96 protein-coding genes, 3 tRNA genes and 1 riboswitch (2 of these 100 running past the window's edge) are annotated in these 115343 nt (G+C 44.4%); of the genes, 52 read left to right on the top strand and 47 right to left on the bottom strand.

The window, feature by feature from the left end:
- The 7 genes in view from AC6I7V_RS09245 to AC6I7V_RS09215 are tightly spaced (at most 30 nt apart) and all read left to right on the top strand, a layout consistent with a single transcriptional unit that may run on beyond the window.
- On the top strand, positions 1 to 976 hold the 3' portion of the coding sequence (locus AC6I7V_RS09245) for a baseplate J/gp47 family protein (protein ID WP_498010741.1). Its footprint begins 212 nt before the window's first position; the window shows 976 of its 1188 coding nt (coding positions 213-1188); its start codon lies off the left edge, out of view; its stop codon occupies positions 974 to 976.
- Positions 963 to 1565 carry a phage tail protein gene (locus tag AC6I7V_RS09240; RefSeq protein ID WP_498010740.1) on the top strand — a complete coding sequence of 201 codons (603 nt, stop codon included), beginning with the start codon at positions 963 to 965 and terminating at the stop codon, positions 1563 to 1565. Before AC6I7V_RS09245 ends, AC6I7V_RS09240 begins: the two co-directional genes overlap by 14 nt.
- 13 nt (positions 1566 to 1578) lie before the next feature.
- Positions 1579 to 4248: a phage tail-collar fiber domain-containing protein gene (locus AC6I7V_RS09235; protein WP_498010739.1), complete on the top strand. Its 2670-nt coding sequence runs from the start codon at positions 1579 to 1581 to the stop codon at positions 4246 to 4248.
- Between the two features lie 30 nt (positions 4249 to 4278).
- A complete protein-coding gene (locus tag AC6I7V_RS09230; RefSeq protein WP_062859697.1) occupies positions 4279 to 4815 on the top strand; it encodes a baseplate complex protein in 537 nt (178 codons plus the stop codon).
- A gap of 13 nt (positions 4816 to 4828) precedes the next feature.
- A complete protein-coding gene (locus AC6I7V_RS09225) occupies positions 4829 to 5518 on the top strand; it encodes a hypothetical protein (protein WP_498010738.1) in 690 nt (229 codons plus the stop codon).
- Positions 5509 to 6273, top strand: coding sequence for a hypothetical protein (locus AC6I7V_RS09220; RefSeq protein ID WP_498010737.1), 765 nt, complete (start codon positions 5509 to 5511; stop codon positions 6271 to 6273). The genes AC6I7V_RS09225 and AC6I7V_RS09220 overlap by 10 nt, the downstream gene beginning before the upstream one ends.
- Before the next feature lies 1 nt (position 6274).
- Entirely contained in the window at positions 6275 to 6472 is a 198-nt protein-coding gene (locus AC6I7V_RS09215; RefSeq protein WP_498010736.1) for a hypothetical protein, read from the top strand.
- A gap of 810 nt (positions 6473 to 7282) precedes the next feature.
- Here AC6I7V_RS09215 and AC6I7V_RS09210 read toward each other — a convergent pair.
- The 6 genes from AC6I7V_RS09210 to gap form a co-directional block, all read right to left on the bottom strand.
- Complete coding sequence (locus tag AC6I7V_RS09210) at positions 7283 to 9169, bottom strand: BCCT family transporter (protein ID WP_498010735.1); 1887 nt, start codon at positions 9167 to 9169, stop codon at positions 7283 to 7285.
- A gap of 129 nt (positions 9170 to 9298) precedes the next feature.
- Positions 9299 to 9652 carry a hypothetical protein gene (locus AC6I7V_RS09205; RefSeq protein ID WP_498010734.1) on the bottom strand — a complete coding sequence of 118 codons (354 nt, stop codon included), beginning with the start codon at positions 9650 to 9652 and terminating at the stop codon, positions 9299 to 9301.
- A gap of 171 nt (positions 9653 to 9823) precedes the next feature.
- The gene (locus AC6I7V_RS09200) at positions 9824 to 10780 is read right to left on the bottom strand and encodes a ChaN family lipoprotein (protein WP_498010733.1); all 957 of its coding nucleotides are present in this window, start codon (positions 10778 to 10780) and stop codon (positions 9824 to 9826) included.
- Positions 10781 to 10855: 75 nt separating this feature from the next.
- Complete coding sequence (gene rlmA / locus AC6I7V_RS09195; protein ID WP_498010732.1) at positions 10856 to 11671, bottom strand: 23S rRNA (guanine(745)-N(1))-methyltransferase; 816 nt, start codon at positions 11669 to 11671, stop codon at positions 10856 to 10858.
- A gap of 178 nt (positions 11672 to 11849) precedes the next feature.
- On the bottom strand, positions 11850 to 12734 hold the full coding sequence (locus tag AC6I7V_RS09190; protein WP_498010731.1) for a D-hexose-6-phosphate mutarotase: 885 nt from the start codon (positions 12732 to 12734) through the stop codon (positions 11850 to 11852).
- 228 nt (positions 12735 to 12962) lie between these two features.
- Complete coding sequence (gene gap, locus AC6I7V_RS09185) at positions 12963 to 13958, bottom strand: type I glyceraldehyde-3-phosphate dehydrogenase (protein ID WP_004740660.1); 996 nt, start codon at positions 13956 to 13958, stop codon at positions 12963 to 12965.
- A gap of 358 nt (positions 13959 to 14316) precedes the next feature.
- On the opposite strand from gap, the gene msrB reads away from it, so the two are divergent.
- A complete protein-coding gene (gene msrB / locus AC6I7V_RS09180) occupies positions 14317 to 14715 on the top strand; it encodes a peptide-methionine (R)-S-oxide reductase MsrB (RefSeq protein WP_255230291.1) in 399 nt (132 codons plus the stop codon).
- Between the two features lie 200 nt (positions 14716 to 14915).
- Here msrB and AC6I7V_RS09175 read toward each other — a convergent pair.
- Positions 14916 to 16351, bottom strand: a protein-coding gene (locus tag AC6I7V_RS09175; RefSeq protein ID WP_498010706.1) for an IS1182 family transposase whose coding sequence is annotated in 2 segments (ribosomal slippage) — positions 14916 to 15178 and positions 15178 to 16351 — 1437 coding nt in all. Because the reading frame shifts where the segments join, the coding sequence is not laid out codon by codon here.
- 127 nt (positions 16352 to 16478) lie between these two features.
- On the bottom strand, positions 16479 to 17291 hold the full coding sequence (locus tag AC6I7V_RS09170; RefSeq protein WP_498010730.1) for a DUF2989 domain-containing protein: 813 nt from the start codon (positions 17289 to 17291) through the stop codon (positions 16479 to 16481).
- A 104-nt stretch (positions 17292 to 17395) separates the two neighbouring features.
- Here AC6I7V_RS09170 and AC6I7V_RS09165 point away from each other — a divergent pair, with 104 nt between their 5' ends.
- On the top strand, positions 17396 to 17677 hold the full coding sequence (locus AC6I7V_RS09165) for a YeaC family protein (RefSeq protein WP_255230293.1): 282 nt from the start codon (positions 17396 to 17398) through the stop codon (positions 17675 to 17677).
- A gap of 126 nt (positions 17678 to 17803) precedes the next feature.
- Here AC6I7V_RS09165 and ansA read toward each other — a convergent pair whose 3' ends face one another.
- Together ansA and sppA are read right to left on the bottom strand one after the other, a co-directional pair.
- A complete protein-coding gene (ansA, locus tag AC6I7V_RS09160) occupies positions 17804 to 18820 on the bottom strand; it encodes an asparaginase (protein WP_255230294.1) in 1017 nt (338 codons plus the stop codon).
- A 117-nt stretch (positions 18821 to 18937) separates the two neighbouring features.
- The gene (gene sppA / locus AC6I7V_RS09155; protein WP_498010728.1) at positions 18938 to 20788 is read right to left on the bottom strand and encodes a signal peptide peptidase SppA; all 1851 of its coding nucleotides are present in this window, start codon (positions 20786 to 20788) and stop codon (positions 18938 to 18940) included.
- 279 nt (positions 20789 to 21067) lie between these two features.
- On the opposite strand from sppA, the gene AC6I7V_RS09150 reads away from it, so the two are divergent.
- The 3 genes from AC6I7V_RS09150 (at position 21068) to AC6I7V_RS09140 (ending at position 26007) form a co-directional block, all read left to right on the top strand.
- Positions 21068 to 23077 (top strand): FAD-dependent oxidoreductase, encoded by a 2010-nt coding sequence (locus tag AC6I7V_RS09150; RefSeq protein WP_498010727.1) that lies wholly within the window; start codon positions 21068 to 21070, stop codon positions 23075 to 23077.
- Positions 23078 to 23409: 332 nt separating this feature from the next.
- Positions 23410 to 23958, top strand: a complete 549-nt coding sequence (locus tag AC6I7V_RS09145) for an NAD(P)H nitroreductase (RefSeq protein WP_255230297.1) — start codon at positions 23410 to 23412, stop codon at positions 23956 to 23958.
- A gap of 93 nt (positions 23959 to 24051) precedes the next feature.
- Positions 24052 to 26007 (top strand): DNA topoisomerase III, encoded by a 1956-nt coding sequence (locus AC6I7V_RS09140; protein ID WP_498010726.1) that lies wholly within the window; start codon positions 24052 to 24054, stop codon positions 26005 to 26007.
- On the opposite strand, the gene AC6I7V_RS09135 is transcribed toward AC6I7V_RS09140, so the two are convergent.
- Positions 26004 to 26996, bottom strand: coding sequence for a DUF3080 domain-containing protein (locus tag AC6I7V_RS09135; RefSeq protein ID WP_498010725.1), 993 nt, complete (start codon positions 26994 to 26996; stop codon positions 26004 to 26006). The genes AC6I7V_RS09140 and AC6I7V_RS09135 overlap by 4 nt on opposite strands.
- Before the next feature lie 390 nt (positions 26997 to 27386).
- Here AC6I7V_RS09135 and AC6I7V_RS09130 point away from each other — a divergent pair, with 390 nt between their 5' ends.
- Entirely contained in the window at positions 27387 to 28307 is a 921-nt protein-coding gene (locus tag AC6I7V_RS09130) for a histone deacetylase family protein (protein WP_498010724.1), read from the top strand.
- A gap of 57 nt (positions 28308 to 28364) precedes the next feature.
- Here the strand turns inward: AC6I7V_RS09130 and AC6I7V_RS09125 are convergent.
- The 4 genes from AC6I7V_RS09125 to AC6I7V_RS09110 all read right to left on the bottom strand — a co-directional run bounded on the left by AC6I7V_RS09125 (position 28365) and on the right by AC6I7V_RS09110 (position 31030).
- Positions 28365 to 28455, bottom strand: a tRNA-Ser gene (locus tag AC6I7V_RS09125).
- 277 nt (positions 28456 to 28732) lie between these two features.
- Positions 28733 to 28823 (bottom strand) — tRNA-Ser (locus AC6I7V_RS09120).
- Between the two features lie 148 nt (positions 28824 to 28971).
- Positions 28972 to 30774, bottom strand: a complete 1803-nt coding sequence (locus AC6I7V_RS09115) for a DUF3413 domain-containing protein (protein WP_255230303.1) — start codon at positions 30772 to 30774, stop codon at positions 28972 to 28974.
- Positions 30775 to 30802: 28 nt separating this feature from the next.
- Positions 30803 to 31030: a YejL family protein gene (locus AC6I7V_RS09110; RefSeq protein ID WP_032551972.1), complete on the bottom strand. Its 228-nt coding sequence runs from the start codon at positions 31028 to 31030 to the stop codon at positions 30803 to 30805.
- Between the two features lie 84 nt (positions 31031 to 31114).
- Here AC6I7V_RS09110 and yejK point away from each other — a divergent pair, with 84 nt between their 5' ends.
- Entirely contained in the window at positions 31115 to 32119 is a 1005-nt protein-coding gene (gene yejK, locus AC6I7V_RS09105) for a nucleoid-associated protein YejK (RefSeq protein ID WP_255230304.1), read from the top strand.
- 114 nt (positions 32120 to 32233) lie between these two features.
- Positions 32234 to 33679 carry an Hpt domain-containing protein gene (locus AC6I7V_RS09100; RefSeq protein ID WP_498010723.1) on the top strand — a complete coding sequence of 482 codons (1446 nt, stop codon included), beginning with the start codon at positions 32234 to 32236 and terminating at the stop codon, positions 33677 to 33679.
- A 93-nt stretch (positions 33680 to 33772) separates the two neighbouring features.
- Here AC6I7V_RS09100 and nhaC read toward each other — a convergent pair whose 3' ends face one another.
- A complete protein-coding gene (gene nhaC, locus AC6I7V_RS09095; protein WP_498010722.1) occupies positions 33773 to 35209 on the bottom strand; it encodes a Na+/H+ antiporter NhaC in 1437 nt (478 codons plus the stop codon).
- 504 nt (positions 35210 to 35713) lie between these two features.
- On the opposite strand from nhaC, the gene asd reads away from it, so the two are divergent.
- Positions 35714 to 36832: an aspartate-semialdehyde dehydrogenase gene (asd, locus tag AC6I7V_RS09090; protein WP_498010721.1), complete on the top strand. Its 1119-nt coding sequence runs from the start codon at positions 35714 to 35716 to the stop codon at positions 36830 to 36832.
- A 155-nt stretch (positions 36833 to 36987) separates the two neighbouring features.
- Here the strand turns inward: asd and AC6I7V_RS09085 are convergent, their stop codons facing one another.
- Positions 36988 to 37824, bottom strand: coding sequence for an ion transporter (locus AC6I7V_RS09085; RefSeq protein ID WP_498010720.1), 837 nt, complete (start codon positions 37822 to 37824; stop codon positions 36988 to 36990).
- 128 nt (positions 37825 to 37952) lie between these two features.
- Positions 37953 to 38591, bottom strand: a complete 639-nt coding sequence (locus tag AC6I7V_RS09080; RefSeq protein ID WP_255230309.1) for a YchE family NAAT transporter — start codon at positions 38589 to 38591, stop codon at positions 37953 to 37955.
- A gap of 638 nt (positions 38592 to 39229) precedes the next feature.
- Between AC6I7V_RS09080 and adhE the strand changes: the two genes are divergently transcribed.
- Complete coding sequence (gene adhE / locus AC6I7V_RS09075; protein WP_498010719.1) at positions 39230 to 41935, top strand: bifunctional acetaldehyde-CoA/alcohol dehydrogenase; 2706 nt, start codon at positions 39230 to 39232, stop codon at positions 41933 to 41935.
- A 96-nt stretch (positions 41936 to 42031) separates the two neighbouring features.
- Here the strand turns inward: adhE and AC6I7V_RS09070 are convergent, their stop codons facing one another.
- Positions 42032 to 43225: an ISL3 family transposase gene (locus tag AC6I7V_RS09070; RefSeq protein WP_255229689.1), complete on the bottom strand. Its 1194-nt coding sequence runs from the start codon at positions 43223 to 43225 to the stop codon at positions 42032 to 42034.
- A 292-nt stretch (positions 43226 to 43517) separates the two neighbouring features.
- Between AC6I7V_RS09070 and AC6I7V_RS09065 the strand changes: the two genes are divergently transcribed.
- Genes AC6I7V_RS09065 through AC6I7V_RS09045 form a run of 5 tightly spaced genes read left to right on the top strand, consistent with a single transcriptional unit; the run spans position 43518 to position 51094 of the window.
- Positions 43518 to 46994: a hybrid sensor histidine kinase/response regulator gene (locus tag AC6I7V_RS09065; RefSeq protein WP_498010718.1), complete on the top strand. Its 3477-nt coding sequence runs from the start codon at positions 43518 to 43520 to the stop codon at positions 46992 to 46994.
- Positions 46987 to 48156 (top strand): EAL domain-containing response regulator, encoded by a 1170-nt coding sequence (locus AC6I7V_RS09060; RefSeq protein ID WP_498010717.1) that lies wholly within the window; start codon positions 46987 to 46989, stop codon positions 48154 to 48156. Before AC6I7V_RS09065 ends, AC6I7V_RS09060 begins: the two co-directional genes overlap by 8 nt.
- The gene (locus tag AC6I7V_RS09055; RefSeq protein WP_498010716.1) at positions 48153 to 48764 is read left to right on the top strand and encodes a response regulator; all 612 of its coding nucleotides are present in this window, start codon (positions 48153 to 48155) and stop codon (positions 48762 to 48764) included. The genes AC6I7V_RS09060 and AC6I7V_RS09055 overlap by 4 nt, the downstream gene beginning before the upstream one ends.
- Positions 48765 to 48776: 12 nt before the next feature.
- Complete coding sequence (locus AC6I7V_RS09050; RefSeq protein ID WP_255230315.1) at positions 48777 to 50177, top strand: GGDEF domain-containing protein; 1401 nt, start codon at positions 48777 to 48779, stop codon at positions 50175 to 50177.
- 35 nt (positions 50178 to 50212) lie between these two features.
- Entirely contained in the window at positions 50213 to 51094 is an 882-nt protein-coding gene (locus tag AC6I7V_RS09045) for a LysR family transcriptional regulator (protein WP_498010715.1), read from the top strand.
- On the opposite strand, the gene AC6I7V_RS09040 is transcribed toward AC6I7V_RS09045, so the two are convergent.
- Entirely contained in the window at positions 51091 to 51714 is a 624-nt protein-coding gene (locus tag AC6I7V_RS09040) for a LuxR C-terminal-related transcriptional regulator (RefSeq protein ID WP_498010713.1), read from the bottom strand. The genes AC6I7V_RS09045 and AC6I7V_RS09040 overlap by 4 nt on opposite strands.
- Before the next feature lie 396 nt (positions 51715 to 52110).
- Between AC6I7V_RS09040 and istA the strand changes: the two genes are divergently transcribed.
- Together istA and istB are read left to right on the top strand one after the other, a co-directional pair.
- Positions 52111 to 53643, top strand: coding sequence for an IS21 family transposase (istA, locus tag AC6I7V_RS09035; protein ID WP_046225199.1), 1533 nt, complete (start codon positions 52111 to 52113; stop codon positions 53641 to 53643).
- 10 nt (positions 53644 to 53653) lie between these two features.
- Complete coding sequence (gene istB, locus AC6I7V_RS09030) at positions 53654 to 54394, top strand: IS21-like element ISVch3 family helper ATPase IstB (protein WP_046225198.1); 741 nt, start codon at positions 53654 to 53656, stop codon at positions 54392 to 54394.
- A 160-nt stretch (positions 54395 to 54554) separates the two neighbouring features.
- On the opposite strand, the gene AC6I7V_RS09025 is transcribed toward istB, so the two are convergent.
- The 4 genes from AC6I7V_RS09025 to sodB all read right to left on the bottom strand — a co-directional run bounded on the left by AC6I7V_RS09025 (position 54555) and on the right by sodB (position 58924).
- Positions 54555 to 56486, bottom strand: coding sequence for a methyl-accepting chemotaxis protein (locus tag AC6I7V_RS09025; RefSeq protein ID WP_498010711.1), 1932 nt, complete (start codon positions 56484 to 56486; stop codon positions 54555 to 54557).
- A 321-nt stretch (positions 56487 to 56807) separates the two neighbouring features.
- On the bottom strand, positions 56808 to 57491 hold the full coding sequence (locus AC6I7V_RS09020) for an SDR family oxidoreductase (RefSeq protein WP_255230320.1): 684 nt from the start codon (positions 57489 to 57491) through the stop codon (positions 56808 to 56810).
- A 177-nt stretch (positions 57492 to 57668) separates the two neighbouring features.
- Positions 57669 to 58172, bottom strand: a complete 504-nt coding sequence (locus AC6I7V_RS09015; protein ID WP_498010710.1) for a VC2046/SO_2500 family protein — start codon at positions 58170 to 58172, stop codon at positions 57669 to 57671.
- A gap of 167 nt (positions 58173 to 58339) precedes the next feature.
- Positions 58340 to 58924: a superoxide dismutase [Fe] gene (gene sodB / locus AC6I7V_RS09010; RefSeq protein WP_032551982.1), complete on the bottom strand. Its 585-nt coding sequence runs from the start codon at positions 58922 to 58924 to the stop codon at positions 58340 to 58342.
- A 268-nt stretch (positions 58925 to 59192) separates the two neighbouring features.
- Here sodB and AC6I7V_RS09005 point away from each other — a divergent pair, with 268 nt between their 5' ends.
- Positions 59193 to 59528, top strand: a complete 336-nt coding sequence (locus tag AC6I7V_RS09005) for a Grx4 family monothiol glutaredoxin (protein WP_255230322.1) — start codon at positions 59193 to 59195, stop codon at positions 59526 to 59528.
- Positions 59529 to 59604: 76 nt separating this feature from the next.
- Positions 59605 to 60231 (top strand): DsbA family protein, encoded by a 627-nt coding sequence (locus tag AC6I7V_RS09000; RefSeq protein WP_255230323.1) that lies wholly within the window; start codon positions 59605 to 59607, stop codon positions 60229 to 60231.
- A 129-nt stretch (positions 60232 to 60360) separates the two neighbouring features.
- On the opposite strand, the gene AC6I7V_RS08995 is transcribed toward AC6I7V_RS09000, so the two are convergent.
- Positions 60361 to 61686, bottom strand: coding sequence for a Na+/H+ antiporter family protein (locus tag AC6I7V_RS08995; RefSeq protein WP_261881849.1), 1326 nt, complete (start codon positions 61684 to 61686; stop codon positions 60361 to 60363).
- A gap of 72 nt (positions 61687 to 61758) precedes the next feature.
- The gene (rnt, locus tag AC6I7V_RS08990) at positions 61759 to 62403 is read right to left on the bottom strand and encodes a ribonuclease T (RefSeq protein ID WP_498010709.1); all 645 of its coding nucleotides are present in this window, start codon (positions 62401 to 62403) and stop codon (positions 61759 to 61761) included.
- Positions 62404 to 62591: 188 nt separating this feature from the next.
- Between rnt and motY the strand changes: the two genes are divergently transcribed.
- Entirely contained in the window at positions 62592 to 63473 is an 882-nt protein-coding gene (gene motY, locus AC6I7V_RS08985) for a flagellar protein MotY (protein ID WP_255230326.1), read from the top strand.
- A 77-nt stretch (positions 63474 to 63550) separates the two neighbouring features.
- Here motY and AC6I7V_RS08980 read toward each other — a convergent pair whose 3' ends face one another.
- From AC6I7V_RS08980 to AC6I7V_RS08935, 10 genes are all read right to left on the bottom strand, one after another.
- Positions 63551 to 63985: a DUF2753 domain-containing protein gene (locus tag AC6I7V_RS08980; protein ID WP_032551989.1), complete on the bottom strand. Its 435-nt coding sequence runs from the start codon at positions 63983 to 63985 to the stop codon at positions 63551 to 63553.
- Between the two features lie 189 nt (positions 63986 to 64174).
- The gene (gene gloA / locus AC6I7V_RS08975) at positions 64175 to 64591 is read right to left on the bottom strand and encodes a lactoylglutathione lyase (protein WP_150893931.1); all 417 of its coding nucleotides are present in this window, start codon (positions 64589 to 64591) and stop codon (positions 64175 to 64177) included.
- Between the two features lie 48 nt (positions 64592 to 64639).
- Complete coding sequence (gene nth / locus AC6I7V_RS08970) at positions 64640 to 65275, bottom strand: endonuclease III (RefSeq protein ID WP_032551991.1); 636 nt, start codon at positions 65273 to 65275, stop codon at positions 64640 to 64642.
- 130 nt (positions 65276 to 65405) lie between these two features.
- Positions 65406 to 66098 carry an electron transport complex subunit E gene (locus AC6I7V_RS08965; protein ID WP_255230327.1) on the bottom strand — a complete coding sequence of 231 codons (693 nt, stop codon included), beginning with the start codon at positions 66096 to 66098 and terminating at the stop codon, positions 65406 to 65408.
- Complete coding sequence (rsxG, locus tag AC6I7V_RS08960) at positions 66098 to 66727, bottom strand: electron transport complex subunit RsxG (RefSeq protein ID WP_255230328.1); 630 nt, start codon at positions 66725 to 66727, stop codon at positions 66098 to 66100. Before rsxG ends, AC6I7V_RS08965 begins: the two co-directional genes overlap by 1 nt.
- Before the next feature lie 13 nt (positions 66728 to 66740).
- Positions 66741 to 67787: an electron transport complex subunit RsxD gene (gene rsxD / locus AC6I7V_RS08955; protein ID WP_261881846.1), complete on the bottom strand. Its 1047-nt coding sequence runs from the start codon at positions 67785 to 67787 to the stop codon at positions 66741 to 66743.
- Positions 67787 to 70375: an electron transport complex subunit RsxC gene (gene rsxC / locus AC6I7V_RS08950; protein ID WP_498010708.1), complete on the bottom strand. Its 2589-nt coding sequence runs from the start codon at positions 70373 to 70375 to the stop codon at positions 67787 to 67789. The genes rsxD and rsxC overlap by 1 nt, the downstream gene beginning before the upstream one ends.
- Positions 70376 to 70382: 7 nt before the next feature.
- Entirely contained in the window at positions 70383 to 70967 is a 585-nt protein-coding gene (gene rsxB / locus AC6I7V_RS08945; RefSeq protein WP_255230331.1) for an electron transport complex subunit RsxB, read from the bottom strand.
- 2 nt (positions 70968 to 70969) lie between these two features.
- Positions 70970 to 71548, bottom strand: coding sequence for an electron transport complex subunit RsxA (gene rsxA / locus AC6I7V_RS08940; RefSeq protein WP_255230332.1), 579 nt, complete (start codon positions 71546 to 71548; stop codon positions 70970 to 70972).
- A gap of 532 nt (positions 71549 to 72080) precedes the next feature.
- Positions 72081 to 72156, bottom strand: a tRNA-Asn gene (locus AC6I7V_RS08935).
- 509 nt (positions 72157 to 72665) lie between these two features.
- Here AC6I7V_RS08935 and uvrB point away from each other — a divergent pair.
- The 3 genes from uvrB (at position 72666) to luxU (ending at position 76739) form a co-directional block, all read left to right on the top strand.
- On the top strand, positions 72666 to 74696 hold the full coding sequence (uvrB, locus tag AC6I7V_RS08930) for an excinuclease ABC subunit UvrB (RefSeq protein ID WP_255230333.1): 2031 nt from the start codon (positions 72666 to 72668) through the stop codon (positions 74694 to 74696).
- Between the two features lie 287 nt (positions 74697 to 74983).
- Positions 74984 to 76384, top strand: coding sequence for a quorum-sensing sigma-54 dependent transcriptional regulator LuxO (gene luxO / locus AC6I7V_RS08925; protein WP_255230334.1), 1401 nt, complete (start codon positions 74984 to 74986; stop codon positions 76382 to 76384).
- 19 nt (positions 76385 to 76403) lie between these two features.
- The gene (gene luxU, locus AC6I7V_RS08920; RefSeq protein WP_255230335.1) at positions 76404 to 76739 is read left to right on the top strand and encodes a quorum-sensing phosphorelay protein LuxU; all 336 of its coding nucleotides are present in this window, start codon (positions 76404 to 76406) and stop codon (positions 76737 to 76739) included.
- 53 nt (positions 76740 to 76792) lie between these two features.
- Here the strand turns inward: luxU and AC6I7V_RS08915 are convergent, their stop codons facing one another.
- Positions 76793 to 77680, bottom strand: a complete 888-nt coding sequence (locus AC6I7V_RS08915) for a YvcK family protein (RefSeq protein WP_255230336.1) — start codon at positions 77678 to 77680, stop codon at positions 76793 to 76795.
- 195 nt (positions 77681 to 77875) lie between these two features.
- Positions 77876 to 78029, top strand: a riboswitch (molybdenum cofactor riboswitch).
- On the opposite strand from AC6I7V_RS08915, the gene moaA reads away from it, so the two are divergent.
- The 12 genes from moaA (at position 78018) to AC6I7V_RS08855 (ending at position 90003) form a co-directional block, all read left to right on the top strand.
- The gene (gene moaA, locus AC6I7V_RS08910; RefSeq protein WP_255230337.1) at positions 78018 to 79007 is read left to right on the top strand and encodes a GTP 3',8-cyclase MoaA; all 990 of its coding nucleotides are present in this window, start codon (positions 78018 to 78020) and stop codon (positions 79005 to 79007) included. It overlaps the preceding riboswitch by 12 nt.
- 89 nt (positions 79008 to 79096) lie before the next feature.
- Complete coding sequence (gene moaB / locus AC6I7V_RS08905; protein ID WP_150868996.1) at positions 79097 to 79609, top strand: molybdenum cofactor biosynthesis protein B; 513 nt, start codon at positions 79097 to 79099, stop codon at positions 79607 to 79609.
- Positions 79610 to 79620: 11 nt separating this feature from the next.
- Entirely contained in the window at positions 79621 to 80100 is a 480-nt protein-coding gene (gene moaC, locus AC6I7V_RS08900; protein ID WP_255230339.1) for a cyclic pyranopterin monophosphate synthase MoaC, read from the top strand.
- Entirely contained in the window at positions 80097 to 80342 is a 246-nt protein-coding gene (gene moaD / locus AC6I7V_RS08895; RefSeq protein WP_255230340.1) for a molybdopterin synthase sulfur carrier subunit, read from the top strand. The genes moaC and moaD overlap by 4 nt, the downstream gene beginning before the upstream one ends.
- A 2-nt stretch (positions 80343 to 80344) precedes the next feature.
- A complete protein-coding gene (gene moaE / locus AC6I7V_RS08890; RefSeq protein ID WP_255230341.1) occupies positions 80345 to 80800 on the top strand; it encodes a molybdopterin synthase catalytic subunit MoaE in 456 nt (151 codons plus the stop codon).
- Positions 80801 to 81396: 596 nt separating this feature from the next.
- Entirely contained in the window at positions 81397 to 83028 is a 1632-nt protein-coding gene (locus AC6I7V_RS08885; protein ID WP_255230342.1) for an ABC transporter substrate-binding protein, read from the top strand.
- Positions 83029 to 83147: 119 nt separating this feature from the next.
- A complete protein-coding gene (gene oppB / locus AC6I7V_RS08880) occupies positions 83148 to 84068 on the top strand; it encodes an oligopeptide ABC transporter permease OppB (protein ID WP_255230343.1) in 921 nt (306 codons plus the stop codon).
- 15 nt (positions 84069 to 84083) lie between these two features.
- A complete protein-coding gene (oppC, locus tag AC6I7V_RS08875) occupies positions 84084 to 84986 on the top strand; it encodes an oligopeptide ABC transporter permease OppC (RefSeq protein WP_255230344.1) in 903 nt (300 codons plus the stop codon).
- A gap of 51 nt (positions 84987 to 85037) precedes the next feature.
- Positions 85038 to 86009 (top strand): ABC transporter ATP-binding protein, encoded by a 972-nt coding sequence (locus tag AC6I7V_RS08870; protein WP_032552010.1) that lies wholly within the window; start codon positions 85038 to 85040, stop codon positions 86007 to 86009.
- Entirely contained in the window at positions 86006 to 86998 is a 993-nt protein-coding gene (oppF, locus tag AC6I7V_RS08865) for a murein tripeptide/oligopeptide ABC transporter ATP binding protein OppF (protein ID WP_255230345.1), read from the top strand. Before AC6I7V_RS08870 ends, oppF begins: the two co-directional genes overlap by 4 nt.
- 332 nt (positions 86999 to 87330) lie before the next feature.
- Positions 87331 to 88269 carry a glutathione S-transferase family protein gene (locus AC6I7V_RS08860; protein WP_498010707.1) on the top strand — a complete coding sequence of 313 codons (939 nt, stop codon included), beginning with the start codon at positions 87331 to 87333 and terminating at the stop codon, positions 88267 to 88269.
- A gap of 298 nt (positions 88270 to 88567) precedes the next feature.
- Positions 88568 to 90003, top strand: a protein-coding gene (locus AC6I7V_RS08855; RefSeq protein WP_498010706.1) for an IS1182 family transposase whose coding sequence is annotated in 2 segments (ribosomal slippage) — positions 88568 to 89741 and positions 89741 to 90003 — 1437 coding nt in all. Because the reading frame shifts where the segments join, the coding sequence is not laid out codon by codon here.
- A 126-nt stretch (positions 90004 to 90129) separates the two neighbouring features.
- On the opposite strand, the gene pta is transcribed toward AC6I7V_RS08855, so the two are convergent.
- Both pta and AC6I7V_RS08845 read right to left on the bottom strand, forming a co-directional pair.
- Positions 90130 to 92295 (bottom strand): phosphate acetyltransferase, encoded by a 2166-nt coding sequence (gene pta / locus AC6I7V_RS08850; protein WP_255230347.1) that lies wholly within the window; start codon positions 92293 to 92295, stop codon positions 90130 to 90132.
- Positions 92296 to 92438: 143 nt separating this feature from the next.
- Positions 92439 to 93635 carry an acetate kinase gene (locus AC6I7V_RS08845; RefSeq protein ID WP_255230348.1) on the bottom strand — a complete coding sequence of 399 codons (1197 nt, stop codon included), beginning with the start codon at positions 93633 to 93635 and terminating at the stop codon, positions 92439 to 92441.
- Between the two features lie 344 nt (positions 93636 to 93979).
- Here AC6I7V_RS08845 and yfbV point away from each other — a divergent pair, with 344 nt between their 5' ends.
- The 4 genes from yfbV (at position 93980) to AC6I7V_RS08825 (ending at position 99356) form a co-directional block, all read left to right on the top strand.
- Positions 93980 to 94432: a terminus macrodomain insulation protein YfbV gene (yfbV, locus tag AC6I7V_RS08840; protein WP_032552015.1), complete on the top strand. Its 453-nt coding sequence runs from the start codon at positions 93980 to 93982 to the stop codon at positions 94430 to 94432.
- Between the two features lie 314 nt (positions 94433 to 94746).
- The gene (locus AC6I7V_RS08835) at positions 94747 to 95715 is read left to right on the top strand and encodes an ABC transporter substrate-binding protein (protein WP_498010705.1); all 969 of its coding nucleotides are present in this window, start codon (positions 94747 to 94749) and stop codon (positions 95713 to 95715) included.
- Positions 95716 to 95865: 150 nt separating this feature from the next.
- Positions 95866 to 97704, top strand: a complete 1839-nt coding sequence (gene malZ, locus AC6I7V_RS08830; protein WP_498010704.1) for a maltodextrin glucosidase — start codon at positions 95866 to 95868, stop codon at positions 97702 to 97704.
- Between the two features lie 185 nt (positions 97705 to 97889).
- Positions 97890 to 99356 (top strand): sensor domain-containing diguanylate cyclase, encoded by a 1467-nt coding sequence (locus AC6I7V_RS08825; protein WP_498010703.1) that lies wholly within the window; start codon positions 97890 to 97892, stop codon positions 99354 to 99356.
- Between the two features lie 54 nt (positions 99357 to 99410).
- On the opposite strand, the gene dusC is transcribed toward AC6I7V_RS08825, so the two are convergent.
- The gene (gene dusC, locus AC6I7V_RS08820; protein WP_498010702.1) at positions 99411 to 100373 is read right to left on the bottom strand and encodes a tRNA dihydrouridine(16) synthase DusC; all 963 of its coding nucleotides are present in this window, start codon (positions 100371 to 100373) and stop codon (positions 99411 to 99413) included.
- A gap of 72 nt (positions 100374 to 100445) precedes the next feature.
- A complete protein-coding gene (locus AC6I7V_RS08815; protein WP_255230353.1) occupies positions 100446 to 101000 on the bottom strand; it encodes a prepilin-type N-terminal cleavage/methylation domain-containing protein in 555 nt (184 codons plus the stop codon).
- A 209-nt stretch (positions 101001 to 101209) separates the two neighbouring features.
- Here AC6I7V_RS08815 and AC6I7V_RS08810 point away from each other — a divergent pair, with 209 nt between their 5' ends.
- A complete protein-coding gene (locus tag AC6I7V_RS08810; RefSeq protein ID WP_255230354.1) occupies positions 101210 to 101833 on the top strand; it encodes a YecA/YgfB family protein in 624 nt (207 codons plus the stop codon).
- A gap of 83 nt (positions 101834 to 101916) precedes the next feature.
- Here the strand turns inward: AC6I7V_RS08810 and dsbB are convergent, their stop codons facing one another.
- Both dsbB and nhaB read right to left on the bottom strand, forming a co-directional pair.
- Positions 101917 to 102435 (bottom strand): disulfide bond formation protein DsbB, encoded by a 519-nt coding sequence (gene dsbB / locus AC6I7V_RS08805; protein ID WP_261881830.1) that lies wholly within the window; start codon positions 102433 to 102435, stop codon positions 101917 to 101919.
- A gap of 131 nt (positions 102436 to 102566) precedes the next feature.
- A complete protein-coding gene (nhaB, locus tag AC6I7V_RS08800) occupies positions 102567 to 104156 on the bottom strand; it encodes a Na(+)/H(+) antiporter NhaB (RefSeq protein WP_255230356.1) in 1590 nt (529 codons plus the stop codon).
- Between the two features lie 640 nt (positions 104157 to 104796).
- Here nhaB and fadR point away from each other — a divergent pair.
- Positions 104797 to 105636: a fatty acid metabolism transcriptional regulator FadR gene (gene fadR / locus AC6I7V_RS08795; protein ID WP_255230357.1), complete on the top strand. Its 840-nt coding sequence runs from the start codon at positions 104797 to 104799 to the stop codon at positions 105634 to 105636.
- A 91-nt stretch (positions 105637 to 105727) separates the two neighbouring features.
- On the opposite strand, the gene AC6I7V_RS08790 is transcribed toward fadR, so the two are convergent.
- Together AC6I7V_RS08790 and metG are read right to left on the bottom strand one after the other, a co-directional pair.
- Positions 105728 to 106207, bottom strand: coding sequence for a YehS family protein (locus AC6I7V_RS08790; RefSeq protein WP_150893958.1), 480 nt, complete (start codon positions 106205 to 106207; stop codon positions 105728 to 105730).
- Positions 106208 to 106379: 172 nt separating this feature from the next.
- Positions 106380 to 108455, bottom strand: coding sequence for a methionine--tRNA ligase (gene metG, locus AC6I7V_RS08785; RefSeq protein ID WP_255230358.1), 2076 nt, complete (start codon positions 108453 to 108455; stop codon positions 106380 to 106382).
- 158 nt (positions 108456 to 108613) lie between these two features.
- Between metG and apbC the strand changes: the two genes are divergently transcribed.
- The 3 genes from apbC to AC6I7V_RS08770 all read left to right on the top strand — a co-directional run bounded on the left by apbC (position 108614) and on the right by AC6I7V_RS08770 (position 112753).
- Complete coding sequence (apbC, locus tag AC6I7V_RS08780; protein WP_498010701.1) at positions 108614 to 109690, top strand: iron-sulfur cluster carrier protein ApbC; 1077 nt, start codon at positions 108614 to 108616, stop codon at positions 109688 to 109690.
- Between the two features lie 195 nt (positions 109691 to 109885).
- A complete protein-coding gene (gene udk / locus AC6I7V_RS08775) occupies positions 109886 to 110527 on the top strand; it encodes a uridine kinase (protein ID WP_498010700.1) in 642 nt (213 codons plus the stop codon).
- Between the two features lie 117 nt (positions 110528 to 110644).
- The gene (locus AC6I7V_RS08770) at positions 110645 to 112753 is read left to right on the top strand and encodes an AsmA family protein (RefSeq protein WP_498010699.1); all 2109 of its coding nucleotides are present in this window, start codon (positions 110645 to 110647) and stop codon (positions 112751 to 112753) included.
- Positions 112754 to 112919: 166 nt separating this feature from the next.
- On the opposite strand, the gene cobO is transcribed toward AC6I7V_RS08770, so the two are convergent.
- The gene (cobO, locus tag AC6I7V_RS08765; protein ID WP_032552027.1) at positions 112920 to 113525 is read right to left on the bottom strand and encodes a cob(I)yrinic acid a,c-diamide adenosyltransferase; all 606 of its coding nucleotides are present in this window, start codon (positions 113523 to 113525) and stop codon (positions 112920 to 112922) included.
- Positions 113526 to 113609: 84 nt separating this feature from the next.
- Between cobO and AC6I7V_RS08760 the strand changes: the two genes are divergently transcribed.
- The gene (locus AC6I7V_RS08760) at positions 113610 to 114059 is read left to right on the top strand and encodes a low molecular weight protein-tyrosine-phosphatase (RefSeq protein WP_255230362.1); all 450 of its coding nucleotides are present in this window, start codon (positions 113610 to 113612) and stop codon (positions 114057 to 114059) included.
- 92 nt (positions 114060 to 114151) lie between these two features.
- Here the strand turns inward: AC6I7V_RS08760 and AC6I7V_RS08755 are convergent, their stop codons facing one another.
- Positions 114152 to 115343: the 3' portion of a SulP family inorganic anion transporter gene (locus AC6I7V_RS08755; RefSeq protein ID WP_255230363.1), read on the bottom strand. The gene runs 356 nt beyond the window's last position; the window shows 1192 of its 1548 coding nt (coding positions 357-1548); the start codon falls outside the window, past its right edge; the stop codon is at positions 114152 to 114154.

The raw sequence follows: 115343 nt of genomic DNA, 5'->3' as shown, positions 1-115343 counted from the left end.
TTACGTTCTTCCGAACATGTTTGTTGCAACCGCTGTAGACCAATGGCTAGACCTGCTTGCATGGCAGTGCAAACTCACTCGTAAAGAAGCAACTAAAGCCAAAGGTTTGATCGCCTTCCAACGCGCAGCCGCAAAAGGGCCAGTGTTAGTTATTCCAAAAGATACTTGGATTCAGACCGAACCCATTAACGGCAATATCTACCGCGTTCGTGTACTAGCTGATACCACGCTGCCAGAAAACGAAACGATGATCATGGCGGAAGTAGAAGCAGAGAGTGAAGGTGCGGCCTACAACCTTGGCGAAGGTTACTACCATATTTTGCCTACTGCGATACCAGGTATTGCAGCAGCAACGAACCCAGCCGAATGGCTAACCGAAGCGGGTGCAGACAAAGAAAGCAACGATGAACTCCGCTTACGTATTCGTAACCAGTGGAGCGCGGTTGCGAAGTGGCACATTGATGCGGCTTACCGTTCATTGCTAACAAGTCGTGCAGGCATTAACGACGACAACGTGTATTTCGAGCATAACGCACCACGTGGGCCAGGTACCGCCAATTCTTACATTTTGCTTGATACGGGAGAGCCGTCACCAGAAATGCTTGTTGATTTGAATGCCTATATTCGTGAGCAAGGGCAACACGGGCATGGTGATGATCTGCAGGTGATGGCAATGCCAGAAACTCAAACCGATATTGTTTGCCGTGTGTGGCCGCTTCGCTCACTCACGATGGATGAGCGCACCCAGCTTAAAGCAGCTGTTGAGAAGTTCATTGGTGCGGCATTCCGCGAGAACACAGATTATTCGCCAACAGTAACAAATCCGGTGTTGCGCTTTAGTTTCTCCAAGTTAGGCCAAGAGCTACACGGTCAGTTTGCACAGATTGAATCACTCGAATTCGATAACGCCGACATCATTAACAACCTAACGGTGCCACGCATTCAGACGTTGGAGGTATCCATTGAAAATACCTGAGATAAACCTTCGTTACTGGATGGGTAGAGGCGAACTCGCCAAGTTCGCCCGAGCTATGCGCAATTATTGGGAGCATGTGAAAGCCGCATTTGAAATGCCGCTGCAACAACATGACCCACTCACCGCGCCAATTGGATTGGTCAATATTCTTGCTTGGCAACGTGGAGTAGAAAAGCTCGGCCAAGAGCCCGAAGAACTGTTTCGAATCCGTGTCGCTCATGCCTATGGTTTTGCCCGTGATGCAGGTTCGGTATCCGGCTGGGAAGACATGTTTGCAAAGCTCGGTTATCCGCACATTGCTCAAGATGAAAGGTTAGTGAATGTTGATTGGGATGTGATCAGTCTGAAGATTCGAGACGGTGACTTAACCAATGTCCCGAAATTATTAGACACGGTGATCCGCCAGTACGGGCGCACCTGTCGTCGTTATCAATACACCAGTTATGTCGAAATGCCGTTGGCCGCGCGAAGCAAGAATGTCGAAGCGCAATATTCAGCGTCACACGTTAAGACACGGCTAAACATTGGCATGTTACCAAGTGTGCTCAATGTCGATTGTGAATATTACCAAGCCACAGTGAAGGGCTAAGGAATCAATAAAAATGGCAAATACCACTGATAAGTCAATTTTAACAGCCGCAGGTAAAGCACTGTTGGCGCAACTTAATGCCGAAGAAAAGCCACTGATCATCGACAAGATGATTTTTGCCAATGTGCCTAATCGCCCAGAGTTCCCACAGCCAGATGATGTGGTACCCACTGATCATGTTGTTCACCAAGAAGGTGTTGAGCAGCGTGGCCGACTCTCTGCAGACTCGGTCATTTACAGCACGACATTGACTAGTGACGTTGGCCCGTTCGAATTTAACTGGACGGGTGCGTACTGCTCAGAATATGGCGTACTGGTCACAATCGACCACCATGCATTAACACCAAAGTCAGCTGACGAGCCCGGTGTTGCAGGTAATACCTTGGTGCGCTCTGTTGTGCTTGAGTACAAAGACATTGCTGAAATCACCAACATCACGGTGGACGCTTCATCGTGGCAGTACAACGCCACGCCACGTATGAAAAAAATGGACGACGATGTGGCCCAAGCCATCATCGACCAAAACGGCAAAGATTGGTTTATCGAAGACGGTTTCTTGGTAACGCCTCAAGCGAGCGCATTCAACATCAAAGCGGGTGCCGGTTATGTGTCGGGCAATCGTGTCACACTCGAATTTGAACGCAATGTTCAGGTACCTAACAAACCATCATTCATCTACGTAGACGCACACCGCGAAGGAACGCCAACAGGTGAGCAAGTTACCCTATTCGCTTTCGTGGTTACTGCAGAAGAGAAAGACGACTACACCGATGCAAACGGCGTGAAGCACTTTGTTTGTAAGATTGCCCAGGTGTTGGGTGATGGAAGTGTTAATGATTTGAGGCTGGAGAGTAACTATATTTCTCATATTGAATCCGTTGCCGGTCTAAACTGGGAAGAAGGGAAAACCATAAAATCATCACAGCAAGTTGTAATTTACCAGAATCATCAATGGAATGTTCCTAGTGCTAGTAATAGCAATCCTATCCGATTGGGGAAGTCGCCTTTAGGTGATAGCAAAATGAAATTAATAGGGGAAATAGCTGATATTAGCCTCTATGGTGTCAATTCAGAGAGTGATGATGCGGCGACAGCGATTGAAAAAGCGGCTGAAAATGGTGTGAAAGAATTACGGGTACAATTGCTTACGATTGATCTTAAGAACACATCTGTTGATGCTAAAGGAATGAAAATTTCTGGGATAAATACATCATATAAAAATGGTCAGATTTACAATGCAAAGCTAGACCGGATGCGTCGCTATGCAATCAGACAATATAGTGAGCCAGTTCCTTCGCCAACAATGCCAACAACGCGATTGAAAACAAAGTTGTTGATGAAAACAGCTGCCACATCGCATGGGTTTGTATCTCCGAATGGTGAGAGTTATACCATTGTTTCACCATCAAGTTACGGTGGCGTAGCACGTTTTGAGCTACTTAATGGTTTAGGTGGTAGCGGGGAAACTGATGCTGGTGCTCCATTTGATCGCTTGAGAGTTGTTCATTCGTGGCTTCATGATGGAGGTTATGCATTAAAAGTATCTGAGTCAGGGAAAAGCGCGGGAGTGGAAGACTCTAGCGTTAATATCAATGACTTTTACCCTAACGCAGACCGTGCAGATTATTCATCTAATGGAGTGATTGACACTATTTGTAAGTCTGTACCACCTGGTGAGTGGATAGAATATGAACTTCCCGATTCTATTTTCCAGGCCAACTGTGCCGTTGTCACATCGGCAGCTTCATCTGAGGCCGTCAAGATTGAAGTAAATGGTCATAATGTTAAAACATTTTCTGCAAAAGGTGCTTCAAATCGTATTCAGACAATGCCGTTTGTAGTTGATGGATTTAAAACAAAATGTACAGTTAGAATCACTAATGATGGAGCTGGTGCGCTGTACTTGGCTGGATTAAATATGTTCAATATTGCCACACTTCCTGAATCCCTAACAACTAAGTCATTTATTGATAAGGTGGTATTGTTTGGTGGGGTTTCGATGCTGGCGGCTGGCACTGGCGCATCAATGGATAATGTTCTGATTGGTGGTGATGGCATTCGGTACGGTAGTTATCATGGCGGAGATAAGGACGAGACAGGTAATGATGTCACGATAAAGGTGGCGAGCACCGAGGGAGCAATATCATTTGGAATTAAAACCTCACATGAGGCATCAATCTCTACACTAAATGACGGAGATATCGTTATATCTCCGCATATCATGGTTCGCAATAAGCTGGAGATACAAACATCTCCTAATCTCTGGTTATGGATGTCGCTCGACTTCGGAATTGATGGTGGATGTAATACACAATTTCGAATAACAGGAAGTAGCAGCCCAGTTATTTTGCATACGATTTATTCGGCAATGCACTCCAGCTCAAGAAATTTGTCTCGTATAGAAAACAAGGTGTTTGACGAAAACACGCCAACAAATGATCGCATAGAGTTTGTTCCAGGTACTGTGCCAATAGTGCAAATGGACTCATCGGCTGAAGCCCAAGTTGCGTATTGTCCGACATTAGTTAATCTGGATACTGCTAGATCTTACGCGCTTCATGCGTGGGATTCGGGTGCGTATATTAAATTTTATGGCACACCACTGGAATCAATGCCGATGGCTTTTGATGACTCACCTGTAACAGTCGGGTGCCTTTACCAGTACGGGAAGTTTATTATTTAGTATCAATATAGTTAAAGGTATTTGAAGTAAATGCTAACCCTAAACGGCACTCAACTCCCACTAAAGAACTTACGCATTAGCGTTCGTCAGCAATTGGCCGGACAGGATATGTCCGGCCAGACCTCGGCTACCGACCAAGCGGAAACAGGCAGCAAAGGTAAAATTCTGACCGTGAAAGGCGTGATCCCATTTACTAAAAAGCAGCTATTAACCAACTTGTTCAGCATGGCGGAAGCACAAGAAAACGATGCTCGCCAAATCTACCGAATTAGCAATAAAACGGCAGAGGCCTTGAAAATTCGCCAGGTGAAATTCCAAGGTGCCGTTCGTGCTGATGAGCAAGATTCTCACAGGCAATGGAGCGTTTCGTTTGAACTGGTCGAGCACCTTTCGGTACCAGAACGAGTCGAACAACGCCAACCGGATAAACCCGCTGCACAGCAAAAAGTGCAAGGTGTGAACACTCCGGTTGAAGCTGGACAAAGTGACGATGTGCCGCCAGGTACAGAAGTGGAACTGACTGGTGTTATGAAGGTGCTCAAAGCGGTTGATAATGCTTTGGCGTAAAAGGCGGTGACGTATGACAACAAACAACAAGTTTCTTTGCCGCGCTTACCTCGGTAAAGACAAAGCCAAGGTGAAAGACCATCGCATAGTCTTTAGTGAAAACACACCAGGTCGCTGTGAACTTTCCGTTGAAGGCAGTCCAGAGCCAAATACTATCATCGCCGTAGACTTAGGTTGGGGCGATGATATTACGCGAGTCTTTCTTGGTTACATCGAACGAGTTCAGCCAGCCGAAAAAGGTTGGTCGAAAGTATTCTGCCGCGAATTAGCGGCAATACTCTATAAGCCACTTAACATCATCATGCGTCACCCAACACTTATGCAGCTGCTTAGCGAAGTGACCAATAAAACGGGCCTTCAATTTGTGGTACCAGAGAAAGCCTACAGCAAAACGGCCATTCCTTGTTTTTATAGCGATGGCAATGGCTATCGAGTCATAGACGAACTGGCCCAAGCGTTCAGCATAGATGGATTGTTCTGGCAGCAACAAGGCAATGGGCAAATTTACGTAGGCAGTTGGAAGGATTCATTCTGGGCAGATAAACCCGTCACCATACCAAGTGCACTTATGACAAACCACACGGCCAACAAGTCGGTAAAGGTGCCGGCTATTCCAAAGTTGAAGCCAGGTGTAGTCGTGAATGGACTTCGATTAGTTGGTGTTGAGTTTGAAGGAACGGAGGCAAAGCTTACATGGATGTGAATACTATAAAGCGCATTATCTTCCGGTTGTTTCCTGAATTCACAGGCCAGTGGCATTTGCCAAGGTGGGGGAAGGTGGTCGCATTGCCAGAGCTGCCCGAAGAAGGTGATTTGTCTGATCGCTTTTATCCTCATTATGCCGTGGATGTGCAGCTACTCGATGAAAAGGGCATGGAATACGAAGATAAACCGCCACTGCAGGCGGTACCACTTCCGGTGCCTGGTCTTGGTGATCATGCTGGTCGTCTAGAGCCTCCCGCAATTGGTAGCATCGTAGAGCTCGGTTTTATGTTCGGCCAACCGGACAAACCTTTTATTCGTTGCGTTCTTCCGCTTGGCTTCAAGTTACCAGGTATCAAAGAAGGTGAAAGTCGATACCAAAAACGCCAAGGTGTTTACCACCTAGTAGACCAAGATGGAAACTTTGAGAGCACCACAGATAAAAACGCCACTTTGAATTGTGTCGATAGGGCGGTAAATGCGACCAACTACACCGCCATCATTGAGCAACTGCGTAAGGTGGTAGTAAAACAGAGTGAGCAGATCACCATACTCGAAGACCAAGTGCAGGACATCAAAGGGCAAGTGAATTTAACCGTAGGCAAAGACCTCATTATTGAAGCCAAGAACATCACCGAAGATGCCGACACAATAAAACTCAATGGCGGAAAAGGTGTTTGTACTGGGGCAACCATTTGTCCGTTCACTGGTAAACCGCATGTGGACGTATCAACCACCGTATTCGCAGGTAAGTAACATGGCACTAGAAGTTGATGCAACAAAGCAGGAACTCATTAAAGAGTTAGAAGCCAGAGGTTTTGTAATAGAAGGAGAGTTTTCACAGAACTCACCATTGATGGAAGCCATAGCAGCAGCAATGGTTACAGTGCTTAAACGAGATGCAGAAGTCATCATTGATGCTGGCAGCTCTGCCGGAACCTACAAAGTAAGCTAAAAGCCCACCGCATCATCACCAAGCGTCCACTATGGGCGCTTTTCTTATATCTAAAGCCAATCGCATAGCTACAGGCTAGCGCCACGTAAAGGAGCACTCAGGTGACGGAATCCGCACTCCTCCTCCCCACCTGCGCCGTTTTCGATCTGGTTTTTTCGTAATTTTGATTTAGTGAAAATCTACGGGGCTAGGAAAGGCGTAGAACACGCGATAAAGCCTTTTGCTATAAGGGCTTCGAGTGATATAAAAAGCCGCTCAAAAGGGCTTATATTGCGCCTCATAGAATTTCAATAATTGCGCTTTTTTTCGATAAATTGCAATAATGACGATCTGTAAAGATCTAGTGCGTCATTTTAAGTTGTTGATTTGTAATGTTGCTCTGTGTTTTTCGTCAGTTTTTTAAAGATCTAGTGTGGAAAATTAAAGATCTCTTTAGTTGGCAGGTAAGCCAGGCATAGCAAGGCTCTAGCGCTAATCTGACAGCAAAACTGTTTTTCAAATTTGTTCATTGGATGAAGCTGGAAAAGTGAACAGAAAAGAGAACAAAGTAATGACAGAAAACGCGATTTTGCCAGATGCCTATAAATTTACGGTGTGGACATTTTTGGGACAAATTACAATTGTTCTTTGATTAAGTATTTGATTTTAAATTAGTAATAAGCTGGTGTTTAGTAAGACCACATCATCAACCACCCAAATCGCGCTTAGTCTTGATTACTCGCGAAAAAGAATGAAAAAAAGGCTCACATCTCTGTGAGCCTTTTGCTTAGTTAGGAGGGTCCAAGCAAGTGGACATCGTCATGGCTAAGGTCAATTAAGTGGTAGTTCTGCAACCACTTGATTGAACGCACTACGAGCTTTCTGTGCTTGTTCGGACAACTCAAGTTTCTTCGCTTGTGCGGCAGTTAGGTTGCTCTCAGCAAGCTCCAGTGCTTGCTGCAACTCTTCCGGCAATTCATGCGTTTCCATTTGAGCGCCTTGTTCAAGAACATATGCTCGAATCTTTTTCTTCACATCTGCCAGCGCTTTGTAGGCGGAGCGTTCTAGCTCAGCCGCGTCTTGAGCAGCATCTTTCACTTTCTCAAACTGAGCCAGTGCCATCCCCTCTGCAGACCAAGGGTCGATATCGGGCAGCTCTTCGATGTTGATTGTTGGCTCGATGTAGTCATCTTGATGGCGTAGGTCAAGACTGGTCGCACGAACGGCAGAAACCATCAACATCACTGAAATCCCTAGTAGCGGTAGGCCACCCACGATAGCCGCGGTCTGTAAGGTACTTAGTCCACCTAAGAACATTAAAATCGTTGGCAGGAATGATAGTGTAAATGCCCAAAACAGACGGTTCCAACGCATAGGCTCTTCTGTGACGTTGTTTTGTACTACCGACGCCAAGATGTATGAGATCGAGTCAAAAGTCGTTGCCGTGAAGATAATGCACAACAGCGTAAATACCGCGATAACCAGTGTGCTCATTGGCAGTTGGTCAAGCATCGAGAAGATCGCTTTGGTTGCGCCATGCTCGTTGAGTACCGCGACCACGTCTAAGTCTCCAGACAGTTGTAATGACAGGCCGTAGTTACCCAAAATCATGAAGAACAGGAAGCAGCCCAAAGATCCAAAAAAGATCGAACCGGTTACCATCTGTTTAATTGTGCGACCACGAGAGATACGCGCAACGAATAGACCCATACTCGGGGCGAATACTAACCACCATGCCCAGTAGAAGATGGTCCAATCTTGTGGAAAATGGGTATTTTCAAATGTGCCGTAGCCACCAAAAGGTTCAGCCCAAGTCGCCATAACGAAGAAGTTAGAGAGCAAGCGACCAATCGAATCCAAGCCAGTCTCCAACATAAAGATGGTTGGACCCGCAACCAGCACAAATGCCAATAAACCCATCGCACCCCAAAAGTTGATGTTGCTGAGGATCTTGATGCCTTTTTCAAGGCCAGCGTAGGAAGAGTAGGCAAAAATTGCGGTACAGATCAGTAATACGCCTGCTTGAGTTAGGGTGTTCTTTGGCAAACCGAATAGGTGATTCAAACCTTCGGTGATAAGAGGAGCGGCTAGACCAAGTGTGGTTGCCGCGCCACCTAAAAGACCAAAGATGAATAGCACATCAACAATCTTGCCTGGAGTACCTTTACTGCGGTGCTCTCCAAGTACTGGCATGAGCGCGCTGGAAATTTTTAGTACAGGCTGTTTACGCACATAGAAAAAGTAAGCGATCGGCAAAGCTGGGATCAAGTAAATAGACCACGCGATTGGTCCCCAGTGGAACAGTCCATAGGTCGCAGCCCAGCGAACCGCCTCTTCACTGCCTGGTTCAAGTTGAAAAGGTGGTGATTGGTAGTAGTAGGCCCATTCGATACAGCCCCAGTAAAGAATACTGGCACCGATGCCGCCACAAAATAGCATCGCGGCCCATGAAGCAGTGGCAAACTCGGGCTCTTCATCGGCTTCACCTAGCTTGATCTGGCCCATGTCACTGAATACAACATAAACCATGAAAGCACAGGCTGCTAAGCCAAGTGTTAGATAGAGGAAACCGAGTTTGTCGGTCATGAAGGTTTTCGCGATAGCAATCCATTCTGCCCCTTGTGCAGGGAACATTATCAGAGGAAACACTATCGTAAGTAGTAGTGCAATGGCACCGAAAAAAGTAGGCTTATCAATAAGCGAAAAGGCGTTTTTCACGAGACTTATTCCATAATAATGAGACCAGAATTATGGTATGAAGTCGTTTTTCAGAGCAAATCAGGAATGTTGTCGTAACGACAAATCTGTAAAGTGATTCTAGTAAAAGCTGGAGGTTCGGTGAGAGCGCTAGACCAAGGCCAGCAGTATGCCGCCAATGGTTACCGCTGCGGAAAGATATTGCCCCGCCGAGTATGAGCCATCTTCCTCTTCTTCAATTTTGTCTGGATGATCCATACCCAGTGCGCCATGCGCAAAAGATTCAACTTTGTCGCCAACGGTTTCGTTTTCAGCTTCGATTTTCTTGGCTTCTTTATCTATCTGTTGTAGGGCGACCAGAAGCGCTTTTCCTTCATCAGACAGCTTAACGGTATTGTGCTCAACCTTAAGTGGCGCGGGCTCTGAAGATACGGGCGTACCTTTTGTGGGCTGATTCTTCACCGGACTATAAGTTTGAGCGGCATTGTTGGTAACAGGCGTCATAACACTCTCCGTAGTTGCACCTTATATAGAGTATCGGCCGAGCAGTGAAAAACTTGTGTAATTAATCACCGAGGTGATGTTTTACTACTCTATCTAGGCTTGCCCAATTAATAAGCAATAGTTGTGCCGATACTCAGTTAGGTTGAACTACGTGGCCGTGTTATTCGTGGGCTATTTGCACTCTAAGCCTTTGCCTCGATGAGAAAGTTTCTTGTACGCTTTCATACGATTTTCTTGTTTAACGTAGCGCGTTGGTGGAGACAAAACTTGCAGTTGGTAGTCTTCGCTAGCATCACTCAATGATTCGACCGGAGTGATGACCACCACATTCAGATCGGCATTGCGACGTAAAATAGAGGCGGCAGTACCTAAGCCTTGTTCTGTATGAAATTTGCCCGCGACGTGAATGACTTGTTTATATGGATTTTCATTTAGGTATTTTACAATCGAATCTGCCATGGTTTCATCCCAGGTCACTTGAGCGGCAAATTGCTTTTCGGTTTGTTCAGGTGTGCCGTGGTGCATAGAAGCCATGAATTTTTCTTTATAAGGGCTGTCACTAGTATTGACGTCGTCAGCTATCCATTGGCGTTCTTCAGGAGTCAATTTTTCTAGGTAATCAATTCCGTTACGTCCGATACACTGAACAACTGGCTTTGGAGCATTGGCGGCGATGATATCGATACCTTGCGACTTCGCAAGTTCCACCAATGGGCGGTAGTCACTTTGATAATTTGGCCATGCCGCGGCGTCTGACATGAGAACTTGTTCACCGATCTCTCCCGCAAGATAGTCGTCGATAACATTTTGGTGCTGTCGTGTGAACTGTTCCATGGATAGGGCAACGTCTTTGCTGTCAGCTAAACGTGCCTTAAGAAAGTCGGTCTGGAATCTATGTACAGCAGAGTGTGTATGCCATTCACCAATGAGAACTACATCGGCATCAATCAATGCACTCGGGAGTTGGTTAAGTGAAATCGGCTCCCCTTCTGCAGAAGCGAATTGGTAGTCGTAATAGGTAGTCACTGGGGATAAAACGGCTTTGTTGTCGCCTTGAGCCTGCTCGGAAGGCTGATTTGCACAAGCAGTGAGAAGGGCGGTTAGGCCAATAATAAAAATACGTTGCATTGAATAACTCCTTGAAGAGTAAGCATACTAAATGAGGCTCACAGAGAATTCAATGCAAACGATAATTAATATCAACTAGCTCTGTTTACGATAAACTCTTAGCATGAAATCGGCCTCGCACAGGTAGCTATCACTTCGCATCAACTCTTGCTTAAATGATTCTGTTGCCTTCCAAGCGAACGGGGTCATTTGAAGCAGGTCAAAGGCATCCGAACCTGAAAGCTCCATCATGTAGTTTAGGTGCTGTTGGCTCTCTAGGGTAAATCCTTCGATGATTTCTGGTGTTTCGTCATGCAGTCGTACTCCATCATAGATCGCATCACGCAGTTGATACAGGTGGCGGCCAGCAGGCGTCACTGTAATTACCACACCTTGCTCTTTCAATGTTCGTTGTAACTCTTCTGCCTTGCAAGGCGCATAGATGCGTAGAACGGCGTCTAAGCAGTTGTTAGCGAAAGGTAGTCTATGGCTCGATGCCACTGAAAAGTTAACCGCTGGGTAGCGCTTAGCGGCATAACGGATAGCAACCTTAGAGATGTCTAAGCCGTAAATGCTTGGTTCACGCTGCGCGAGTTTAAGAGCGATTTCATTGGTGTAGTAGCCTTCACCACAGCCAATATCCAATAGATTCGGCTTTTCCACTGGTAATACATTTTCACACAGAGCAACCACAGCTTGGCGCATTGGGTTGTAGTGGTCACCTTCTAAGAATCGGCGACGAGCTTGCATCATCTCTTTATTGTCACCTGGATCTTTTGAGCGCTTGTGGTGGGCTGGCATCAAGTTGACGTAACCCTCTTTGGCAAGATCAAATAGGTGGTTGTTCTCACACTTGAAAGTTCGATCAACTTGAGTGAGAGATTGGTGACATAAAGGGCACTGGTAGTTCATGACGCTCTCTGTGCGGCTAGTAAAGTGGGCAGCGAGTTTATCAAAAATGTCGCATTAGGCGAAATAAAAAGAGCCGTGCAGTACGGCTCTTGATAGGGCTTATGGAATAAGTCGAGCTACTATTTTAGCTCGTGAGCTGTGTATAACAGAGAGATAGCCAGTAAGCCCTATAGGGGAATTATTTTGCTGCGATAATTGTCATCAATTGGTGGCTCTCACCGGGCTGAAGCTCTTTGCCTTGTTCGATGCTCGGAGCATGTAGGGCCGACTCAACACATAGCATGGTTAGATAGCCGTCGTCTTGCATGTCGCCCATAGCTGCAGCGCCTTCTGCCCACGGGTTCCATAATACCGCAGAGTTATGGCCTTGGTTTTCAACAGTCAGTGTGCGCGCAAGTTTCGCATCAGCGACTGAAATAACGGCTTCTGGCTGCGTGTAAACACGGTCAATAGTATCAGTGAGTACAAGCTCATCACCACCTTGGCATACTTTGCTATCTTGTAGGCTATCAATGTACTCAGAGCCCATCCCGGTTGTTTTAGCTTGGTGAATATCGCCAATGTTAAGGTATGTATGTAGCGCACCAGAGCACTTCCAAGGCTGAGAATCAGTGTTTGTCACCTCTAGTGTTACCTTCAACTCATCACCGATCTCGACGTTAAGGCGCGCATCAAAGCGGTGTGGCCATACGGCAAGCGTGTCGTCATTAGTGCTCAAGCCTAGGCTTACGATAACACCTACTTCGCTTTCTCGGTGCTCAATGATCTGCCATTCACTGTTGCGAGCGAAACCGTGTGCAGGTGCGGCAATACGACCAAACCAAGGCCAACATACTGGAATGCCGCCACGCAGAGCCGTTTTACCATCAAACTTCGCCTGTTGACTCATCCAAATGAGATCTTGTTGCCCTTGTGGTTGATAAGAAACAACATGCCCACCAAACAGAGAGATCGCAGCGTTCGCTTTCTCGTGAATAACGCGCACAAGTTTTACGTCTTGATATTCAACAATTGTTACGTTGTCTGAAAGCACGGCTAAAGCAGGGAGAGTTGATAAATCCATTACATTGTCCTTCTTAAGGGAAATTGAATTCAAATTCGAGATGAGCATGAAACAGAGGGTTGGGGAGCTCACGTATTTGAATTGAATCTCGTGCCGCTTGTTACCTCTCATTTTATCGGGGCTGCGGCGTTTGATAAATCGCGGGTACAAAAAAGGCGACTCTAGAGCCGCCTTTTCTTTTCAGTCTTTTCTCAAAGACAGTCTAGCTAAACGCTATCTAAGTAATAATTACTTAGAGATGTGAGCGATTAGGTCTAGAACTTTGTTTGAGTAACCGATTTCGTTGTCGTACCAAGATACAACTTTAACGAATTTGTCAGTTAGAGCAACACCAGCTTTAGCGTCGAATACTGAAGTGTTAACTTCGCCGATGAAGTCTTGAGAAACAACTTGGTCTTCAGTGTAACCTAGAACGCCAGCCATTTCGCCTTCAGAAGCTTCTTTCATTGCAGCACAGATTGCTTCGTAAGATGCAGCTTCTTTTAGGTTAACAGTTAGGTCAACTACAGAAACGTTAGCAGTTGGTACACGGAAAGCCATACCAGTTAGAAGGCCGTTTAGTTCTGGAAGAACAACGCCTACAGCTTTAGCAGCACCAGTTGAAGATGGGATGATGTTTTGAGAAGCACCACGGCCACCGCGCCAGTCTTTAGCAGAAGGACCATCTACAGTTTTTTGAGTTGCTGTAGTAGCGTGAACTGTAGTCATTAGACCAGACTCGATGCCCCACTTGTCGTTAAGAACTTTAGCGATTGGAGCAAGACAGTTAGTAGTACAAGAAGCGTTAGAAACGATGTCTTGACCAGCGTAAGTGTCTTGGTTAACGCCCATAACGAACATTGGAGTTGCGTCTTTAGAAGGACCAGTTAGAACAACTTTCTTCGCACCAGCTGTGATGTGCTGACGAGCAGTTTCGTCAGTTAGGAAGATACCAGTTGCTTCAGCTACAACGTCAACACCGATTTCGTCCCACTTAAGGTCAGTTGGGTTACGCTCAGCAGTTACGCGAACTGTTTTACCGTTAACGATTAGGTTACCGTCTTTTACTTCAACAGTACCGTTGAAACGACCGTGAGTTGAATCGTACTTAAGCATGTATGCCATGTACTCTACGTCGATAAGGTCGTTAATACCTACTACTTCGATGTCAGCGCGCTCAACAGATGCACGAAATACGAAACGACCGATACGGCCAAAACCGTTAATACCTACTTTGATAGTCATTGTAGTTGCTCCACAACTTAATTTCTGATTAAAGATAACTGGTAGTAAAATTACAGAATCCAGTCTAAATCTGCAATAGATAATCCGACTTAACTTGTTTAATGTCAAAAAAAAGCGACGCTTTTCTTAACAATTGGGTGTAAGTGGTTGAAATTTGACCATTGCTAGTGGTTCTGTACCCTTCCAGTTGGGTAAAATACCTCTAAATGACGATTCACTTATGAGTGTATATGTACAATGTATCTCGGTGAGAAAGTATGTGCTACAAATCCTGCTAGATGCAAGTATTTATGGAAAAAAGTAAATATAATAAAAGAGAATGTGGAGAGATATTAACGTGAATGAAGGGGGAGAAAATATGACGAAGCCCGATGAATACTGGCGTGAACACCTAACTGATGAAGAGTACCAGGTGTGTCGTCTACGTGGAACAGAGCCTCCTTTTACCGGTAAGCTGTTACACAATCATGATACTGGGGTTTACAGTTGTACTTGTTGTGAAGCCCCACTGTTTGTGTCTGAAAACAAATATGATTCTGGCTGTGGTTGGCCAAGTTTCGATGCCCCTATTAATGATAAGGCAATCCGTTATTTAGAAGATCTAAGTCACGGAATGAAACGTATTGAGATTCGTTGTGCGGCTTGTGATAGCCACCTAGGTCACGTTTTTCCGGATGGTCCTAAAACCACTGGAGAACGTTTTTGTGTAAATTCTGTGTCGTTAATTTTCAACAAAAATGACAAAACTACAGAATAATCGACATCTATTGTCAAAAGCTTTCATATGTAGTGATGCCGCGACAAAGTAAAGTAACGAATTGCGAGTTGCCTCTCTTAAAGGAATAAAAAAAAACAGCTACCGAAAAGGGTAGCTGTCAGATTGCTGACGAACCCCACTTTTTGAAGTGGGGTTCTCTTTTTCGAGCGGCCGTAGGCCGCGATCGCGATATTTTTTTATTATGCGAAGTTTGGAAGAGCCCAACACTTAAATTGGCATCTAGACGCCATAATTTGACGTATTTGGGACATATTTAGCCCTATTTTTTGTAAATAGCTCACCACCAAGGCTATCTTCTTGATGTTTTGAGCGGCAGCTGCCAACCAACATTGCATTTGCACTTTCGAGAGCCCGCGGAAGCGGGCATAACGGTGACCATGGTGCTGCTTAGCGTCGGCGAAGCTCCGCTCTACCGTCTCACTTCTTCGCCTATACGTCTTTTTCCATAAGGTGAGAGCCGCATTTGGTTGGCTCTATCCATCGCGTCCGTATAGATGTGTCTTGTAATGACTTTCTTCATATTTTTACTTTGCGTACAGTCATCTCTCATTGGACAGAACGCACACTCTTTCGGGTCGGAGTGATACTCACGATACGCATCTCTAGACGTTGTTTTATAGATGAGCTCTTGACCGTTAGGGCAGCGGTAACTGTCTCGCTCTTCATTGTAGATGAAGTGCTTTTTCTTGAACGCATTCTTTGTTCTCGATGGTCTGCGATAACCGAACACGCCCAAGATATTTCGACGCTCTAATGACTCAGCGACTGGCGCAGTGAAGTAGCCCGCGTCGAGTCCAACGGCGATTGGATTAAGGTTAAATTGCTCTAGGGTATAGTCCAGACGCTTCACATAAGGTTGAGAGTCATTGATATTACCTGCTGTGACATGGGTATCTAAGATAATGCCATGCTGTCCATCCACTGTACGGTGGTCGAGATAGAAGAAGCCTTGGGGCTTATTATCTCGAGTCATGAAGCCACTTTCCGGGTCGGTAGTACTCGTTTTGGTGTTCTTAGTTTTAGGCTCAGCGGTACGTGACTTTAGAGGTTTCTTACCCTCTTTCTCTCGGTCTAGCGCGACATCTTCATCGAGCATATCAAGATAAGCACTGGCGCGAACCTTAGTCACTTTGTTCGTGTGCTTATTTTTGTTGGCATTGGCTTTTAGGTGCGTGCTGTCAGTAAATAGTTCTTGGCCTGCGACCAAACCTTTCGCCATTGCCTGCTCTACGATATTGATAAAGATACGCTCAAACACATCGGTACCATTAAAGCGGCGAATACGGTTTTGGCTGAGTGTCGATGCATGGATAACTTTCTCTGTCAGTGACATACGCAGGAACCATCGATAAGCGACATTGACTTCAATCTCTTTCACGAGTTGTCGCTCGCTTTTTATTCCGAAGAGGTAACCAAGCAGGATGATTTTAAACAGGCGTACAGGGTCAACAGGTGGGCGACCGTTGTCTTTACAGTAGAGGTGAGCGACTTCATTACGGATAAACTCGAAGTCGATGGCTTTATCTATCTTACGAACTAAATGGTTCTGAGGAACGAGCTGTTCCATGGTGACCATTTCGAGTTCATATTGTTGAGGTGAAGGCTCTTGAAGCATAGTGAGATATCCATATTTCGATACCCCTATTAGATCAAAGGTCTAGCTTGAAAGCTAGACCTTTGTCAGCAGTCTGACAGCTACCGAAAAGGGTAGCTGTTTTTGTTTGGCTATTTTAAAAGTATCGCTATCGGTGAGAGACGAGTGACGCTTGGTATCGTCCATCTTCAATGGCCTCTACGATATAGTCAGCATCATCTTGTAGCTTGTTGTAAACATCATTTGAGAAGGGATACAGGACTCTCAACTCTGGCTCCGAGGCAATTGGAACATCGAATTGTTTGGCAACCATCGCCCATAGATACGCTTTTTCCATATTACCTAGGCTGTGATTGATACTCGCTAGGGATTTAAATATTTCGGTATTGACGGTTGCACCGTTTGAGAGTGTGAGTGCGTTATTGAGTAGTTTGATGGTTTTCTTGTGATCACGTGTAGTGTAGAAGGTTGCTAATGCGTATTGCATTTCCGCTGTGTTGAGTGCGTCGCTGCCTTCCAACTGCAGGAAGCTACGACGTGCGTTGATATTGCCAGTTTGTGACCATAGGAAGTAGAGAGTTTCAGGTTCATTGGAGCCCAAAAGCTCCCCAAGGATTCGCTCTTCTTCTTCGATGCTGTGCATCAGTGCTGAGAAGCGTCGCTGCTTGAGTAAGGTTTGATCTATGGTTTCAATTTGAGAAGCCAGTTCAAGACACTTCTTGTACTCGGCAACCAGACCATACTCTGTGATCTTATTGTGCTCGGTAGGTTGTTTCAATATTTCGAAGCGGTGCCAGATGAGGTCGGTACGTGCCACTCTGCATTGGCCGTCGTTCATATTCAGGTCAACGCAACGCAACTCTGAGTGAGCTTCACATAGCTGCTCTGTATTTTTGTTTCCCTCGAAGCACCCCGTTAGGGCCAGAGGGGCAGTGGCGAGTAGCCATTTAAAAATTCTCATATACCTTCACTTGTGATCGAATACACTTATTTTCAGTGCTCCGCTTGACTCCATTTCACGACAGGTTATTTTCTGGTGAAAATTGTTAATACTAAGGCTTTATCATGGATGCAGAACAACTTCTTAACGCAATGACCCCAGAGGTCTATGAGCGCCTAACGTATGCAGTAGAGACGGGGAAGTGGCCCGAGGGTACGGCATTAACGCAAGAGCAGCGTGATTCTTGTATGCAAGCTGTTATGCTTTACCAGTCAAAGCATAATGTTGACGCCCAGCATATGACAGTTGCTGCTGGTGGTGACATTAGCTTTAAGTCGAAAGCGGAACTTAAGAAACAATTTACTTCAGATCAAGAAGATATTGTTAGGGTAAATCCTAATCACTAAGCCATTGTTGTGACAATATCACATAGTTCAAGATCTAAAGTAAAAAAAAGGGGTGGTATTGAGCCGCCCCTTTTTGTTGTCCTCATTTTGACTTTCAGCGTGTTATCTACCCAAAGACATCTTCGGTTACAGACTCATTTCACCACGCAGAATTTGCTGCATTTTTTCTTTTACTTGCTCGTAGCTTAGGTCTTGGCTGAGTAAAAAGTGCAGTTTCGCTAACGCTGCTTCAGGAGTCATGTCGTAACCACTCACTACACCGGCATCTGCAAGGGCGCAGCCAGTTGCGTAACCACCCATGTTCACTTTACCTGCAAGACATTGAGTCAGGTTAACGACAATGACACCACGTTCAGAGGCATCTTTAAGATGTTGCAGCAGCTCTGGGTTTTGTGGCGCATTACCGACACCAAATGTCAGCAAGATCATCGCATTTACTGGTTGAAGCAGGGTATTTCGAATCACTTCGTGAGAAATTCCTGGGTACATAGTAATCACACCAATTGGTTGAGGTGTAATGTTGTGTACCTTGAATTCGCCTTCAGGCTTCTGATCAACCACGACATTGTTGCTGAGTTGGATATTGATGCCCGCTTCAAGCAGTGGATTCAGGTTTGGTGAAGTAAATGCGTTGAAACCATCAGCGTGCGACTTGGTACTGCGGTTACCACGCATCAATTTGTTATTGAAGAACAGTGTCACTTCATTGATCGGATAGTTAGCCGCAATGTGCAGTGCGTTCAGTAGGTTTGCTTGACCATCTGAGCGTAGCTCGGCAAGAGGAATCTGCGAGCCTGTGACAATCACGGGCTTGCCAAGGTTCTCTAACATGAAAGAGAGTGCCGACGCCGTATAAGCCATGGTGTCGGTGCCGTGCAAAATAACAAAGCCGTCGTACTTATCGTAGTTCGCGCGGATATCATCAGCAATGGTCTGCCAATCTAGCGGCGTCATGTCTGAAGAATCCATCAGAGGAGAGTATTCATGAATCGTATACTCAGGCATCTCTGGGCGGTGGAATTCAGGCATGCTCGCTAGCTGCTTGTCCATAAAACCCGCCACTGGTACATAGCCGTGGTCATGCGATTTCTGCATACCGATGGTGCCACCAGTGTACGCAATATAGATATGTTTTCTTTCCATAGCGATTGTTACTTTTTGTTTGTAGGGAACAGGGACGCGATTATAGCGGATAATCTGGCAATAAAAAGAGGCACCCCACACAGAGGTGCCTCTTTACAGAAAAGCAAGAAGAGACGCTTACTGTACTTGGCAATTCAAGCAGAATGCATAGCGGCCTTGAGGATCATTAAAGTGACTTAAAAGTTGGCTATCTTGCGCCAATTGTTGAGTAACTGGCTTTAAACCACTTGGGATAAGACTCTGAATATCAAGTCCTAAAGAGATCTGAACTTGGTTCATGAACTCCTGAATAAACTGCTCAGTTGCTGAAAGCGGCTCTTCAACCCAGTAAACGCTGTACTCTTCAAGTTCTGCAAGTGTTGCAGCGGCGGCGATAGCGTCGTCGAAATCACCGATTTCATCGATCAAACCGTACTGTAGAGCATCTTGGCCGGTCCACACTCGACCTTGAGCAACCTTATCTACGCTCTCTATATCTATGCCACGGTTTGAGCCAACCAAGCCTATAAAGCGTTGATAACCGTGTTCGATGCCCATTTGAAACGCATCTTTGGCACCCTCCGTTAGCCCGGTGGTTATGCCTAGACCAGAGAAGGGGGTAGTACCGACACCATCGGTGTAAACACCCATGTCATTCAAGCCTTTTTCAAAGGTCGTGATCACGCTGAAAATTCCGATAGAACCCGTGAGAGTTGTGGGTTGTGCCATGATTTTGTCGGCACTCATCGAGATCCAGTAACCGCCAGAGGCTGCTAGGCTAGACATCGACACTACTACAGGCTTGCCTACTTCTTTCAAAGCAACAATTTCATTGCGAATCACTTCAGAAGCGAACGCACTGCCACCTGGGCTATCCACACGCAGAACAACCGCTTTAACTTGGTCATCGTTACGAGCTTGGCGAAGTAGTGCGGCAGTGGTGTCCCCACCGACTGTACCACGAGGTTGCTTACCATCCATGATCGCGCCGCTTGCGATAACAACAGCAATGTCATCCGTTGAGGTTGGTAAATCTGGTTGCATGGTTGCTCGGTAATCATAGTAGCTCAGCGCATTGTAGCTGTCTTTGCCATCGCTACCGAAGGTGTCGGCTAGTTCCAAGCGAACCTCTTGACGAGTCGATAATTGGTCAACTAAACCGAGTTTTTTCGCAAGCTGAGCGATGTCACCGTCTACAGACTCAAGCTCGGACAAGAAAGTTTCCATGCTCGGATTTAGAGTTGCAGACTCAATCTGGCGATTATTTGAAACATCATCGACATAAGCTCCCCAAAGTTGCCCCAACCAACGAGACGCTGACTGTTTTGCTTCTTTGGACATATCGTCACGTATAAACGGCTCAATTGCCGATTTATAAGTGCCTACTCGGAAGACATGTGTGTTCACATCGAGTTTTTCTAATAGTGTTTTGTAGTACAGCGAGTACGCGCTATAGCCTTTCAGTAACACGCCACCGTCCGGTGACATGAAGATCTTATTGGCGTAGCTTGCTAGGTAGTATTGACTTTGATTGTAGAAATCGCCAATGGCGTAGATGGGCTTGCCAGTCGCTTTAAACTCATTCAGCGCTTTTGCAATGTAGCGAAGCTTAGTGAGATTGGTTTCCGGTAACTCACCCAGTGCTAATACGATTCCGGTAATGTTCTCGTCATCTTTTGCATAACGAATGGTATCAACGATATCAAAAAGCACGTTCTCTTTTGGCAAATCTTTACCCAGCAAAGAGCCAGTCACTGAGTCCATTGGATTGATGTAACGGCTCTGTTCGACAATCGGACCAGATAGGTTAAGCACTAGTGCCGATTGTTGTGGAACCGTAGGCTGTGTGTTGTCCGTCTGGAAATACACAAAGTAGATGAGGGCGATACTCAATAAAAAGAACAGATTGATCACTGCAACACGTACAAAGGTGATCAGTTTCCATACCCCTTTAAAGATCATACCGATAAATTTGGCTATTTTTTTCATTATTTCTCCACGGCGAGAACACCACACTTAAATAAGCAGTAGGACTATTTATCTCAATAATATTAACTGGTTAGTATCCTACGTTAATTCAAAGTTCCAAACTAGATGAACTATTTGTTAATCGATACATATTCTCATTAAGTGTAGTCATATTAGGGACCGTTGAGTGATTAATACACTCTGCACTATGATCGGTGTTACAAAAATGTAAACGGTTGTTTGAAATTTTGGTTTGTGCACTATACTGTGGTCAGACCACAAGGATAAATAACAGAAGTGATGTCTGCCATGTACCCACATTTATTAGAACCTCTAGATCTTGGATTTACTCAGTTACGAAATCGTGTATTGATGGGATCAATGCATACAGGCCTTGAAGAAAATAAAGAAGGGCTGCACAAGTTGGCTGCGTTTTATGAAGAACGAGCGCGAGGCGGCGTCGGTCTTATCGTCACGGGCGGCTTTTCTCCAAATTTGCGTGGCAGACTGCATCCCTTCAGTGCTGAATTCAGCAAAGTAAAACATGCGAAGGCACACCAAGTCGTCACGCAAGCCGTACACAAACACGGCGGTAAGATTGCTCTGCAACTTCTGCATGCGGGTCGTTACGCGATGCACCCATTCGCGCAAAGTGCTTCAGGAATCAAGGCGCCTATCTCTAAGTTCGCACCGAGCGAAATGAGCCCTCGTCAAATCAAGAAGACGATTAATGCCTTTGCTAATAGCGCGGAGCTTGCGCAAGTAGCAGGCTACGATGGCATTGAAATCATGGGATCTGAAGGCTACTTGATTAACCAATTTATCTGTAAGCGCACCAACATGCGTTACGACGAATGGGGGGGATCGTACGAAAAACGCATGCGTTTCCCGCTTGAGATTGTGAAATCGATTCGTGAAACTGTTGGCAAAGAATTCATCATTATCTTCCGCCTATCAATGCTGGATCTGGTCGAGCAGGGCAGTACCTTCGAAGATGTTGTGCTATTGGCTCAAAAACTTGAAGAGGCGGGCGTCACCATCATTAACACAGGGATCGGCTGGCACGAAGCGCGTGTACCAACCATCGCAACTCAAGTACCACGCGGCGCGTTCTCTTGGGTAACAGAAAAAGTAAAACCTTATGTCTCTATCCCTGTTGTGACTTGTAACCGCATCAACACGCCTGAAGAAGCAGAGCGTATTTTGAGTTCTGGACAAGCGGATATGGTGTCGATGGCGCGACCATTCTTAGCCGATCCAGACTTTGTCAATAAAGCTGCTCAAGACCAAGCGCAGTTCATTAATACCTGTATCGGTTGTAACCAAGCGTGTTTGGACAATGTGTTTAAGGGTAAACGAGCAAGTTGTCTGGTCAACCCGAGAGCCTGTTACGAGACAGAGCTTGTCGTTCAACCGGCTGAAGCGAGTAAAACTATCGCCGTAGTAGGAGCCGGCCCTGCAGGTTTGGCGTGTGCAACGACACTGGCTCAGCGCGGTCATAAAGTTGATTTGATTGAGAAGAATGACCGAATTGGTGGTCAGTTCAGATTGGCGATGCAGATCCCGGGCAAAGAGGAGTTTAGAGAGACGATTCGTTACTTTGCCAACCAAGTTGACGCATCTGGTGTGAACCTTAAACTCGACACCGAAGCGACGTTCGAAATGCTGCTTAAGTACGATGAAGTTGTCATGGCGGCAGGTGTAGAGCCGAGAAAACTGAACCTTGAGGGTATTGATCAAGAGAATGTCGTCGACTATCAGACCTTGATTCGTGACAAGACACCGGTAGGCGAAAAGGTTGCGATCGTTGGGGCTGGTGGGATTGGTGTCGATGTCGCGACCATGCTCACTGAACCCGCTTCACACAGTTTAGATGATTGGCTACATGAATGGGGCATTGATAAAAACATGGAACACCCAGGGGGCTTATTCCCATACCCAGATGCAATGAGTGAGAAAACTGTTTGGGTTATGCAGCGTAAAGCAGGCCGTGTGGGTAAAGGTCCGGGTAAGACAACCGGTTGGATTCATAAGCGCACCCTTGAGAAGCGTGGTGTGAATCTATTGGGCGGCGTAAGCTACGAAAAAATTGATGACCAAGGTCTGCATATTACCGTCAACAAAGAGCCGAAAGTACTGGATGCAGATTCCGTCGTGATCTGTGCGGGTCAAGTGTCTGTGCGACCATTTGAAGACATGTGGCAAGAGTTAGGCAACAAATTACATGTGATTGGTGGTGCGGATTACGCCGGTGAATTGGATGCGGTTCGAGCGATTCGTCAAGGTGTTGAGCTCGCAACTAAGCTTTAATACCAATCGTAGCAAATAATTGCTCACCCTAGCTTGTTAAAACGCTCGATAACTGCGTTAGAATTTTTGATTGTAGAATAACTACTTACCGAAACTCTCTGTTGCAGAAAAGCTGCCTTGTTCTCAAGCCTTTTTCCGGCGCTATTTTTGATCACTTACTTACTGTGATTGGTATAACATCAAAGTTGCACTCGTCGGCTCGCTTAAATAATTTTTAAAGCCCTTAGAGCGTTCTTCTAAGGGCTTTTCTATTACAGATGTTGCGACTTATTATCGTTTGTAATCTATGCTACAGTTCAAAGATACAAATAAGAAAATAGTAAGGACTTCAAATGGATGCTTTGGAACTGTTGCTCAATAGACGCTCTATCGCCAAGCTATCTGAGCCAGCCCCGGAAGGTGTTGCTCTAGAAAACATCATTAAAGCGGGATTGCGTGCACCGGACCATGCTGCTTTAACCCCGTGGCGCTTTGTGATCGCTCAAGGATCAGGACTGAAGAAGCTCTCTGATATTTTAGTACGAGCTGCAGAAGCCGATAACAGCGAAGAAGCTGTGATAGAAAAAGTGAAAAAAGCCCCTTTTCGTGCACCTATGGTGATTACCGTTATCGCAAAAGTGACTGAGCACGAAAAAGTACCGGCATTAGAGCAGCATCTCTCTGCAGGTTGTGCTGTTCAAGCGATGCAAATGGCTGCGGTTGCGCAGGGTTTTCAAGGTTTCTGGCGCTCAGGTAAATGGATGTTCCACCCTGAGGTACATCAGGCGTTTGGCCTCGAAGGAGAAGACGAAATTGTTGGCTTCTTGTATCTAGGCACGCCAGGCTGCACGCCAATGAAAGTGCCAGAGCGTAACCTATCTCAATTTATTGAGTATCTATAACTACTCTTTACTGTATAAAAAAACAGTTTATCTTGATTTATTAGAGCCACATTAGATAATGTGGCTCTAATTGTTTGTCATCTCTGGAAAATCATGTCTCGCTTAATCATTGCTGAAAAACCTAGCTTAGGTCGTGCTATCGCCGCTGCTTTGCCTAACCCACAAAAAAAAGGTGAGGGTTTCATTCAATGTGGAAATGGCGATGTAGTGACATGGTGTATAGGCCACCTCTTGGAGCAAGTTGAGCCTGATGCTTATGAAGAGCGATATAAGAAATGGAGCTTAGTCGACCTACCGATCGTGCCTGAACAGTGGCAACTTAGACCAAGAAAGAGCGCCAGCAAGCAGTTAACTGTCATCCGCAAGCTACTTAAAGATGCCAAACAGATTGTTCACGCAGGAGACCCTGATAGAGAAGGGCAGCTGCTAGTCGATGAGGTGATCGACTACTGTAAAGTTTCAAAAACTCGTAAAGAGTCGATTCAGCGATTGTTAATCAGTGACTTAAATTTGCCAGCTGTCAAACGTGCGTTAGGGCAGATGCGCAGTAATAAAGAGTTTATCCCTCTATCTGTGTCTGCTTTGGCACGTTCACGAGCAGACTGGCTATATGGCATGAACATGACTCGTGCCTATACGTTACTTGGACAAAAAGCGGGATACCAAGGTGTGTTATCGGTAGGGCGAGTGCAGACACCGGTACTTGGATTGGTGGTAAGACGCGATGAAGAGATTGAAAACTTCGTCCCTAAAGACTATTTCACGCTACACGCCTTGATTCCTTATCAAAATGGCGGCGATAGCTTCGATATTCGTGCTCGCTGGAAGCCGAGCGAAGCGTGCAAACCTTGGCAGGATGAAGAGGGGCGCGTACTCAATCGCAAACTGGTGGAGAACGTCGCCAGTCGCATTCAGAATCAACCCGCTAAAGTGGTGGAGTCTGAGCAGAAACAGACCAAACAAGCCGCCCCGCTTCCATATTCGCTCTCTGCACTGCAGATTGACGCTGCGAAACGTTTTGGCATGAGTGCGCAACAAGTGTTGGATACCTGTCAGTCTCTGTATGAGAAACATAAGCTGATCACGTACCCGCGCTCGGATAGCCGCTATTTGCCAAAAGATCACTACTCACAAAGGCAGTCAGTCGTCGATGCAATCGCCAATAACGCTAAAGAGCTTGAGCAAGGTGCTCAGGGGGCTGATTTGTCACTGCGGTCTAAAGCGTGGAATGACAGCAAGGTTGATGCGCACCATGCGATTATTCCAACGCCGAAAAAATCTTCAGTGAATGGCCTTTCTGGTAATGAGATGAAGATCTACCAACAGATTGCTCGTCAATATCTAATGCAGTTTTACCCACACGCCGTTTATGCAGAGGCTAAGCTGGTGTTTGATATCGCCGGAGGCGTATTTATCGCGAAAGGTCGACAGCTGGTGACCCCTGGCTGGAAAGCACTGATGGGTAAAACAGATTCGGCTGATAAGAGTGACACTGCGGATACCGTACCTCCGTTGCCTGAAGGAACCGTATTGACCTGTCGAGAGGGCGTGATTGGGGACAAGAAAACAGAGCCACCCAAACACTTCACAGAAGCAACACTTCTCCAGGCGATGACAGGTATTGCGCGTTTCGTTGCCAACAAAGATCTGAAATCGATCTTAAAAGAGACCGATGGACTGGGCACTGAAGCAACTCGCGCAGGCATCCTTGATACGCTATTCAAAAGACAATTATTGACGCGCCAGGGTAAGAGCATTCATAGCAGCGCTGCTGGTCGAGGTTTGATTCATGCTCTGCCGGAAGAGTCGACTTTCCCTGATATGACCGCACACTGGGAACACCAACTGCAAGGGATGGCGGAACGAAATCAAGCGTATCAGCCTTTCATGTCTGATCTTGAAAACAAAATATCTGGGCTTATGCATCATGTGAAAACATCTGAAGTACCAGAATCACTGCGCCACCTGCCGAAAGTCGAAAGACCGGCCTACAAAAAGCGTAAGGCTAGTGGGCGTAAGAAGTTTACCAAGAAGCGATCATCGAGCTAGCGTTCGACTTTGCGGCCGCAGCGCTCAAACAGAGCTTTCCAGTAATCTACGTGCTCACGGGTGGCGGCTCTGAATGCTCGGTGAGTTTCTACTAACGGAAAAATGTAAGAGTGCAACTGTGGTTGCGCCTCGAACAATGAAAGATGCGGGTTTAGTTGTTGGTAGTAACCGTCTAACTGCGCCATGTAGGGCTGAACCAGCCCAATGAATTGCTGCTCGAAAACGTTATTGAGATGGCGAAACTTGGTTGTATCTCGCTGCTTTCCACATATGATTTTGTGATCGTATGCCTTGAGTTGTTGCGTGATCTGATTGAGCTCGAACGTCGCGGCGCTCAAAGAGTAGTGAAGATCGCCAAGTACAACTTGTTTCTCTAATGTCTCTTGCACTTCGGTTACTGACCCTAAAGTGAGTCTCTTATTGAAGAATTGGTCTAAGTAGCCCAACGCGTCACTGACTCGTTGAACTTTTAGGCCAACATCTTCGCTAAGCCACTGGCTCCCACGCAGTTGTGACTGCATTGCATCACTGGCATAGAGAAGATTCCATTGGTGCAGTGCGAGTTGGTCACGCTTTTGTTGCTCAATTTTGACAAGCTGCTGGTGGACGTCAGACGAGATACCTTGATGATTCAAGCACTCGGATAGCCCGTCGAGAAATGCAACTTGATAGTCAAAGTTACGAAACTGGTCAGCGACTTTACCTAGTACAGAATTACGTTCTGCGATCAAGTTGAACAGCCCGCACTCTCTGAGTTGATAGCTATCCAAGAGCCCCATCGAAATCGGCTGAATGTCGATGTTCAGCTCGCGTTTTCTTGGAAGAGCTTCAAATTCCCACTCTTCTGAGAGTCGGTCTTTATCTTGAACCCGTGCGACACGACTATGGTACTCGTCAAACAAATCGCCTTGTTCATCCCAACACCCACTGAGAAACAGGCACAAAGATCCTAAAAGAGCGGATTTATAGAGGGTTGAAGGAAATCTCATCTTAGCTCCTAGTAGAACTGCTTACCAAGCGACAAGCCGTGTAAAGGGTATAAATATTGTTTCGTTAGGCTGAGTTCGATGCCGCGGTTTGCGCTAGTGATTAAGATGGTGCTCATGAGAAGTCCTTGTAGAGAGGTTAAATTAAGTTTGATGGCTTCCCAGTAGAAAATCAACGACCCACCAACTCGTTAGCAACATAGTCGCGAATATCATTACTGCGACCAGAGAGCCACAGATCACTCCACTTAATAACATTAAGTTTTTCAAAATAGCACCCTATTAAAACAAATGATAACCATTATCATTTTGTTGTGGTTGTATCATTTATTGAGGTTGTCGCCAAGACTGAGGCTGTTATGATCTTGAGACTCCATCAAAATGAAGCGTTTTATGATCCCGTTAATTTATCATCCAATCTATTCACAGCTCCCTTTGCCTGAAGGACATCGCTATCCAATTAATAAATATCGACTTCTCTACCAGGCTGTCGAGGCCAAACGAGCAGAATTTTCTAATTGGCATCAAGCCTTTGAGCTGTTTGAACCGCAACCTGTATCAATAGAGCAGGTAAAACACGTTCATAGTGCAGAGTATGTTGATTTGCTCACTAAGGGGCAGTTAGCCGCTCCTAAAATGCGTCGTATAGGTTTTCCTTGGAGTGAGCAGCTTATCGAGCGAACGCTCTGTTCTGCTGGTGGAACATCTCTATCTGCGGAAATGGCGATTGAGCACGGAATAGCCATTCATTTAAGCGGTGGTTATCATCATGCTCATCATGATTTTGGGAGTGGTTTTTGTCTGTTTAACGATTTGGTCTTAGCGGCGAAACATGCGCTGAGCTTTGAACATATCGAAACAGTTTTGATCGTTGACAGCGATGTCCATCATGGTGATGGTACTGCAACTCTATGTCAGAATGAGCCCGATATCGCGACACTCTCTTTTCACTGCGATAAGAACTTCCCAGCGCGCAAGCCATCCTCTGATTTTGACGTTCCTCTATCGCGCGAAACAGAAGACGCAGAGTTTTTAGCAAGCTTCGAGCAAGTGACGCAAATGGCTTTGATGCACTATCAGCCAGATTTGATTATCTACGATGCGGGTGTTGATATTCATGTAGATGACGAGCTTGGATATCTGAACGTATCGACTGACGGTATCTATCAACGCGATTGTTTGATGTTAGAGATGGCAAAGAGTCATGATATTCCGATCGCTTGTGTCGTCGGGGGAGGATATCGTTCACAGCACCAAGACTTAGTGCCGATTCACATGCAGCTGCTGAACGCCGCATACAAGGTTATGAGCTAGATTCTCTTGCAAAAGAAACGAAAAAAGCCGCTGATTTCTCAGCGGCTTATTCAAATGTGGTGGAGGGATAGGGATTTGAACCCTAGAACCGCTATTAACGGTTGCCGGTTTTCAAGACCGGTGCTTTCGACCACTCAGCCATCCCTCCGATGGCGCGTATAATATAAAGCACACTGACGGTTGTAAACCCCTACAAAGAGCGTTTGCTTTCTTTATGAGCGTTTATACTTGTTTTTTTGTTTGACTGTTGAAAACGTGGCCAAATGAGTTTGTCGGCTTGAAGAGTGGTGAATGGTGAGTGAATACTATTTTCCACGAGCTCACTGAGTCTCTAAATGTAGAAAGAGGGTAGTGAGTCATAGATAAGAGAGTTTCATAGCGCAGAAATGAAAAAAGCCGCTGATTTCTCAGCGGCTTCTAGAATGTGGTGGAGAGATAGGGATTTGAACCCTAGAACCGCTATTAACGGTTGCCGGTTTTCAAGACCGGTGCTTTCGACCACTCAGCCATCTCTCCAGTGCGGTGAATAATATAAGGCATCCTTGGGCTTGTAAACCCTTAATTTTCATTATTTTGTTTGAGTGCTCGTTTTATAAACATTAATGATAATAAAAAAGGAAGCGCTCGCTTCCCTTTTATTGATCAACCTATATTTGACGGTATTTTAATCGTTCTTAGTGTAGAAACGTTGTAGCTCAGTCAAACCTTGCATCAACACAGGCAAGCGAGGGCTAGCGTCTTTTAGGCGCTTGTAATCTTTGTCGTAAAGCTTGTAGTTACCAAATTTGTCGATAACCGTAGTTTGTTGTGTCGTAATGAGTGCAAGTTCACGAGAATCACCAGCTAAAATCCACTTACGCTTTCTCTCGTCAAATAGGTTGCGACCACTACTGAAATCGTTTGGATTCGACGAAACGCCCAATAAATCCTGCAATAGAGTCACTGATAAGTCTAAATGGCTAGAACGGTGAGTATACTCTGATGCTGATTTTCCTGGCCAGTGCATAAACATTGGTACTTGAAGTTGATAACGACTGTAGTTTGAGTTTGCACCCCAACTGTTCGTTTTCGTCTCGTTAAACTCAGTACCGTGGTTGGAAGTGATGATCACAACCGTATTTTCAGTCAGTGATAACTCTTCCAGTGTTTGGTAAATCGTTTGTAGCTCATTGTCGGCTGCCATTGCGGACTTTTGATAGTCTGCTCTGAAGCGCTCAACAGCACTCAGCGTTTCATTGCTGTCACTCTCGTAGTTGGTGAAATAGTCGAGTGTCGTCAGTTCGATAAAGCTAAACCAAGGTGCGTTAGCTTCAGGGGATTGCACCCATTCCGCCCATGCATTGATGGCACTTTGATCATCGTGGGTCGCTTTACCCTCTTCGACATTTCTACCTCGGAAGATGATTTCTGAGAACATCGCATCTTCGAAATGATCACCACTAAAGGCAGAAATGCTGTAGTTGTGGTGCTCTAGAACATCGAGCAAGACTGCGTTAGAGCCTTGTGACTTAATACTGCTTGAGTAGCTGCTTGGTAGCCCATAGAACAAGCCAAAAATACCGAACATATCATTACTTGAACTGTAATGATTGGTGAAGTTAATCCCTTCTTGGGCATATGCAAAGCTGTTTGGCATCACTTCGCTGTTCAAGGCATCGGCACGCAAGTTGTTGACGCTGACTAACAGAATATTAAGGTCAGCACTGCGGCGGTTGTATTGAATTTTTTCCAGTGGGTAGCTAACAAGATCGACATTGTCTGCACTTGCTTCACGTCGCTCTAGGTACTCTTCACGATCAAGAAGTCCATGTTTCTCCATGAAGCTCTTGGCTGTCATAGGGTAGGAGAGCGGAAAGTTGGCCTTTTGACTGGTAATCGGGTTATAGAAGTATGCATCCGCCCAGATGTAGGTCAGATGGCTACTGATAAAGCTTAAGAAAAACACAGCGGCGATAGGACGGCCGACATGTTTGTGTGACAGTTTGCGCTGTTTACGCCATACCCACTCAGAGAGAGCAAGTTGAAGCATGAAGATCAGCGGCATAACGATGAAAAGGTGCTGTAAGTCTGAGCTAAATGCAGTCTCTTCTTCGCTAAATAGCACCTCCCAAACGACAGGTGTCAGGTGAAGGTTAATGCTTTGATAGGTTTGCGTGTCTATTAATAGAACAGTTAATCCGATTGTTGCGAAGCAGACGGCAACAAGTCGGAGTAACTTTCTTGACGGCAATATAAAGGTGAGGGGAAACAGCACCAATAGGTAGAGCGCGAACACCAAAAAACCGAAGTGACCAACCCATGAAACGGCGAGATAGAACTGTCCCAATAGAGTTTCTGGCCAAGCTGATTGAGTGATATAACGAGTACCGATCAACATCGCAGCAATGATGTTGAAAAATGCAAACCAATGACCCCAACCAACCAGTCGAGATACACGATCGCTATATGAGTTTGCGCTGTCTACCATTTATTATTCTTTTATCCGTCAGTCTATCTTAGTGAGACTTCTTTTCGTCAAGCGAAGAGATTAGTGCCTCGGCAAATTTTTCAGCAATTCCTTTGCGTTGTGAAGCAGCAACGTTCTGATTTAAGACATTGGTTGCGATATTTCCGGCGATCATCAGTGAAAGTTCTGGTGAAGCTTTGTGCTTAGACAGTACAGCACCTACTTCAGCTAGGATGTTTTCAACTTGTTCATCTGTGTATTTAGATATAATCGGCATAAGGACTCTAATAATGATAGTAAAAGCGGCTTATGATAACCTACAATTCACGACAACTGAAACCTGAACGATAATATTTTCATTATGAGCCTTCATCTTTCCAACGTAATTTTACACCAGCTGAGCAAGAACGATCAGGATGAACTGATTGTTAACTTCCGTGCTGAGTCTCTCGACAACGATGCTTCATCTGAAAGCTTAGTGGCTGAACTGCATCGTGTTTTCAACTCTAAACCTGGCAAAGGGTTTGGTTCATTTAAGTCCGACAGCGAATTTCAACAGTGGTTACATGAACTTCGTAAGGGCGAGACAAATTTCTACGATTTCTCACAAAAAAGTGCTCAACGTCTGAAAGAAGAGCTCTCAAAATACCCATTTGCTGATGAAGGTACACTGGTTTTAGCAGAATATCAGTCGCTTGCGACAGATTACCTATTCATCGGCCTACTGCCATCAAACCAGAGCCTCAAAGTGACCGAAGGCCTTGATATCAGCGCGACAGACTACCTAGATATCTCAAAAATGGACATTGCGGCTCGCCTTGATCTGTCGACTTATGAAACGGATAAAGAGTCGAACCGCTACCTTGCCTACATTAAAGGTCGTGTTGGCCGTAAAGTGGCAGACTTCTTCCTCGACTTTTTGCAAGCTGAAGTTGGTTTGGATGCCAAGCAACAGAACCAAGTGCTGATGCAGGCAGTAGAAGATTTCGTTTCTGACTCTAAATTAGAGAAAGAAGAAGCGATCAGCTACAAAAAACAGGTAGCTGATTACTGCAATGAACAACTAAAAGCGGGTGATGAGGTTCAGGTACGTGAGCTTTCTGGAGAGCTTCCTCCAAGCACAGACGGTACTAGCTTTTTAGATTACACCAGTGAACAGGGCTATGAGCTTGAAGAGAGTTTCCCTGCTGACCGCGCGACAATGCGCAAGCTGACCAAGTTTGTTGGCGCAGGTGGTGGCTTGAACGTAAGCTTTGACAGTTTGCTGCTTGGAGAGCGTATTTTTTACGATCCGGAAACAGATACACTGACGATTAAAGGTACACCACCGAACTTACGTGATCAGTTGACTAGAAATAAGTCATAGAGTTAAGTTAAACATGAGTGGCAGCAGGACGCTGCTACTCCACTTGTTTTGGGGCTCTGTTGCCCCTGTCGATGCCTGTCTCGTCGAATCATTGAACCACAACAAGGAATGTCGATGGAATTATCTATGAGACCACAGTCTGCAGTGAAAAGAACAACAAAAATCATAGCGGTTGTTTTTATTGCTTGGCTTATCCCAGCCCTGATGCTACTGAACTTAAGTCGTGCCTATAACCAGTCACTCGAACAGATTGAAGAGCTAGGCATCCGTGTGACTGAACTTAGGCAGTCACTCTATTTTTCAGAGCCACTTCGTGTCTCAAGAATCAACGACATGGCACTTGATGCTCAACTCGTTTATTCACTAAGATTACAAGTTGAATCCGATTACAAAAACGCGTGGCTTCGCCCAGATGTAAACCAACTGCTTTACGTTGTTGACCAGTTCTTAGAAAAGTTTAATGAATTTATACCGATAGAGAGTCAGGTTCAGTATCTGGTCGAAGATATTAAGGCGTTGAGAAGTGATTCAAATACTTCTGAGCAAATGCAGTCACTGTTGAATCAGTTCGGTACTGTCGTGTTCCAAGCCATGTATTCAGAAAATCATACCTCTTCTTCTATCTACCGCGCATTCGATTCAATCTTAGACCGCTCCTATCAGTTGGGTGAGGGGGAACAAGACGCGATGCAACAACTGCTCGCGGATGCTGCTTCACTATTGGGAAATTACGCTCAACTCAATTACTTGGTTGATAGAATCAAAAAGAACTCTGTCAATGAGCAGATTATCGTACTGGAAAATCAATACTACTCAGGTCAATTTTATATATTGACCTCACTGGCTGTTTTAAGTGTTCTTGCCTTCGGCTGTTTGGCTTTTGTGCGCCTTACATCGGTCACATCTGCAGCATATGAGTATAAACAACCACTGTCTGATGACAACCAGTCGATTGATACCTCATCCACACAGAATTCAGAACCGCAAGAACTCAAAGGCTATGTGGAAAGTGATTCAACCTCCGCTGAAAGTGAGCACAAGCCGACGATTGAGACTTCAACTTTTGAAGAAAGGACAAGTGAGAGTACTGTGGTTGAGGCGGGTGGGTCAGTGTCTAATCATCCAATATCGACACCGGTTGCTGATTCAGTAGCGGTGGAAAATGTGATTCCACTGCAACAGAAAGAACAGAGCGCTGCATTTATCGATATAGACAATGACAATCCAGTGATTGAAATAGAGGAGATGCTTGAGACTCTAGATGGTGATCATGAATCGGTGATATTACTTTTGAGCGTGTTTGTGGAAGACCATGCCAATGATTTCAACAAGTTCATGGAGCTAAAAACCGACGATACAGTGGCAGCAGCCCGTGTTGTGCATAGCTTAAAAGGTGTCGCTGGTAGTATCAAAGCATCAAGATTGGCTAAAGTTTCGACCCGTGTTGAAGCTAAGATGAAAAAGTCTGAGCCGATAGAGGAAAGCGAATTGCAAGAATTGGAGTTCGCCATTGATGCGACGGTAGAAGCGGCTAAAGATCATATATCCCAACACGCATAAAGAACCGCGCAAATAAAAGAGCAACGACACTGGTTTCTTTTTAAGGAATAAACTAAGTGTGGTTGCTCTTTTTTCATTTGAGGGAGAGCGAGGTTAAGCTTGTTGTTTGTTCAACTCTAGCGTTTCTTCAGTTTCCGCTGTGGATGCTGTAGGTTCACATTTATCTACAAACCATCCCATGTAAGAGGTCACGATAGTTACGATAATACAGATGAAACTCAACCACATGAACGGAGCGTAAGACAGAGTGGCAACGCCCAGAATACTCGCCATGTAGATACCGTTATCACTCCAAGGAACCATACCAGAGGTAAGGGTGCCACCAAACTCTGCGTTACGTGATAGGTTCTTACGTTGGTAACCTAGACGGTCGTAGTTTTTAGCACAGATTTTCGGAGTAAGGATCAGAGAAACGTACATTGCAGAACCAAATACGTTACCCATGAAAGCCGTACCAATGGTGCTGGTGGCGAGTGAACCTGCGCTCTTTACGCGGCGCTCAAACACTTTTGCAATTGTCTCTAGTACGCCCACTTTATCGAGCAAACCACCAAAGCCCAAACCAAACACAATCACGGCTACTGAACCTAGCATTGAAGACATGCCACCGCGGTTCAAGATTGAATCGATAAATTCGACACCGGAAGAGATAGAGAACGGAGCCCAAGCTGTATTAAATGCCGTCAGGAAGTCGATCTCTTGAATCATCACTGCCCAAATAATACCAAGCAGAGAACCGAAGCTAATCACTGGGAATGAAGGCATACGGAATGCAAGCAGCCCCAATACAATTAGAACAGGAACGAAAGAGTAAGGGGTGATGTAAAATTGTACTTCCATCGCCTTGATCACAGACTCAACTTGGCTCATGTCAACGTTGCCTGCATAGTGGAAGCCAAACGCTGTAAACATAACGCCAGTGATGATGTAACTGATGAGCGCAACTGGCAGCATACCTTTAATATGCTCGACCACTTCTACGTTAGACATTGAAGAAGCAAGGATGACTGAGTCAGACAGTGGAGACATCTTGTCACCAAAGTAACACCCCGAAAGTACAGCACCTGCAGTTATTGGGGCTGGAACACCTAAGCCTTGTCCAATACCCATCATCGCAATACCTGCTGTACCTGCAGCGCCCCACGAAGTGCCCGTCGCGAGTGCTGTTAATGAACAGATGATCATTGTCGCGAGTAGGAAAATTGACGGGTGAATTGCTTTCAAACCGTAGTAGATAATGGTCGGAACAATACCACCAGAGATCCATGTACCAACTAACGCACCTACCGCTAAAAGTATTAAAACAGCGCCTAAGCCATTAGAGATCCCATTGAGTGCGGCTTTTTCTAAGTCTTTGTATTGATGGCCTAGTCGAATACCTAAAACCATGATGATAAACCAACCGATGTACAGCGCGAGTTGGATAGGAAGATCAAGCTTCGCTGTAAAAGAAAACGCGAGGGACAAAAATAGCCCTAACGAAATGAAAACCTGCATCAAGTTCGGTAGGCGAGTTTTACTCTGCTGCATAAAAGCCTCTTATTATTTCGAGCATTATAGTGCTTCGTTATAGTGTGGGGGTACGAATTGGACACTACATTAATAAGATGATTATATCGAAAAATAACATTAAAGTTGTGATACTTAACTAATTACTGTCTCGTTTTTAGTATCAAAAACTGGTTATTTGTTAAATTAATGATTTAATAATGTTGATTTTTGTTGCACGTTATTTTCGTCATGTGAACGATTATTTCGTATTTTGGCTTTTTGTAGAGATAACTTCTGACTGGAATTTGTTCGTATTGATTTTAGTTTGAGCTACATGGTCGTTCGAAAACCTGAGAAAAGACATTTGGTGTGTGCTTTCTGTACTTTAGCTGAGTGAATCTGATCCTAGATAACTCGTATATTCATTACGTTCACCGAAAAGAAACGAAAAAGTTACACTTTTTGACAAAAAGCACTTGAGTTCTGTTACTGAAAAACTAAAGATGGGGGAGTAAATTAATTTTTAAACATGGAGAGTTCGAGATGAGAGTAGGTCTAGTTGGTTGGCGTGGTATGGTTGGTTCTGTACTAATGCAACGTATGGTGGAAGAACGAGACTTCGACCTGATTGAACCTGTTTATTACAGTACATCTCAAATCGGTATCCCAGCCCCTGTTCTTGGTGGTAAAGATGCGGGTCTACTGCAAGATGCATTCGATATTGATAGCCTAAAGCAACTTGATGCTGTGATTACATGTCAAGGCGGTGACTACACATCAAAAGTTTACCCGGCATTGCGACAAGCAGGTTGGAAAGGTTACTGGATCGACGCAGCATCTACTTTACGAATGGATGCCGATTCTATTATTACTCTTGACCCAGTGAACTTGGCGCAAATCCAACAAGGCATTCACAGTGGCACCAATACGTTTGTTGGCGGCAACTGTACGGTCAGCTTAATGCTTATGGCGCTAGGTGGTCTTTACGAAAAAGGTATGGTTGAGTGGATGAGCGCAATGACGTACCAGGCAGCTTCTGGCGCGGGTGCTAAGAACATGCGTGAGCTGATCTCACAAATGGGTGTTATCAACGACAGCGTAAGCTCTGAGCTTGCTAACCCTGCGAGTTCTATTCTTGATATCGATAAGAAGGTTGCAGACACCATCCGCTCAGAATCTTTCCCGACAGATCAATTTGGTGCGCCTCTTGCAGGTTCACTAATCCCTTGGATTGATGTGAAGCGCGAAAATGGCCAGAGCAAAGAAGAGTGGAAAGCGGGCGTTGAGGCGAATAAGATCCTCGGTCTAGACGGTCAACCGATTCCAATCGATGGGACTTGTGTACGTATCGGTGCGATGCGTTGTCACGCTCAAGCGCTGACCATCAAGCTTAAGCAAGACGTTCCAATGGACGAGATCGAAGAGATCATCGCAACGCACAATGACTGGGTTAAATTGATTCCAAACGAGCGTGATATTACGGCTCAAGAGCTAACACCAGCGAAAGTAACAGGTACTATGTCTGTACCTGTAGGCCGTCTACGTAAGATGTCTATGGGTAACGACTTCCTAAACGCATTCACAGTAGGTGACCAACTACTATGGGGTGCTGCAGAACCTCTACGTCGTACTCTACGCATCATCCTTGCTGAGAAGGCGTAATTAGTAAGATTACTAAAGCTCTAAGAGTCAAGAAATCCAAAAGGGTTGACGATAAACGTCAACCCTTTTTAGTTTTTGATATCCCGTTGTTCGGCACCAAATCTGTTCTTAAAACCTTTCGCATCTCGCCGTTCGAATCCCGAATCCGCTCCTACTCAATCCTCAACCACAACTCGTTTATCAGGATCAGCCAATTCACCACCGCAATATTTGCAATGAAGGGCATCTGAGTCGTGGCCTGAGCGATTGCAGTTGGGGCATTTCACTAGCTGTTTATGCGCATTCATTTCATTGCTCAATTCAGCGGTAATAATGCCAGTAGGTACAGCTAGGATTGAGTAACCTAATAGCATGGTTAGCGATGCAATGGCTTTGCCGAGCACGGTTTGTGGAACGATATCGCCGTATCCAACCGTTGTAATTGTAACAATGGCCCAATAAATACTTTGGGGAATGCTAGTAAATCCATTCTCAGGCCCTTCGATAACAAAGATAAGCGACCCAAAAATGGTAACCAAAATTCCAACTGTACTAAAGAATATCAGGATTTTACGCCTAGCCATCAGCAGCGAACGCAAAAGGATGTTAGAGTCTTGCAGGTAGCGAACGAGCTTTAGGATGCGGAATATACGCATTACCCGCAGCAGCCTGACCACGCCCATGAACGATGCACTAGGGATGAGTATCGCTAAATAGGTGGGCAAAATCGCAAGGAGGTCAACAACGCCATAGAAGCTGGTGGCATAAGATTTAGGATTGGGTGAGCAATATAGTCTCAATAGATACTCAATGGTAAACAGCGCGGTAAATGTGTATTCAATGTAACGCAGTTCTTGTGACCAATTTGTCATCATAGGCAGTGATTCAAGAATCAAAACTACTAAAGAAGCAATGATCGCTACGAGCAATGAGATATCAAAGACACGCCCTGCTCGGGTGTGTGTACCAAAAATGATGATATATAGGTGATGTTTAAGAGAGTGTCGAGACATGATGGTAAAGAGTACTTTTTATAATGACCTACTCAATATCATACTTGGTTGACATAAATGAGGCGAGTGAAAGCCTATACTTTACTCGCCTCGATATCGGTATCAGCGCTGGTTAAACGTATTCTTGATTACGCTAAACCAGGGAATAGGTTACGAAGGCCATTGGCGATGAACTCAATACCCAGAGCACCAAGGATCAGACCCATGATACGTGTGATCACGTTGATTCCAGTTTGACCTAGGAACCTTACAATCACGGGTGCGGAGCGGAACAGTAACCATGAGCAAATTGCAAAAGCGACGATACTGATACCGATACCTATGGTGTCAATGGCTGCTGGGTAGCGAGAACCGTAAACAATAGTTGAACTGATCGCACCTGGCCCTGCCATCAGAGGCATTGCAAGAGGGACAACACCGATTTGCTCGCGGCTAACGTATTCCGATTTTTCTTGCTTGTTCTGCTTATCTTCACCCAACTTGCCGCTCATCATTGAAAACGCAATGCTAAGAAGCAGTAAACCACCGGCAACTCGGAACGAGTCCAAAGATATGCTGAACATGTCCAACAGCATTTGTCCTGCTATTAATGACACAATCAATATAACCGCTACTGCGACGTTAGCCTGTAGCGCTGTTCGATTTTTCTCTTCAGGTGGCATATGAGCCGTGAGAGAAACGAAAACAGGCATGATACCGATAGGGTTTACAGCAGCGACAAGCCCAAGGAAGAATTGCAGAAAGATTGCGAGTTCTAAACCTTGCATGAGAGCGATCTCCAGTTAGCGTGAATAGTAAAGTGACGTTGATCTGACTTATATCAGAGTGCGTAATGTAAGGGACAAATTCAAAGAGTGCGAATGAAAAAAACTAACCTGAAAAGGGGGCTGGTTTTTAGAAAAACTAATTGAGTGATAGATCTGTAATTTGAATGTTGCAATGTGGTATTTCGTGTTTCGTATTGTAATTTGATTTGAACCAAATGTTAGCTCGCGCACGCTTTTAATAAAAATTATGACAGTTTGTCATCCGTTGCAATGGGATGGATATACTCTCAGTAGCACAATTTTTGCCGTGTACATGTAATTGAGCTGATTAAAAATGAAACTTTTTTACAGAATATGACATTAATTAGAAGAAAAATATCTATGTGCTTGTTTTTTATACGAGTGTAAATTGTGATATTAGTCTATATAAATCATGAGTTTATGGATATTTTTGCGATTGCCTTACCACTTATTGGTTAATTCTTTTTGGGTAACTGATCTGGGTCAATTTTTTTCACACAATGAAATAATATACTCAGTTCCGAAAGCAATTTACTAAGAACGCTGTTGGCAACCGAGTGACGACACAGTGAAATTAATAAAAAGTTTTTAATATTTATTATTTTAGGAGATCCACCATGCCTGTAACTAACTTAGCTGAACTAGATGCTCTAGTAGCACGCGTTAAAGCAGCACAAGAAGAGTTCGCAACTTTCTCTCAAGAAAAAGTAGATGCTATCTTCCGCGCAGCTTCTCTTGCAGCTAACCATGCTCGTATCCCGCTAGCTCAACAAGCGGTAGCAGAATCTGGAATGGGTATTGTTGAAGATAAGGTAATCAAAAACCACTTCGCGTCAGAATTCATCTACAACAAATACAAAGACGAAAAAACGTGTGGCATCTTAGAAGAAGATGACAACCTAGGTACAATGACTATCGCAGAACCTGTAGGTATCATCTGTGGTATCGTACCAACCACTAACCCAACTTCTACTGCGATCTTTAAGTCTCTTATCTCACTTAAAACTCGTAACGGCATCATCTTCTCTCCACACCCACGTGCGAAGAACTCTACAAACGATGCAGCGAAACTTGTACTAGACGCAGCAGTAGCAGCGGGTGCTCCAAAAGACATCATCGGTTGGATCGACCAACCATCTGTAGAGCTTTCTAACGCTCTCATGAAGCACGACGGTATCGCACTTATCCTTGCAACTGGTGGTCCAGGCATGGTTAAAGCAGCATACTCTTCTGGTAAGCCAGCAATCGGTGTAGGTGCAGGTAACGTTCCTGTAGTTATCGATGAAACAGCTGACATCAAACGTGCTGTCGCTTCTATCCTAATGTCTAAGACTTTCGATAACGGCGTAGTATGTGCTTCTGAGCAAGCAGCTATCGTAGTTAGCGAAGTATACGACGAAGTAAAAGAGCGTTTCGCTTCTCACAAAGCTCACGTCCTATCTAAAGCTGACGCTGACAAAGTACGTAAAGTACTTCTAATCGACGGTAACCTGAACGCGAAAATCGTAGGCCAACCTGCTCCAGCAATCGCTGAAATGGCTGGTGTTAAAGTTCCTGCAGACACTAAAGTTCTTGTAGGTGAAGGCCTTGGTAAAGTATCGATCGATGACGAATTCGCTCACGAGAAACTGTCTCCAACTCTAGGTCTATTCCGTGCTGACAACTTCGAAGATGCGGTAGCCCAAGCGGAAACAATGGTTGAAATCGGTGGTATCGGTCACACATCTGGTCTTTACACTAACCAAGACGTTAACGCAGACCGCATCCGTTACTTCGGTGACAAGATGAAGACTGCACGTATCCTTGTAAACATCCCAACTACTCACGGTGGTATCGGTGACCTTTACAACTTTAACGTAGCACCGTCTCTAACTCTTGGTTGTGGTTCTTGGGGTGGTAACTCTATCTCTGAGAACGTAGGTCCTAAGCACCTTATCAACAAGAAAACTGTAGCTAAGCGAGCTGAAAACATGTTGTGGCACAAACTACCTAAGTCTATCTACTTCCGTCGTGGTAGCCTTCCAATCGCAATGAGCGACCTAGAAGGTAAGAAACGCGCATTCCTAGTAACTGACCGTTTCCTATTCAACAACGGTTACGCTGATGAAGTAGTTAAACTGCTTAAAGAGCAAGGTATCGAAGTTCAAACATTCTTCGACGTAGAAGCGGATCCAACACTATCTGTTGTTGAGAAAGGTGCAGAAGCAATGAAGAGCTTCCAACCTGACGTAATCCTAGCTCTAGGTGGTGGTTCACCAATGGATGCTGCGAAGATCATGTGGGTAATGTACGAGCACCCAGAAACTCACTTCGAAGAACTAGCAATGCGCTTTATGGACATCCGTAAACGTATCTACAAGTTCCCTAAAATGGGTAAGAAAGCTGAGCTTGTATGTATCACTACAACTTCAGGTACGGGTTCAGAAGTTACGCCATTCGCGGTTGTTACAGACGACAAGACTGGTGCGAAGTACCCACTAGCTGACTACGAAATCACGCCAAACATGGCTATCGTTGATGCTAACCTAGTAATGAACATGCCTAAGTCTCTAACAGCATTCGGCGGTTACGATGCAGTAACTCACGCTCTAGAAGCTTACGTATCTGTTCTTGCGAACGAGTACTCAGACGGTCAAGCTCTACAAGCACTTAAGATGCTTAAAGAGTACCTACCATCAAGCTACGCGAACGGTGCAAACGACCCAATCGCTCGTGAGAAAGTACACAACGCAGCAACTATCGCTGGTGTAGCATTCGCGAACGCATTCCTAGGTGTTTGTCACTCTATGGCGCACAAGATTGGTGCTGAGTTCCACCTACCACACGGTCTGGCGAACGCACTACTAATCTCTAACGTGGTACGTTACAACGCGAACGATAACCCAACTAAGCAGACTGCATTCTCTCAGTACGACCGTCCACAAGCACGTCGTCGTTACGCTGAAGTTGCTGACCACCTAGGCCTAAGCCAAGCTGGTGACCGTACTGCTCAGAAGATTGAACGTCTACTAGCATGGCTAGACGAGCTGAAAGGCGACCTAGACATTCCTAAGTCAATCAAAGAAGCGGGTGTTTCTGAAGCTGACTTCGTAGCTAAGCTTGATGAACTAGCGGTAGAAGCGTTCGATGACCAATGTACTGGTGCGAACCCACGTTACCCACTAATCACTGAGCTTAAAGACGTACTACTAGCGTCTTACCACGGCCAAGCTTACGTTGAAGGCGAAACTTTCGAAGGTACTACTGTAATCCTTAAGAAAGCTGACCAAAAACCAGCAGAAGCTAAAGCACCAAAAGCTAAAAAAGAAAAAGCTGACGCTTAATTAGGTTCAGTTTTGAGATAGATTTTCGCTAGCACGTTAATCTACAATCGGGAAAAGAGCAAAGCCCCAGTCGAGAGACTGGGGCTTTTTTTAGGTTCATCGCGGCTTTCCGGGGAAAGCCGCTTTTATCTTCAAGAAGAAGTAGTCAGTATCTCGATAACCATATCCCATTCGCTTGATTAGCTTTATCTTGTTGTTTATCCCTTCAAGCGTGCAGGTATTTAACGGATAACTTGCCGATGCGATAACCCCGTGAAGATATGGTCTGAGTTTTCGTGCGAACTCTTTTAATGGCTTGATCCCACTCTCTTGCACTTGTTCCCACCACGCGTCCCAGAGCCCCTTAGCGTGCCCTTCTGATTCACAATACCAAAGCTCTTTGAGTTGTGCTCCGAGTATATATGTGGTCATTAAGTCCTTATTGATATTCAATATTTCACTAAGATAGCTTTCTTGGCGTGTATTTAAGTTGCCTCTATTTTTCAGCAGTACCCAGCGTGAACGCTTCACCCATTGCCTCGCTTTTTTGTCTTGCTTAAGTTTGTTAGCTTGGTCGACTCTAACTCTATCCATCACCTCGCGACCGAACTTAGCGACAACATGGAATAAGTCGTAAACGATTTTTGCGTTCGGACAGTGCGCTTGAACTTCAAGATCGAAAGCCGTATTCATGTCCATCGCGACGGCTTCGATATTTATCCCATGCTCGCCTAATTGCTCGAAGAACGGTCGTATGTCTTTGCGGCTACGACCTAATCCTATCCAAATGACTTGGTGAGTTTTAGCATCAGCGATGACCGTGGCATATCGATGTCCTTTAAAGATGGCGAACTCGTCCATGACGAGTTGCCTTAGATCTTCCCATTTTATTGACGGTACAACTTGTCTAAGCCGGCGTTTATCTATCTCTTTAATTGTGTGCCAATGAACGCTCGTTAACTGGGAGATATGCTTAATAGGGAGAAGAGGTAATAGTTGTTCTATATAGCTTTTTAGGCGCTTCGTTATGCGAGCATAAGGCTCTAACCAAGATAGAGACTCTGTTTTTATGCCGCAGTCGCGACACTTAATCCTTCGAGTTTGAACGGAAAGTTCAACTGGAACACCGAGTAACATGGCATCCTTTACATGACGCCATTGATACTCATGGATAGCTTCGGCTTCAAGACCACAGAGGCATTTAGCTTCAGAGTTAGGTTTAAGAGTAAGGGTAATAAGTGTTGCTGTCTGGTGAGACTTTACTATTTGAAAGCCTTCCCAGAATGAAGATAGGAAAGTATGATTCGGCATGGAAACGGTAGTTTGTGTATGATTTTTGTTTGGCGACTAAACCATATCACTTACTACCGTTTTTGTTTTAAGTTCCCGCTAATCCGCGATGAACCTTTTTTTAATGTACAAGTATGAGGTTTTGAGTGTGTAATCGTTGTAGGGAGAGGATGGTTTGGTTGTAGGGATTTTCCTACATAATTCAATAAAATTAATAAAAATCAACATCTTATAAATCCCGCTTCAATGCGGCCAAATTGACTTGCTTTGGCTAGGCGGTAATCTACCTTTCTTAGTTAAGTTTGGTATTTTTATGCGTTCGTTAATTCTTTTAGCATCCCTCATTGTTGTCTCTTTTTTTTCTTATTCTCAAACAGAAAATCTAACCTTCAACTCTCAAGAGCGTGAGTTTATTGCAGAGCACCGTGTTATATCTGTTGGTTTGCTACCAAATACATGGGCGCCATATTCCACAAGTTACGAATCAGGTACTTCTTTTGGGATCAACAATGACTATATGAAGAATATCGCTCAAATACTAGGTTTTGAGCTTGAATATCAGCCTTACCCATCAGTCGATGCTTTATTGGATGCGGTAGAAGCAGGCAATGTAGACATTGCATTAGGTGTTCGATATACAAATGAAAGGAGCAATGTGTTCCTATTTTCAGAACCTTTTTTTAATGGCAGCGTAGCAATCTGGTACCGCAATAAAAAAGCACAATTCATCTCTCCACAGTTATTGAATTGGAGCTGTGTTAAAGGCTCTTTTTATTGTGAAATTCTCGAAGAGAAAAAAATACCGAACATTATATCAGTCCAGAATTTTGACCAAGCTATCACATTAGTAAATAGCGGAGCTGTTGATGCAATTGCTGCCAATTTTGTCTCTATCAACTCCTACCTCAATAATCATGATGTTATTCGAGGCGTTGTCGAAACTCTAGACTGGTTAGAGACAGATACACTTCATGCCATTGGAAATAAAAATCAAAAACAGCTGATTGCATTGATAGATAGAGTGCTTAAAAAAGAAAGTAAAGGCCTAAATCAACCTTCTATACGTTCATTGAACCCTTATCACTTGAGTGAGCAATTAGCACGTACTTATAAGCAAGTCCACAAGAGCGATATTGAATATTCAATGCAGTTTGATCTATACCCACTGTCATTTAAAAACTCAAAAGGTGAGGTAGACGGCTATTTCCATGATTTTATGGAGTTATTACAAGCAAGATCAGGCATACAGTTTTCATTCAAGCAATCAGATCATTACACCGCATTACAAATGCTAGAGAGGGGAGATATCAAAGTTTCTCCTATCGTGAAAGGTATGAAGATTGATAATGGAAAATACATTACGTCAGAGCCTTTTTTTACTCAAGTATATTGGCCTGTTATTAAAAACCCTGGGTTCGTGGCTAGGATGCTTGAACCGAAAAATAACAAGTCAAAAGCTGGGGTATTAACTAACTCAAGTTCCAAAAAATTTTCATATATAAAAATGGTTGTGAAGGGTGAAGTCGTTCCCTATAACGACGTGCAAGATCTTATGAAAGATCTCACTGACAACAAGATAGATATTGCCTACTTACCACAGGACATAACGCAATCATTAGTAGTACAAGATAGAAACGATCAATTCTTGCTTGAGCCAGAGAATGCGATTGAGCTTGATCTTGTTTTTGCTATGAAGAAAAACGACGTATTACTACAAGCGTTAATAAACAGTGTACTAAATACTATTGATAATAATGAAGTCGAGAAACTAAAGCATGGGTATCGCCAATTTAAAGTTGTGCACGGGTTTGATAAGCATGATGTTTATATCATCGCTGGTGGCGTGTTGTCGTTTATTCTTTTTGTGGGCACGTTAATCTATTTTGCAATCGCAAACCTGAAGTTGAAAATGCGAGTCACACAACAACTGGCAGAATCAGCTGAATCAGAAAAAGAGTGGTTGAGAAGCATCATAGAAGAGCTACCAAGCACGATTTTCATTCAAGATGAACAGGATGAAATTGCACAAAGTAACTGTAAATCATACTTAGATAACGAGTGTTTAGGCTGCTCATTATTATCTCAAAACAGTAATGATAATCATGCTGTGTGTAGTACTCAACAACTCATCGAAAGTAGTGGGTCAGTAACAGACAGTTGCCAAGCTCAGAGTTGTGCAATTGGTATCGAACAGTTTGAAAGGACGAGGAAAAACCTTAGCTCTCCGGTCAGTGGTAAAGGTTATGTGCTTTCTATTCTTAATGATGTGACAGAACAAAAGCAGTATGAAGAGCAATTGATAGAAGCTAAAAAAGCTTCAGAGCTTGCAACGCAAATGCGAGAGCAATTTCTCGCAACAATGAGCCATGAGTTAAGAACCCCAATCGCTGCCTTAAGTAGTTCTCTAGAGATGATTGAGCGTTATAACCAAGATGAGAGCATCGCGCTTATCACCCCGCTGGCAAAGCAATCCTGTGTGCACTTGAACCGCTTGGTCGATGAAATACTGGATTTCTCAAAGCTTAATGCCAATGAGCTTTCAATTGAGCCTACAGAGCTGAACTTTGTTCAACTGATGAATGAAACGACTAAGCCATTTGAATCTCGGGCCTTGGACAAAGACCTACAGTTTGATGTCGATGTGACTTCGAATGACTCAGATCTCATCATGATTGATGGTGTTAGGCTAACGCAAATCGTAAACAACTTACTTTCGAATGCTATTAAGTTTACTCAAGTGGGAAGTATCAATGTACGCAGTTACATTTCTGAAAGCGCGTTGCACCTCATTGTCAAAGATACTGGGATCGGCATGTCTACATCTCAACTCAATGATGCATTTAAGCCATTCACACAGGCCGATAATTCAATTGAACGCAGCTATGGAGGAACAGGGCTAGGTTTAAGTATTGTCGAACAACTTGTCACTAATATGGGGGGGGGAATAATGGCTGAGAGCGCCTTAAACCACGGTACTTCCATCAAAGTGACAATACCTATTACAGTCGTAACTAAGCGTGAATCAGATGAAGCTTCTAGTGTGAAACCAGTTACGCCAATAGCCGAGCAGCTAGAGTTCAAAGCACTTAATTTGAAGGTTCTGGTTGCAGAAGACAACGCGATTAATCGTCATTTAATGAAAATTCAGTTGCAAGAAATGGGTATTACTCCTGTTGTTTGTGTCAATGGGCAAGAAGCATACGCGCTATTGACTCAGCCTGAAAATAACTTTGATGCACTGATTACGGATTGCCATATGCCAATACTTAATGGATATGAATTGGCGTTTATTATTCGTTCAAATGAAAAGTTAGCTGATCTCTTCATTATCGGTTGTACGGCAGAAGATCCGAGATTAACTGAAAAGAAAAATGGACAGAATTCCTTCGATATCCTTCTTCATAAACCTTATGGAGTTGATGAGCTATATCAGCCTTTGAGTCATGTGCAAAACATAAAAAACCAAAAATTGAAAGGATTGCGACAGGAGACTGGATGGCTGGACTCGTTCTCCAAGCAGAAAGCGATCACCATTGCCAACATATTTGAGACCTCCATGGAAGAAGATCTTAAGGCGTTAACCTTGGCCGAATCAGAAAAAGAAATACGCTCAATCGCTCATAGAATTAAAGGTGGCTGTTTCGCTGTTGGTGTTGAGGACTTGGGAAAGTGCGCTAGCGAATTAGAAACAGCGGTTACCTCAGAAATCGGTACTCGCAGGCAAGAATTAAAGAGACAAATGAATATTGAAATTACTAGAGTTAAATCGTGGTGTAAAAAAAATGGATAACATAAAAATACTCATAGTCGACGACCAGCCATTGCAACTTCATGTTTTGGAGTGGGTTTTACGTGATGTAGGAATAACTGATGTCAATAGTTGCTTATCAGGGAGAGATGCGATTCAACTTGGTGAGAAAAATAAGTACAACTTGATATTTGTTGATCTTAACATGCCAGATATTGACGGAGTTGAACTGCTTGTTGAATTAAGTGAAGTTGGATATAGCGGAGGGATAGTCGTATTAAGTGCGGTTGATGCTTCGGTTTTAAATACGGTTGGTTACCTTTGCCAACAATTGAAATTTGACTTTGTTCGAGAGCTAAGTAAGCCTTGCCAAAGTGATGATTTGGAGAAGTTACTCAATGACTTTGTCAATAGCCGACCAAAGCAAGGGAGTATGGAAGACTTGTATTTACCTAGTCAGTTGGAGTTGAAAGAGGCAATTAGTGAAGGACAATTGATTAACTACTATCAACCTCAATTTGATTTCAATAGTAAGAAACTTGTTGGTGTAGAAGCCTTAGTTCGTTGGGACCATCCACAGAAAGGTTTAATTCCTCCGTATGTGTTTCTTACGCAAATAGAAAAATTTGGAATGGATAATGAATTGTTTGATGTCGTGCTAACTAATGCCCTTACGGATATTTCTTTAGGCTACATAACTTGTTCTGTATCCATCAATGTTGGACAAGCCAACATAGACAGCTGTCACTTTTCTGACCATTTACTCGGCTCTTGTAAGAAATTCAATGTAGATCCTGCAAGCTTAATCATTGAATTAACTGAAACAGACGTTTACAACGATAGTATTAATATACTCAAAAACTTAGCTAGGTTACGGTTACATCGAGTAGGGGTATCGATTGACGACTTTGGCACGGGTTATTCATCGCTCATTAAACTGGCACATTTGCCTTTTACTGAGATGAAAATTGATAGAGGTTTTGTTACTGATTGTATTAATGATGAAACTAAAAAAACCATAATAGAAGCAATCGCCAATCTAGCAAGAAAATTACATATTCAGACTGTTGCCGAAGGTATAGAAGATCAAAACACTTGGAATCTGGTTCACCAGTTCGGTGTAGATATTTGTCAAGGGTATTTCACGGGTAAACCCGTTCCGATAGAGGAATTAACACCTTTATGTTCAGTAATCGGGGAATGAAAGTTGTGATACATAAAGAGTTAGTGAACTGCTTGGTGGTAGACGACCATCCATTAGTATGTGTGGCCATTGAAACATTATTAAACAGTATTGATTATATTGAGTCCGTAACAAGTGTTAACGATGGAATAACAGCACATAAAATATTAAAAAATAAACCCATTAACTTGTTAATTTTAGATGTGAATTTAGGTGATTCTGATGGTTTCGACCTCTTGAGAAGAGCCAAAGCTCATGGCTATAAGGGTAAAGTATTGTTTATCTCGTCGAGCGATAACGCCATTCACATCAACACTGCATTTAAAATGGGTGCCGATGGCTACCTATGTAAATCAGAAAACTTTCACCTAATCTCGGATGCAATAGATAGTATTGCAAAAGGATATTCTATTTTTAAGTTTAGAAATAATAACAATAATTCAGGTAAGGCCGAACTTTCGAAAAGGGAGATAGTAGTATTTAACTACTTAGTTCAAGGTAAATCAAACAAGTATATAGCGGACGTATTGTCATTGAGTGCCAAAACGGTTAGTACCTATAAACGAAGAATATTGGATAAATATAAAGTAAATAGCATTGTAGAACTGATCAAAGCGAGCGAATGTTAAATGAGGCCCTTGATGAAAAGACTGAGGGATAACTTAGTTAACTCTCTTTTGCTATCACTGTTCATATCTGTATTTGTGAATTTTTATACAGTAAATGATTTTATTGAAAAGGAATCAGTAAAGTTTCAATCAATCAAAAATTCATTCATTGGCAACAAATCAAAACTTATACTTTTAGGGATGTTGACTGAGGAGGCAATAAGTTCCTCGAATACTCAAAAAGAACAAAGCGGAATATCGATAAAAGGTTCATCTGCTATATATCAATATGGTGCAACTAACTCTGAATTATCAGCGCAAGAAGCCATTATTTATGACACCATGAATCACATGGTAAAACTTGATCCTCAGAGCATTGAATCGAACATAACGATACTCTATCGCTCTTTTAAGACCCGAAAGCTCTTTTCTACCCGAGCCTTTGATGATTTAGTTGTAAAAGAGGACGCTTTTTCGCTCGAAAGATGCGAGGTCACCGGAACTTGCACGCTGAATGCGACTGAGAATCAACTCATTGACCGCGTGATTGTCTCGCCTATTTATCGAGACTTGCTATCAAACCGTGCGACGCTGAGTATTACAACGCCAGTATACTATTCTGGAGAAATTATTGGTGAGTATCTGGTTGATATATACGTAGACGGTAAAGAAATTTTAGAAGGTAAAGAGATCTCAACTCGTGAAAAAGGTATTTATAATGCGACAGTTATTGAAGAGCGCGATTACCCATTCTCTGATTTTTCTTATGTATTGGAGTTCGTTACAGATAATCGCTCTCTGTTAATCTACAAAATCCCCTTCACAAAACTGGTTGTTGATACACTTTGGATAAATGGCATAATTTTCTGCTTTGTCTTTACTTTACTCTGGAAGGTGAATGAACTTGGAATAAAACGAGAGAAATTGAAAGATGCAGAAAGGGTAGCAACTAGGGATGAGTTAACAGGTTTATATAATAGAGCTATTTTTAGAGATGAATCATTTATGCAGTTAACCGATAAATATTCTCTATCTATACTTGCTATTGATGGAAACAGAATAAAAAAAATCAATGATACCTATGGTCATGCTGTAGGTGATGAGGCGATTAAGCATATATCTTCATGTATGAAACGCATTTTTAGGGAAAGTGACTACCTTATTCGAACCGGAGGAGATGAGTTTTTGGCTCTGTTGCCCAACTGTAATGTGGATATGGCCTATATTCTTGCGGAAAAACTCAATAATTCGGTCGCTTCTTCACAGGTAGCTTTTCGTCACATTAACATCAGCATTAGCATAGGTGTTGTAGAGCAGCATATTGGTGAATCATTAGAATCTGCAATTAGCCGAGCAGATTCAGAGTTATATAAGGAAAAAAACAACTATGAAGAGAACGACGCACCTATGGAGAAGAGTACTCAGTTAAGTTAAGCTATACGTAATCGATTTCGTTATTGGAATTAATAATGATCAACGACTTGAATTACAACTTTCTACGAGAACTTTCTTTACTTTACCGATACAGAAGTATGAAAGCCGTCGCGAATACACTGGGGGTAACCGAAAGTGCTGTAAGTAAGCGCTTAGCTCATTTAAGAGCTCATTTTGACGACCCATTATTTGTGAGAGTTGCGGGGGTACTAGAACCAACGCATTTTCTCGATAGTATTATGCCTGGGGTGAATCAAGGCTTAGAGTTACTTAATCAATCATTAAACCAGACGAAATCATTTGTTACTACTGAGCATAACGAAACTATCCGTATCGCCATTCACTCTTTAACTATGGAGCGGTATGGCTTAGAGATCTACAATGCGATAAGAGCAAAGTTTCCCAACCCCATGATCTCTATTGAAACTTGGTCATCTCAAACTGAAAATGACATTTTGGATAACCGTGTACAAGTAGGTATTAACTTTTTCAATGAAGCGCGTAGAAAGTCTCTTTATCAAGCTCGTGTCGTTGCAACAAAAGCCACTGTCGTTGTTTCCGCGACTAGCGATGTGAATTCATGGGAAGAAGCAGTCAAACTTCCGTTTATTTTTTTTCGTGTCCCTGGTTGGAATGACGAGCATCACCGATTTACCGATGAGTGTGCAAAAAAAGGGATTTTCTTTGATTATCAAGCAAAAACCGATGATATCGCCGTGGCGTGTCAGTTAGTGAATCAAAATGGCATGGCCGTGATGAGCCTAGAAAGCGTCATGGAAAATTCTGACTTTAAGAGTATTGAGGTTCCCAGTAAATTTGCATTTGAGGTTCCTATTGTTACTTGCTGTCGTTTAGTAAACCGAACTAACCCATTACACGATGCGTTGATTCGTATTATCAAGGAAGTTATCGTTTAGTGGGCACTATTCAGTGAGATAATCTCATTAATTTTGATGAGTTCAACTACCGTTGAAGCTGAAAACTTCGCGAGCACGCGAGACTTATATGTGCTGATGGTTTTTTCACTTAAGAAGAGTATTTCAGCTATCTGCTTATTGCTGTAACCTTTGACGAGGTACTGAAAAACGGTCAGTTCCCTACTTGAAAGATCATCAGGGCTGATGTTGAAATCTGATTCGCTTTGCTTGAATAAATTATAGCCACGTAAAACATGTAACATTGCATCGCGAACAATAAAGGTTGGCTCTGTTTTACTCACATAGCCATTCGCCCCATTCTTTTTCGCTAAAGCGGAATGTAGGTTGTAATCAAACTTTGAGATAAACAGAATCTTACCTTGGTAGCCTGTTTGTTTTGCCCTTTTCATCAACTCAAATCCACTCTCTTGACCTAACTCCACATCCACTGTTAACAAGTCGAAGCGTTCCTTTTTAAGTAGCGATAAAGAGTCTGCAATGGAGCTAGATTCTTTCACTTCAGCGACATTTTCTAGGCTAAGTAATTGTTGGGTTAGTGTCTCTCTTACGAGTGGAAAACTGTCAATAACTAAGCAACGTTTAGGTTGAGTGTTTAACATTTTTAATCTCTGTGGATGCAGGAAATGGTGAATATATCGAATTTATAAAGGAATGTTTGGAAGACCTCACTTGACGAAATGGAAAGATCGCGAGTGAACGTTTTTCTAGAGATAAAGATAGAGATAGAGATAGAGATAGAGATAGAGATAGAGTGAAAGTGGGTGGTGCATATTTCGGAGCATTCCGATCAGTCATTTCGGGATTATCCGATCGCCCATTTCGGTTTAAACCGATCGCCGATTCCGCGATTATCCGATCACTTTTAGCCTAACTCCGAAATCAGCGATCGGAATAGCGAAAACCGCGATCGGAATGCCCGAAATCCCACCTTTTTCTCTTTTAAATCAATAGCTCGCTATTCTTTACTTCTTAAACAAGAAGGTAAGGAAGCGACAATGGCAAAAAAGAGAACTCCAATGAAGAAAATCAAAGAGGTATTACGCCTTAAGTACGACTGCGGTCTTTCAAATCGCAGCATCGCTTCTTGCCTTAAACTCGGCCCTTCCACCATATCGGAACTCCTGACTCGCTTTAGACAAAGTCAACTTGGTTGGCCTCTACCTGAAAGTTGTAGCGATACTGATCTCACTCAAGCTCTGTATCACGGCAAGAAAACCAGTCGCGATAAAGTCATGCCAGACTTCACGCAATACGCAGTCGAACTCAGACGTAAAGGCATGACGAAGATGTTGCTCTGGCAGGAATACCATGAGCAATATCAAGAGCAAGCTTACGCTTACACTCAGTTCTGCGAGCACTTTACTCGTTGGTTCAAAACCCAAAAGCGCAGCATGCGTCAGCTCCATGTTGCAGGTGACAAGTTGTTTATCGATTACTGTGGACCTCGACTTCAAGTAGTCAACCCTGATACAGGTGAAGTGCGCGAAGCAGAAGTGTTCGTGGCGACCTTGGGCGCGTCCAATTACACCTATGTTGAAGCCTTCCCAAGCCAAGGTAAGTCTTACTGGTTAGAAGCGCATGCGAATACGTTCGAGCACTTTGGTGGGGTACCACAGCTCTTGGTTCCCGATAATCTACGTAGCGCGGTCACCAAAGCTAACCGTTATGAGCCAAGGCTTAACGACAGCTATCAAAAACTGGCGAATCACTATCAAACAGCCGTAATGCCAGCCCGCCCCTACAAACCCAAAGACAAAGCCAAGGCCGAGAATGCTGTGCTCTTAGTGGAGCGCTGGATCATGATGCGGTTAAGACACCAAACCTTCCACACCTTCAAGGAACTCAATCTCGCTATCCGTGATCTTATGAACGACTTAAACCAACGTGAAATGAAGCAGTATGGTGCAAGTCGTAAAGCGCTGTTCGAGAAACTCGATAAGCCTGCGTTAAAGCCCCTCCCCAAACAGCGTTACCTATATACTGAAACCAAACGAGCCAAAGTCGGGCCTGACTATCACATCGAATATCGCCGCCACTACTACTCGGTGCCACATCAACTTGTTGGTCACCATGTCGAACTGGAAGCCTCCAACCGTCTGGTGCAGATCTATCACCAAGGCAACTTGATCGCTCAGCATCCACGTAGTCAAAGAGAGCGCGGAAACAGCACCCAACCAGAGCACATGCCGAGTAATCATCAACATCAGAAGTGGTCGCCAGGGCGCCTGCTCAACTGGGGTGCCAATATCGGCCCAGCCACACGAGAAGTCGTCAACAAGATGCTGAACTCCAAGCCCCATCCTGAGCAGTCTTATCGCTCTTGTCTCGGGTTACTCAACCTAAGCAAAGCCCATGGTGAATCGCGCCTAGAGCAAGCCTGTAAAGATGCGCTGATGCTGACAAAAACCAACTACACCTTCATTAACAACCTGTTGAAGCACAATCGTGAAGGCCAACTGAGCAAAGACAACACGAGCACACCGAACCTTGTTCACAGCAATGTTCGTGGCCCGAACTGTTATCACTAGGAGAAAAGATATGAACGCACTCAATGACCAACTAAAAACCCTGCGCTTGAGCCATGCCGCGAAAGCGCTAGAACAGCAACAAGAACAACTGACTACCTACGCAGAGCTAAACTTCGAAGAACGGTTAAGCCTGCTTCTGGAAAGTGAGATCTTGAACCGCAACCAATCCAAAATCCAACGGCTAAAACGGCAAGCCAAGCTGAGAGTGGATGCTCAGCCGAGTCAGCTCATCTACAAGGAGGGGCGAAACCTTAACCGCAAGCAGATGAGCGAACTTCTAACTGGTGGCTATCTGCACAAGCACCAGAACATCTTGATCACAGGCCCAACAGGCGCAGGCAAAACCTATCTTGGTTGCGCATTGGCGACCAACGCTTGCGACCAACAACAAACGGTGAGGTACTACCGATTAACTCGCTTGCTTGATGACCTAACCGCAGGTCGTCTGGATGGTAGCTATCAAAAACAGCTTCAATCACTGGCTAAGAAAGGCTTACTGATCCTAGACGACTGGGGGATGGAAAAACTGACTCAAGAGCATGCAGGTCACTTGTTAGAAGTGCTTGAAGACCGCTACCAAAACAGCAGCACAATCGTCATCAGCCAATTACCTGTAAAGGAGTGGTACAACATGATCGGCAACGCTACTGTCGCAGACGCTCTCATGGATCGGCTAGTACACAATAGCCATCGAATAGAACTGGGAGGTGAGTCAATGAGAAAACTGGCGCAATCCGATCACTTAGAGTAAAAATAGGAAGAGAGAAAAACGGCAGGATCAGGTGATCGGAATAAACCGAAACGAGCGATCGCAATCACCGAAATACGCAGGGTGGCTCACTCTATCTACATATGCTTTTGTCTATTGAAAACCTATCGGATTGGTAACGACTAAAACTGACATTAAAGAACTACTTGAGTTTAAAGAAGCTGATATTGTCCGCTAAAGTTACAGACATTTTAGCCAGTTCACTGGAAGCTTGGTTATTATCATTGGTCATAGATACAGTTTGTTCTACGCGGTCTTTAACCATAATAATGCTTTGGTTAATCATCTCTGCCGTCGTACTCTGTTCTTCGGTTGCCGTTGCAATCTGTGTATTTAGGTTGTTGGTTTGGCTAATCTGGTCTTTGATTGTAGAGAATGCATCATTGGCTAATTCAGCTTGAGTGACAGTATCAGCCAGCATTGCTTGATTCTCATCAATGGAACTCACAACTTGATGTGTGTTCTTCTGCAATGTTGAGATTTGCTCTCCGATTTTCTCAACCGCTTTTTGAGTCTGTTGAGCCAATTGTCTGACTTCATCAGCTACGACTGCAAACCCTCTACCTTGGTCACCAGCTCTTGCCGCTTCAATCGCCGCATTTAGCGCGAGCAAGTTGGTTTGTTCGGCAATGGTTTGAATGACTTCCATTACGTCACTGACTTCTTCCGTCCCGACACGAAGCGTACTGACTTCATGGCTAAGCTCACCCATTTGAAGGACAAGACTAGAAATTTTACTCATGGCATTGACCATTATATCGTGACCAATATCAGCTTGTTGTGTTGCTGATTCTGCTTCTGTAGAAGCCATACTTGCACCACTAGCGACTTCATTGATTGCGGCAGACATTTCATTAATTGCAGTAGCAACTTGCTCAGTTTCTAATTGCTGCTCTTGTGAGCCGATTAAAACTTGTTGATTGATAGATGAAAGTTCTTCGGAAGCTGATGCTAATAATTCAGAACATTGAGTTATTTCACGTACGATGTTGTAAAACTTCGCTTCCATGTCGCGCAAAGAGGCACTCATTTGCGATATTTCATCTGAACCTTCAATTTCATACCATTGGATAAGTTCGCCAGACGCCATTCTATGCGTATGATTTCGTGCAAACTCAACCGGGCGGGTGATGCTCTTGGAGATGAAGTGAGCTAATACAAATACCACTGGCATTGAGACACTAATAATGGCAACTAACCATAAAATCGCGTTGTCAATTTCGTCTTGAATTTGCAAAGCATGGTTCTTTTGCAAAGAGAAAGCATGAGAGCTGATCAACTCGAGTTGTTCAGCTATTTTCGCTCCAGTAACGTTAAGTCCTTTATTCCAAACATCATTGTTTTCACGTTGAATATCTTTGACTTCGGTTATCTTCTCAAACATGCTGCCATACAATGCCGCTAAACGAGGCATCTCGATGTCTGGAAAGTTTTTATTAAAATCGTCAAGTTCGTCTAGTAGGTTTGAATGGGAATTCTTGTAGCTGTCGTAATCTTCTAAATCGTGGCTCAATAAATATTCGGTCGATTGTTGAATGGTTTCTCTGTAATGGCTTTCTATGCGAGTGGTTGCTTTGAACAATTCTAAGTCATGTTCAGAATTTTTCTTCAATACATTAATCACTTGGCGAGTTTCACGATCAATCATCGTTAAATTGTCGGCTAATTCCCCTTGTATTTCGGAGAGCTCATTGGCGCGCATCAGTAACTGTTTGTATTGGTCAAGGTTCTCAATGATAGCTAGTGACTGCGCACTCTCCTTAGGATCTGTCATTTGTCCAAGTGCATTGGTCATCTCCAATTGAGTCGAATTGATGAGTAAGATTGCCTTATCAATATGAATATCTTCTTGTGACACTCTGTAGGTAAGAGCATTGACTCGTGCTGTCAAAAGGGTTTCTTGGATCTCAGATGCGTTAATAGCGTGATGGTTGAGGTCATTAAATGAATAGAAGCTCTCTTGTATATCATCCATCGAATTGAACGAAACAATAGCGATAGTAATGGCAGCAAGGGAGTTAATAGCGATTAAAAGTAAAAACTTATGGGATATTTTTTTTATACGGTTGAACATAAGATCAAATCTTTGGCTGTGGTAAATAATGTCGTAGCAAAGATAAAAAATATGTAGGAGTGTGTAAAACCACGCACTTACCGAATCTATTTTTAACTATATGAATATAAAGTATAATTCTGGATTTGTAGGGGTTTTCTTACGCTAAATAAGTCTGTTTCTTAACGGGATATGTAACTTTCCTTAGTTGTTGTACACAGGTTTTCTAAACGTACTCTCAAGCAAAGTTGATCACATACAACCCAAATGTGTTTATATAAATAATAGATCAAAATACCGTATTTCGAACCGCTGCATTTAAACACAACAGCGATTGACCTCTTAGACCTCAGCCGCGACTACTCGACCGCTAAAGTAATCGTTGGATATGATGTATTCCGCTGTTCGGGTCAGTTCATCTTGAAGTTGAGCCCAGTGACACTTATTGAGTTTGCCGTCGGCATTATGGATAGCAGGAATCACACCACCAACACGAATGTTGAAAGGAGTCAGTTCTTTGGCCCAACTATGGGTGAAGCCTGTGATCATTGAGTTGGCGCTCTCTAAGCCTGACATGTCTTTAAAGTCATCGTGGGATATTACATTCACAATCACTCCTTGTTTGTTCGCTTGGCGCAGTCTATCGACACTCGCTTGCCCAAATGAGAAAAGGGTAGAGGCCATAGCTGACAAGTTATCGATAAAGCAGCTAACGGGTTGTGTACCGGTGAGCGTTGGCATTGGGGTGCTGACCCAGTTGTTGACTAATACATCTGGAGTCGTACCAAATGTAAGCTGAATGAAGTCAAAAACTTTAACGATGGTTTGGCTGTCGTAGCGTTCTATCGGATAGCTGTAAACAGATGTCGAGTAGCGAGAACAAACTTGGTAGGTTTCATCTAGGCTAGCGCTGTCAATATCGCAAAGAATCACAGTCGCACCCAAATTCACAAGATGGTTTGCGATGGTGCCTCCAAGTTGTGACCCAGCAGATGTCACCAATATGATAGAGCTTTTAATTTCCATTCCTAGACCTAAATGAGTAGTAGTGATTAGCTAAGAATGGGTTAAAAAGTGTGCAATCGGTGTGAATTAGTTCAAAGTAAGCAGCGAAAAAACAGAACTTTATATGAACTTGGCGATAGCTCACACTTTGTAGGTACACGTGTGAAATGTATCACCTTTATTTATGGGTTTGAGTGATTAAGCTTGCGCCTGAATATGGAATTGACGCTGAGCTGTGGTGAGCTCGTTGTACAAAGTTGCATTTGGCAACTCTGCTGGTGGTTGTTTAGCGAGCTTACGGCGTTCATGCGTAGAAAGGTTATGGTAAACCTCTTCCGGAAAATCATGCGTCCTTTCAGGCATGAAAGTCAAGGCTTCAGGGGTTAGATAGTGATTCAACTTTGCGCTTGAAAGCCCCGCTTGGTGAAAACCTTGTGACTGTTTTGCCGAGATTTCGTATGAAGATTGGTTTGAACGTAAAGGCTGCGGCTCCGCGACACCAAACTGTTGGCGCAGTTTACTCTCGGTTGTCTCTTCGACAGGCAGGAAATCCAAAGGTGTGTTGTCTCGAACGTCATCGGAAAACATAGACATCAGCAACGCGAAATCAGCACGGCGACCTTGCTCAACCGCTTGGTTGATTCCAGTCCCAAACTTGAGTTCGTTAATAATGACGTTGCTGTCGAGTGTGTTTACTTGCATGGTGCCTCTCTTTGGATACACCTTTAACGGCAAGCTTGGTTCAAACTTTAGTGTTTAGATCGATTAACTGATTGATTGGTTTTATTTTAATCAAGAGGGATGGGAAGAGCCAAAAAACAAAAAAGCTCACGCATGCGTGAGCTTTATCGGAATCAGCGAAATGCTAATTATTTAGCTAGGTTCGCTGCAACGAATTCCCAGTTAACTAGAGCCCAGAAAGCGTTCATGTAGTCTGGACGTACGTTACGGAAATCGATGTAGTATGCGTGTTCCCATAGGTCAACAGTTAGAAGTGGAGTCACACCTTCTTCTGTTAGAGGAGTTGCAGCGTTAGACGTGTTAACGATCTCTAGAGAACCGTCAGCGTTCTTAACAAGCCAAGTCCAAGAAGAACCGAAGTTGTTGATTGCTGAATCAGTGAATTTTGCTTTGAACTCTTCGAAAGAGCCGAATGAAGCGTTGATTGCGTCTGCAACTGCACCTGTTGGTTCGCCGCCAGCTTTAGGAGCTAGACAGTGCCAGTAGAAAGTGTGGTTCCAGATTTGAGCTGCGTTGTTGAATACGCCACCAGTTGAAGTCTTGATGATCTCTTCTAGTGTTTTACCTTCGAACTCAGTACCAGGGATAAGACCGTTTAGCTTAACAACGTAAGTGTTGTGGTGCTTACCGTGGTGGAAATCTAGAGTCTCTGCAGAGATGTGTGGTTCTAGTGCGTCTTTCGCGTAAGGTAGAGCTGGTAGTTCAAATGCCATTACTCAATTCTCCATTGATATGAAAGAGTTACCTCTTTCGATTGCTTCCAGTGATATTTATTATTCATAGCTTACATTTTGCAGGCTACGGTCAATTTGCTGACTTGCGATATAGTTTAGCAAGTTTTTACTTTATTAAAAGCACATTTGTGTGATTTTCTATGAAATCTTACTCTAACTCTTTAACCATTTTTTTTATATGGTTTTTATTCTTGGGGTTTGGGGTAGAATAAAGGCAATAAAGCCGTAATCCATTAACGAGGAAGCAATGGAAACTATCGATAAAATCAAGCAGCAAATTGAAGAAAATACCATTCTACTTTACATGAAAGGTTCTCCTAAACTACCAAGCTGTGGTTTTTCTTCTCAAGCATCTCAAGCGCTAATGGCATGTGGTGAAAAGTTTGCTTACGTAGACATCCTACAAAACCCTGATATTCGTGCTGAGCTACCAGCTTACGCACAGTGGCCAACATTCCCACAACTTTGGGTTGAAGGTGAGTTGATCGGTGGTTGTGACATCATCCTTGAGATGTTCCAAAAAGGCGAACTTCAGCCGCTTATCAAAGAAGCAGCGGCGAAAGTTGCTGGCGACGAAGAGTAAGAGCTAAGCTTTTTAGCGACACTCAATGAGAAAAGGGGCCGTTGGGCTCCTTTTTTATTGGTATAAGGGAAATGCAATGAATGTAAAACTTCACTATGTCCACGATCCAATGTGTAGTTGGTGTTGGGGATACAAGCCAGTATTAAAACTTCTTAAGCAGCAATTGCCTGCGAGCATCGAGTTTAATTATGTGGTGGGTGGCCTTGCCCCTGATTCTGATGAGCCGATGTCTGATGAGATGAAGCAAAAGTTGCAAGCGATTTGGAAGCAGATTGAAGTGAAACTCGGAACTGAGTTTAACCATGAATTTTGGAGCGAGTGCGAACCCGTACGTAGTACTTACCCAGCTTGCCGTGCCGTCATTGCCGCAGGGTTCCAAGATCATTACGAAGAGATGCTAGAAGCGATTCAACATGCTTATTACTTACGAGCAATGCTGCCACACAGCGTGGAAACACATCTCCAGTTAGCGGAAGAGTTAGGTATGAACGTTCAACAGTTCGAAAGCGATCTATCGGGTAAGCTGTTAGAAGGTGAGTTAGACGACCAATTGGGCTTCAAAGAGGCGATGGGTGTTTACTCTTACCCAACCTTAATGCTTGAAGTGGATGGCATCTTCACTGAAGTTGAGCTCGACTATCACTCATCAGAAACGACACTTAAATCAATTCGAGAAATTCTAGTCAATCGCACTGCTACTTAATTGATGTCAGCGATAAGACGAAAGAAATTTTTGATACGAAAACGACCGCACTAGGCGGTCGTTTTAGGTTCTCAACATGGCTTCTTTAAAGGAGACATATTACAGTTCTAATTTATAGAACTATTGCTTTTATAGAACCATTGCTGCAATCCAACCGAATACGATCAGTGGGATGTTGTAGTGAATGAAAGTAGGTACCACCGTCTCCCAAACGTGCTCGTGTTGACCATCTGCGTTTAGACCAGATGTTGGACCTAACGTAGAGTCAGATGCTGGTGAACCTGCGTCACCCAATGCAGCAGCAGTACCCACTAGTGCGATAGTCGCCATTGGAGAGAAACCAAACGCTGCCGCCAGTGGAACGTAAATCGTTGCAAGAATTGGAATTGTCGAGAACGAAGAACCGATACCCATAGTGACCAGTAGGCCTACAACCAGCATTAGCAGTGCAGCAAGCGGTTTGTTGTCGCCGATTGATGTTGATAGCGCTTCAACCAGAGACTCTACGCCACCAGTTTGTTTCATTACCGCCGCAAAACCTGCTGCAGCGATCATGATGAAGCCGATCATCGCCATCATATGAACGCCTTTCGTGAACACATCTTGTGTCTCTTTCCATGCAATCACGCCACCAAACGTGAACACCATGAAACCAGCCAAAGCACCAATGATCATAGAGCCGGTAGAAAGCTGTACAGTCAATGCCGCAACAATACCAACCGCTGCAACAATGATGTGCTTCTTGTTGATCTGCTTCGTTTCTGTAGAAACCGTTGTAAGCTCAGTTTCTTTGTATTGACGAGGTTTGCGGTAAGTAAAAAATACGGCAGTCAGTAGACCAAAGATCATCCCCGCTGCTGGCAGTAGCATCGCCACCGGAACTTGGCTAGCCACAACATTTTCAAGACCGTTGTCATGAAGATTCTTGAGCAGGATGTTGTTTAGGAAGATACCACCGAAACCGATTGGAAGAACCATATATGGTGTGATCAGACCGAAAGTCAGCACACACGCGATCAAACGACGATCAAGGTTCATTTTCGCAAACACGCCTAGTAGAGGTGGAATCAAAATTGGGATGAAGGCGATATGCACAGGGATAACGTTTTGAGAAGACATCGTTACAAGAATAAGAGATGCAAGAATGCCGTATTTCAAACCAGTCGAAGCTGTGCTGTTCTCTTTGCCGTGAATGCGTTTGATAACGCTTTGAGCAAGCAGGTCAGTAATACCTGAACGTGAGATAGCAACGGCAAAGGTACCTAACATGGCATAGCTTAGAGCGATAGTCGCACCGCCACCTAAGCCACTTTCAAAAGCAGCAACGGCATCGTTAAGAGTCATGCCCGACACAACGCCACCGATGATCGCACTGAACGTGAGAGCAACGACAACGTTAACACGCATCAAGGCTAGTACTAGCATGATGCAAACTGATATAACAACAGGGTTCATAATTTTCTCGGAGTGTTGTGTTTAATTGTTTTCAATTGATGACATTACGCAAAGTCGCGTGTCGATTTATTTTTATTCTGGTTCAACAAGTGGCCAGCCGCCAAGCGCTTTCCATTTGTTGACGATACCGCAAAACAGTTCAGCCGTTTTCTGAGTATCGTATAAAGCAGAGTGTGCTTCTTTGTTGTCGAATTCCATTCCTGCAGTACGGCAAGCTTTAGCCAGAACGGTTTGGCCGTAGGCAAGTCCACTTAAGGCAGCAGTATCAAAAGTTGCAAAAGGATGGAAAGGGACGCGTTTAAGCTTACAACGTTCACTGGCTGCATTGACAAAGTTTAAGTCGAATGTTGCGTTGTGCGCCACCATGATGGCACGGCTGCAATTGGAAGCTTTTTGTTCTTTTCTTACAATCTTGTAGATCTCTTTGAGCGCTTCTTGCTCAGAGACCGCGCCACGCAAGGGGCTAAACGGGTCTTTGATACCGTTGAAATCTAGAGCTTCTTGCTCGATGTTGGCACCTTCAAAGGGCTCGATATGAAAATGAAGCGTCGATGCTGGATGGAGATCTCCATTTTCATCCATTTTTAGGGTAATGGCACAGATTTCTAATAATGCATCGGTTTTCGCGTTGAACCCTGCGGTTTCCACGTCAATGACTACTGGAAAATAGCCACGGAAACGTTTTTTTAGGGTCAGAGCTTCGTTTTCTACAGTCATGTTAGCCCAAATAAGTGTGATTGAGCCTGCATTATTGCAGATAATAGCAGTGATAAAAACTCCGGAAAGTGATTAATTGATAAATTTGCCACCCATATTCGGCGCGATATTTGCATCAATTTGATTAGAGAGAATATGCGGCAATCGGCTGCATTGTTAAACGAATTGCTTAAGAGATACTCCCCTTTATGAATAAACGACTAATTACAGGTTCAATTCTGTTTTCGTTACTGATGTCGTCGACGGCGCTTGCGCAACAGAAGCGATATGGGGCATCTCCTCAACAGTCGACTTGGGAAATGGTGGCAAATACCCCATTGGAATGTCGATTGGTTCACCCGATTCCAAACTTTGGTGATGCGGAGTTTTCATCCAGAGCTAGCAAAAAGATCATATTGGATTTCGAACTTAAAATGCGTCGCCCGATGGGAGCAACACGCAATGTTAGTTTGATCTCTATGCCGCCTCCATGGCGTCCTGGTGAAAGTGCAGACCGAATGACAACCATCAAATTTTTCCAACAGTTTGACGGGTATGTTGGTGGTCAAACTGCTTGGGGTATTCTGAGCGAGTTAGAGAAGGGGCGCTATCCAACGTTTAGTTACCAAGAGTGGCAAAGCCGAGATCAACGAATTGAAGTGGCACTCTCTTCGGTATTGTTCCAACAGAAATACAATGTGTTTAGCGACTGCATAGCGAATTTATTACCTTACAGCTTTGAAGATATCTCATTTACGATTCTGCACTATGACCGAAATAGCGATCAACTGAGCAAAGCATCGCAAAAGCGCTTGAGTCAGATTGCCGAATACATTCGCCATAACCAAGATATCGATCTTGTATTGGTGGCAACATACACAGATTCAGCCGACAGCAAACGTGTCAGCCAAAACTTATCTGATCGCCGAGCAGAGTCGCTGCGTGAGTACTTTAAATCGCTTGGCCTTTCAGAAGAGCGAATCCAAGTACAAGGCTATGGTAAGCGCCGTCCGATAGCTGATAATGCGTCTCCAATAGGCAAAGACAAAAACCGACGTGTGGTGATTTCGCTCGGACGAACTCAGGTCTAGATTTTGCAGTTTTAATGAGTTAAACGATAAAAAATGCCAGTCTGTCGAGACTGGCATTTTTTGTTTCTGAACAGGAATTAATTCAAGCGGAACTTAGCAATAATTTCACAATTGGTCGCTGTATCAATTTTCTCAACCATTGAAGCTATCTGTGGATTTGGGTGGCGCTTCATGAAATCAATCAATGCTTTTTTGCAGCAGCCAATAGAATCAATGAAGCTTGAACACTGCGTGTTAGGGCACTGGGGAATCAGGGTCAATACCTTTTCAGAAGCCAGTTGAAGATACTTCAATTCATAATCGGTATCGCCAGCCCAGCGCCAGAATTGCGCCAAATTGTGGCAAGAGATCACTGAAATCAGCAATCGCTCGTCAGCTTCAATATCAGTGCGTTCAGTGATTCGTTCACTGAGAGTCAAAGCTTGCTGATAGTGAAGGATACTTCGAATAGGATCGTCGAGTTGCAGTGCAGTATCGGCAAGTAATGTGTGTTTTTCCCATTCGTTTATCATGATGGTAGCTCCCTAATTAAAACTGGCACCAATCTAAACGATAATTATTATCAAGTAAAGCCTGATAATTGAGAAGTAGGCAAGATATAGTGTTTTCTGAGACGCGCTGCTACAAAATAGAGGCAAACAAAAAGCGAGCATGGTGCTCGCTTTGTGACTGAAGGTATTTCGCCATGTCTATAACAGGGATTAACCTTCTAGACCTGCACTTGCTTGTTTGTTTTGAATCAGCTCGATCATGTAGCCGTCAGGGTCTTTGACAAAGGCAATGTGAGTTGAACCACCTTTCACAGGGCCTGGCTCTCGAGTGACGTTACCACCTGCCGCTTTGATAGCGTCACAAGTGCTATAGATGTCGTCAACGCCAATAGCAACGTGTCCAAACGCGTTACCAAGGTCGTATTCAGAAGTTCCCCAGTTGTAAGTGAGCTCGATGACAGACCCTTGTGATTCATCACCATAGCCCACGAATACTAATGTGTACTCGTACTCTTTGTTTTCGTTACGACGAAGTACATTCATGCCCATAACGTTTGTATAGAACTCGATTGAACGGTCCAGATCACCAACGCGCAGCATGGTGTGTAAAATACGGCCATTTGACATAGTGTTTTGCTCCTAGCTTAGATGTTTTTATAGAAAACCGATAAGTGTTTAGACTTCGGTCTTCTCTTTGAATTCGCATAAGTCTTCAATGATGCAGCTACCACAGCGTGGCTTGCGCGCGACACAAGTATAGCGGCCGTGCAAAATCAGCCAATGGTGTACATCTAGCTTAAACTCTTTTGGTACGACTTTAAGCAGTTTTTGCTCAACGTCATCGACGGTTTTACCCATTGCAAACTTACTGCGATTCGAGACGCGATAAATGTGAGTATCGACGGCAATGGTCGGCCAGCCAAATGCAGTGTTGAGCACCACATTTGCTGTTTTTCGGCCCACACCAGGCAAAGCTTCAAGAGCGGCACGGTCTTCAGGCACTTCGCCGTTGTGCAGGTCGAGCAGCATGCGACAGGTTTTGATGGTGTTCTCGGCTTTAGAGTTAAACAGGCCGATCGTCTTGATGTACTCTTTCAGTCCTTCAACACCTAAGTCGTAGATTGCTTGAGGAGTGTTAGCAACAGGGTAAAGCTTGTCGGTCGCTTTATTCACACTCACATCAGTCGCTTGGGCTGATAGTAAAACTGCGATTAACAGCTCAAACGGTGAACTCCAATTAAGTTCGGTTTGAGGATTCGGGTTGTTCTCCCGTAAACGCTCTAAGATCTGAACGCGTTTGACATTATTCATAGTGACATTACTTTCCAGTTTTAAAGCTTGGAGTCGCTCAAGCGTCAAGCTTGCTCATTTTTGCACTCTTATGAGTGTCTCTAGTTATATTTGCGAAAGGGGCAAAATTAGCCCCTTTGAATAGTTTGAACTATGCGTTAGTCACACGGGCACGTTCGATGGTTGGTTTTTCTTGTTTTGGCTGTCTTGCTCTCGCTTGATGGTCGATGAGGTTTTTCAATGCAATCAAGAAACCGACCCCAATAAATGCGCCTGGCGGCAGTAGCGCCAGCAAGAAACTATTGTCGAAATGGAAGATTTCGATTCTTAGGGCTGATGCCCAATCACCGAGCAGAAGATCTGCACCATCAAATAGAGTGCCGTTGCCAATGATTTCACGCATCGCGCCCAGTACAACCAATACAGCGGTCATGCCCATGCCCATCCAGAAGCCGTCTTGTGCTGCTGGGAGTAGGGTGTTTTTTGAAGCGAATGCCTCTGCGCGACCGATGATGATACAGTTGGTAACGATAAGCGGAATAAAGATACCTAGAGATAAGTAGAGGCCATAAGCGTAAGCATTCATTAATAGCTGAACACAAGTTACTAATGACGCGATGATCATGACAAATACCGGAATACGCACCTCTTTTGGAACATGGTTACGAACCAGAGATACGCAAACATTCGAGCCAACTAGCACTAATAGGGTGGCAATACCTAAGCCTAGCGCGTTAGTCACCGTCGATGACACCGCCAGTAAAGGACAAAGACCAAGCAGTTGGACAAGGGCAGGGTTATTCGCCCACATGCCATTTTTGATTAGCGTTTTATGTTCACTCATTACGCTCCTCCGCAGTTTTTAGGCTGAGATAACAGTGTTTGTTGATTTTCGTTGACGAAAACAACGGCGTTTTTGACTGCTTTAACAACAGCTCGAGGTGTGATCGTCGCGCCTGTGAATTGGTCAAAGTCACCGCCATCTTTACGCACTTTCCATTTGTCTTGATTCGCTTCAGTTACTTGCTTACCGGTAAATGACGTGATCCAGTCGGTGACGCGAAGATCGATTTTATCTCCCAGTCCTGGGGTTTCTTGATGTGCAAGTACTCGAGTACCCAATACAGTACCTTCGACATCTAGCCCTACGATCACTTTAATCGCGCCGTTATAGCCGTCGGGAGCAATGGCCTCAATGGCAATTGCGCTCGGCTCACCATTGAGAGTTGCGATATAAGCGGGCATCGCCTGTTTGCTACCAAGTGCCTCAGATTCAACCAAGGTACAGGAGGAAAAGAGTTCATTGTCGTGCTTCTCGTGAGGAATCACTTGATTCAAAACCGACAGCAGTTGAGCTTGTTCTTGAAGCTTGATCTGATCTTTGGTTAGGTAGTGGGTTACAGCCACCAAACCAGTAGACGCACAGGCAAAAATCGCAAGAGTTAGACCATTTTTTCTAATCGCATTTAGCATTGTTTATGTTTCCTTAATGGCCGTATGTACGTGGTTTGGTGTAGTAGTCAATCAAAGGAACGCACATGTTTGCCAACAATACTGCAAATGCGACGCCATCTGGGAAACCACCCCAGCTACGAATAATGAAGACTAAACCACCAATCATGGCACCGAACACGAGTCGTCCTTTAACCGTAGTTGAGGCTGAAACGGGGTCGGTCGCAATGAAAAATGCGCCTAACATCGTTGCACCAGAGAGTAGGTGGACCATTGGTGACGCTGTCTCACCCGGAGTAAACACACTGAATACCAGACTAAATAGCGTCAAACTCGCTAAGAACGAAACCGGGATATACCATTGAATCACTCGTTGCTTGATCAGTACTAAACCCCCGAGTAGGTAAGCGATGTTTACCCACTCCCAACCAATGCCCGCTAACCAACTAAATTGTGGCTGTGAAAGCGCCTCGGACGCTGTGTTACCTGCAGCTAATGCTGTCTTAAAGGCGTCCAGTGGTGTTGCCATTGTGGTGCCATCAATACCGATACGAGCTTGCTGCAATGATAGACCTTCATTGTTGAAGCCAGTAAAGATCATTAAGAATGAATCAACAAAGCTTGTAGGTTCAGCACTGAGACTGATAGGTGCATTCCAGCTAGTCATTTGCACTGGGAATGAAATCAGCAATACCACATAAGCGACCATAGCTGGGTTGAATGGGTTTTGTCCTAATCCCCCATAGAGGTGCTTAGCAATAACAATCGCAAAGAATAGACCGATAACCATCATCCACCATTGGGAATGTGGCGGGATAGCGACACTTAGCAACCAAGCTGTGACAATGGCACTGTAATCACGCAGAGCCATAACTGGCGGACGCTTGCGAAGCAGCATAACTCCAGCTTCAAAAGTAACGGCGAGCAAGATAGCCAAAACGAGCTGGATAATTGTGCCCCACCCAAAGAAGTAGGTTTGAGCCAGTAATCCAGGTAATGCCGCAATCGCCACCCATTTCATTAGATCTGGTGTACTTCTGCGGCTATGCGCGTGCGGTGAGCTGGCAATAAAAAAGGCCACTACTCTTTCTCCTCAATATTCTTTTTATTTTGCTCTTGCAGAGCTTTTTTCGCTTTAGCGCGTGCAATGGCAGCAGCAACGGTAGCTTTCTTCGGGTCAATCGCTTCGTCTGCTGATTCCGGTTCTACTTCTTCGACTTGCGGTTGAGCTTGCTGCGCCTTTTTCGCTTTCGCACGTGCAATGGCAGCAGCTACGGCAGCTTTCTTCGGGTCAACCGCTTCGTCTGCTGATTCGGTATCTACTTCTTCAGCTTGTGATTGAGCTTGCTGCGCCTTTTTCGCTTTGGCGCGTGCAATAGCAGCTGCTACGGCAGCTTTCTTCGGGTCAACCGCTTCGTCTGCTGATTCCGGTTCTACTTCTTCCACTTGTGGTTGAGCTTGCTGCGCCTTTTTAGCTTTGGCGCGTGCAATAGCAGCTGCTACGGCAGCTTTCTTCGGGTCAACCGCTTCGTCTGCAGATTCAGCTTCTACCTCTTCAACTTGTGGTTGAGATTGCTGCGCCTTTTTCGGTTTCGCGCGTGCAATGGCAGCGGCTACGGCAGCTTTCTTCGGATCAACTGCTTCGTCTGCTGATTCGGTATCTACTTCTTCAGCTTGTGATTGAGCTTGCTGCGCCTTTTTAGCTTTGGCGCGTGCAATGGCAGCGGCTACGGCGTCTTTTTTACTGTCCGAGCTGGTATCAGGGTCTGTCTCTGATTGTTGGGCTTTTTTGGCTTTAGCTCGAGCTATTGCGGCAGCTACGGCATCTTTCTTGCTGTCACTGCTTGATTCTGAGTTTGTTTCAGCTTGTTGGGCTTTTTTCGCCTTGGCACGCGCAATAGCAGCAGCGACCGCATCTTTTTTGTCTTCGCCTGGCGTTTGGCTTTCCGCATTAGCTTGTTGAGCTTTACGCTCTCTTGCTAGTTTTTTACGTTCCTCACGCAGTTTGGACATTTCAGAATTATCTGGCTCTGCACTGTTGCTTTGTTGAGCAGCAGCTTGTTTCGCTTTTGCTTTCGCAATGGCAGCGGCAACCGCTGGCTTCACAGCCGGCTCTTTATTGGTTGTGTCCGCAGCCGCTTTTTGTGCTTTCACTCGTGCAATGGCAGCGGCTATCGCATCATCGCCGTCAGATGTTTTCATCTCTTTGCGACGGTTATCTGCTGCTTTCTTAAAGCGGTTTTCACGTTCTGCTTTATCGCGCTCCATACGAGCGTTTTTCTCTTCAAAACGCTGTTTGGCTCTCTCGGCTGCAGCTGCTTCATCGCGGCGAGTTTTGATTTCGGCTTTCGCTTGGCGATAGTACTGAACCAATGGGATCTCACTCGGACAGACAAACGCACAAGCTCCACATTCAATACAATCTTTAATGTTCAGCTCTTCACACTTGTCGAGCTCATTAGCCTTAGCGTGCCATTGCAGTTGCTGTGGTAATAGAGATGCTGGGCAAGCCTCTGCACATTGACTACAACGGATGCACTCCATTTCATAGCTATTTGGAGAAATCTCGCGACGTGTCGGCGCTAGAATACAGTTCGACGTTTTAGTGATTGGCACATTTTCATGCGGCAGGGTAAAGCCCATCATAGGCCCACCTAGAATAAGTCTTGGCAGCTTTTTATCGGCTTTGTAACCAAACTCAGCAAGCAGTGCGCTAACCGGAGTACCCAGTAGCGCCCACACATTACGTGGTTGCTTAAAGGTTTTACCGGTCAGTGTGACTACGCGATTCACAACAGGCTCGCCATCAATGACGGCGCGCTTGATTGAGTAGAGTGAGCCAACGTTTTGGACTAAGACCCCGATATCGGCTGGAATGCCGCCGGCAGGTACTTCTTTGTTGGTCAGGATCTTAATCAGCTGCTTTTCACCACCAGATGGGTATTTGGTAGGAATAACGCGGATGACAATATCTTTGTCTTTCGCAGCAAGTTCAAGAGCTTTGATCGCCTCTGGCTTGTTATCTTCGATACCAATGACCGTCAGCTTTGGTTGCAGCAGGTGCTCGACCACTTCAATGCCTTTGAGCACTTCGTCAGCGTGCTCTTGAAGTAATTTGTCATCTGAGGTGATGTAAGGTTCACACTCGGCTGCATTAACGATCAGAATATCTGTGCGACCTAAGCCTGATTGCAGTTTTTTTGCAGTAGGGAAGCCAGCGCCACCCATACCCGAAATACCAGCCTGACGAATGATATCAAGTAGCTCGTCTGAGGTTTTTTCGGTGTAATTTTGAGTACCTCGGCGCTCAATCCATTGATCTTTGCCATCTGGTTTGATCACGATGCTAAGTTCAGACAAGCCAGAAGGGTGAGCTGTCGTTCTTGGTTCGATTGCGACAACCGTACCTGAGGTTGGAGCATGAACAGGAAGCGTGAAACCTGTGTCGAGAGCGGTCAGCTGCTGGCCTTTCAATACATCATCTCCAATGGCGACCAGAAGGTTACCTGCCTTACCTATGTGCTGCTTTACAGGCAGGACAATTTCTTGCGGGATCGACGCATGCGCGATAGCTAAGCCGTTAGATTGCTTTTTGTTTTCAGCAGGGTGAACACCGCCTGGAAATGTCCAAACAGAGCCGGTACGAATTTGTTCAATTAATGAGTTCATACTAACCCTACGCCTGTTTGTCTGCGTCTGCAGCTTGGTTAGTAATATCAGTAACCGGAATCATGTTCATCTGCCATTTCCAATTTTCAGTTGTTGTTGCTACTGGAATCATCTCAATACAGTCTGTAGGGCATGGAGCCACACAAAGATCACATCCAGTACATTCATCTTTGATAACTGTGTGTAGGGCTTTGGTTCCGCCAACAATTGCATCGACCGGACACGCCTGAATGCATTTGGTACAGCCGATACACATATCTTCGTGAATAAAGGCGACGGTCTTAACTTTGTCGTCGAGGTCATGTGCTGACTCTTCAACTTCTACGCCCATTAAATCGGCAAGCTTTTCTATTGTTGCCTGACCGCCAGGAGGACATTTATTGATGCTGTCTCCATTAGCAATAGCTTCCGCATACGGTCTACAGCCAGGGTAACCACATTGACCACATTGTGTTTGAGGCAAAATAGTGTCGATCTGATCGACGATCGGATCTGCCTCTACTTTAAATCGAATAGATGCAAAACCAAGAATGGCGCCAAATACGGCAGCCAATACAGCTAAGGCGATGATTGCAATTAAAATGGTACTCATGGTTACTTCACCAATCCTGTAAAGCCCATGAATGCGAGAGACATTAGTCCCGCAGTGATCATCGCAATAGATGCACCTTTAAATGGCAAAGGTACATCAGCCACGGTAATACGCTCACGCATAGCGGCAAATAGGATCAGTACCAAAGAGAAACCAATGGATGCACCGAAACCGTAAACGATCGATTGAATAAAGTTGTGGTTCTCATTGATGTTAAGAAGTGCCACACCTAACACCGCACAGTTGGTTGTGATCAACGGTAGGAAGATCCCCAGAAGTCGATAGAGTGTCGGACTGGTTTTGTGCACGACCATCTCAGTAAATTGAACCACAACTGCAATCACCAAAATGAAGCTCATAGTTCTCAGATATTCAATGCCCAGTGGTGCAAGGATGTAGTTTTCTACAAGGTACGAGCAAACGGACGCCAGTGTTAACACAAACGTCGTAGCAAGGCCCATGCCGATAGCCGTCTCCAGTTTTTTGGAAACGCCCATGAAAGGACACAGCCCTAAAAATTTAACTAGCACAAAGTTGTTGACCAGCACTGTGCCAACCAACAACAAAAGGTATTCGGTCATAATGGATTAATTCTTGAAATTCCGATCCCAATATTATCCTGCTTTGCTCACCTAATAACAACCGAGGATCGTTAGGGATTTAGGCAGTTGATGAAAAAATCTACGCCTAATCGTTTGATTCACTTGGTTGTAGCAAGTATAGACGCTCTCAATCTCAAGGATCGTTGCAAAATGTAAGACTAAGAATGCAGATATTAAGAGTAGAGTGATACGACGTTTCGAGGATTTCAGGTCAATAAAAACGCAAAAAGCCGCATCGAGTGATGCGGCTTCTTTAAATTTGGTCCCCCTGTCGGGACTAGAACGCGGGCGGCCAGCTCTGAGACATTGGTTTGGTACAAACCAGTCGCTTTAAAACGCAAAAAGCCGCATCGAGTGATGCGGCTTCTTTAAATTTGGCTCCCCCTGCGGGACTCGAACGCGGGCGGCGAGAACGGTCCGACGCTTCGGCTGAGACATTAACTTGGAACAAGTTAGTCGCAGTTAAAAACGAAAAAAGCTCAATCTTTCGATTGAGCTTTTTTCTAGAATTTGGCTCCCCCTGCGGGACTCGAACCTGCGACATACGGATTAACAGTCCGCCGTTCTACCAACTGAACTAAGGGGGAATTGCTTGTCAGCGACGCGAATATTAATAATACCGTCGATACCTGTCAACAGAAAATGGCGACAAAAAAATAGATAAATTACTTTACTTTTCTGTATCCCTTGTAGAATTTGGCTTTGCTTTAGTTATCCACCAAAATTGTGGATAAGTATGTGAGTGAAACTTTGACAAAGTGACTTGTCAGTTTAACGAAGAAACAAGGTTTTACTTTAAGTGAATGTAAAGTATTGGTTTTATCTTGATTATGATACGTGTATAACTTTTGAAGGTTATTACGTGAACAGCATAAAACGTGGTTATTTTCGAATTTTTGGGGAAAAGTCGTGGATGAAAAAAATCGAAATTAAGCTGATAAGCTTGGGCAGGGCGACGGATAATATCAATTAATCTGAATAAAAGCTATAACTTAATAGCAATAATATGAGGCGATTATCTCGATAAAGGTTGCATCTACAGTCAACCTAAGGAGACAATACCCTGATTAAATAAACAGTATGGAAATGACAACCTATGAGTAAGCTCTTTGACTTGGTTTCTGACTATAAACCTTCAGGTGACCAACCTACCGCTATTGCGAAACTGTTAGACGGTTTGGATTCTGGCTTAGCGCACCAGACGCTGCTAGGTGTGACAGGGTCAGGAAAGACCTTTACCTTGGCCAATGTCATTTCTGAAGCTCAGCGACCAGCTATTTTATTAGCACCAAACAAAACCCTGGCCGCACAACTGTACGGAGAGATGAAAGCCTTCTTCCCGAACAACGCAGTTGAGTATTTCGTTTCTTACTATGACTACTATCAGCCGGAAGCTTACGTACCAACCACTGATACCTTCATTGAGAAAGACGCGTCGGTTAACGCACATATTGAACAAATGCGTCTCTCCGCAACCAAGGCGCTGCTTGAACGCAAGGATGCCATTATCGTCGCGTCAGTCTCCGCGATATATGGTCTGGGTGATCCCAAGTCTTACCTAAAAATGATGCTGCATGTCTGTCGTGGGGATGTTATTGACCAGCGAGATATTCTGCGCCGTCTTGCTGAACTGCAATACTCAAGAAACGACGTTGCTTTTGAACGGGGTCAGTTCCGTGTGCGTGGGGAAGTTATAGACATTTTCCCTGCTGAATCAGATCAAGATGCCGTTCGAATCGAGATGTTTGATGACGAAGTCGACTGTATCAGTATTTTCGACCCACTAACTGGTGTGGTGAAGCAGCGAGATTTGCCCCGTTTTACTGTCTACCCGAAAACGCACTATGTAACTCCGCGAGAAACCATATTAGATGCGATTGAGAACATCAAAGAGGAGCTGCGTGAGCGAGCACAATACCTAAAAGACAATAATAAACTCTTGGAAGAGCAACGTATTTCTCAACGTACACAGTTTGATATTGAAATGATGACGGAGCTTGGCTTTTGTTCGGGCATCGAGAACTACTCTCGATATTTAAGTGGACGTGCGGAAGGTGAAGCGCCACCGACTTTATTTGATTACTTACCTGCTGATGGGCTTTTGGTTATTGATGAGTCACACGTAACGGTGCCGCAAATTGGTGCTATGTATAAAGGTGACCGCTCGCGTAAAGAGACGCTGGTGGAGTTTGGTTTCCGTCTGCCTTCAGCTTTAGACAATCGACCAATGAAGTTTGATGAGTTTGAGGCGATTGCGCCGCAGACTATCTTTGTCTCTGCGACGCCGGGCAACTATGAACTCGAGAAGTCTGATGGTGATATCGCTGATCAAGTGGTTCGCCCGACGGGGCTTCTCGATCCTGAAATTGAAGTTCGTCCTGTTGCTACTCAAGTCGATGACCTTCTTTCTGAGATTCGTATCCGTTCACAAAAAGAGGAGCGGGTTCTCGTGACAACATTAACGAAACGCATGGCGGAAGATCTCACTGAGTACCTTACAGAACATGGTGTGAAAGTTCGTTACTTACACTCAGATATCGATACGGTGGAACGTGTAGAGATCATCCGAGATTTGAGGCTGGGTGAATTTGATGTGTTAGTTGGTATCAACTTGTTGCGAGAGGGGTTAGATATGCCCGAGGTTTCGCTGGTGGCGATCTTGGATGCGGATAAAGAGGGCTTTTTACGCTCTGAGCGTTCCTTGATTCAGACGATTGGTCGTGCTGCGCGTAACCTACATGGTAAGGCGATTTTGTACGGCGACTCGATCACCAAGTCGATGAAAAAAGCGATTGATGAGACAGAGCGTCGACGAATCAAACAGATGCAATACAATGAGGAGCAGGGGATTACCCCGCAAGCATTGAAGCGCAATGTTAAAGATATTATGGAGCTTGGAGACATCACCAAGTCCAAGAAACAGCGTCAGTCTAAACAAGTTCCACTCTCTAAAGTGGCTGAAGAGGCGGCCAACTACGCGACGTTTAGCCCGCAAGAACTTGATAAAGCGATCAGCAAACTAGAAGCGGAAATGTATCAACATGCCCAAAACTTGGAGTTTGAGCTTGCCGCGCAGAAGCGTGATGAGATTGAACAGATGAGGCAGCAATTCATAACCAATAGCTAGTCAGTAGCAACTACTATTTTCTACAAAAAAAATATTCTTCTGAACAAAAAAAAGCCAGTAGTAACTCATCTACTGGCTCACATTTGTGGAAATGTCATCCACTAACAACGTCAGTTGGCTAGGTGACCCGAAGGTCAATTATTTGACTGCATCCTTCATGCCAGATGTTTAACTGTATGATCTTTAGTCTTTATAGAAAATGATACGACAAAAACAGCTTAGTAATTTGCATAATGCAAAGCGGAATGCGATTATTACAATAAATGCAAAATAATATCGGCTAGGATATGCAATCAAAAACATTTGATAATAAATCGAAATATTTGTTAATGGTAGAGGATACGGCGTCCGTTGCGGCGTTGTATCGATCTTACCTGACCCCTTTAGAGATAGATATCAATATTGTGGGTACAGGCAAAGAGGCAATAGAGAGCCTTAACCATAGAATCCCGGACCTCATTCTCCTTGATCTTCGTCTTCCAGATATGACGGGGATGGATGTTCTATTTGCTGTAAAGCAAAACTTCCCTGAAGTTCCGGTCATTTTCATGACAGCCCACGGCTCGATTGATACCGCCGTTGAAGCGATGCGTCATGGATCTCAAGACTTTTTGATCAAGCCATGTGAGGCAGATCGTCTACGAATTACAGTCAACAATGCCATTCGTAAAGCAACTAAGCTGAAGAATAGCGCTGAACACCCGGGCAGCCAGAACTATCAAGGTTTCATCGGCAGTAGCCTAACCATGCAGCAGGTGTATCGCACGATCGACTCCGCGGCTTCGAGTAAGGCGAGCATTTTTATCACCGGTGAGAGTGGTACAGGTAAAGAAGTGTGTGCTGAAGCCATTCATGCTGCAAGTAAACGTGGGGACAAACCGTTTATTGCCATTAACTGTGCTGCTATTCCAAAAGATTTGATTGAGAGTGAGTTGTTTGGTCACGTTAAAGGTGCGTTCACGGGCGCAGCTACCGATCGACAAGGTGCAGCCGAGCTAGCCGACGGAGGAACTTTGTTCCTTGATGAGTTGTGTGAAATGGATCTTGAGCTACAAACCAAGTTGCTTCGTTTTATCCAAACAGGTACTTTCCAAAAAGTAGGCTCTTCAAAAATGAAGAGTGTGGATGTGCGTTTTGTTTGTGCGACCAACCGAGACCCTTGGAAAGAGGTTCAAGAAGGTCGTTTCCGCGAAGATTTGTATTACCGCTTGTACGTTATCCCACTGCATCTTCCACCCTTGCGCGAACGCGGTGAAGACGTTATTGAGATTGCTTATTCGTTGTTGGGCTATATGTCGGTGGAAGAGGGCAAAGCGTTTGTTCGTTTCTCTCAGGAAGTGATCGATCGATTCAACCAGTACGAGTGGCCCGGGAATGTACGTCAATTGCAAAACGTTTTACGAAATGTCGTAGTACTAAATAACGGTAAAGAGATCACCTTGAATATGTTGCCACCCCCTCTTAACCAACCGTTAGAAAATAGCCTGCGATTGAAAGAGAAACAGAGCGAAGACATCTCGGTTAAGGACATTTTCCCACTGTGGTTGACCGAAAAAACAGCGATAGAACAGGCAATTAAAGCATGCGATGGTAATATCCCAAGGGCAGCAGGCTTCTTAGATGTTAGCCCATCGACCATTTATCGAAAACTGCAGGCATGGAACGCAAAACAGTCGTCCTCAGAATAATTAGTGCACAAGAATAACGATGAAAATACTAAACCAAGAAAAAATTGATGAACTTGCTATGGAAATTGGCCAGGAAAATGTCCCTGTTTTATTGGAGATTTTTTTAGGGGAGCTCAAGGGATATCACGAACATTTAGAACAAAGTAATGCCGTGGACTCAGCCAAATATTTGGCTGATATTAGCCATGCACTTAAGAGCAGTGCTGCGAGCTTTGGTGCTGACTCATTGTGTGATTTTGCGATAGGTTTGGACGCTAAAGTAAAACAAAATAAATCAATTACTGACGAAGATTATCTAGACATGAAAGCATTGCTGGTAACCACATACACTGAATACCAACAATTGATGAGTTAATAAAAAGGAGCACCATGCTCCTTTTTGTCACTTCGGAGGGGCAAGTTACCCGCTTAAGCCAATTGAGCCTCAATTGCTTGCTGAAGTTTGAGTCTGTCATGGCGCCAATCGCGGTTCGGAGAGGCGAGGTCAGTTGTAACGCAATGCCAAAGACCATCAAGCTCTGGGTGCGCTGTATCACCGATAATCACATCAATTTTACGCGCTTTACATGCGCGTTCACACCATTCGATTTTCTCTCTTAGCGTCATCATCCCCGCAGGGCCAGCCTCAGGCGAGAGGTTTTCGACTAAAATCACCTTAGCCTTGCTGTTATCAGCAATCGCTTTACCAATTTCTGGTAACAATAAGGGCGGCATAATACTGGTTAAGAAACTGCCCGGTCCCAATACGATACAATCAGCGGCTGCAATTGCGTGTACCGCTTCTTTGGTTGCCGGAACTTCTGGCGAAAGATCAAGGCGGCGCAGACGCTCGTTCATGTCATCGACATTGGTTTCCCCTGTTACCCAGCGACCTTCCATCGAAAGTGCCGTTAGGTCGGAGGGGTGCTCAGTCATCGGAACAATGTTGACATCGACTTTAAGCATACTGCGGATAAGATTGATCGCTTCTAATGGTCGAACAGAAAGGTTATCTAAAGCAGTGAGCATCAAGTTACCAAGATTATGACCATCGAGCTCACCTTGACCTCGGAAACGATACTCAAACATCATCGAACTGATAGAAGGCTCGGTAATCAACTGGTTGATACAGTTGCGAGTATCGCCCCATGCGATACCACCTTGGCAATCTCGAATTCGGCCTGTTGAGCCGCCATTATCGGTAGTGGCGACAATTCCCGTCGCATTACTGCCGAACTGTTTCAGTGCCGCTAACATGCGACCTAAGCCGTGGCCGCCGCCGATCGCGACGACTTTCTTTGAAGAGTACAAATTCATTTTTTAGTTCTTATTAGATTATTACCAACTATAATTTAGGGTAAATGCTTATAGGCAGATACTCAACAAGAGTTATTTTGAGGGTCTGGTGCGGTTTTTTTGCTGTTAAGGTTCGTTTTTTTGGCAACAGAACTAGATTCACACACAATTATTAAGTATTTTATACTCAGCTGCTACGCGTGCCTCAGTGTACCGTAGTTGCCATAACTCCGAGCTCTTACATGCTAAGTCGCACAGTGGTGTTTTGCTGTATTGATAAGCGTTGAGAGCCAGTGACATGTTGTCACAAGGGCTTAATTGGAAATGATTATGCCTCCCGTGTTTGGAAAGGTGTTCCGTGGCGCAACAATTCGAAGATAGATTCCATCGCAAGTTTTATTACTTGCGCTTGTCAGTTACAGACGTTTGTAACTTTAAATGTACGTATTGCTTACCTGATGGCTACAAGCCTTCGGGGCAAAAAAACTCGTCTTTTCTCAGTGTTCCCGAGATCAAACGCATCGTAAGAGCGTTTGCTGATTGTGGTACCTCCAAGATTCGTATTACTGGTGGCGAGCCAAGCCTACGTAAAGATTTTACTGAAATTATTAATACAGTAGCCAGCACTCCGGGTATCCAAAAAGTGGCAACCACCACTAACGGTTATCGCATGGAGAAGCAGGTAGCGCAGTGGCGCGAAGCTGGTCTAACGAACATCAACGTCAGCGTTGATAGTTTAGATTCGCGCATGTTTCACCAAATCACAGGTGAGAATAAGTTCACTGAGGTGATGCGCGGTATCGATAAAGCGTTCGAAGTCGGATATGAGCAGATCAAAGTCAACGTTGTGTTGATGAAAGATCTTAATAGCCAAGAGCTGCCTTCATTCCTTAACTGGATCAAAGACAAACCTATCCAACTGCGGTTTATTGAGCTGATGCAAACCGGTGAAATGGACGATCTGTTTGATAAACACCATGTATCAGGCGTAGCGATCAGAAACCATCTGATCGCTAACGGTTGGCTTTTGAAAGTCAAAGCGGTGAATGATGGCCCTGCACAGGTATTTGTTCATCCTGACTACAAAGGTGAGATTGGTTTGATCATGCCTTATGAGAAAGATTTCTGCGAAAGCTGTAATCGCCTGCGTGTATCTGCAACAGGTAAACTTCATCTGTGTCTTTTTGGCGATCATGGTGTTGAGCTACGTGATCTTCTCCAAGAGGATGAGCAGGAAGATGCGCTTATCGCACGCATTCAGTCTGAGCTTCAAACTAAGTCAGTGAGTCACTTTCTCCACGATGGCAACAGCGGTATGACGCCGCACCTCGCTTCCATTGGTGGCTAGGCTCCCAAATCAACAAACATATAATCACCTAGCTTAGATAAGCTGGGTGAGTCAGTATAATCATTGAAATAGATAGAATAGGTGAACAAATGGGTCACGCAGAGAGTAAATTTCAACCTGCAAATATAGCAGTCCTAACCGTTTCAGATACTCGTACAGAAGAGAACGACACGTCAGGTCGTTACTTGGCTGAAAATGCTCAAGAAGCAGGTCATAACGTTGTCGACAAGCAGATCGTAATTGATGACATGTACAAGATCCGTGCAATCGTATCTAAGTGGATTGCAGACGAGACGGTACAAGCCATTATGATCACTGGCGGTACTGGTTTTACTTCTCGAGATAGTACTCCAGAAGCACTGAAACCGCTTTTCGATAAAGAAGTTGAAGGCTTTGGCGAGCTATTCCGTCAGGTGTCATACGAAGAGATCGGCACATCGACCATTCAATCACGTGCGATCGCGGGTTTTGCTAACCACACCGTTATTTTTGCTATGCCTGGCTCAACCGGCGCATGTCGCACGGGTTGGACAAAGATCATCAAACAACAACTTGATGCTAGTCACCGCCCATGTAATTTCATGCCACACCTTTCTGTTTAAGGTAGGTATTCATGAGCCAATTTACACACATTAACGCATCTGGCGAAGCGAACATGGTTGATGTATCGGCAAAAGCAGAAACCGTGCGAGAAGCACGTGCAGAAGCTTTTGTTCATATGGCGCCAGAGACGCTTGAGCTGATCATGTCGGGTAGCCATCATAAAGGTGATGTGTTCGCGACAGCACGTATTGCAGGTATCCAAGCGGCAAAGAAAACTTGGGACTTGATTCCACTTTGTCATCCGTTGCTGCTGTCAAAGGTTGAAGTTCAACTGGAACCTATTGTTGAAGAAAACAAGGTACGTATTGAGTCAGTTTGTAAACTGGCGGGTAAAACCGGTGTTGAAATGGAAGCTCTAACAGCTGCCTCTGTCGCAGCTCTAACCATTTACGATATGTGCAAAGCTGTACAGAAAGATATGGTGATTGATCAGGTACGCTTGCTAGAAAAAACGGGTGGCAAATCAGGTCACTTTAAGGCGGAATCATGATTACAGTTCTTTTTTTTGCACAAACACGTGAATTGGTTGGTGTAGATAGCGTAGAAGTCGATGCAAGCTTTAACACTATCGAAGCGATTCGCAGCCACCTTGTTCAGCAAGAAGGTAAATGGGACATCGCTTTAGAAGAGGGCAAGCTTTTGGCAGCTCTGAATCAGTCGATTGTTCCATTGAGCACTGAAGTGAAAGAGGGGGATGAAGTAGCATTTTTCCCGCCAGTGACTGGAGGCTAGAGATGGACTCAAGAGTATTGGTGACAGCTGAAGACTTTTCAGTTTCAGATGAATACAACTTTTTGGCTCAAGGTACTTCAGCAGGCGCAGTGGTTACTTTCGTGGGTAAGGTGCGCGACATGAATTTAGGGGATAACGTTATTGGCTTATCTCTAGAGCACTACCCAGGAATGACGGAAAAGTCGCTAAGCGAGATTTGTGATCAAGCTGAAGCGCGTTGGTCAATTCAAAAGATGCGTGTTATCCATCGAGTGGGTGACCTTGATATTGGCGACCAGATTGTTTACGTCGGTGTGTCTAGTGCTCACCGAGGTGCGGCGTTTGAAGCGTGCGAGTTTGTGATGGATTACCTGAAAACAAAAGCGCCGTTCTGGAAAAAAGAGCGCACAACTGAAGCAACCCGTTGGGTAGAATCTCGTGATTCAGACGCGAAAGCCGCCGAACGTTGGCAGAAGTAAACACCTATTTTGATGTTCTAAAACCGACTCTTTGAGTCGGTTTTTTTTCGACCGAAGAATAATTAACCAAAAAAGTGAACAGGGTTCGTGTGAATAAATACGCATATAAAGCGACTAAAACAATTTGTTACACCAATATATTTCACTAAACAGCTATTTGTTCTGCTTTTTATAGAGTGATAATCCTCACAATTAACGTAAGCAAATTAGGGGATATGTGATGCCGGATTAGCTTTCATGTGGCAATAATGTTAATTTGTCAGGGTTGTTCTAGCATAAGATGCTAAAAATAAGTATCAAAACAGATATATCAACATTTACGGCTAAATTTTAATAATACATCGTATTTAAATAGCTAGAAATTACGTTTTTATTAGAGTTTATCGCTGAATCATAGAGTATTTCGGAGAATTATCCGATTTTTTGCCAGTTCTTTATGGCAAATTAATTCAATGATTGATAGTGTGTGCCGCAATCTTTGTAAGGTTTTAGATTTTTATGCTCAAAAATTGAGCTAAATAAATCTAAATCACTGCCGTTCAGTGAACCAAGCAAAGAAGTCATGGATGCAATACATAAAACTTGGAGTTTATTAAATGTACAAGAATAAAATCACTCAGGCCCTTCTTCTAGGTGCTGGTTTGGCAGTGGCTGCCACTTCTACTACATCAATCGCTGCGGACGTTCCAGCGGGTACAAAATTGGCAAAGGTTCAGGAACTTGTTCGTGGTAACGGTACTGAAGTTGCAACTATTGACCCACACAAATCTCAAGGTGTACCAGAGTCTCACGTAATTCGTGATCTTCTAGAAGGTCTAGTGAACCAAGACGGCGACGGTAATACTATCCCTGGTGTTGCAGAAAGCTGGGAAACAACAGACAACAAAACTTTCACTTTCCACCTACGTAAAGACGCAAAATGGTCTAACGGTGATCCGGTAACAGCTCAAGATTTCGTATACAGCTGGCAACGTGCAGTTGATCCTGCAACGGCTTCTCCATACGCTTGGTACATGGAATACACCAAGATGGCGAATGCAAAGGATATCGTCGCGGGTAAAAAGGATAAGAGTGAGCTAGGTGTTAAAGCGGTAGACGCAAACACGCTTGTTGTTGAGTTGGAAACAGCAGTGCCATACTTCGTAATGATGATGGGCCACACAACAATGAAACCAGTTCACCAGGCTACGGTTGAAAAGTACGGTGACCAGTGGACTAAGCCAGAGCACTTTGTTGGTAATGGCGCGTTCTCTGTTGATAAATGGATTGTTAACGAGCGCCTAGTGCTTAAGCGTAACGAACAATACTGGGACAACGATAAAACGGTTCTGAACAAAGTAACGTTCCTACCAATCGAAAACCAAGTAGCGGAAATGAACCGTTTCCTATCTGGTGAAATTGACTTCACAAACGAACTACCAACTGAGCACTTCAAGCGTCTTAAGAAAGAGCACGCGGAAGATGTATCTGTAGCGGGTAACCTATGTACTTACTACTACATCTTCAATACCAAGAAAGCACCATTTGATGATGTTCGTGTTCGTAAGGCAATCTCTTACGCAATTGACCGTGATATCGTAACAGGCGCTATCCTAGCGCAAGGTCAAAAACCTGCATACTTCCTAACGCCTGAAATCACTGCTGGCTTCAATCCTGAGCTTCCTGCTTACGGTAAGATGACTCAAAAAGAGCGTAACGCAGAAGCGGCGCGTCTTCTTGAAGAAGCGGGTTACGGTAAAGACAATCCACTGAACTTCAACCTTCTTTACAACACTTCTGAAAACCACAAGAAGATTGCTGTAGCACTAGGCTCTATGTGGAAGAAAACACTAGGTCTTTCTGTAACGCTTGAAAACCAAGAGTGGAAAACTTACCTATCTTCTAAAGATTCTGGTGATTTTGAAGTAGCACGTGCAGGTTGGTGTGGTGACTATAACGAAGCGTCTTCGTTCCTAACACTGATGAAGAGTAACAACACTACCGGTGGTGTTCACTACGACAGCAAAGCTTACGACCAAATCATCGACAAAGCACTTAACTCAACTTCAGAAAAAGAGCGTGAAGCTCTTTACCTAGAAGCTGAGGCGTTAATGGCAAAAGATATGCCAATCGCTCCTATCTATCAATACGTGAAATCACGTCTGCTTAACCCGCACGTTGGTGGCTTCCCACTGAACAACGCGGAAGACAAGATCTTCTCGAAAGACCTCTACATCAAAGCTCAGTAATCTGGCGCTTCGATTCTAGAAAGTTAATATAAAAATATAACGATATAGACACTACATGCGCAGGGCGCGCATGTAGCGTCTCTCTAATTTTAATTGTCACAGACTGAAAGAGTGAGTTTATGCTTAAATTCATTATGAAAAGGATATTTGAAGCGATCCCAACCATGTTGGTGTTGATCACTATATCTTTCTTTCTTATGCGTTTCGCACCGGGTAACCCGTTTTCAAGCGAGCGACCATTACCGCCAGAAGTTATGGCGAATATCGAAGCTAAATACGGTTTAGATAAACCAGTATTTGAGCAATACACAACCTACTTAACGAACATTCTGCAAGGCGACTTCGGTCCTTCGTTTAAGTACCAAGATTACACAGTAAATGAGCTGATCGCAGTAGCGTTACCTGTGTCGGCTAAAGTTGGCTTTATTGCCTTTATCTTTACCCTGATTATGGGGGTCACCGTCGGTACCATTGCCGCCTTGAAGCATAATACCTGGATCGACTACACCATAATGTCGACCGCCATGCTCGGGGTTGTAATGCCATCTTTTGTATTGGCACCTGCACTGATTTACCTCTTCTCACTTCACTGGAACATCTTCCCAGCTGGTGGCTGGCATGGTGGTACCTTTGTTTACCTCGTTCTGCCTGTCATCGCAATGTCGCTTCTATATGTTGCAACGTTCGCTCGTATTACTCGTGGTAGCATGATCGAAACGCTTAACAGTAACTTTATCCGCACAGCTCGTGCTAAGGGGCTGAGCTACCGTTACATCATTCTTAAACATGCGCTTAAGCCAGCGATGCTGCCTGTTGTTTCGTACATGGGCCCGGCATTCGTAGGTATCATCACAGGTTCGGTGGTTGTTGAAACCATCTTCGGCCTACCAGGTATCGGTAAGCTGTTCGTGAACGCTGCGTTTAACCGTGACTACTCGTTAGTAATGGGTGTAACCATCTTGATTGGTTTCCTATTCATCTTATTCAACGCAATTGTTGATATTTTGCTAGCGGTTATTGACCCGAAAATTCGCTACTAACAGGGACGCATGGTTATGTTGAAGAAAAAAGAAAATTTAGAAGCGATCGAAAAGTTCTCTGAGAACTTAGAAATTGAAGGTCGTAGTTTGTGGCAAGATGCGCGTATTCGTTTTATGCGTAACAAAGCTGCGATGGTGAGCCTGTTTATTCTAACACTGATGGTATTGGCGGTTATCTTCCTACCAATGCTGGCTCAATACACTTATGACGATACTGACTGGTATGCAATGCACGTTGGTCCAAACGCTGACCACTGGTTTGGTACTGATAGCTTAGGTCGTGACCTTTACGTACGTACTCTCATTGGCGGCCGTATCTCGTTGATGGTTGGTGTGATGGGTGCCTTCGTAGCGGTATTGATTGGTACGCTTTACGGTGCAGCATCAGGCTTCATTGGGGGCCGTACTGACCGAGTGATGATGCGTATCCTTGAGATCTTGTACGCGGTTCCATTCATGTTCCTAGTTATCGTTCTAGTAACATTCTTTGGCCGTAACATCATCCTAATCTTCGTTGCAATCGGTGCAATTGCTTGGCTAGATATGGCGCGTATTGTACGTGGTCAGACGTTGAGCCTACGCAGTAAAGAGTTCATTGAAGCTGCACACGTATGTGGTGTAAGCAAATGGAAGATCATTACACGTCACATTGTTCCAAACGTACTGGGTATCGTAGCGGTTTACTCAACTCTACTTATCCCAAGCATGATCCTGACGGAATCATTCCTATCTTTCCTTGGTCTTGGTGTTCAAGAGCCTATGACAAGCTGGGGCGCACTGCTTCAAGAAGGTTCGCAGACGATGGAAGTTGCTATCTGGCAACTGGCATTCCCTGCAGCATTCATGGTAGTCACGCTGTTCTGCTTTAACTATGTAGGTGACGGCCTGCGCGACGCGCTTGATCCAAAAGACAGATAAACTAAATAGCAAATAAAAATATAAAAGCTATAAAAGATTAAGGAAGCAATGATGAGCTTATTAGATGTCAAAGACCTGCGCGTCGAATTTACCACTCAAGATGGTATCGTAACCGCAGTAAATGACTTGAACTTCTCACTTAACCAAGGCGAAACGCTGGGTATTGTGGGTGAGTCAGGTTCAGGTAAATCACAGACTGTATTCTCTATCATGGGGTTGCTGGCAAAAAACGGCATCATCTCTGGTAGTGCAAAATTCGAAGGTAAAGAGATTCTTAACCTTCCAGAAAAAGAGCTAAATAAGGTTCGTGCTGAACAGATTGCGATGATCTTCCAAGATCCAATGACGTCGCTTAACCCTTATATGAAGGTGAGCGATCAGTTGATGGAAGTGCTGATGCTGCATAAAGGCATGGGCAAAGCAGAAGCGTTTGAAGAATCTGTACGAATGCTTGAAGCTGTTAAAATTCCAGAAGCGCGTAAGCGTATCACCATGTATCCGCACGAGTTTTCTGGCGGTATGCGTCAGCGTGTAATGATCGCAATGGCGCTACTTTGTCGTCCTAAGCTGCTGATCGCCGATGAACCGACAACAGCATTGGACGTAACCATTCAAGCACAAATCATGGAGCTGCTGAACGAACTGAAGGATGAGTTCAACACGGCAATCATCATGATTACCCACGACTTAGGTGTTGTTGCGGGTTCTTGTGACAAAGTACTTGTTATGTACGCAGGTCGTACAATGGAATACGGCACAGTAGATGAAATCTTCTACAACCCAAGCCACCCATACGCGGAAGGTCTGTTGAAAGCGATCCCTCGTCTTGATACTGAAGGTGAGATTCTTCCTACCATCCCAGGCAACCCGCCAAACTTACTTCGTCTACCACCAGGCTGTCCTTACCAAGACCGATGTCACCGTGTGATGGACCGTTGTAAGCAAGAAGCGCCGATTTTGACGCCATTTGGAAATGACCGTCAACGTGCCTGTTTTTCTGATTGGGAGGCTTGGAAAAAATGAGTGTAGATAAGCAATTACTGTTAGACATTAAAGATCTTAAGGTTCACTTTAGCATTGCTGCTAAATCTGCATGGCCTTGGGCTAAACCTGCTAATCTGAAAGCGGTTGATGGCGTTGATATCCACCTTTACGAAGGTGAGACGCTGGGCGTAGTAGGTGAGTCAGGTTGTGGTAAGTCAACATTTGCTCGTGCAATCATAGGTTTGGTTGAAGCAACGGACGGTGAAGTGATGTGGTTAGGTCAAGACCTAACGAAAATGGAAGAGATTCAACGTCGCGAAACTCGTAAAGAGATTCAGATGATTTTCCAAGATCCACTTGCATCGCTTAACCCGCGTATGTCGGTTGGTGACATCATTGCTGAGCCGCTAGAGACGTTCTACCCAGAGCTTTCTAAACAGGAAGTCAAAGACCGTGTTAAAGAGATGATGGCGAAAGTAGGTCTACTACCAAACGTAATCAACCGTTACCCGCACGAGTTCTCAGGCGGTCAGTGTCAGCGTATCGGTATCGCGCGTGCGCTTATCTTGAAGCCTAAGATGATCATTTGTGACGAACCGGTTTCGGCACTTGACGTATCTATTCAAGCGCAAGTTGTTAACCTTCTGAAAGAGCTACAAAAAGAGCTAGGTCTTTCGTTGGTATTTATCGCGCACGACTTATCAGTGGTTAAGCACATCTCTGACCGAGTATTGGTAATGTACCTAGGTAATGCGGTTGAGTTGGGTGAATCAGATGCACTGTTCTCTGATCCTAAACACCCATACACCAAGGCTCTGATGTCTGCGGTTCCAATCCCAGATCCGCGAATTGAACGCAGCAAAACTATCCAGATGCTGGAAGGTGATCTACCATCGCCTATCAACCCACCATCTGGTTGTGTGTTCCGTACTCGTTGCCCTCAAGCAACAGAGGCGTGTGCAGAAACAAAACCTAAGATTCAAGGTAACGACGTTCACGCGGTATCTTGTCTTCATGTTCAGGTTTAACAAAGCGTAATTCAGCCTGTGACAGGCTTCAGCGTGGCCGCTCAATCGGTCACGCTTTTTTGTATCTCACGCTTATTCAAATAATTCGAACAACTAAGCCAACTTCTTCTAGTTTTGAAGACGTTGGCTTTTTTTATACTAATACCAATCGTAGTAAATAACTGCTCATCCTAGCTTGCTAAAGTGCTCGATAACGGCGTTAGAATTTTTGATTGTAGAATAACTATTAACAGAAAAATTCTTCCTTGTTCTCAAGCATTTTCTCTGCGCTATTTCTGAACATTTACTTACTGTGATTGGTATATAAAAGTTTGGATGAAAGAGGTTTGGATATGGGCAAATTAGTTGAAGGTGTTTGGCACGATGTATGGTATGACACTAAGTCAAGCAATGGAAAGTTCATTCGTGAAGATGCAGGTTTTCGTCACTGGGTAGAGGACCGTACAGACGCGCCGTTTCAACCTGAAAGTGGACGTTACCATCTGTATGTTTCACTGGCTTGCCCTTGGGCACATAGAACGCTTATTTTCCGTGAGCTTAAAGGCTTAACTGAACACATCGATGTCACCGTTGTGTGCCCTGATATGATGAGCGAAGGGTGGCAAATGGGGTTGCCTGAACCATTGTTTGGGCATACTCGAATGCATCAAATCTACACACAAGCTAAGCCAGATTATACTGGTCGCGTTACAGTGCCAGTTCTTTGGGATAAAAAAAACAATACCATCGTTAGCAACGAATCATCTGAGATCATTCGCATGTTCAACTCTGCGTTTAATGACTTAACAGGCAATAACGATGATTACTATCCACCTGCGCTTCGTCATGCGATCGATGAGTGGAACGATTTTATTTATCCTAACATCAATAATGGTGTTTATCGTTGTGGTTTTGCAACGACCCAAGAGGCTTATGAAGAAGCGTATGAAGGGCTATTTAGCGCACTAGATAAAGTGGATGCACACTTATCAAAAAGTCGTTATTTGGCTGGGGATACCATTACGGAAGCGGATTGGCGTCTGTTCACGACTTTGATTCGATTTGATGCCGTGTATGTGGGTCACTTCAAGTGTAATAAGCAGCGAATAGCGGACTACGCAAATATTCAGGGCTACCTAAAAGAGTTGTATCAGATCGAAGGCATCAAAGAGACGACGGATTTTTACCATATCAAGCGTCACTACTATTACAGTCACACCGGTATCAATCCTACTCAAGTTGTTCCCAAAGGACCCGCGCTAGATTTAGATTCGCCACATGGCCGAGGCTAGGATTATACCAATCGTAGTAAATAACTGATCATCCTAGCTTGTTAAAACGCTTGATAACTGCGTTAGAATTTTTGATTGTAGAATAACTACTTACCAAAAAATTCTGCCTTGTTCTTAAGCCTTTTCCCGGCGCTATTTTTGACCACTTATTTACTGTGATTGGTATTACCTATTAGTCCCTTTAGTCCAGACATAAAAAAACCCTAGATAAGCATCTAGGGTCAGACTGCTGACAAAGGTCTAGCTTTCAAGCTAGACCTTTGATCTAATAGGGGTATCGAAATATGGATATCTCACTATGCTTCAAGAGCCTTCACCTCAACAATATGAACTCGAAATGGTCACCATGGAACAGCTCGTTCCTCAGAACCATTTAGTTCGTAAGATAGATAAAGCCATCGACTTCGAGTTTATCCGTAATGAAGTCGCTCACCTCTACTGTAAAGACAACGGTCGCCCACCTGTTGACCCTGTACGCCTGTTTAAAATCATCCTGCTTGGTTACCTCTTCGGAATAAAAAGCGAGCGACAACTCGTGAAAGAGATTGAAGTCAATGTCGCTTATCGATGGTTCCTGCGTATGTCACTGACAGAGAAAGTTATCCATGCATCGACACTCAGCCAAAACCGTATTCGCCGCTTTAATGGTACCGATGTGTTTGAGCGTATCTTTATCAATATCGTAGAGCAGGCAATGGCGAAAGGTTTGGTCGCAGGCCAAGAACTATTTACTGACAGCACGCACCTAAAAGCCAATGCCAACAAAAATAAGCACACGAACAAAGTGACTAAGGTTCGCGCCAGTGCTTATCTTGATATGCTCGATGAAGATGTCGCGCTAGACCGAGAGAAAGAGGGTAAGAAACCTCTAAAGTCACGTACCGCTGAGCCTAAAACTAAGAACACCAAAACGAGTACTACCGACCCGGAAAGTGGCTTCATGACTCGAGATAATAAGCCCCAAGGCTTCTTCTATCTCGACCACCGTACAGTGGATGGACAGCATGGCATTATCTTAGATACCCATGTCACAGCAGGTAATATCAATGACTCTCAACCTTATGTGAAGCGTCTGGACTATACCCTAGAGCAATTTAACCTTAATCCAATCGCCGTTGGACTCGACGCGGGCTACTTCACTGCGCCAGTCGCTGAGTCATTAGAGCGTCGAAATATCTTGGGCGTGTTCGGTTATCGCAGACCATCGAGAACAAAGAATGCGTTCAAGAAAAAGCACTTCATCTACAATGAAGAGCGAGACAGTTACCGCTGCCCTAACGGTCAAGAGCTCATCTATAAAACAACGTCTAGAGATGCGTATCGTGAGTATCACTCCGACCCGAAAGAGTGTGCGTTCTGTCCAATGAGAGATGACTGTACGCAAAGTAAAAATATGAAGAAAGTCATTACAAGACACATCTATACGGACGCGATGGATAGAGCCAACCAAATGCGGCTCTCACCTTATGGAAAAAGACGTATAGGCGAAGAAGTGAGACGGTAGAGCGGAGCTTCGCCGACGCTAAGCAGCACCATGGTCACCGTTATGCCCGCTTCCGCGGGCTCTCGAAAGTGCAAATGCAATGTTGGTTGGCAGCTGCCGCTCAAAACATCAAGAAGATAGCCTTGGTGGTGAGCTATTTACAAAAAATAGGGCTAAATATGTCCCAAATACGTCAAATTATGGCGTCTAGATGCCAATTTAAGTGTTGGGCTCTTCCAAACTTCGCATAATAAAAAAATATCGCGATCGCGGCCTACGGCCGCTCGAAAAAGAGAACCCCACTTCAAAAAGTGGGGTTCGTCAGCAATCTGACCCTAGATAAGCATCTAGGGTTTTTGCTTTCTACAAAAGAAAAATTAGTTAACCACTTTTTCTTTAGCTTGATCTGCTTGGGCAGCTTGAATAGCCGTTAGAGCAACTGTGTACACGATATCGTCAACTAGAGCACCACGAGACAGGTCATTTACTGGCTTGCGCATACCTTGAAGCATTGGACCGATAGATACTAGGTCTGCTGAACGTTGTACCGCTTTGTAAGTCGTGTTACCCGTGTTTAGGTCAGGGAATACGAATACTGTCGCTTTACCTGCTACTGGAGAGTTTGGCGCTTTAGAAGCGGCAACGTTTTCCATGATAGCTGCGTCGTACTGTAGAGGACCGTCGATGATTAGATCTGGACGCTTCTCTTTAGCCAGTTTCGTCGCTTCACGTACTTTATCTACGTCTGCACCCTTACCAGATTCACCAGTAGAGTAAGAGATCATAGCAACGCGTGGTTCGATACCAAATGCCGCTGCAGAGTCAGCAGATTGGATAGCGATTTCAGCAAGCTGCTCAGCTGTTGGATCTGGGTTGATCGCACAGTCACCGTAAACCAGTACTTGGTCAGGTAGTAGCATGAAGAATACAGAAGATACGATAGACGCATCAGGGGCAGTCTTGATGATTTGGAACGGAGGAACGATAGTGTTCGCCGTCGTGTGAACAGCACCAGAAACTAGGCCGTCAACTTCGTCGTTCTCAAGCATCATTGTGCCTAGGAATACTGAATCTTGTAGCTTCTCACGAGCAACAACTTCAGTCATACCTTTCGCGCCACGTAGTTCAACTAGACGAGCAACGTAGTTTTCACGTACTTCGTCAGAGTTGATGATCTTAACGCCAGCACCTAGCTCAACGCCTTGCTGTGCAGCAACACGTTTGATCTCTTCAGGGTTACCTAGAAGTACACATTCCGCGATACCGCGCTCAGCACAGATAGCCGCAGCTTTAACTGTACGTGGCTCGTCACCTTCTGGAAGAACGATACGTTTAGCCGCTTTACGAGCAAATTCAGTTAGCTGGTAACGGAATGCAGGTGGGCTTAGACGACGAGACTTCTGAGTACCTTCAGTCATAGACTCGATCCAGTTGCCGTCGATGTGGCCTGCAACGTGTTCATTGATGAACTCGATACGCTCTTTATCGTCAGCTGGAACTTCTAGGCTGAAGCTTTGTAGGTTCAGAGAAGTCTGCCAAGTGTTACCTTGTGCTTTGAAGATTGGTAGGCCGCTTTCTAGAGCTGGTTTGATTAGGTCTTGGATTTCCGCAGGGATATCGTAACCGCCAGTTAGAAGTACTGCACCGATCTCAACGCCGTTCATTGCTGCAAGCGCTGCTGCAACGATTACGTCAGGACGGTCAGCCGAAGTTACTAGTAGTGAACCTGGCTTGAAGTGCTCAATCATGTGAGGCAGTGAACGCGCACAGAACGTGATGCTCTTGATACGACGAGTATTCAGTTCACCTTCGTTAACGATTTCTGCGTTTAGGTGAGAAGCCATATCTGCAGCACGAGTTGCAATTAGTTCGATGCTCCAAGGCACACAACCAAGAACACGAATAGGAGAAGTGTTGAAGATCTCCATCACTTTTAATTCGCTCTGTTTTGCGCTGTCTGAATCGTCGAAGATTTCAGATAGGTCAGGGCGAGTACGGCCTGCTTCATCAACTGGAGCGTTAAGCTTGTTGATGATAACACCAGAGATGTTTTTGTTCTTAGTGCCGCCGAAGTTAGAACATGCTACTTCGATACGCTCTTTAAGTTGCGCTGGGTTGTCAGTACCCGGAGTTGCAACAAGTACAATCTCTGCGCCAAGTGTTGCAGCAATTTCTGCGTTCACTTGGTTAGCGAATGGGTGCTTACGCGTTGGTACTAGACCTTCGATAAGTGTTACGTCAGCATCGTTGTTGATCTGGTTGTAACGCTCAACAACAGTTTCTAGCAGTTCGTCCATGTTGTCGTTACCGATTAGGTTTTCAGCAACAGACATCGCTAGAGGTTGACCGATCTTAACATCGCTGTTTGTACCAACGATAGTTGAAGTTAGATCAGGTTGGTCACCACCAGAACGTGGTTGAGAGATTGGTTTGTAGAAAGAAACCTTAACGCCCTTGCGCTCCATTGCGCGAAGAACACCCATGCTTGCGCTAGTTAGACCAACACCAGCACTAGTAGGGATAAGCATAATAGTACGAGACATTCGTATGAGTACCTTTAGCTATTGGATTAAAAAAGCTCAACTTCCTATTCCTATTTAAGGGTAGGAATAGGAATAGAAGCTGAGCCCCATTTTCATCAAAAGACCGCCGGCTCGTTAAATAAAGCCAGCGGTACAAATTCCGATTAAAGACCTGCTAGACGTGCAGTGTCTTCAGCAATCACTAGCTCTTCGTTAGTAGAGATAACCATTGCAGGGATACGGCTGTTAGCTGTAGTGATAGTACCTTCGCCGCCGAAACGAGCTTTAAGGTTAGCTTCACCGTCAACTTCGATTCCGAAGATGCCTAGGCGGTTTAGAACCATTTCACGGATTGGGCCAGAGTTTTCGCCGATGCCGCCAGTGAAAGTGATTGCGTCTAGACGACCCTCTAGAGTTGCAGTGTAACCAGCTACGTACTTAGCTAGACGGTGACAGAACACGTCCATTGCACGAGTTGCTTCTTCTTTCTCACCGTAGTTGTCTTCAACGAAACGACAGTCAGAAGTCACTTCAGTTAGACCAGCAAGACCAGACTCTTTAGTTAGCATGTTGTTGATTTCTTCAACAGAGTAACCTAGTGCGTCGTGCAGGTGGAAGATGATTGCAGGGTCTAGGTCACCACAACGAGTACCCATTACAAGACCTTCAAGAGGAGTAAGACCCATAGAAGTGTCTACAGATTTACCGTTCTTGATTGCACATACAGAAGCGCCGTTACCTAGGTGGCAGTTGATGATGTTAACTTCTTCAACTGGCTTGTTTAGTAGGCTTGCAACTTCGCGAGTGATGAATAGGTGAGAAGTACCGTGCATGCCGTAACGACGGATGCCGTGCTCTTTGTACAGGTTGTACGGTAGAGCGTATAGGTAAGACTCAGAAGGCATTGTTTGGTGGAACGCTGTGTCAAATACAGCAACGTTTTTAAGGCCTGGGAAGTTCTGTTTAGCCGCTTCGATACCGATTAGGTGAGCTGGGTTGTGAAGAGGTGCGAAAGTCGCAGCGTCTTCAATACCCTTAAGAACGTCATCTGTGATCAGTGCAGATTGAGTGAACTGCTCGCCACCGTGTACGATACGGTGACCAATAGCGCCAAGGTTAGCTTTAAGCTCAGGCTTAGAAGCAAGAATAGTTTCTACCATGAAAGATAGTGCTTCTACGTGAGCTGCGCCCGCGCCTAGTTGTGCTTCGTGTTTGCCGTCAAGTTTCCACTTCATACGAGCTTCTGGAAGACCTAGACACTCAGCAAGACCAGTTAGATGCTCTGCACCTGTTTCTGCATCAACAACTGCGAATTTAAGAGAAGAACTACCACAGTTTAAAACTAAAACTAGCTTAGACATTAATGACTACCTGTTAATTTTTCTGATCGAAATCAGTTAAAGATGAAAATTAATCTCAAGAATAGACGAAGCACGGTGGCTTGCGTACTAACCTTGGTCAAAAAAACGTTAATTTCCGTATTAAAGTGAAAGCGCACTTTTTAACCAAAAGAGGCTTGTGCATTCCTTGCAGAAGTCTTCTCAAAGTTGCTTAAATTGTAAATAAGGGCAACAATGAGATTGAGGTCTGCAAATAATAGCGATATTGTGCAAATATAACAAAAAAATTTGAAAGAATATTATTTTTTGTCAATTTTTTGCGTTTTTAGTTGATGGTTTCAACTTTTTTTTAACGGGAGACTCATATGAGCAATAGAGTTGGGTTAGCCAGTAGTCTAAAAGATGGCCAAAAGTACATGGATCTCTGGCCTGTCAGAAAAGAGTTAAATGCGATCTTTCCCGAGCAACGCATCATTAAGGCAACTCGTTTTGGCATTAAAGTAATGCCAGCGATCGCTGCGATCAGCATTTTAACACAGATGGTCTTCAACAATTATCAAGCGATGCCGCAAGCTGTCGTTATGGCGTTATTCGCGATTAGTTTGCCACTTCAAGGTATGTGGTGGTTAGGCAACCGCTCCAACACTCAACTGCCACCGGCACTCGTATCTTGGTATCGTGAACTGCACGAAAAGATTACAGAAACTGGCTTTGCGCTAGAGCCTATGAAATCACGTCCGCGCTACAAAGAGTTAGCCATTATTTTGAATCGCGCTTTCCGACAACTGGACAAGTCTTCTATGGAACGTTGGTTCTAGCTCTTATCTGGCCATATCTGGTCTTAACCCCTTTCTAAAACACTGCGCCCTGAAATTTTTTTGGGGCGTTTTTCATCTCCTTAGTTCTCATCTCTTCGGTGCAGTGAGCACGGTTTCATCGTTTTTTCAGTCTGTTCACGCTTACTTTTTTAAGCGAGAACTGAAATTAGACACTTGTTGCACTTTTGCCGTTTTTAACTTCTGTTATTTCACTCTTACTGGTAGTAATATCAATAACGAAATAATACGCCATCCCATATATGAAACAGAGGATATATGGGAGTAGGAAAGAGAGCACATCACAAGGAGTGTCGATGAAAACAGGGTCGAATTGGTCGAGTGTCGTCTTATTGAGTATGGCTGCGCTTATCTATTCTAGTGTCTCACTGGCAAGTAGTGCGAAAGTTTCTATCTCTCAGATTATTGATCACCCTGATCTGAATGCCGCACATAAAGGTCTGATTGATGGCCTAAAGGTACATGGCTATGAAAATGGAAAAAATTTAGAGCTGACATCACAAGTCGCAGACGGCAGGCCAGCACAAGCGGCTAAAATTGCCAGAGAGTTAGTGAGTAAAAACCCACACGTGTTAGTCGGGATTGCGACCCCATCTTCTCAAGCGCTGGTTTCAGCAACGCGCACTATCCCCGTTGTGTTTACTGCGGTAACAGACCCGGTTGGTGCTCGATTAGTGAGACGTTTGGAAAATCCGGGTCGTAATGTAACGGGGTTGTCCGATCTTTCCCCTGTACATCAACATATCAATCTTATTAAGCAGCTGATGCCTGATGTTGACTCTATCGGTGTTGTTTATAATCCTGGGGAGTCTAACGCGGTTGCTTTGATGTCTATATTGAAAGCGGCTGCTAAACAGCACGGTTTAGTACTGCATATCGAGCCAGTATTTACCGTTGACGAAGTAGAAGAGAAAACGCGTATCGTGGCCGCTAAATCTGATGTGGTCTATGCGATGACGGATAACACAGTAGCGAGCGCCATTGATGACTTGATCCGAGGATCCGACAGTCAGAGGACACCAGTTGTTGCTGGGACTACCGCGTATGTCAAAAATGGTGCCGTTATTGGGGCTGGTCTTGATTACTACCAAATTGGTCTGGAAACTGCGGAGTATGTTGCTGCAATTCTTGAAGGGGAAGAGCCAGGTAATTTGGACGTCAAAACTCTGAATCGAGCGGCGTTGAAAGTGAATTTGGAAGCCTTGGAAAAGTTCCGAATCACCCTGCCTTCATCAATTTTAGGCCAAGCGACAGTCGTGCAATAAACTAAGCTCTACAAAATACAAAGCAGTGAACTTTATTTGAACATTGTAGGGCTACAAAGCGTGATCCGCTCTGAGTGCTGATAGTTTTCACATTGTGATCTAGACGATTTTTCATATCTTTAGCGAATCAATCAACGTTCGAGATTCGTTATGCATCCTTATCTATTCCATGCTCAAACTTGCGACTATGTTCGACTTGATCAAAGAGTGCTTACTTTAAAACTCCACACCGATCGTGAAGACTGGACTAAAGTGCAAGTGCGTCATGAGCCAGATAATGAAGAGTACTTGGTGGATATGTTATTGGTCGGGAAACAAGGACGGCTCTTTGTCTGGGAAGCGAAGATTCCACTTAACTCTGATCAGTCTATTACTCACTATACTTTTAAGTTATTGAGTAACACAGGCCAATTTTGGTTGGACTCACAAGGCGTTCACTTGCGGATGCCAAGCCGTGCGCATCACTTTAAGTACAATGCTGATCATCAACCGCCAAGCTGGGTTGCTGAGCAAGTGTTTTACCAGATTTTCCCAGAACGTTTTTGTAACGGGAACTCCGAGATTAGTGTTCAGCCTGGCGAGTACCGATTAAAAGAGGGCACTCTTGATGTAGTAGTAAAAGAATGGGGTACCGAGGTCGAAGGTCACAATGGCACAGGTGCTGCGGAGTTCTTCGGTGGAGATTTAGCAGGTATACATAGCAAACTCAACTACTTGCAAGACTTAGGTATTACGGCACTGTACTTGAATCCAATCTTCGAATCGCCGAGCAATCATAAATACGACACTACCGATTATTACAAAGTCGATTCTCATTTTGGCACCAATCAAGAGTTTGCGGCTCTGTCAGCTGATTTGCATTCACGAGGAATGAGAGTGGTATTAGATGCGGTGTTTAACCACACGTCGGTAGAGCATCCATGGTTTGATAAATTAGGCAAAAGTGGTGCCGGGGCTTTTGGGCAGCCGAACTCTGAATATCGTGACTATTACTTTTTCAATGGCGATGACGCAAAAAGTTACGTCGGTTGGAAAGGTATCAACTCTCTGCCCGTATTGAACTTCTCTAATGATTCGGTTCGAGACTACATCTATCAATCAGAAGATTCGGTGATTAAACACTGGCTTAAAGCACCCTATGGCATTGATGGATGGCGTTTTGATGTGATCCATATGCTTGGCGAAGGCGAGGGTGCATACAACAATGCTCACTACGTCAGAGAGTTTCGTAACGCGGCAAAAAGCCAAAACCCTGATGCCTACATACTCGGAGAGCATTTCTTTGAAGCGACCTCGTGGCTACAGGGAGACCAAGAAGATGGCTCGCTGAACTACTACGGCTTTGCTCATCCCGTTCGCGCTCTTTTGGCTAAGCAAGACATTGCTTATGATCCAATTGATATCAGTATGCGAGATTTCTCTGATTGGTTAGCTGAAGCTCGTGCAAAAGTGCCTTGGCAGAATCAACTGTCTCAATTGAATCAACTAGACAGCCATGATACTGCGCGTTTTATCTCATTGCTTGACGGTGATGCACAGAAACAAGCTATTGCTCTGACGTTACTGATGACCTACGTCGGAACACCTTGCCTTTACTACGGTACTGAAGTGGGACTAGAAGGTGGTCAAGACCCAGATAACCGACGTTGTTTCCCGTGGGGAGAAGAACAGACGTCGAACTGGTTTGCCTTTACTCAGAGACTCATTCAGTTGAGACATGATCGCCAAAGTTTGCAAACAGGCGCTTACCAAGAGCTTTACTGTGACGACAACGTGTTGGTTTATGCTCGAAGCTTGGATCAAGAACACACGTTAGTTGCCATAAACCTTGGCACATCTGCCTCTGAGGTGACACTTCCAGTATGGAAACTGGGTCTTGAATCTGGTGATTTGAGCGTTCCATTTTGCGAAAACTCGGTGTTGAATATGAATGATGGACTGTTGCAGTTATCAATAGATCCTATCTCTTCTTTAGTGCTTGTGAACTAATCATTATTGCTTACTCACTCCTTACCATTAAGTAGCCCCTTGTTCGACTTATTTGCGACGAGGGGCTAAGTTTTTGAGTCATTTCTATTTGTGAAATAACAAATTACATAATTTTATCGGGTTGAATGCCGTTGCTGATGTAATAATATTGACGAGAAATAGATAAGCGAAAGAGCATCCAGTTTATGAAACTTAATAGGCACTTTAGCCTAACCTTTGTTTTTGGTTTCCCTGCCATTATTATCAGTATGTTACTTGCGCTTATTGTCAAAAATCACTTCGATGCGGTAGAGAAAGAAGTCGCATACGAATATCAAAGAATCATTGATGCTTTTGAACGTACGACAACCGTAGTTACGGCTTTAGACTACAGCTTCTCAAATTACTACAAATCGAGTAACCCGCTCTTCTTAGATCACAATAAGACTGTGGTGGATGGCGTGTGTCGTATATGGCCGATTGATGGCATGCTGCTCGCCGACGGTAAGACGGTAGATATTCCTTCCGTTGATATTAACTATATGTTGGTTGGCAATGAGTCCTTGTGCTCTGAATCGACTGATGCTTATCGAAGTGCTAGTGAAAAAGTAGCACTTGCTCCTATTCTCTCTTTCTTGGCACAACTGGATGACTACTATTTTGGTGTTCATTTTATTGATGCTAAGGGCTATGTTATCTCTTCACCGGAGGACTTTGCCAAAGGTCTAGGGAAAGAACTCTTGTCAACAATTAAGAGCCGACCTTACTGGCAAAGAACGGCAAATAATCCAGAGAAGCTGACGTTAGCTGGTCCAACTTATCGCACTGATACACTAGACAGGGTGATTAGTATGGCGATACCCGTGTTTTATCGGGGCAGTCATCAAGGAATGTTGTCGGTGGATATCGACTCAGCAAAGTTACTGACGTCACAAAGCCCCTTACTCGCTGGTCAAATAAACATCGTCGATCTGACCCTCCAATTGTTGCCGGATGACGCAGTTTGGATACAGCCTTTAGAGTTAAATGGTGTTGCAGCCCATCATAGGATCTTTTATCGACTCGACGTGATGAAAGAGGTGAAAGCTTTTGTTAAAACAGAAACGCACAGTCTCTTTGTTGCACTCATAGTGTACTTGTTTATGGTCACGATTTTTTTCTACATCAACAGCACAATTGAAAAGGGCTACTTTAAAGAACTTGCGGCCAAAGATCCGATGACGGGGTTACTCAATCGACGTGGATTAGAGGTATTTTGGCGTAATGTTCAACATGACGATCTGTTCGTGTTAGTGGTGTTTGATATCGATAATTTTAAAAGCATTAACGATACTTTCGGCCACGATAAAGGCGACGAAGTGATTCGCTATATGGCGCGTCAGATCCACAATGGCGTTCGTAGCAGTGATGTTGGTGCGCGATTTGGGGGAGAAGAGTTTGTTGTCTATCTAAGAGGGGAAGAGCGTCAAACCCTAAAGAACATTCTCCATCGCGTTAAGACTGCGATTTGTGAACAGTCGACCAATGTTATCGAAGGAGGCTTTACAGTTTCAGGTGGTGCTTGCATTGTTGAGTCTGAGAGCACTCAGTTGAGCTTTGATGAAGTGTTTAAGTGTGCGGACGAGAAGCTTTATATTGCGAAAACGACGGGTAAGAATAAAATTGTATTTTAATTTTCAGAGCGGCACGGAATGCTGCTCTGAAGAAAGGTGTCTGGCTGTGGCGGGTTAAGCTACCGGGGTCGCCAACAGTTTATCTTGGTAGCGCTGAATGTGTTCTACGATTGGCGCTGCCTTTTTGAAAGTACGGATCTCACGGAAGATCTCTTCCGCTTCTGGGTACTCTTTACGCAGATAAACAAACCACTGTTTCACACGATTAGGGTAGTAAAGCCCTTTGTCACCCTCAATCTCAAACTCAGAGTAGCGTAATAGTAGCGCTAGCACCTCTTTCCAAGGCATCGGCTGGTGGTTGTGTTTTACCACGTTTCCTAGATTGGGGACGTTAAACGCGCCGCGGCATACCATGAGGGAGTCAATGCCTGTCGCTTTTATGCAGTTTTGACCATCTTGGTAGTTCCAAATCTCACCATTAGCAATGAGTGGTAGCGTCGTCTTCTGACGGATCTGGTTGATATAACCCCACTTAATCTCAGAGGCTTTGTAGCCACCGGTTTTGGTACGAGCATGGACTGTGAGCTCATCAGCTTTGGCTTGCTCAATGGCATCCACAATCTCAAAACACTCTTCAGGATCTTCCCAACCAAGACGAATTTTGGCTGAAACCGGAATGTGTTTAGGCACTGCCTCACGACATGCTTTTACTACCTTATAGATAAGCTCGGGCTCTTTGAGTAGGGAAGCTCCGCCATTGCTTTTATTCACTGCTTTAGCTGGACAGCCGAAGTTAAGGTCAATACCTTTCGCACCTAGATTTGCTGCTTGAACTGCGTTTTGTGCCATCCACTCTGGATGTTGACCAAGCAGTTGGACGTGAACAGGAACTCCTGCCAAAGTTTGAGAGCCTTGGTGGAGCTCCGGACACAGTCGATGGAAGACATGCGGTGGCAATAGCTGATCGGTGACGCGAACGAATTCAGTCACACAAAGATCGTAGTCATTGATCTCTGTAAGGATCTCTCGCATAAGGTGGTCTAACACACCTTCCATCGGGCCTAGTATTACTCGCATATCGAACTACCGAAACATCTCTGTCCTGAAAATAAAGAGGCGTGATTGTACGGTGTCCCTTGCTGATTGTCACTACGGAGCAGAGTTTGCCTTTTCTCGAGTGACTCTCACTTCGCCTGTAAGCGGTGAATAATAGAGAATAGGTAGACGTTCGGATTGGGTAAAGCTTGGGGTGTAGTAGTAGTAGCACTCTGGTGTTGCTGTATACCAACTCACAATTGCTTCCGCTGACGGGAGAATGTATCCAGTATCGTACTGAGAACGAGCGACTAAATCAGAATCAATAAGAGAGTTCCATAGCGCGACACACTGCTCACCTGATACTTGCGGGGCTATTGTTGGTGCTTGTTCGAGTACAGATATTGGGAATCCTGTCTCAGATGGATAGACGTCACCCTTACCATAATTAACGACTTGGTCAAAATCTGGTTCGCCATCGACAAGCCATTGGGAGTGGTACATATCGATGCTGTTTCTAAATGCAGAAAATGCACCTTGAGCCAATGCTTCATGGGCATCTCTCTGAACACCCATAAAACGAGGTGCTAAAGTGACGGCCAGTACACCCAAAATAACGACTACGACCATAAGCTCTAGTAACGTAAAACCTTGGGACTTTGACTTCATATTGGTTAACTCTCAATGTAGTGGATTTTTCAGTCGTTGTTTTACACTCAACTTTATGATTATAAAAGCGAAATAAGTCGATTATTGCAGATATTATTAAGGCAAAGGTTTGCGTACGGTCGTTGTTCATTAAAGGGAATAAAGTGATTGGCGACATCTTAGGGTGGTTGGCGTTATAATATTGAAAATACCAAATTTCCAGAGCTTTCATGACATATCAATTATTAAGCCTTCCTGAATCCGTTACTGACATTACGCCACAATTTATTGAGGGAGCGATTTTAGCATCTAACCTTGCGACCAAGCCGCTAGACCCTCAAGAGTGGTTGGCTGTGATCTCGCCAGAAGCAGAAGAGCGCTTCATCGGTTTGGTGACGGAACAGATTAACCGTCAACATAACCTTATTCAGCGCAGTGAATACATGCCGACAGAGGTTCTTGCTGGGGGCGATTTCAATGAACAATTCGCGGATTTCGCTGAAGGTTTCATGATGGTTTGGCCGACGGTAGAAGAGCAGTGGCAACAAGCGAATATGGCTGACGGCACACTGAGAATGCTTCAAGCACTCCTCACAACACTGATGTTGGCAATTGACGAAGAGCAGACTCAGCAACAAATGGTGGTTGCGGGCTTGGAAAACCCTCCTGCGCTTGCGGATCTTGTTGGTCAAGTGGATTTAATGGTCAACGAAGTAGCATTAGCTGCCGATGAAGCCATGTTAGGTAACAAAGCTCAAAGCGTAAACCCGTTTAAAAACATTGGCCGAAATGACCCTTGTCCGTGTGAAAGCGGTAAGAAGTTCAAGCAGTGTTGTGGTCGAGCGAACGCTTAGTTTCTAGTATAGGCTGCTCCGCAAAGAGAAAACTAAAAAGTCGACCTCCTCGGTCGACTTTTTTATTGGTATTTAAGGTTCGCTTATTTAGATTTCGCGAACTGAGAAATCACAATAAGACCCAATGCAATGAGGTTGCCTGCGAAAATCACCACCAGCCATTGTGGCATTGATAAACCGATAAACTGCCAAACAACCTTAGCGCAATCGCCGTAAGCCTCAAACATCCAAGGCGCCCATTCGTTCAATGGTGCCCAACTTGGAAAGGTGACAAATAGGTCACAAGTTGCGAAAGGAGAGGGGTTGAATTGGTAATTAACGTGCTCCAGCGATAGCATTAAACCTTTGTAAGCACCGAACCCCCAGCCGGCTAAACCAAGCCAACGTCCGACAGGATTGTTAGGTGCAATCGCACCAATCATTGCAGCAATACCTATAGCGAGCATTGCGATTCGCTCATAGATGCACATTACGCATGGGCCAAGCATCATAACGTGTTGGAAGAACAACGCGCATGCTTCAAAGAAGATTACGAAACCAAGTAATAATAGCCACGAGAGTCGGCCTTTAGAGAAATCTTTGAGCAATAAAAGAAAGTTCACGAATTTAGTCCTTCAATAAAATTAAAAAAGCCCTGATTACTCAGAGCTTTTTATCTTGGATAAGTTTCTTAATCAATGATTATTTTTCATTACTTAGATTCACTTATTCACTTTACGAAGCGTTATGGGAATTAGTGACCACTTGAAATCACAGATGTTACTTCGCCAGTGCGTTGTACAATCCAACCTGCATCGTAGAACCAGGCTGTCATAGGCTCAACAAAGAACACGATACCAGCCAGACCAACAAGAGCCAGTACGATAGTGTACGGCAGCGCCATCAGCACCATACGGCCATAAGAGAGGCGGATGAGTGGTGCTAGAGCCGAAGTCAGTAGGAATAGGAAGGCTGCTTGACCATTTGGAGTTGCAACTGAAGGTAGGTTAGTACCTGTGTTGATTGCTACAGCGAGTAAGTCGAACTGGTCGCGGTTGATGATGCCTTCAACGAGTGCAGTTTTCACTTCGTTGATGTAAACCGTACCCACGAATACGTTATCCGATACCATGGACAAGATACCATTCGCGACGTAGAACAGTGCAAGTTGCGCACCTTTGTCTTCAACGTGAAGTACAGCATCGATTACAGGCTTGAACAGACCTTGGTCGATGATTACCGCGACAATCGAGAAGAATACGGCAAGTAGCGCGGTAAAGGGTAGAGCCTCTTCAAACGCCTTACCCATTGAGTGTTCTTCGATGACACCGGTGAAGGCTGTCGCTAGGATGATAACAGAAAGACCAATCAGTCCTACTTCAGCAACGTGTAGCGCAAGGCCGACGATTAGCCATACCGCAATTGCACCTTGAACCCAAAGCTTTGCGATGTCTTGTTTAGTGCGGCTTGCTTTCTGCGTGTTATCAAACTCAACAAGGATTTGACGAACGTTAGCAGGCAGTTTTGCACCGTAGCCAAAGATTTTTAGTTTTTCCACAAGGGCACAAGTGATGATGCCGCAGATGAATACAGGCAATGTTACTGGCAGCATACGAATGATGAATTCGCCGAACTCCCAACCAGCTTGCTTAGCGATAACCAAGTTTTGCGGCTCGCCTACCATGGTCATTACACCACCTAGGGCTGTACCTACACCTGCGTGCATAAGCAGTGAGCGAAGGAACGCACGGTAGTCTTCAAGATCTTCGCGAGTCAGTTCCGAAATTTCTTCATCATGAGTGTGGTCGTGTGCTGAGTTCGAGCCTTTGCCTGACGCTACTTTATGGTAGATAGAGTAGAAGCCGACAGCCACACTGATCACTACCGCGATAACCGTTAGTGCGTCTAGGAATGCTGATAAGAATGCCGCTGCAACACAGAATGCAACAGAAAGTAGGATTTTAGAGCGGATGCCAAGCAGTATTTTAGTGAAGATAAAGAGCAGTAGCTCTTTCATAAAATAGATACCAGCAACCATGAACACGAGTAAGAGCAGCACTGGTAGGTTAGCTTGGATTTCGTGGTAAACCATTTCCGGTTTGGTCATACCGATTGCGATAGCTTGAATAGCTAACAGACCACCCGGTTGAAGAGGGTAACATTTAAGCGCCATTGCCAACGTAAAAATAAATTCTACGACTAATAGCCAGCCCGCAACAAATGGATCAACGAGGAAAAAAACAAATGGGTTGATGATTAAAAACGAAATGATGGCAACTTTATACCAATCAGGAGCCTTACCAAGAAAGTTCTTGATAAAAGCGTTTCCGAGAGACATCGGCATGTTAATACTCTTTTATGTTGATTATGAATTGGCAAGCAATACAACATTTGAGTTTCGAGCTATAAAAATTCTTTTAAAATCATAACTAACAGTGACTTAGAAAAACTACATTCCATGTAATGTTCTGTGGCCTTGCCAAGTCACTCCCTTAGAAACTCGTGCACTGCTCATTTTTGAGCGCAACTCTACTCTTAGATAACATTTAGTCAACAGGAAATGCTCTGTTGGCCTAAAAATACCACTTTTTTGTTGAAAAACGCGATCAAAGTAGCGCAAGCATAACACCAAAATTGTGAGAAAAATCGACTAGAATCAATATTTGCGTGAAATGATTGAAATTTACATAATAATCTAAGCTTATGTGCGATTATTACAACTTAATATTGCATTTTAATAGATCTAAAATTATGACCTATCTCTCTGATTTAATTGAAAAAGTGTTGTGTTAAAAATTTGTTTAAACTGATGTTATGCCATGCAGCGATATTAGACTAAAGGTGCAAACGTGTGCTGCAATTTAGAGTTTTAGCTCTATTGTGGGTTTGGCGTCTGTAAACTTTTCGAGGTGTTTCCGAGAGGCGCTAACTAGTGGTATGATGAGTCAATTAAAGCAAAATAATTAAATTGGATTGAAGTGTAGATGGTCATTAAGGCGAAGAGCCCGGCAGGATTTGCAGAGAAGTATATTATTGAAAGTATTTGGAACGGCCGTTTCCCCCCTGGCTCAATCCTACCAGCTGAGCGTGAGCTGTCTGAATTAATTGGTGTTACTCGAACCACACTACGTGAAGTATTGCAGCGTCTAGCCCGCGACGGTTGGCTGACGATTCAACATGGTAAGCCAACTAAGGTGAACCAGTTCATGGAGACATCGGGTCTGCACATTCTTGATACGCTAATGACATTAGACGTAGATAACGCGACCAATATCGTAGAAGACTTGCTTGCAGCACGTACAAACATCAGTCCTATCTTTATGCGTTACGCATTTAAGGTGAACAAAGAGAGTTCAGAGCGCACGATTATCAATGTGATTGAATCGTGTGAAGCACTGCTTGCGTCTAAAACGTGGGATGAGTTTGTCGAGTCTTCTCCATACGCAGAAAAAATTAAGCATGCAGTAAAAGAAGACAACGAAAAAGATGAAGAGAAACGCCAAGCGATTCTTGTTGCTAAAACTTTCAACTTTTATGACTACATGCTGTTCCAACGCCTTGCGTTTCATTCAGGCAACCAAATCTATGGTTTGATCTTTAATGGTGTTCGTAAGCTTTACGATCGCATCGGCAGTTACTACTTCTCTAACCCCGAAGCACGTCGCCTAGCGATGGATTTCTATAAAGAGCTCTTAGCCATTTGTGAGAGCGGCGAACGTGAAAACTTGCCATTACTGATCCGTAACTACGGTGTTGCAAGTGGACAGGTATGGAACGAAATGAAAACGACGCTGCCAACGAACTTTACTGAAGACGACTGCTAATAAGTGAGTTCAGCGAACAAACAAAAACGGCGAGCTATCTGATAGCTCGCCGTTTTTTATTCTTGTTTAGCGTTTTGATACAGAGGCAAGCCTACCCAGCAAATTCTTCTGAGTCTGGACGTTGAGAGAACTGAACACCGCTTAAGAAGTCGCACAATAGTTGATCTTCACAAGTCTTGTAGTTCTTATTGTTTGGTTTGCGGAAGTAGGCGCCAATTTCGTACTTACTTAGGCTAATTCCCATCACTTCTAATGCATCCAGTACATCTTCAGCCTTCATGTTTAATGCAATACGCAGTTTCATGAAAATCATGTTGTTAGTCAGTGATACTTCTGGCTTTGGCTGTTCACCCTCTTTCTTGCCGCGCTTAAGATTGATGAAACCATTTAGGAAGATTGCCAGCTCTTTATCTTTCATTTTCGAGAATGACTTTTCACCTTCAGCTTTTAGCCAGTTGTTTACTTGGTCATGCGCAACGGTAGAGTCTGCTTGCTCAAAGGCTTTGATGATTTGGGCGTTCTTCAGGTTTAGCGCGTGTTGGATACGGCGCAAGATTTCATTGTTAGTCACAGGAATCCTAATTCGGCAGTGAGTCGAGTGTCGCGAGTATTGTATTCGTACATTAAGCGTATTATCGACTGAAAAGTTGAGGAGGGAATGTATCAGAGAATGTGGGATATCAACAGAAATAAAAAATCCCCATGCATTACTGCGATGGGGATTTTCAATTCAGTGGTTGGCGTTACATTACGCGCATCCCTGGCTGTGCACCTTCGTGCGGCTCAAGGATCCATAGGTCGCTACCACCCGGGCCTGCTGCTAGGATCATGCCTTCAGACATACCAAACTTCATCTTACGCGGCTTAAGGTTTGCTACCATGACTGTTAGCTTGCCTTCTAGCTCTTCAGGTTTGTATGCTGACTTGATGCCAGAGAATACCTGACGAGTTTCGCCACCGATGTCCAATTGGAACTTAAGCAGTTTGTTTGCTTTTGGCACTTCTTCACAAGAGATGATGCGAGCAATACGCATGTCTACTGCTGCGAAAGCGTCAAACTCAATCTCTTCTGCGATTGGATCTTTGTCAAGCTCGGTTTGGCTTGCTTTGTTCTTAGCTGCTTCTGCCGCTTCTTTCGCTGCAACTTCTGCTGCTGCGTCTTCTTTAGAAGCTTCAATCATCGCTTCAACCTTCTTAGGGTCGATACGGCTGAATAGCGCCTTGAATTTAGTGATCTCGTGACCTGTCAGTGGTGCAGCCATACCTTCCCAAGTCAGTTCTTGGTTTAGGAATGCTTCAGTGCGTGCTGCTAGCTCAGGCATCACAGGTTTTAGATACGTGATCAGAACGCGGAATAGGTTAATACCAACAGAACAGATGTCTTGCAGTTCTTGGTCTTTACCTTCTTCTTTCGCTACAACCCACGGTGCTTTTTCGTCAACGTATTGGTTTGCTTTGTCTGCTAGTGCTGTGATTTCACGGATTGCACGACCAAATTCGCGAGTTTCGTAAAGCTCAGCAATACGATCAGCAGCTGCAACGAATTCGTTGTACAGCTCTGGCTCTGCGAAGTGGTCAGATAGCTTGCCTTCAAAACGCTTAGTGATGAAGCCTGCGTTACGCGATGCTAGGTTAACAATCTTGTTTACTACGTCAGCGTTAACGCGCTGCGTGAAGTCTTCAAGGTTAAGGTCTAGGTCGTCAATACGGCTGTTTAGTTTCGCTGCGTAGTAGTAGCGTAGACATTCTGGATCTAGGTGATCTAGGTAAGTCGCTGCTTTGATGAACGTACCCTTAGACTTAGACATCTTAGCGCCGTTTACCGTTACGTAGCCGTGTACGAATACGTTATTTGGCTTACGGAAACCGCTGCCTTCTAGCATTGCAGGCCAGAATAGAGAGTGGAAGTACACGATGTCTTTACCGATGAAGTGGTAAAGTTCAGTTGTACTGTCTTTTTTCCAGTATTCGTCGAAGTCTAGACCTTCAGTTTTGTTACATAGGTTCTTGAATGAAGCCATGTAGCCAACCGGTGCGTCTAGCCATACGTAGAAGAATTTGTCTTTCTCGCCTGGGATTTCGAAGCCGAAGTATGGCGCGTCACGTGAGATATCCCACTGTTGCAGGCCAGACTCAAACCACTCTTGCATCTTGTTCGCTGTTTCCGCTTGAAGAGAACCAGAACGAGTCCACTCTTTTAGCATGCTTTCGAACTGAGGTAGGTCGAAGAAGAAGTGCTCAGAGTCTTTCATTACTGGTGTAGCGCCAGATACGGCTGACTTAGGCTCAATCAGTTCTGTTGGGCTGTATGTCTCGCCACAGTTATCACAGTTGTCACCGTATTGGTCTTCTGACTTACACTTAGGACATGTACCTTTTACGAAACGATCCGGTAGGAACATCTCTTTCTCAGGGTCGAATAGCTGAGAGATAGTGCGACTAGAGATAAAGCCGTTCTTCTTAAGCTCTAGGTAGATGTGTGAAGCCAGCTCACGGTTCTCTTCTGAGTGTGTGCTGTGGTAGTTATCAAAGCTAATATCGAAGCCAGCGAAGTCTTTCTGGTGCTCTTCACTTACAGCAGCGATCATCTCTTCTGGTGTAATACCCATCTGTTGTGCTTTTAGCATGATTGGCGTGCCGTGAGCATCGTCAGCACAGATGAAGTTTACAGTGTTGCCGCGTAGGCGTTGGTAGCGCACCCAAATGTCAGCTTGAATGTGCTCAAGCATGTGACCTAGGTGAATCGAACCATTAGCATACGGAAGGGCACAAGTGACCAGTAGTTTCCTTGAATCAAGAGTTCTTGGATCGTTTGCCATACTTAAATTTCGCTTCTTTTTGATGGGTATAAATTTGATGTGTAATACTACTTTATAACGTGTGTCACGCCAAGATATCAAATTGACGAATCCCTTAGTTTTTTAAGGGTTCAGTCTTTCGTCAGCGGGTGATAGCATTAATTAAAAAAGGAGCCCCAATGCGTAACTTCACATCAAAGCAAGATTTTTGTTCTTGGCTGAATGAGTTTGAATCTGTACTTCTAATCCCAGAATGGGCATCTCAACCAAATATGGTGACGGTTGATCCAAAGGGTTCATTCATCATTACGCTTCCATTTGCGGCCAATAGCTTAGTAGAAGAGCTATCACACTGGATATCACATCAAATCGCGGAACAAAAAGTGGCGGGATTCGACTTTGAAGTTCGAATTAAGCCTGCTGCACTCGAAACAATCGTCTCAAGCCCGGTCAAAGGCGTGAAAAATATCATCGCAGTGACCTCTGCAAAAGGGGGAGTTGGTAAATCCACGACTTCAGTTAACTTAGCATTGGCACTATCCAAATCGGGTGCCAAAGTTGGTTTATTGGATGCCGATATTTATGGTCCTTCTGTGCCTATGATGCTTGGGCAAATGCAAGCGAAGCCGGAAGTGCGTGACAACAAATGGATGATTCCAATTGAAGCGCATGGGATCTTTACTCACTCAATCGGTTACTTGGTCTCAAAAGACGATGCTGCCATCTGGCGTGGTCCAATGGCAGCGAAAGCGCTTGGCCAGATTATGAATGAAACGGTATGGCCGGATCTTGACTATCTGGTCATTGATATGCCGCCGGGTACAGGTGACATTCAACTGACTTTGTCTCAGCAAATCCCTGTGACAGGCGCGATTGTTGTAACTACACCACAAGATCTCGCTTTAGCGGACGCACGCAAAGGTGTGGCGATGTTTGACAAGGTAGGCGTGCCAGTGGCGGGCCTGGTAGAGAACATGAGCTATCATATTTGCAGTCATTGTGGCGAAAAAGAGCATATCTTTGGCTCTGGCGGCGCTGAAGCGATGGCTGTTGAGTTTAGCCTCGATATTCTTGCTCAGATCCCTCTTCACATCGATGTTCGCGAAGATATTGATGCGGGAATGCCAACCGTAGTGCGTCGACCAGACAGTGAGCACACGCGTCATTATCTCGATTTGGCTGAAAATGTGGCCTGTAAGATGTACTGGACAGGTAAAGTCAAACCAGAGGCAATTAACTTTTCAATGGTTGAGTAGTTTATAATTCATACAGAGTGTGCAAGTGGTTGATGGGCTCTGGACATTAAGCAAACGTTTATCTTGATTTAATCCATTTCGATCATCAATTTGACGGTATTTTGCTGAAATGGCGACTAGAATCTACAGAGCTTAGCCCCTATAATCAGGCGGTTTATCTATTCCCATCACCAAAACCATATCGGGTGCAAAATAATGTCTGATAATAATCAATGTGTCATCGTAGGTATCGCTGGCGCTTCGGCTTCAGGAAAAAGTCTGATTGCTAGTACTATTTATAATGAGTTGCGCGAAAAAGTAGGCGACCATCAAATTGGTGTTATCACGGAAGATTGCTACTACAGCGACCAAAGCCACTTGAGTATGGAAGAGCGTGTTAACACAAACTACGACCACCCAAACGCACTAGATCATGACCTACTGTGTGAGCACTTGAAAGAGTTAATGAACGGCAACGCAGTTGAAGTTCCAGAATACAGCTACTCTGAGCACACACGTACTTCTGAAACGACTACACTTACTCCAAAGAAAGTGATCATTTTAGAAGGTATCCTACTGCTAACGGACCCACGTCTACGTGAACTGATGCACGCGAGTGTTTTCATGGATACACCACTAGACATCTGTCTACTACGTCGTGTTAAGCGTGATGTTGAAGAGCGTGGCCGTACGATGGAATCTGTACTGAAGCAATATCAAAAGACAGTGCGTCCTATGTTTATGCAGTTTATTGAGCCATCAAAGCAACATGCCGATATTATCGTTCCTCGTGGCGGTAAGAACCGTATCGCAATCGATGTTTTGAAAGCTCATATCGCTAAGCTATTAAAGGCGTAGTCGGTACCATCTGACAAAAGTAAGAATTTAGTTATAAGTTCTTAACTTAGCTTTATTTTTTATCGAATAAGTGGCACTTTTGTAGTGCCACTTTCTTTTGGAATCTAAGCAAGGAATATGCGGATGAAGAAACTACTCATTTTCATAGCTATCCCAGTTGTTGTCGTTATCGCGGCGATTCTGGCGCTAGTACTGTTAGTCAATCCCAATCAATTTAAACCACTGATCGTTGAACAAGCCCAAAAACACACAGGCTTAGAGCTTGTGATTGAAGGGGATATCAGTTGGCAATTTTTCCCATCGATTGGTTTTGAATTAGGAAAGACAGAGCTGCGCAATCCGCAGGGCTTTACCCAACCTAACTTATTCAAAGTCGAAACTGTCGGCGTTGATATCTCCGTGATGCCTCTTTTTAGCAATCAACTAGAGATCGGTAATGTTACGCTGGATGGTGCTCAATTTTATTTAGAAACTCTAAAAGATGGCAGTAAGAATATTGATGCGCTAACACAGCCTCAAACTACTGCCACGCCAGCAGAAGAGGCAACGACTCAACCAGAAGAAGCGTCCACTTCACCACAAGAAAGTGCGGCCTCAAACTGGACGATTAACCTCGCTGGTGTGACTGTATCGAATGCATTGTTCGAGATGAACGACAAACAAGCTGGTTCGTTTATCAAGCTATATGATGTGGCGTTTAACCTATCTGAATTCGCGGCTGATACGTGGACTACGGCTACTTTTTCGGCATCGGGTGAGAACAATCAGCAGAAGTTCTCTGCGCAAGGCAGTGCGGAATTAAAGCTTGCAAAAGGCTTCACAAGTTACGCACTGCGTAATATCGACTTGAATGCGACCTTCAGCGATCCGAGTACTCAAATCGAGTCGGCTAAGATTGGTCTTGATACGTTCGAGTTCGACAAAGTCAATAACTTAACATACAGCGTTGTGGGTAATGCTGCAGATATGACGCTTGATCTGAAAGGTGCAGGTGAACTGACGGTTGATAGCGCGATTTCAAAAGTCATTCTTAATAAGCTAACTTTGGATTCTACGCTTGAAGGTGATGCGCTTCCTCAATCGCCAATGAAAGTCGATATGCTCTCTGACCTTAGCTTCGACCTCACTAAGAGCCACTTGAGCTTTGTATTGAAAAAGCTTCAAGCGAACAGTATCGCACTCGACGGTAAGGCGGATGTGACGTTATCTGAAATTCCTAAGGTGCACTTCTCTCTACATAGCCCTAACATCGATTTGGATGAATTCTTAGGCTTGGGGAGCGCTTCTGATTCGTCAGCCGCTTCACAGCCAGCTAAAGAAGCTGATTCTTCAGCGCCCGCGAAAGAGGTTGAACCTGACCTCACGGCTTTGAAGACGCTTGATGTTAAAGGCGATATTACGATTGATAAGTTTAAAGCCAACAATGCTCACATGCAGAACGTAAAAGCGGCATTTTCGGTTAACCGCGGTGTGGCGAAACTTGAGTCATTCACGTCTAATCTCTATGAAGGCTCAATCTCAGCGACAGCGACTCTGGATGCTCGTAAGTCACCTGCGTCATATACAGCTAAGAAAGCAATCAAGGGCGTAAAGGTTCAACCATTGCTGGTGGATGTTGCGGATAACGATATGCTCGAAGGTACTGGCAACATTGACGTAAATGTTTCTGGTAAGAGCCTAACTCCAACGGGTATCAAGCAGAATCTCGTGGGTACTATTGCTATCAACTTTGCCGATGGCGCCGTGAACGGTATTAACGTAGCACAACTGATTCGCGAAAATTACGCCAAGATCAAAGGCGAGAAGTATGATAAGGCTGAAGGTGTTCAAAAAACTGACTTCAGTGCGATGAAGGCGACACTAAAAGTCGACAAAGGTTGGGTATCGACTAATGATCTTTCAGCACAATCGCCTCTGCTACGTGTAACGGGTTCTGGTAAAGCTAATTTCATCAATGAGACTGTCGACTTCCTAGTTCGTACCTCAATTGTGGGCTCATTGGAAGGACAGGGTGGTAAGAGTATCGATGACCTTAAAGATGTGACTATTCCAATTAAGGTTACGGGTGCTTGGGCAGACCCTAAGTTTAGCTTAGTGTTCGATGATGTATTGAAACAGAAAGCACAGAAAGAGATCGATCGTGGCGTGGAGAAGCTCACGGATAAGATCAAAGATGAGAAAACCAAGGAAGCGGTAGATGGACTCCTGAAAGGTCTGTTTAACTAATCCGTTTTTAGTCTGATACAAATGAAGCGCCACTCTTTAATTAGGAGTGGCGCTTTTTTATTTGAACGTCAAAAACAGAGGTTTTCTAAGACATCGCCTTTGTTGTAGGAAGTAACACGGACAAAGCCGTCATCTTCCCGAGTCGAGGATTTCAGTTCGAAGGTTATTACCAATCGACGCCTTGTAGCGCTTTAACCCCTGATTCGAAAGCGTGTTTAACATTGCGCACCTCTGAAACAGTGTCTGCCATCTCAGTAAGTGTGCGGTGAGCGCCACGACCTGTAATGATCACTGATTGCATCTTCGGTCGATTGTTTAGTGCTTCAACAACTTCATCAAGTTCAATGTAACCGTAACTAACCATGTAGGTTAGCTCATCAAATAGAATCACATCCAATGACTCGTCAGCGAGCATGCGCTTACACTCTGTCCAAACACGTTGTGCCGCTTCAATATCTTTGGCTTTGTTTTGCGTTTCCCAGGTGAAGCCTGTGCCCATCACTTGAAATTCAACATCGAGCTTCTCAAGCACATTCTTTTCGCCGTTGTCCCATGTTCCTTTGACGAATTGAGCTACAGCACATTTCTTACCGTGACCAACAGCACGAGTAATGGTACCAAAGCCAGAAGTTGACTTGCCTTTACCATTACCTGTAATGACAAGCAGTAGGCCTTTAACTTCCTGAGCAGCTGCAACACGAGCATCAACTTGTTCTTTCACTTTCTGTTGGCGGGCCTTATGGCGCTGTTCTTTGTTGTCTTCAGTCGACATAACTCTTCCTTATAATTTGTGATTAGCACTATCATAGCTTAAGTTAACACTATCAAAAACCATCGAAAGAACAGGTGATTAGGGATGAAAAAGATACTGGTAGTCTGTATGGGGAATATCTGTCGCTCACCAACAGGGGAAGCGATATTGCGTGCTAAAGCCAAGTCTATGGGGATCGAGGTTGAGGTAGACTCCGCTGGTACAATCGGTTTCCACCAAGGAAACCCACCAGATCCACGTTCTAAAGCGGCTGGTGAGGCTAGAGGCTACAGCTTTAAAGGAATTCGCTCTCGCAAAGTAGTGGCACAAGATTTTGATACGTTCGACCTAATTTTAGCTGCAGATAGAGCAAACTTAGCTGACTTAGAATCTCAATGTCCGGCTCACTTACAGTATAAATTGGCTCTGTTTCTAAGCTATGGTGAATCGAGTTATGAGGAAATTCCTGATCCTTACTATGGAGAGGGGGATGGCTTTGAACTGGTTCTCGATTTAATTGAAGAGTCGAGTGAAGCGATACTGAAATCACTGTAAAAATTGGACATTCCAGTTTAGTAAGCAGACACAAAAATGCCGACGTTTATCGTCGGCATTTTCTATTCTTATCTATGTAAAGCCATCAGCTATTACTTAGACATAACCTTGTAGATAGGATCTTCTGCAACGTTTGCTTCAACCAAGCTACCAGCTTTGTGCAGCATAGCAACACAGTCTTGGCTTAGGTGACGTAGGTGCAGTGTTTTACCTTGTGCTGCGTAACGCTCAGCAATAGTATCGATCGCTTCGATTGCTGAATGGTCAGTTACACGAGAGTTTGCGAAATCGACGATTACATCTTGAGGATCTTCTTGAGCATTAAATAGCTCTAGGAAGTTCGCTGTAGAACCGAAGAAGATCGGGCCATTCACTTTGTACTCTTTTGAGCCTTCTTCGTTGATGCAAGTATCTGCGTAGATGTGCTTAGCGTGCTGCCAAGCGAACATTAGCGCAGAAGCGATAACACCCACAAATACAGCAACTGCAAGGTCAGTCATTACAGTAACAACTGTTACTAGAACGATAACAAAGAAGTCTTGTTTTGGTACGCGGCGCGCAAGCTTGAACGTTGCCCATTCGAATGTACCGATAACAACCATGAACATTACCCCCACAAGTGCTGCTAGAGGAATCATTTCAATTAGCGAAGATGCAAATAGGATGAACATCAGTAGTGCAACTGCAGCAACGATACCCGATAGACGACCACGACCACCAGAGTTTACGTTGATCATCGATTGACCAATCATCGCACAACCACCCATTGCGCCAAATACTGAACAGGTTACGTTAGCCATGCCTTGACCAACACACTCACGGTTTGATTGGCCACGAGTGTTTGTCATTTCATCAAGCACAGTCAGAGTCAGTAGCGATTCAATTAGACCAATTGCCGCAAGAATGACTGCGTAAGGCAAGATGATGTAAATCGTTTCTAGGTTAAATGGTACTGCTGGAATCGAGAATGTTGGTAGAGAGCCTGCAAGCGTTGCAGCATCGTCACCAGACATAGTACGTAGGAAGTCTACTACTGTACGTGTTTCTAGATCTAAACCAACCACTAGCGCCGTCACTGTCACGATAGCAACCAGTGACGAAGGCACTGCAGTCGTAAACTTAGGCAAGAAGTGGATGATAGCCATAGTTAGAGCTACCAGACCAAGCATAAGTGTCATTTGGTCTGTTGGAAGCCAAGTTAGCGCGCCAGTGATGTCTGGTGCTTTAAATTGACCCAGTTGCGCAAGGAAGATAACAATCGCCAAACCGTTCACAAAGCCGATC

It is taken from the genome of Vibrio sp. KUL70 (assembly GCF_059725515.1).
This window is presented reverse-complemented; position numbering and strand designations above follow the sequence as displayed.

Coding starts and splice junctions, on each gene's coding strand:
- AC6I7V_RS09005 (WP_255230322.1), top strand. CDS start 59,193: ATGGAAACTATCGATAAAATCAAGCAGCAAATTGAAGAAAATACCATT.
- moaE (WP_255230341.1), top strand. CDS start 80,345: ATGGACTCAAGAGTATTGGTGACAGCTGAAGACTTTTCAGTTTCAGAT.
- AC6I7V_RS09070 (WP_255229689.1), bottom strand. CDS start 43,225: ATGCCGAATCATACTTTCCTATCTTCATTCTGGGAAGGCTTTCAAATA.
- fadR (WP_255230357.1), top strand. CDS start 104,797: ATGGTCATTAAGGCGAAGAGCCCGGCAGGATTTGCAGAGAAGTATATT.
- rlmA (WP_498010732.1), bottom strand. CDS start 11,671: ATGAACTACCAGTGCCCTTTATGTCACCAATCTCTCACTCAAGTTGAT.
- AC6I7V_RS09220 (WP_498010737.1), top strand. CDS start 5,509: ATGGATGTGAATACTATAAAGCGCATTATCTTCCGGTTGTTTCCTGAA.
- rsxC (WP_498010708.1), bottom strand. CDS start 70,375: ATGAACTCATTAATTGAACAAATTCGTACCGGCTCTGTTTGGACATTT.
- rsxG (WP_255230328.1), bottom strand. CDS start 66,727: ATGCTAAATGCGATTAGAAAAAATGGTCTAACTCTTGCGATTTTTGCC.
- AC6I7V_RS09235 (WP_498010739.1), top strand. CDS start 1,579: ATGGCAAATACCACTGATAAGTCAATTTTAACAGCCGCAGGTAAAGCA.
- AC6I7V_RS09020 (WP_255230320.1), bottom strand. CDS start 57,491: ATGGAAATTAAAAGCTCTATCATATTGGTGACATCTGCTGGGTCACAA.
- istA (WP_046225199.1), top strand. CDS start 52,111: ATGGCAAAAAAGAGAACTCCAATGAAGAAAATCAAAGAGGTATTACGC.
- sodB (WP_032551982.1), bottom strand. CDS start 58,924: ATGGCATTTGAACTACCAGCTCTACCTTACGCGAAAGACGCACTAGAA.
- AC6I7V_RS09040 (WP_498010713.1), bottom strand. CDS start 51,714: ATGTTAAACACTCAACCTAAACGTTGCTTAGTTATTGACAGTTTTCCA.
- AC6I7V_RS08760 (WP_255230362.1), top strand. CDS start 113,610: ATGAAAAAGATACTGGTAGTCTGTATGGGGAATATCTGTCGCTCACCA.
- AC6I7V_RS09065 (WP_498010718.1), top strand. CDS start 43,518: ATGCGTTCGTTAATTCTTTTAGCATCCCTCATTGTTGTCTCTTTTTTT.
- AC6I7V_RS08845 (WP_255230348.1), bottom strand. CDS start 93,635: ATGTCTAAGCTAGTTTTAGTTTTAAACTGTGGTAGTTCTTCTCTTAAA.
- cobO (WP_032552027.1), bottom strand. CDS start 113,525: ATGTCGACTGAAGACAACAAAGAACAGCGCCATAAGGCCCGCCAACAG.
- moaB (WP_150868996.1), top strand. CDS start 79,097: ATGGGTCACGCAGAGAGTAAATTTCAACCTGCAAATATAGCAGTCCTA.
- AC6I7V_RS08835 (WP_498010705.1), top strand. CDS start 94,747: ATGAAAACAGGGTCGAATTGGTCGAGTGTCGTCTTATTGAGTATGGCT.
- oppB (WP_255230343.1), top strand. CDS start 83,148: ATGCTTAAATTCATTATGAAAAGGATATTTGAAGCGATCCCAACCATG.
- gap (WP_004740660.1), bottom strand. CDS start 13,958: ATGACTATCAAAGTAGGTATTAACGGTTTTGGCCGTATCGGTCGTTTC.
- AC6I7V_RS09200 (WP_498010733.1), bottom strand. CDS start 10,780: ATGCAACGTATTTTTATTATTGGCCTAACCGCCCTTCTCACTGCTTGT.
- rnt (WP_498010709.1), bottom strand. CDS start 62,403: ATGACTGTAGAAAACGAAGCTCTGACCCTAAAAAAACGTTTCCGTGGC.
- AC6I7V_RS09060 (WP_498010717.1), top strand. CDS start 46,987: ATGGATAACATAAAAATACTCATAGTCGACGACCAGCCATTGCAACTT.
- AC6I7V_RS08980 (WP_032551989.1), bottom strand. CDS start 63,985: ATGATAAACGAATGGGAAAAACACACATTACTTGCCGATACTGCACTG.
- oppC (WP_255230344.1), top strand. CDS start 84,084: ATGTTGAAGAAAAAAGAAAATTTAGAAGCGATCGAAAAGTTCTCTGAG.
- AC6I7V_RS09015 (WP_498010710.1), bottom strand. CDS start 58,172: ATGCAAGTAAACACACTCGACAGCAACGTCATTATTAACGAACTCAAG.
- AC6I7V_RS09135 (WP_498010725.1), bottom strand. CDS start 26,996: ATGAGATTTCCTTCAACCCTCTATAAATCCGCTCTTTTAGGATCTTTG.
- AC6I7V_RS09100 (WP_498010723.1), top strand. CDS start 32,234: ATGGAATTATCTATGAGACCACAGTCTGCAGTGAAAAGAACAACAAAA.
- AC6I7V_RS09190 (WP_498010731.1), bottom strand. CDS start 12,734: ATGGATTTATCAACTCTCCCTGCTTTAGCCGTGCTTTCAGACAACGTA.
- metG (WP_255230358.1), bottom strand. CDS start 108,455: ATGGCAAACGATCCAAGAACTCTTGATTCAAGGAAACTACTGGTCACT.
- AC6I7V_RS09170 (WP_498010730.1), bottom strand. CDS start 17,291: ATGAGAATTTTTAAATGGCTACTCGCCACTGCCCCTCTGGCCCTAACG.
- AC6I7V_RS09225 (WP_498010738.1), top strand. CDS start 4,829: ATGACAACAAACAACAAGTTTCTTTGCCGCGCTTACCTCGGTAAAGAC.
- nhaB (WP_255230356.1), bottom strand. CDS start 104,156: ATGCCGATGTCTCTCGGAAACGCTTTTATCAAGAACTTTCTTGGTAAG.
- istB (WP_046225198.1), top strand. CDS start 53,654: ATGAACGCACTCAATGACCAACTAAAAACCCTGCGCTTGAGCCATGCC.
- AC6I7V_RS09205 (WP_498010734.1), bottom strand. CDS start 9,652: ATGACGCCTGTTACCAACAATGCCGCTCAAACTTATAGTCCGGTGAAG.
- udk (WP_498010700.1), top strand. CDS start 109,886: ATGTCTGATAATAATCAATGTGTCATCGTAGGTATCGCTGGCGCTTCG.
- AC6I7V_RS09165 (WP_255230293.1), top strand. CDS start 17,396: ATGGATGCAGAACAACTTCTTAACGCAATGACCCCAGAGGTCTATGAG.
- AC6I7V_RS08825 (WP_498010703.1), top strand. CDS start 97,890: ATGAAACTTAATAGGCACTTTAGCCTAACCTTTGTTTTTGGTTTCCCT.
- yejK (WP_255230304.1), top strand. CDS start 31,115: ATGAGCCTTCATCTTTCCAACGTAATTTTACACCAGCTGAGCAAGAAC.
- rsxA (WP_255230332.1), bottom strand. CDS start 71,548: ATGACCGAATACCTTTTGTTGTTGGTTGGCACAGTGCTGGTCAACAAC.
- AC6I7V_RS08870 (WP_032552010.1), top strand. CDS start 85,038: ATGAGCTTATTAGATGTCAAAGACCTGCGCGTCGAATTTACCACTCAA.
- AC6I7V_RS09150 (WP_498010727.1), top strand. CDS start 21,068: ATGTCTGCCATGTACCCACATTTATTAGAACCTCTAGATCTTGGATTT.
- moaC (WP_255230339.1), top strand. CDS start 79,621: ATGAGCCAATTTACACACATTAACGCATCTGGCGAAGCGAACATGGTT.
- motY (WP_255230326.1), top strand. CDS start 62,592: ATGAATAAACGACTAATTACAGGTTCAATTCTGTTTTCGTTACTGATG.
- sppA (WP_498010728.1), bottom strand. CDS start 20,788: ATGAAAAAAATAGCCAAATTTATCGGTATGATCTTTAAAGGGGTATGG.
- AC6I7V_RS08965 (WP_255230327.1), bottom strand. CDS start 66,098: ATGAGTGAACATAAAACGCTAATCAAAAATGGCATGTGGGCGAATAAC.
- pta (WP_255230347.1), bottom strand. CDS start 92,295: ATGTCTCGTACTATTATGCTTATCCCTACTAGTGCTGGTGTTGGTCTA.
- msrB (WP_255230291.1), top strand. CDS start 14,317: ATGACGAAGCCCGATGAATACTGGCGTGAACACCTAACTGATGAAGAG.
- apbC (WP_498010701.1), top strand. CDS start 108,614: ATGCGTAACTTCACATCAAAGCAAGATTTTTGTTCTTGGCTGAATGAG.
- rsxB (WP_255230331.1), bottom strand. CDS start 70,967: ATGAGTACCATTTTAATTGCAATCATCGCCTTAGCTGTATTGGCTGCC.
- moaD (WP_255230340.1), top strand. CDS start 80,097: ATGATTACAGTTCTTTTTTTTGCACAAACACGTGAATTGGTTGGTGTA.
- adhE (WP_498010719.1), top strand. CDS start 39,230: ATGCCTGTAACTAACTTAGCTGAACTAGATGCTCTAGTAGCACGCGTT.
- AC6I7V_RS09110 (WP_032551972.1), bottom strand. CDS start 31,030: ATGCCGATTATATCTAAATACACAGATGAACAAGTTGAAAACATCCTA.
- AC6I7V_RS09000 (WP_255230323.1), top strand. CDS start 59,605: ATGAATGTAAAACTTCACTATGTCCACGATCCAATGTGTAGTTGGTGT.
- AC6I7V_RS08995 (WP_261881849.1), bottom strand. CDS start 61,686: ATGAACCCTGTTGTTATATCAGTTTGCATCATGCTAGTACTAGCCTTG.
- luxO (WP_255230334.1), top strand. CDS start 74,984: ATGCAATCAAAAACATTTGATAATAAATCGAAATATTTGTTAATGGTA.
- AC6I7V_RS08860 (WP_498010707.1), top strand. CDS start 87,331: ATGGGCAAATTAGTTGAAGGTGTTTGGCACGATGTATGGTATGACACT.
- asd (WP_498010721.1), top strand. CDS start 35,714: ATGAGAGTAGGTCTAGTTGGTTGGCGTGGTATGGTTGGTTCTGTACTA.
- AC6I7V_RS08915 (WP_255230336.1), bottom strand. CDS start 77,680: ATGAATTTGTACTCTTCAAAGAAAGTCGTCGCGATCGGCGGCGGCCAC.
- yfbV (WP_032552015.1), top strand. CDS start 93,980: ATGAGCAATAGAGTTGGGTTAGCCAGTAGTCTAAAAGATGGCCAAAAG.
- oppF (WP_255230345.1), top strand. CDS start 86,006: ATGAGTGTAGATAAGCAATTACTGTTAGACATTAAAGATCTTAAGGTT.
- AC6I7V_RS08770 (WP_498010699.1), top strand. CDS start 110,645: ATGCGGATGAAGAAACTACTCATTTTCATAGCTATCCCAGTTGTTGTC.
- luxU (WP_255230335.1), top strand. CDS start 76,404: ATGAAAATACTAAACCAAGAAAAAATTGATGAACTTGCTATGGAAATT.
- dusC (WP_498010702.1), bottom strand. CDS start 100,373: ATGCGAGTAATACTAGGCCCGATGGAAGGTGTGTTAGACCACCTTATG.
- AC6I7V_RS09080 (WP_255230309.1), bottom strand. CDS start 38,591: ATGCAAGGTTTAGAACTCGCAATCTTTCTGCAATTCTTCCTTGGGCTT.
- AC6I7V_RS09145 (WP_255230297.1), top strand. CDS start 23,410: ATGGATGCTTTGGAACTGTTGCTCAATAGACGCTCTATCGCCAAGCTA.
- AC6I7V_RS08810 (WP_255230354.1), top strand. CDS start 101,210: ATGACATATCAATTATTAAGCCTTCCTGAATCCGTTACTGACATTACG.
- AC6I7V_RS09140 (WP_498010726.1), top strand. CDS start 24,052: ATGTCTCGCTTAATCATTGCTGAAAAACCTAGCTTAGGTCGTGCTATC.
- AC6I7V_RS09130 (WP_498010724.1), top strand. CDS start 27,387: ATGATCCCGTTAATTTATCATCCAATCTATTCACAGCTCCCTTTGCCT.
- AC6I7V_RS09050 (WP_255230315.1), top strand. CDS start 48,777: ATGAAAAGACTGAGGGATAACTTAGTTAACTCTCTTTTGCTATCACTG.
- malZ (WP_498010704.1), top strand. CDS start 95,866: ATGCATCCTTATCTATTCCATGCTCAAACTTGCGACTATGTTCGACTT.
- uvrB (WP_255230333.1), top strand. CDS start 72,666: ATGAGTAAGCTCTTTGACTTGGTTTCTGACTATAAACCTTCAGGTGAC.
- AC6I7V_RS09230 (WP_062859697.1), top strand. CDS start 4,279: ATGCTAACCCTAAACGGCACTCAACTCCCACTAAAGAACTTACGCATT.
- AC6I7V_RS09045 (WP_498010715.1), top strand. CDS start 50,213: ATGATCAACGACTTGAATTACAACTTTCTACGAGAACTTTCTTTACTT.
- AC6I7V_RS08885 (WP_255230342.1), top strand. CDS start 81,397: ATGTACAAGAATAAAATCACTCAGGCCCTTCTTCTAGGTGCTGGTTTG.
- gloA (WP_150893931.1), bottom strand. CDS start 64,591: ATGTCAAATGGCCGTATTTTACACACCATGCTGCGCGTTGGTGATCTG.
- nth (WP_032551991.1), bottom strand. CDS start 65,275: ATGAATAATGTCAAACGCGTTCAGATCTTAGAGCGTTTACGGGAGAAC.
- AC6I7V_RS09085 (WP_498010720.1), bottom strand. CDS start 37,824: ATGTCTCGACACTCTCTTAAACATCACCTATATATCATCATTTTTGGT.
- ansA (WP_255230294.1), bottom strand. CDS start 18,820: ATGGAAAGAAAACATATCTATATTGCGTACACTGGTGGCACCATCGGT.
- AC6I7V_RS09025 (WP_498010711.1), bottom strand. CDS start 56,486: ATGTTCAACCGTATAAAAAAAATATCCCATAAGTTTTTACTTTTAATC.
- AC6I7V_RS09055 (WP_498010716.1), top strand. CDS start 48,153: ATGAAAGTTGTGATACATAAAGAGTTAGTGAACTGCTTGGTGGTAGAC.
- AC6I7V_RS08815 (WP_255230353.1), bottom strand. CDS start 101,000: ATGAAGTCAAAGTCCCAAGGTTTTACGTTACTAGAGCTTATGGTCGTA.
- AC6I7V_RS09115 (WP_255230303.1), bottom strand. CDS start 30,774: ATGGTAGACAGCGCAAACTCATATAGCGATCGTGTATCTCGACTGGTT.
- AC6I7V_RS09215 (WP_498010736.1), top strand. CDS start 6,275: ATGGCACTAGAAGTTGATGCAACAAAGCAGGAACTCATTAAAGAGTTA.
- nhaC (WP_498010722.1), bottom strand. CDS start 35,209: ATGCAGCAGAGTAAAACTCGCCTACCGAACTTGATGCAGGTTTTCATT.